Here is a 113361-nt window from a genome sequence, read left to right on the forward strand (position 1 = left end):
CAGCGACCCGCGGGTACCGAGAAGTGCCGCGACCAGCTCGGGCACTGTCATGACGCGTCCCGACCTGGACAGGAGCGCGATCACCTCCTCGCGCACTGCATCCAGAGCCCGGGACGAGCTTTCGCCCCATGCCTTGACCGCGGTCTCGACCGCGCTCGTCGCCAGGCTGCGGTCGATAGCGAGCGCTTCGGTGATGTCGCTGGTCGACGGCCACCACAGGGCCGGCCGGCCGGGCTCGGCGAGACCCAGGACATGATCGACGACGGTCCTTTCCCTGCTGGGTAGGTCCGTCAGAAGGTCCCGTACCAACACCTCCACGCCCTTGGCATCAGTACCCTCAGGCTGTTGGTCCGTGCTCAGCCGCTCACGCCACTGCCGGAGGCGCTGGTGCAGTTCCTTGCGGTACTGCTGCCCCAGCCCGTGGATGGTGTTGACAACGACCGCGTGGACACCCAGCAGGTCACCGACCGTGCGGATCGGCTTGTCTGCATCGGCGCTCAGCCGCTCGGCGCCCGAGATCGCCCGAGCCGACAGACCGGACCGTTCCAGCGGCGTGTCCAGCACCGCCTGTGCGGCGAGGTCGTCGTTCGCGGCGGCGCCCTCCTTGCCTACGTCCAAGGTGGCGAAGATCTCGTTCCACGCCTGAGCGAGTTCCTCCACGCTCCCGAACCGCTTGCCCGTCTCGGGATGCAGGGCGCGGCGGAACAGCGCGGTGAACTGAGTCGCGACCGACGCCTCGAAATAGCGGGGGTCCACAGCGGGCTTGTCGCCCTTGGTCACAGGTCGGTGCAAGCCATCCGTCCACGACACCTGTTCGCCGGTCGCCATCTCGTACAGAGTGGCGGACACGCTCCACAGCTCGGCTGCGCGGTCGTAGCGCCGTCGCTTGCCCTTGCCGAGGTAGGGGTCCGCGTAGCCGGGTGTGCCCGACTCGGCTTTCTCCAGCGGCTCGTTCGACAGGGAGAAATCGAACAACACGAGCGACCTGCGCTTGCTGTGCGGGTCCTTGGAGACGCCGATGTTCGCCGGCTTGACGTCCCGGTGAAACCGGCCCTGGGAGTCGAGATAGGCCGCCGCATCCAGCAGGTCACCGCCGAGGCTCTCCAGCATACCGAGGCTGCACCGACCCTCAGTGGAGATGAGGTGCGCGAGGGTGGTGCTCCCGGCGTCGGACAGGAGCAGCGCTGTCCTGCCGTCGACGTCGAGCGGGCCCTCGACCAGGCGCACGATCCGGCGGTGGTCGAGCGACCGAAGGATCTCCGCCTCCGCCTGCAGAGATCGGACAGCGGTGTCCGACCGAGCGACCTTCAGGACACGTTCTGGGGTCGCGTCGTCAGCGTCGTGGTCGCGTACGCCGAGCGCTATGCCGCTGGACCCTTCGCCGCGCCTGCCGACCACGACGAAACGGTCGGCGACGATGTCACCCTTCTGCGCGTCCACCGGATCCGCGACCGGGGTGGGCTCGGCGTCCTCGCCATCAGGCCGGCGGACCTCATCCCACGCGTCCCGGAGCATCTGGAGCGTGTCATCGATCGTGGGCGGACGCTCGGACTCGATGGTCCTCGTCGCCCACGCCACGACATCAGCCACCGCGTCCGGCATGCCAGGCGCGGCCGTGCGCGGGTCAAGGCACCCGGCCGCCTGGTGCTGGTTCTCCAACTCCGCGGGGGACGTCGCCGGCGCCTTGCCGGTCAGGATCAAGTACGCCAGGGCGCCGAGCCCATAGACGTCCAGCGGGATCGCCGCCACGTCCTTCGCATCCTGTCGGGCCTCGGGCGCGAGATACACCTGACCGTCAAGCCCTGCCGACCCCAGGTCCGCGGCACCGGCGTTGACCGAAGTCCATCGGGTCGTCGCGTCCGTCGACCGCTCCTTGTGTGCGAAGTACCAGTCGCGCACGACCAGGTCGGGCAGCCCACGGCGCACCGGCGTGGCCCACACCCGCGCCGGCGCCAGCGCCCGGTGGATAAGGTGCCTTCGGTGCGCGTAGGACAGCGTCTCCCCGAGCTGGGTGACCAGGGCCATCCGCTCGTCGAAGCTCAGGTCCGCACCCTCGTCCTGCAGGTAGGAATCCAAGGGCTGGGCGGCGTCGTCATGGCCGAACTCCAGCGCCGGACCGTCGTCCGTTATATACACGTTGCTCGGGGCGGCGATCCGCTCGTGCACCACGCCCAGAGTGAGCTGGTACTCACGCCGGGCAAGCTGCTCGATGCGCTTCCGCTCGCTCTCGGCCGCACGCGGCGGGACGTCGTAGAGCCGCAGGCGGCGCGGGACGTCCGGCACGGCCGGGTGATTGACCCGGACGTCCTGCCAGTCCGGCCCCTCGGCGATCGGGTCGGAGTCGCTCGCGATGAAGTCGCCGACCATCCGCTGCTTGGGGCGCGGGCGGAAGTCGGCTGCTTCGCAAATGGTGCGGATCTGCTTGTAGCTGGTCCGGTCGACGACCGGGCGGCGGCCGCTGGTGAAGATATCGCTCACCTGCGGCAGAGCCGGACGTGCCTCGACCTGGTAGCCGTCCAGGGAGTAGACGTGTGCGCGAGCCAGCCCCTGCAGGTCGACCTGACTCCCCTCCCCGTGGAGCACCACCACCGCTTCGTGGAACGGGATCGCCTCGGCCTGAGCCGGGTTCTTCGCGTAGCGACGCAGCACCGATCGCAGCTTCTTGGCCTTGCGGTCGGTCACCAGGTATGGGTTTTCCTGCTTACGCTTGTTCTGCCGCCAAGTCTGCGTTGTACCCCTGATCGTGCCGTGCCAACCCTTGAGCTCCACCACGTAGAAGCCGAAGCGAGTCAGCAGCAGGACATCGATCTCAGCCGTGCGGCCGCTCTCGTCGATAAACGTGAGGTTCGCCCAGCCGGTGTTGATCCCGTCGTGCGGAACGATCTCCCGAAACCGCTCTAGTGCCGCTGCCTCCGCCGGCGACACGGGCTCGCCCATAACAAACCAGTGCGAGTCAGGAAGCATCGACGCGGAACCTCACAGGGATCAGGGGTGGTGGTCGGAGTGCCGTCCAGTCTCCCACTGCCGTCCACAACTTGCGGAAGAGACTCTTGGCCAGGAAAAACACTACCGCCGGCCACAGGATCTCGCGGCGATCTCGTGGGTGAGGTCTCGTAGAGGTTCACCACCGAGGACCGACGGGCCCGTCGACAGCGCAAGGGGCTCGAACCGTTGACCGTGTGCGGTTCGACAACTTCCACCGAGCGGGCGACAGCACTCCGCCTTGGTCCGGTCGTCCCACGCACTACTCCAGTTTTGGGTCTCACACCGCGGGACGCGATCCATGCGGGTGGCAGTGCGACGGAAGCGCCGGTTCGACTACCGCGACCGCATCCTGAAACAGTTCACCCTCGGCCAAGCCGTTACCCGCCGCTAGCCTGCAAGTGCGAGCGAGGGGGCATCCTGTGGATCCGTTGCGAGGAGAGTTGGCCCGGACTGTCGTTCCGCCAGAGCCGAGGGCGGGATGGGAATCGATGGTTGTGCTGGCCACGGTCAAGGCCTATCCGGCGATGTCGAACAAGTACGGCGAGTCTGTGTGCGTCGCCGGCCTGCGGCTCGACAGCCCAGAACCGGAGTGGGTCCGGCTGTTCCCGGTGTCGTTCCGGTCGTTGCCGGCGGACAAGCAGTTCGACAAGTACCAAGTGCTTGCTCTGCGTGCTCAGCGCGGGTCGACCGATCGGCGGCCCGAGAGCTGGAGGCCGGATCTTGACTCGCTGCGGCTGGGAGCCGTGGTGGGTACGGGCAGCGGATGGCGACACCGCTGGCAGGTCATGGAGCCATTGGCCGACTCCACAACAACCTGCGAGCTGCTAAAGGAGGCGCGCGCCCACGGCCAGAACGCACCGTCGCTGGGATTGATTCGCCCAGCGGATGTCAGTGGGCTGGTCGTCGAGACGAACCCGGACTACAAGGCCGACAGTGGCGAACCTGTCGACGTGGACCTGTTTGGAACAGAGCGAGAGCTACTGGAAGCCACACCGTTCCTGGTGCATTACCGGTATCGGTGTGCCGCGCTCAGTTGTCCCGGTCACCGACAGTCCATCGTGGACTGGGAGTCTGGACAACTGGCCCGGCGCAACCTGCGCACCCACAGCGTTACCGAGGCGAAGGACCTACAGAGGAAGAGATTTCTCGACGAGATGTGCGCACCGGGCAGGGAGACCCTCTTCTACGTCGGCAACCAGCATCAGCACCCGATCTCGTTCCTCGTGCTCGGCCTGTTCTGGCCGCCGAAGGGCTCCCGACCCGCGCCGACGCTGTTCGACTAGACGCTGATGAGGGCCTTGGCCAGCGCCTCGATGATGAGCCGGCGATGACAGCACCGTCCGTCGGCCTCGAAGCAGACCAGGACTACCGGACCCATCTCGAGCAGGCTACCGATGCGGTCTATTGCCTCCGCTGCCTCCGGCGTTTGCATGACCTCTTGGTTGAACCTGTCGTATGCCGCGGCCGCTGCGTCGGACTGGGGGTCGGCGAACCCGGCGCGGTTGTCGACTGGGTTGCCCAGGGCGCGGAGGTGCAGGTAGCCGATGCCAGCGGATTCAACTTGCTCGGTCAGGGCCCGCTTGGAGAAGCCGCGCTTGCGCGAAACCGGGTTGAGCCGGACGTCCACGACCGTGTGGGCACTGGTCTCACGCACGTAGTCGAGAAGATCTTCGACCGTGCGGCCTTCGTAGCCCCAGCCATGCAGTCCTGACACCCGGTTATCGGCCATGCGCCCGATCCTCCCACGATGACGACGACACGGTAGACCTCCGGCTGCGGTCGCCTCAGGCAGATCGTGGCTGCGTTGTCCGCTGCCAGTTGACCACTCGGAGCAACCGCGAGTCCGGTCCTGATCTCACAAGGCCATCGGCGGCGAAGGTACAGACGTCGCCCGAGAAGGGGGGCGCAAACTGGGCGACTCTTCCGGCGTTGCTGATGGCATTGCGGGCGGCGGCGCGGTCGTGTCCATGGCGCCGGTTGTTTGGCACCGGACCGAGCGGATCGAAACCCTTGATGCCGTACCTGTCACGGTAGGCAGCCACCGTGACGAGCTCGGCTGATGGCGCCGTCGAGCCGCTCCCCGCAGTGAGGAGCCCGGTCCGCAGGACCCATGCGGCGCGGCTATGCACCGCTGCCCGGGCGAGCCCCGTAGCGCGCTCTTCGATGACGCGCCCGCTCGTCGAGGGCTCGACGAACGTCGTCAGGCACCCGTGACCTCTGAGGACGTCCAAGAACTGCTGGCCACGGTCAAGAAGAACGAGAACCGCCACCGCGCCTCAGACAACATCAGGAGCAAGGCTGACGGCCACGACAGCGACCGTTCTGGCGGCACGCGACGCAGCGTCCCGTCGGCCAGCCTGCGGCAGTGGGCCGCGATCTGGCCCGGCCTCAAGGGCTGGACCACCCAGTACGACGCCACGGTCATCGCCGAGGCCGCCTCTGATACGGACTGGGACACCTTTCGTGAGGTGCTCGCCGAGACCAACGCCTTCGCCCGCGCCGCCGAGGCCGCCCGAACCATGAAAAGACCGAACGCCCGGTGATCGTCAACCGGCCGCTTCCTGGAGACATCCGCTCACCTGGTCATTGAGTCCGAACCCCGAAGGTAGAGAGGCAGCATGATGACCAAGAACGAGGCCACCGCGATCGCGTACGACGAGCGATACAACTCGACCCGGACATTGCTTTGGAACCTGAGCGAGTCCGCACCGCCAGCGAGCCAGGATGCCTATTGGGACCTGTGCATGCAATTCGACTCTGCCCACACGCTGGACGCAGCCGACCTCGACGAGATCCAAATGATCGACACCCGAGACGGGCGGACCGTGTACGACGGCGTCGCAGAGGCGCTGGACTGGATGCTCACTGTCACGGCTGACTATGAGGCGCGTGCCGCCATTCTCGTCGTGGTCGGGATCGAGATCAACGTGTTCACACTGCAATGGGCCCGAGCGCGGCTCGACGAGCTCTGGCGGGCGAAGACGGGACTCGGCGAATGGCCCACCGACGTCCACGACGACTTCGAGGACGATGAGAGCGGGTGGTACACAGCATTGGATGGCTCGCGACAGGCAGAGTGACGGACGATCGATCGATCCGGGCGAGCACTCCCATCTCGGCGTTGGCAGCGTCAACGAAGAAGGTCGTCAACCGCTCAAGATGACCAGCAAGGTAATGCTGAGAGACCAGAATGTCCCAGAGACCTTGCGGATAGATGTCGGCTTCCACGACAGTCCGGTGGGACTTGAACCGACAGCCGCCTGTCGGTCCAGAAACTCAACGAAGGGTGTCAACGCCGGGTCTTGTAGTTCCGGAGGAGACGCCGGACGTACTCCCGAAGGCTGACCTCGCCGTTACGACGCGGTAGCACGCCGTCGTCGTACTCGACGCTTGACGTACCCGCCAAGAGCGCCATGGCCGATGCGCTGGCGATCGTGCACGCGAAAACGATCTGCTTGGGTGACAGGTCCTTGCTGAGACCAAGGAACTCTCTGGCGGTCGAGAGCGCAACCGGAATGGTGTAGTACTTCGCCTCGAGCGACAAAATGGCGGAACTGCTGGGGGGATCGACATCGAAGCGTCGGCATCGGTCCGCCTGCTCCCGCGGCAGAATCAGAAGATCAGCTTCATGGGCGACCTTCGACTTGCCTACAACCAAAATCCCGGTGTGGACCTCAAGATCCGGGCGGTTGGCGGAGGACAGAACCGCATGGGTAAACGGAGGGCCTCCAGGCCTCCCCGAGCTCGCAATACGGCCCGGGCTACGGCGTAGGTGCAGGACGGTCGCCGTCGTGCCGTCGCCGTTTACGAACTGGACGCTGTAGCCGACGCTCCGTGCTGCATCGATCACCAGCGCGAAGATGTACGCCTCGTAGAGATCGTCCGGGGCTGTCGGGTGAGGTCCGGTCGTGGTCAAGGTGGTGGGAAGCGCTTTGGGCAACGTCGTCCGCAACCGTGCGAGCAACTGGGCCGGCGTCGCCGCCGTAGGGACAGTCGTCATGCCCAGCCTCCCCAGTCGTTCTCTTGGTCCCTGATCGGCTCGAGCGTCGCTGATCGCTGGTGTCCCGTGGCAGATCGGATCGCCTCGATGGTCTGGAGCACGGCGCGCACGTCGGCCCGCCGTTCTTCGAGAGCGGCTCGCCCCCCGGTTTCCCACGGCTGAGCGTCCTCGACATTCGAAAACTCATGCCGGTCGGGGCTAAACGCGATCTGTTCTTGGACGTCGTTCCGAGCAGCAAAGCCTATGAGGGTGCCCTCGATGGCGAAGGTTCCACCAACAGCGGCTTCCAACAGGTCCAGCAGAACACCGATGCGGTCCTGAACGGTCAGTTCGACCACGCGGACGTCACCAGATCGTGCCTGCTTCGGTATAACCGCGTCAGTGGTGCGTCCTTCAGTCGCGGCCAGACGCTCGTGGTCGACGATCGAGTTGAGTCCAGCGCTGCGCAGCACTTCCTCGAGTTCGCGGAGGAATTCTCGCATCTCGGAGGGATCCATGGCGCGAGCGTAGAGCGTCACGGCTCATCGTGCTTCTGCCGCACCAGAACGACGTGTCGTCTCGCATCCTGCCTGTACAGCGGCAGCGCCGCACCGAAGGCGCGCGCGACGGTACAACCGCCGGCTTCGACGGAACCGAGTCAAATCCCAAGTCCAGTTTCCGACGGGCCCGGCGCGCAGGGATCGCCGCGAAATATCGGAGGTGCGCGGCGTTTTCGCCGGAGTTCGCTGCTCACCTGTGACATAGAGCCAGAGTTCCCGAAAGGAGCCCCAGCACCTCCCCACGCCGGAGCTGGCACTACGCAGCGAACAGCACGGCGATGCGCCAGGGCTGCGGCACCGCCTCGTAGAGCGCGTCGACCTGAGTCGGCGCGGCGACGTCGTCCTCGGGCGTATGCGCGCCGTCGTGCCGCACCGATTTCCGGCTCGGCGTCGGCACATCCGGCATCGCAGAAAGAAGCCCGTCGCGCACCGCCGCACGCAGGATCATCTTCAGCACGTCGACCGCGTCGCCAGCGATCCCATTGTGCTTGGCTTCCTTCTTGAGGACCGAGGGCATGGCGACGAGCGTCGCGGTCAGGGCGCGCACTCGTTCGGTGTCGATTTCGCGGACCTTCACGTCGCCGAGCGGCGTCATCAGGTAGTTGTGCACGCGCCCCCGGTAGGCGATCACGGTGCCAGGCCGACGGGGCTTGCCACCCTTGCCGGGCTCACTCGCGATCCGTCCCAGCCACCGCTCTGCGTACTCCCGGAACGTGATGTCCCGAGCGGCCTCCTCCTCAACCGCCGCTCGACGACGCGGGACGGCGTCAGCGGGCGGAACCCACTCCCCCCGACTGATGGTCCCGTGCATCCCGTTAAGCCACTCGCGAGCGTCACCCTTGGTGAGGAACGTCAGTGGCTTGTCGGCCTCGGTCCGCGCCGAATAGGTCTTGTCGTCCGGCCCCGGATAGCGGGCCTGCCACCGCTTCGAGGGGAGCTTGCGCAGCCTTCCCCCATGCCTCTCGCCTCTGCGGTCCTGGCGCCGTTGTCTTGCCCATGATCGATCCCTTCTGGTCGTGTCGGCGTGCCCCTGCGTGCCCCTCAGGGCGGCAATTCGGGGCTCCTCACGTCCATAGGTGTCCACGACACCCCGAGACGCGAAGAGGCCCGGATCCGCGGAATTCCGCGGATCCGGGCCTCTGACCAGGTTCGACGGCCGATGACGGCCGAGGGATCAACTAAAAGTTCGATTTCTAGTGCAGAGAGCCCCGCCTTCGCTTTCAGGCACGCTCGCGGCCCCGCCTCAGCAGACAGCCCTGACCAGCGCTTCCGACTGCCGGGATGCAATGCTGCGACACTCCACGTCTGCCAGATGTACCGAACGCCTCAGACCAGGCCTACATGAGCCAGCTACTTTCTGTCTGGGTCTTCGTACCGGCGAAGCGCATCTCGCAGTTGATTCAAGCTCGTGCGAGCCGCCTCGAGGTCGGACGCTGCTTCGTCAATCGCCTTCTTCAGCCGCGCGCCGGTACCGGGAGTCTGCCCGCCGCGCGTGATGGTGCTGCGCACGGTCGACAACTCGCGAACGTCCAAAGCGGCCAGCTCGAGAGCGGTCAGCGCCATCGTGCATCTGTCGTGGATGTCGGGCGAAACGATCTCGATCTCCCAGCAGATCACTCGCAGGCCATCGAGTAGGGACGGGATCTCTTCGTTCCCGGCAGCCGTCGCCGGAGAACTGCCTTGGAGGTTGTCGCGGTCGGCCTGGACGAGTCGCAGTAGAGAATTCGCCTGGTTCCAGAACCGCAGATGTACTTCCCGGCGTCGTTCCGCAAGGCCGTCCCGTCGGGCCCGCGCGCTCTGCCACCTGATAGACCCCGCCGAGACCACAGTAACCGCGACAAGACCACACACGGCGACCAAGTCTGATGGCGTGAACTGCATCAGCCACTCCAGGAAACCCGCCACGCGCACCAACGCTACTGGTCGAGTCCGTGCAAGACCTCCCACCGAAGATCACAGCATCGCATCGAGGGCTCCGGATGATCCACAGCGCCATCGCCGGTTTTCGGGTGATTTCGGCTGCTTGGCCTCCATACAGGTTGTTTAGCCACTAGCGTCCTAACGGGAGGGAGACCAAAGTGGCGTATCGCAAATTCGCACGTCCAGCCGCTGCTCAGCGCCCGCGCAGCGTGCAGACCTGGTTGGACTGGATGGAGGAGCAGGGCGACATTTTGGTCCCTGTCGCGCCACGCCAGCCGCTCAGTTGCACGCGCTGCTACGGCGCAGCTGGCTATCGAGATGCCGGCGAGACATGGTCAACGTGCTGGGCGTGCCGTGCCTACGGTGACACCGTAGACACCGTCGTGCCCGTCACATACAGCCTGGACGCTGGCCTGGAGTCCATGCTTCATCAGTACAAGGACGGCCCGGTGAGATGGCTGCGGAGGCCCTTGGCATCACTTCTGACGGTATTCGTTCGCGAGCATGCCGATTGCATCGAAGGAGACGCCAGCGGGATCGATGTGGCCATGCTCGTGCCGTCGGACAACCAGAGCCGAACCTTCGGCCATCTCGATGAGCTTCTGCACGGAGTCATTGCGAACGACCCTGTGACCCGCCGCTTCAACTGGAGCCCTGGTGCCATCGTGCGCGACAGGCTTACTAAGCGACCCGAGCGGGGTGAACTCAAGCCCCGGGCGTACAAAGTTGACCCGAGGGACGTCAGCGACGCTTCGGTACTCCTGCTCGATGACACGTGGACATCTGGCTCGTCGGCTGCCAGCGCCGCTGCGGCTCTCAAGGCGGCGGGTGCTCACAACGTCACGGTCCTTACGCTCGGGCGGCAGCTGAATCTCGGCAGTAACTTCGGGAGCACCGAGGCCATCTGCCACGACCGCCGTGGTGCATTGTGGAGCCGCGACAGATGCGTCCTCTGCGCCTGAAGACGTCGACTATGAGCAACGTCAGTGGTCGATGGGAGGCTGGCGGGTTGGACACACTAGGAGGTGGCGTGATGGAGGGCCAGTCGTCAGGTCTGACCTACGCTGGCCACATGACCATGGCCACGGAGGAGAATGTCGCACTGGTCGCGCTGCTCCGTACCCTCCGCAGGGGTGAGCGGTGGGCTTCGGTAACCGAACGCGTCCTGGAGCGAGGCAGCGCGGTCGCCGTCTGGGAAGACAGAATTGGCGAGGCGCTGCTACCTGACCCAGAGTTGCAGACCACCTACGACCAGGCCAGCACTGACGTGAAGAGATGGGCGGACACCGGCTATGCAATGGTCGGGATCCTCGACCCGAGCTATCCCACACGCCTGCGCGAGATCCACCAAGCGCCCCCCTTCCTCTTTGCTGCCGGTCAACTCCTCGCTAATGACCCTGCAATCGCCGTGGTCGGCTCTCGAAAAGCGTCCGAGCGTGGGATCGGCATCGCAACTGCCATTGCAGATGCGCTCGCCCGTCGGCACGTCACCGTTCTCTCTGGTCTCGCGGCTGGTATCGACGCGGCGGCACACACCGCCGCACTAGCAGCTGGCGGGCGTACGGTCGCGATCATCGGTACCGGGATTAACAAGCAGTACCCGGCGACGAACCGAGCCCTCCAGGAGCAGATCATGCAAAGAGGACTCGTCCTTTCCCAGTTCTGGCCTGATGCGCCCCCGCAACAGCACAACTTCCTCATGCGGAACGCCGTCATGTCCGGCTACGGTCGCGTCACGGTCGTGGTCGAGGCGAGTGAGAAGAGCGGTGCTCGTGCCCAGGCTCGTATGGCTGTCGAGCACGGCCGTCCCGTCATACTTACCGATCAAGTTGTAGCACTGAACGACTGGGCCAAGGTCCTCCTCGATCGTCCTGGAGTGCACGTGGCTCACGGAATCGGTGAGGCGCTGGAGCAGATCGATGCCGTTCTCAACAAGGAGAACGAGGTCAACCGCCTGCTGAATCACCTACTGGGCGCTGGTCTGTGATAGACCCGCGTATTGCTCAGGTCCAGCAGACACTGGCGGCAACGGCTGGCGGCTTCCTGCGCAACCCGCTGCTCGAGGAAACCTGTTCTCGCTGCTTCACCCCAACGGCGTCAAGACCGATCTGCAGTCGGTGTCGGATCCTCCTCTCTTATCCCGGAGGTCCCGACTTACTCGGGATGATGGCCTACGCCAGCTACCTTGCCCCGGTTACCCAGTCTGGTCATGTCATGCGCGGTTACAAGAATCTGCATATCTCGTCGCCCGTCCATCGCCAGACTGTCGCTCTGATGGCGGCGTTGGGCCTCCTGGGCCATGTTATTTGTGCCGGCACCCTGACCGGCACACCTGTCTCCGCCTGGGCAACGGTTCCGTCGCTGCCTCCGAAGCCAGACCTGACTACGCACGCCCTGAACGACATCGTTGGCAAGTTGGCGCGGCCTGCAGCGATCGAGGTCACGCTCACCGCCGCAGCGGACTCGACGAACCCACGCGATGCCAACCCTTCCCACTACGCCGCAAGCGCGAACGCAGCCGGACGCCACGTCCTTGTCATCGATGACACCTGGACTGGAGGCGGCCACGCCACCTCAGCAGCACTCGCCGTGCGAGCGGCCGGCGCCACACACGTCTCCGTCCTCGTGCTCGCACGCTGGCTCTCGGACGGTTGGGAGCAGACAACGCAGCAGTGGGCAAAGCAGCGACTTTCCGCACCCGACTTTAACCCCGACGTTTGCCCGTGGACGCAGGGTCTATGTCCCTGAACTGCGCTTACAGTCAAGATCTCCCGCGCGATCTTCGCCTCCGAAACGGGGCCCCTACGAGCACCGGCGGTGCGACCGCGAGCTGTCGTGCAGTCGAAGGCCTGTCCGCAGCAGCGGCAGATGCGATGCGTCAGCACCTCGTCCCAGCCGCAACCTGATCGACGTCCGACTCTGACACTCGGATCTAAGCTCGCGGTGTTCAAGCTGTACAAGCGGTGCATGCGTGCGGTGCATGCGCTCATACCGATAATCTCGCGGACGCCTGGCTTACCTCGGCCCCGGGACTCGGTGTGAAACGCGACGCCAAGAGCCTCGACCAGGAGCTGCTCGATGCAGGTGTTGTACCGCTCCGACGCCGCCACTTCAGCGCCAGCAACACCCGACCGTCCGGGGCACGCCAGATCCCGTCCACGCCAAGAACCTTGGTGAAGACCGCGACGTGAGTGTGCAGGTTCGGGTCCCCCGCCCGGGAGTCCAGATGGTCGAACGCCACGGCGGTCAGGCCGTGGGCATCGATCTGCAGCACCCCGCCCGCACCGCCACGAGTGAGCGACCCCTCGGCCTCGATCCACACCAGCGTGTCCCGCCACGCCTGGGTATGCGCCTTCGTGATCGCCTCCCGCGTGGCCGCGTCACCCAGACCCCACAACACGCTGATCGACTTCGACGGCGTGAACACCAGGTCATACCCCGCGACCGCCTTACGGGGCTGCTGCCCACGTTTGGCCAACCACGTGGCGACGTCCTGGTCCGAGAGCCCACCCGAGGCGCCCTTCTCGGTGCGCTCCTGCTGAGCGAGAGAGCGGGCGACGTTCCAGCGGATCAGGTCCCGCTCGATCCCCGCCTCCGGCGGACGATCGTTCTCGGCAGCGAACACAGCAAACGCGGCCTGCAACGCCTGCCTGTACCCGTCGTCGGCCCGCGCCTTGAACTCCGGGAACGCTCGTCCCAGGCGGCCGGTGCGCTCCGCGTCCTGCTTCGACAAGCCGCGGGCCAGGGCCTCGACCTCGAGCCGGTCCGCGTCCGGGTGCCGACCCTGCCCGAACAACGACTCCATCTGCTTCCCAAAGACCTGGCCCGAGACCCCCAAGCTGCTCCAGCCCCGACCTGACCCACTGCCCGGGTGGGTTGCCGTGCTGCATGTAGTAGTCCGTCAACGACACGCCCCGGCCGCGCGGTACGTCCCCCGAGGCGACTTGCTGAGTGAGGTACGTGTATCCGCTGCCGGCGCTGAGCACGTGGACCGTCATCATGTCCCCCACCCCCTTCCCCAGGCGCTTGTCGGGCTGTTCCGGGTCGCCTCGGCGACCTCCGCTACTGGCGTAGGCCCGTATTCGAGTTGGGCGAATGCCCTCGTTGAGGGCGCGCCCATGTCAGCGATGAGGTGTGCGGGAAGAGCCAGCCGGGTCAGCAGGCGAGGTTCCGGCCGAGCGCGTGCTGCGGCTTCGGATCGTGGTGCGGGTGGCTATATGTCGGCGACGACTCGCGAGAACACGGCCAGGTCGACGCGTCCGTCGTGGATGAACCCGGCGTCGCGCAGGACACCTTCGTGTGTGAAGCCGGCGCGCTGCGCGACGATCTGGGACGCGATGTTCTCGGTGGCTGCTCGCAGCTCGACTCTGCGCATGCCACCTGTGGTCAAGGACCAGTCGGTAAGAAGCCGCGTCGCCTCGGTGATCAGACCCCGGCCTCGGGCCCAGGGCGCTGCCCAGTAGCCGATCTCCGTTGTCGCTGCGCGCCAGTGGGTCTTCTTGAGTCCGACGGTGCCGGCAAGGGTGTTGTTGACCTCAACGACTCCCACGAGCCCAACCTGTCAACTTTAAGTGGAAAATGACCACTCAAAGTAGACCCGAGGTTGCCCGCCCGCACGCTGAAGCCGCTCACCACGCCCACGGGCCAGGTATTCGACCCACAGACCAGCCCGCGTGTGTCAACTTAAAGTTGATTCGCCACCCTTCACAGCGTTGTGCATTAGGTGCGCTGCCCTTACCAGGGCGGTCCGCGGGACCCGCTGTCCATCCGCTCGACTGCCCTAGCTGCACAGCCGCGACATCGTCTCGGTCTCGCGGTGTGCGTCGTCGCGTGCCTGTACGTGGCCGTCGCGGCTCGTCGGCTGTGTCGCCGCTGTCCTGCACTATCCGGGGGCGCGGGCACGGGCCCCACGCCACGGGCTGGCCCGAGTACCTCTCCCCAGGGCGTACGAGGAAGTCGCCATCCCGGTATCGAGCTGACGGCCTTGTGGCGCTGCTGCTACGCAGCGAGAATTACCAACCTCAGGCTGTACCGGTCTGCAGCTTCAGCGGTTGCCAACTCATTCGTTCTGGCTTGGCACCAAGCTGGCCACTGTTCTCAAGGCGCTCCGAGTTCGATCTACCTTAGCCTGCATCGCAATGCAAGAGTAATGGTTTCACAACCATGGCCTTGATAACCGTAATGACCAGCCCATACGGTCCATGCCATGGTGACGATGGTGCGGGATCTGGTGAGGTTGACGTGGCGCTACTGGGGGCTGGCAGCACTAGCCGTGGCTGCGGTGGGATGGTTGACCCGAGATCTCGGGTTCGGAGCGATCGCGGGCTTCTCGTTGCTCGGCCTTCTGTGGCTACTGCTCCAGGCACCAAACCCATGTGGTGCGCCAGTCCGCGCTGCGGGCAAGACCTGCCGGAATAATGCCCGAGGAGTCCTGCGCGGCTGCCACTTGCAGCAGCACAAGTGGCAACGCATGCGGACGTTCTTCGTACATCCTCGCCTGCGCGAGTGCTTCAAGCAACTATTCAGCAATCCGAAGACAGGTCTCGCAAGCCTCGTCGCGATCGTCACGCTGTTGTCCACGATCATCAGCACGATCCTGTCCTTGGTGCCCGCTAGCACATGACCGCTGTGCCAGACCGGCGACTGCCCGTGTTGTGCGACAAGAGCGACTGGGCCTTCGCCCCGAGAAGTGGACACGTCTTCGTGTGGTCAGGCGGCCAGCCGTAGCGTAGCCGGGTCGGTCTCGTGTTCGTAGTCGATAGGGCTCTGGTTCCCGAGGCGGGAATGCGGGCGGCGCAGGTTGTAACGCGTGATCCAGCGGAAGACCGCGAGGCGGCAGGCGCGGGCGCCGTCGAACGCGGGTGCGCCGGCCAGGGTCTCGCGTTTCAGCGTGGCGTTGAACGACTCTGCCAGGGCGTTGTCGGCGCTGGTGCCGACCGCGCCCATGGACTGAGTCACCTGCAGCCGGCCGCATAGCTGCGCGTAGTCCTTCGATCCGTACTGGGCTCCGTGGTCGCTGTGGAAGATCGCGCCGGCCAGAGAGCCGCGCTCGGCTACGGCGGCCTGGAGGGCGTCGGTGACCAGCTCGGTGCGCATGTGATCAGCCAGCGACCAGCCCACCAGACGGCGCGAGTACAGGTCGATCACCGTCGCCAGATACAAGAACTGCCCGCCACCGACCGGCAGGTAGGTGATGTCGCCGACATACCTGCGGTTGGGTGCCTGCGCGGTGAAGTCCCGCTTGATCAGGTCGCCCACCCTCTGCCCCGATGGGTCCGGGACTGTGGTGCGTACTCGTCGTCGTAGCCGGATCCCCGCGATGCCGTGCTCGCGCATCACACGAGCGACCCGTTTGTGGTTCACCGGCGGCCCGACCGGGTCGGCCTTACGCAGCTCGGTCGTCACCCGCGGCGAGCCAAGAGCCGGATCCTCCTTCAGCAGAGCCCGGATCCGCGCCGCCAGCCCGGCATCAGCAGCAGCCCGGGCGGCACGACCAGCGGCGCCGTCGCGCCACTTGTAGTAGCTCGACCGGTTGATCTCAAGGACCTGGCACAGCCGCTTCACCGAGTAGGTGGGATGGTGCTCGGCGACGAACTGGAAGCGGCTCACCAGGTCGTCTCTCCCGCGAAATACTTCGCGGCCTTACGCAGGATCTCCCGCTCGGTGGCGAGCTTGCGCTTGTCGGCCTCCAGGCGGGCGTTGGCCGCCTCGAGCTCGGCGACCCGTGCCTCCAGCTGCCCGACCCTGCCACCGGAACGCACCGCGGGCTCGCCGGGCGTCGTGCCCGCTGCCGGACCGGCCGTCACGGCGGCCTGCCCGCGCTGCTCGGCAGCGCGGCGCACCCATAACCGCAACGTCTCTCGCGAGACGCCCAAGTCCCGGGCGATGCCCTTGATCGTCGCCCCGGGCGTGGACTCGTACAAGGCCACAGCATCGGCCTTGAACTCCTCCGGATAGTTCTTCATAGCCATGCGGATCAAACTCGCTTCCTCTGGATCCACGATCCAGTATCAGCGTGTCCACCAAACGGGGTGAGGGCCCACTGTCCGACGACTCATGAGACCGACCCGGCCGGGGGCACAATCCGTGGTGCACGGTGCACCGTCTGACCACGGTTTGACGATCCGTCGCACCAGGCCCCGACGGCGACCCTCTTGGACCTGATCCGGAAGGCATTCGGTGACCAGCTTGGCGACTAAGACCTCGTTTCAGAATGACCGGCCTGGGAGTTTGCGCCAGCAGATGATCGCGCAGGCCAGGTGCATGAGTCCGGGGTGGAGGTCGGCGCGGACCTCGTAGCGGGTGCGTAGGCGTTTGAACTGGTGGAGCCAGGAGAAGCCGCGTTCGACGACCCATCGCTTCTTGCCGAGCCCGGAGCCGTGGGCGACGCCGCGGCGGGCGATGCGCGGGGTGATGCCCCGGTCGCGCAGCTCGCGGCGGTACTTGTCGTAGTCGTAGCCGCGGTCGGCGTACAGGATCCGGGGCTTGCGCCTGGGCCTGCCGACCGTGCCCCGGATCGCCGGCAGGGAGTCGACCAGGGGCAGCAGCTGGGTCACGTCGTGCCGGTTCCCGCCGGTCAGGGACACCTGCAGCGGGGTGCCGTTCGTGTCGACGATCAGGTGGTGCTTGGACCCGGGCCGGGCGCGGTCGACCGGTGACGGGCCGACATGGTCCCCCCTTTGAGCGCCCGCACGTGCGAGCCGTCGATGCTCATCTCGTCCAGCCCCAGCAGGCCTTCCCGGCGCATCTCTGCCAGCACCGCCTCGTGCAGCCGCGGCCAGAGCCCCGCCTCGGTCCACTCGCGCAGCCGCCGCCAGCAGGTCACGCCGGAGACGCCCAGCGCCTGCGAAGGGACCTGCCTCCAGCCGACCCCGTGCCGCAACACGAACACGATCCCGGCCAGCGCCGCCCGGTCATCGGCCCGCCGACGCCCATGATGACGATAGGGACGCGGCGCCGGCGCCGGCAGCAACGCAGCGACCTGCTCCCACAGCAGGTCAGGAACCAAATCCTCGATCACGAGCGAGCAGCCTGCCCCAAACGAGCAGGTCAGACACAGCGAACACGCCGCCCATTCTGAAACGAGGTCTTAGGATGCGCAGCACGACGAGTTTCGAACTACACGGCGCCGAGCAAGCACGGTAAGAGACAGCCTTCGCGGAGCGACGCCCCTCAGCCCAGACCGATCGCGGCAGCGATCGCGCTCGCTAACACACTCGCGCCGACTTCGGTTGCCGCGCCAATCGACCAACTGCCGAGCCCTGAAAGAGCCTTCTTCGTAGCGCCGGGGTCCCCCTGCTCCGCGGCCTCCAAGGCGACTCGGAGCTTTGACACCTCCACCGGCGACGCCTCGACGCTCCCCGCCTCACAGGCGTCCGCCACCAAACGCAGCTCGGCAACGATCTGGCTAGCGTCCGCGTCGCCGGGCCAGTTGATGTCCCGACCTGCTACGGGACCCGCGATATGGCCGTTGCCACCAACGGCTACCCCCCGATTCACTCGGAACGTGTCTCCCACATTCATCTCCCTAATGATCGTGATGACCGGGGCACGATCGCCGCCCGCGATCCGCCCCTCTAGCACACCATCCGCACTCGCCTTCGCCGTAGGACGCAAGACTGGAAGACTGACGCCGCTTAGCGGATACATGCTCTGAAGCGGCACATACGAGTCCATGAAGACAATGTCCTCCTGGAGACCCGTGAGGAGAGCTGGAAGTCGCGGAAAATAGAAGGCTGGATAGTTCCCGATCCAAGGAGGTCGCTCAGCCCAGACATGAAGCCACAAGAGCGGGTCCGATCGCTCATTTACGCTCAGCTCCCGGCCCAGTGCCTGAGCCATGGACTCCCAATAGACCTCCGCCGAGCCCTGGCAGAGGGCGATCAGCCCGCGAAGCCACCAGCTGGCCGAGTTCGCGACGAACCTCCCTGATTCAAATAAGAATGTAGCGCGCTCAACTTCCCCAGCCACCAAGGCGGAAAAAGCCCCCTGGCAAACGAGGGCAAAGTAATCCGTGTAGTCGAGCGCCTTCTCGGCAGCGCGTGCGAAACGCCTTTCTATCTGATCGGTCACCAGATCGCACAAGGCTATCGCGGAATCACTCATCTCGCCCTCAGTGGCTACTTGGCGGATCTTCACGATGCGCTCTCGGTCGCCTTGCTGGTGAGCCAGAAACAGCGCCTGCTCGACTAACCTCCAGCCGAGATGCGATGCCCTACCCACCTCCTGGATGGCATCAACTAGCACATCAATTGCCTTTTCGCGATCGCCACTCGCGCTAAGGACGAATGCTTCGAGGGAGAGTAGGTGCTGGCGAATCTCGGGATCCCGCACGTTTTCAAGGCCAAAGCGAACAACCTTCAGCGCTTCGGAAAGCTGCCGCCGACTGCCGTGTGCCTCGGTCGCCTTGCGGACCAGAATCCCGAAGTCCCTCTCGGGTAGTCTCCGCGCGCCCTGTTCGACCACTGCGGCGATCGCGAGTGGCGTGTCCAGTCGGCAGGCAAGTTCAACCCGAAGGAGCCAGGGGTCGAGATCACGCACCTCGAGCGTCGCGAGAGTCGCCTGACGATATGCCACCTCAAGATCGCGCGGGCGGCCGCGAGCAGCCAATAGGGCCGCCAGAACGCCCCTTAGCCTGCCGTAGCCCTCGGGTAGATCGAAGAGCGCGGCCCCGAGTGTCGCAATCAACTCGCGGACTGCAGCGGGGTCGCTGGGCGGACGAGAAAGATGTTGGTAACTGCCGAGGATAATTCGCCGATAATTTGCCGCCAGTTCCTGAAAATCGGCCTCCGCGCCGACAGCCAGCAGATGGTACCGAGCCTCGACAAACTCTGCGCCGACCCGGACGAGGTCACGCGGAGTCCCCCCACCGCCGATACCGCCAGCGGGACGCGGCTGCAGTCGTTTCCTGTAGTGCTGAGCGGCTTGCCTGTGCGCAACCAAACGGCGTCGCTCGTTTCGCCCCAATCTGGAGAGAGCCAACTGTCTCGCCACGGGTGATATTGAGTACCACCGTCGGTCCCTCCCCAGCAGAAACCTGCTGGCGAGCCCGTCCTTTAGCGCCTCAGCACTACTGCCGGCGGGGGTCATTTCGCGGATTGCATCGATGGTGAAGGAGCGCCGGAAGGCCGAAAGCGACTCCAGCAACATCCTCGAAGGTGCATCGAGCCTCTCGATCGTCTTGGTGAGAAATCGCTCCTCGAGACGTCGTACCACCATTGGAGATGCGGCGAGTTCGCGACTCTGCCATGCATCGGATCCGAGATCAATCAATCCGTCGAGCGGCTCGTCAACAAGGCAAGCGACGAAAGCTTCCATCGCACGCGGATTGTTGCCGAGCCATGCGACAACGTCGTCCAGCATGTCTGCGGGCACTTCGTCAAGAACCCCTCGATCGCTCATCAGGCGCGTTAGGATCGTGCGCGCGTCGTCTGCGGACGGCGGAAACATGGTCTTGGTCGCAGCGCCATGAAGCCAGGGGCCTTCCGCCGGAGACTCGCTCGTTACCAGGAGCACACGGCCCTGAAAATTGCTCTTGCACAAGTTCCTAACCAGATCGGCAAGACCTGCAGAGCGTGGCAGTCGGCTCTCTGGGTCTAGCGCCGCTTCGAAGTCGTCAATGACGACTAACGCTTGAGTCGCTAGGAGTTCGAGCAGGCCGGCTCGGAAGTCGCCGTCCGGATGGTCAGCAACTATGCTCACGCCGTCTGCCTCTAGCTTCGCGGCGATCAGAAGCAGCAGGGTCTCGATGTCGTCCGACTCAGAGGCCGAAACGAGGACGGCAGGACCATCCCAGGCGCGCCGGATCTTGTGCGCGACGATGGACTTTCCGATCCCGCTGAAGCCTTCCAGCACACAGACGCTCGGGCCAGTCTCGCGCCATTCACCGAGGAGCCAGTCCAACACTTCGGCTTCGCGCAGTAGGTTCGTCAATGCAGCCCCCAGCGTCCGGTTCAGCGCTTCCTGACACTACACCTGGCTTGCGCATGCTGGGAGTCCCCACGGGCCTGCACTCCGCGCGTGGCGCCGTCGGGCGCCCACCGCACTCTGAGGGCAACCCAGCACCCTCCAGCCAAGGACGAAGAAGAGGCAAGCATCGAAGCGAGGGTCCCGGATGAAACGGCGCCGCTGACTCGCCCTCGCACCGCGTGTCGCAAGGAGGGAGTTCTCCCAGCCGACGAGCCGCCTGACGCTGGGCGCGCGGCCATGTCGATGGCGAGTGGCACCCTCTCAGCTATGCGGGATCGGACACCATCGACATCGGGCTCGGCATCGCACCAAGTAAAATCGCACCAAGAAAACGGGTACGGGGGTTCATCGTCGCGCTCCCGGTCGAGATGGCTTTCACCGGCTGGTGCGAGCCGGTGCTTAGCCCTCGTTTCAGAATGACCGGCCCGGGAGTTTGCGCCAGCAAATGATGGCGCAGGCCAGGTGCATGAGTCCGAGGTGGAGGTCAGCACGGACCTCGTAGCGGGTGCGCAGGCGTTTGAACTGGTGGAGCCAGGAGAAGCCACGTTCTACGACCCAGCGTTTCGTGCCGAGCCCGGAGCCATGGGCGACCCCTCGGCGGGCGATCTTCGGCGCGATGCCCCGGTCGTGTAGCTCGCGGCGGTACTTGTCGTAGTCGTGGCCACGGTCGGCGTACAGGATCCGGGGTTTACGTCGTGGCCGGCCGACCGTGCCTCGGATCGCGGGCAGGGCGTCGAGCAGGGGCAGCAGCTGGGTCACGTCGTGCCGGTTCCCACCAGTCAGGGACACCTGCAGCGGGGTGCCGTTCGTGTCCACGATCAGGTGGTGCTTGGACCCGGGCCGTCCCCGGTCGACCGGTGAGGGGCCGACATGGGCCCCCCTTTGAGGGCCCTCAGGTGCGAGCCGTCGATGCTCATCTCGTCCAGCCCCAGCAGACCTTCGCGGCGCATCTGGGCCAACACTGCCTCGTGCAGCCGGGGCCACACACCGGCCTCGGTCCACTCGGCCAGTCTGCGCCAGCAGGTGACTCCCGAGACGCCCAACGAGTCCTGCGGGACCTGCCACCAGCCCACCCCGTGCCGCAGCACGAACACGATCCCGGCCAACGCCGCACGGTCATCGGCCCGCCGGCGGCCGTGATGCCAATACGGGCGCGGCGCCGGCGTGGGGAGGAACGGAGCGACCTGCTCCCACAGAAGGTCAGGAACCAAATCCTCGATCACGAGCCCGCAGCCTGCCCCGAACCCGCAGGTCAGACATAGCGGATACGCCGACCATTCTGAAACAAGGTCTAAGGCCCTCGGCGACCTGTTCGACCAGTTTCAACGCGAAGCCTTCCGGCTGGAGACTCTCGACGACTACAGCCGGTCCGGCAACGTCGACGCCTACCAGTTGTTCCTCGACGGCCAGGACAAGCCCGCGGACTACAACCTTGACTGGCTCGACGAGGTGCGCACCCACACCGACGTGGGACGGCGCATGTACCGCGTCCATGTTCTTCGACGGCCGCTGACGCCCTACCTGCGCTTCGAACTCGGCTGGGGCTACGCCACCAATGCCACGGCGGGCGAAGAGTTCTTCATCCTCGACGTCACTGACCAGCCCACGCCGCTCCCTGAACATGTCGGCGACTTCTGGCTCTTCGACTCGACCACACCGGCCCGGTTCAACTACAGCGACGGCAAGTTCATCGGGGCCGACGTCCTGCCGGACGACCACGGCCCGGAGTACGTCGCCTACCGAGAGACAGCCTTGGCGCACGCCGTGCCGTTCGCAGACTGGTGGGCAATGTACGGCGAGTGAACCGTTCCGAACCCGTCGAATCCAGCACGGTTACCCGGCCGCCCATCCATGTTCTTAAGGCACGTCCTCTCTGCTGACGTACCGCTCATCCGGCCGGTAGCCTCGTTGCACCACGTCGAGCAGGGGGACTCCCATGGGTCAGCACGTCGTTGTCGATCCCGGGTTCGGGGCGCTCCTGAATGAACTGCGCACGCAGCGCAACTGGTCATTGCGCGGCCTGGGCGAGCGCGTGCACTGCTCCCACGGGCACATCTGGGACCTGGAGCACGGACAGAAGCGCCCGAGCCCTGCGGTGGCGGCGCTTCTGGATGAGGCGCTTGACGCCGGCGGCCGCCTGAGCGCAATGGTCCGGGTAGCGGCTCAAGCGTCCATGTCACCGCACGACAGCGCGTCCGGTCCAACTGCGCCAGCCGAGCAAGGATTCGGCGACGCACTTGAGCTGTGGCGGTCCGATCTTGAGCGCCGTGACTTCCTGACCGCTGCGGCCTTCAACGCCGCGACCTTCCTCGTGCCCGCGCTGCGATGGCTCACCGCCCCCTCGACGCCCGGTCCCGGTAGCACCGGGGTCCGCTTTGTCGGCATGCCGGATGTCGAGATGATCCGGCAGATGCTGGGCGCGTTCCGCACGGTCGACAATCAATACGGCGGTGGGTACGTCCGCGAGAGAGTCGTCAGGTTCCTGCACCACGACGTGGCTGAGCTCCTCCAAGGCCAGTACGACACCCGCACCGGAGCCGCTCTGCTCTCTGCAGCAGCCGAAGCGACTCAGTTGGCTGGGTGGGCAACCTACGACGTCGGGCGACACGCCCTGGCGCAGCGGTACATGGTCCAGGCCCTCCACCTTGCTGGCGCTGCCGAGGACCGCCCGCTCGGAGCGGAGATCTTGGCTGCGATGAGCCATCAGGCCGCGTACCTCCGCTCCGGTGACGAAGCGATCGACCTGGCTCGGGCGGCAGGGCGTGCGGCAGCCGAGGCGGGCGTCGGGGCGATCGCAGCCGAGGCGGCGGTGCTGGAAGCTCAGGGCCATGCCGTGAACGGTTCAGCCTCTGCGACAGCGTCGTCGTTGGACCGTGCTGAGCGCTTGTTCGACCAGGCGGAGCGCGCCACCGACCCGCAGTGGCTGGGCTACTTCGACGAGGCGTATCTCGCGGCGAAGTTCGGGCAGACGTTCACCGCCCTGGGCCGTGGCGACCTTGCCGTGCGTTTCGCGGAGCGTTCCCTGGACATGGACGCGCGGTACGCCCGGGGACGGATGTTCAATCTCGCACTCGTTGCTCGGGCTCACGCCCAGGACGGGAACGTCGAGGAAGCCGCAGAAGCCGGCCACCAGGCTCTTGAAGCCGCTCAGGGAATCGACTCAGCACGATCGCGTGACTACCTAGCCGAGATTGCCCAACGCCTCGCACCACACGCAGGGATCGATGCCGTGGACACCTACCGGGCCAGAGCACGCGACCTCATCGCGAGCTAACTAGGAGCGGCTAGAGCCGACCTTCAGCGCGGTCCAGGAGCACCTTCATCAATCCGGCCACGGACGCCGCGCCGACGATCTGCCCGGACTCGATCAGCCCCAGGACCTCAGCGAGCGGGATCCACCGGATCTCCTCTGCCTCGTTGATGTCCGGAGCAGCGCCTGTGTCATGTCCGCCGCGTGCGAGGTAGATGATGTTGGGCTGGTCCACGGTGCCGACCATCGGCTGGAACCTCAGGTACTCGCGCACGTCGCGGGGTCGCCACCCGGTCTCCTCCTCAGCCTCACGGAAGGCAGCGGCCTGGGGTCCCTCGTTCGGGTCAAGGTAGCCGCCAGGCAGCTCCCAGACCCAGGAGTCGATGATGAACCGGTGCCGCCACATCATCAGGACCCGATCCTGGTCGTCCAGCATCAGGACCATGATCGCGGCCGGAACGCGCAGCACCCACTGCTCGAACTCGACGCCGTCGGGCAGACGCACGCTCGCGATGCTCACGTTGGCCCGGCGGGTGTCGTCCACCAAGCGCTCGTCCAGGATCTCCCATTGCGTCGACCTGCTCGGCGTCGCGGCGCTCTGTGGGGAAGTCTCAGGTGCCGGGGTGCTGGGCGTCGAGTTGCTCGGCTGAGTGCTCACGCTCGGCAGCGTACGGTCTGGTCGGGCGCGTTCGCCACGCACGCACGCGCTCATCGGCGCCCGCCGGCTGTACGCCGTCCGTGTACTCCGGAGCAGACAGTTGTCTGCTGACAGCGGCTGACGCGCCGCTCCTACCAGCGAACACCCGGTACCGGTCAGAGTTTCGGCAAGAGCACGACACCCCGACACCTGCCGAGGACGCACCGTGAGCACCGCACCCCTCAAGCCACAGACGTTTGCTCGCCCTTCAATGCTCGTCGCGTGCGATATCGATGGCACGCTCCTGGATCACGGCGGGAAGATCCCGTCCGAGACCGTGGCAGCGCTTGATCTGGTGCGGTCGGCCGGTCACGAGGTCGTGCTGGCAACTGGTCGGTCGCTGGTCGGGCTGCTCCCCGTCGCCACAAGGCTCGGCCTGACTGAGGGGTTCGCCGTCTGTTCCAACGGCGCGATGACTGTCCGTCTGGACCGGAGTCCGGCCTCGGGGTATGTAGTCCAGGACGCCCGGCACTTCGACACGCGCGCAGTGATCCACCAAGCTCTGGGGCTAGCGCCCGGTGCACATGTCGGGGTCGAGGAAGTCGGCTGGGGCTGGCGGGTAAACGCGTTGTTCGAAAGGGAGCTGCTCAACGGGGAGCAGAAGCGGGTACAAGTCGCTGACTTGTGCGCCGTGCCGGCGACCCGTGTCGCGCTGCATGCTCCTGGTATCGCTCTTCACGCGCAGGCATTAGCGGATTCTGGCGTGACAGTCACCCCGGCGGGGCGCAACTGGCTGGATGTCACCGCGCCGGCAACCCACAAGGCCTCAGCGCTGGAACGGCTTCGCGTCCACCTGGGTATCCGCCACGATGCCACGGTGGCTGTTGGGGACGGCCCCAACGACATCGACATGTTGGTCTGGGCCGACCGTGGTGTCGCGATGGGTCACGCTTCCGAGGTTGTCCGTGCCGCCGCGGGCGAGGTCACCGGCACGATCGTTCAGCACGGAGCGGTAACCGTTCTGCGCTCACTGCTGCCGCTCGACGTCAAGACCACTGCCCTCGCGCCGCTCGCGGGCCAGCTCGCCATGGCCGTACGTACTGCGCCGAGTCCGGTGGTCTTGCGGGTCTGGCACGAGGACCACTCAGAGATAGCGCGGTGCGACACCTGGGTCCTTCGTGACGGCGTATGGGTGAGACACGGGCCGATCCCGTCCGGTACGGGAGCGACCATGCGCGCGATCGAGGTTGCCGCGCGTGAGGCGGGTCTGGCTTACCCACGCGGGGAGATCGGCCGGCGCCGCGCGCATTGGCGCAGCACCCGCGACCGGAGCGGCCGGGCCGGGTTCGAACTGCCCTTGCACCACGGGCTCCCCGCCTCGACGTCTTCAGTCGTACCCGAGTTCTCGATGCGCTGACCGCCCTGAGTGCTCGACGCGACATCTGCCCAGCAAGGCCGCGTTGATCGACTGCGGCCCACCACAGGCGTCCGGGACCTACCCGGACTCGATAAGAGGAGAGATAGCGATGAAGAGCAACACGAACACGACAGAGGCAACAACGGCGGAGCCCACGACCGTGGAGCAGGAAATGATCGACCTCGGCGACGTCGTCACGCTGACGGAGGGCAGCAAGAAGAAGGCCGGTACCGAGGACAAGCGGTACGCCTATCGCTGACCCGAACGGTGGTGGCCCGGAGGTTCCGTTGGGCCACCACCGCCCGGCTCCTGACAGGTCTGGCACGACGAGCGCAGAGGGGAAGCAGATGCATTGGCTCGCAGGATCGTTCGGCGTGGGTAGTGCTCGGCGTCCGGCTGGCAGCGTGCCCGTCGGCGGCGCGTCGGACCTCTGGCTGGTCGGCGACCCACCTCAAGCATGGGTCCGCACCGCGAGCGCTCCGATGCGGCGTGTCGTTGTCGTGGGGACATGCGGCGCCGGCGATGACGAGCTGAACCGGCTTGCTTCATCCGGCGTTCCGGACGACGTCGTCCTACGGTGGCCGGGCGCGTACGCCGTCGTCGAGCAGACCGAGGTGGCCACCACCGTCTGGACGGACCTGGCGTCCTCAGTCCCGGTGTACAACACGGTGTTCGACGGGACCGCGTACTGGGCGACGACGGCGCGTGGCCTGGCCGGGTTGACCGGCGCTGCTGTGAACAGCGAGCGCCTCGCGGTGGAGCTGCTCGCGCCAAGCAGCCCTCTCCTGGCTGGCACCACCACGTACTTCGAAGCGGTCGACTTGGTGCCAGCCGGTCACCGTATGAAGATCGCCAGTAGCGGGACGACCGTGGCCCGGGTGTGGTGGCCTGGTAGGGAGCGGAGTCCTGGGATTTCGCTCCGTGCGGAGCTCGACGCTGCTGTCGGGATCCGGGTGGACGGCAGCGCGTCGCCGTCGTCGGACCTGTCCGGGGGCCTCGACTCGAGCTCGCTCGCGCTCCTGGCCGCACAACGACTCGGTCCCGACCGGTCAGTGGCTGCGTTCACGGTCCATGCACCGTTCGACCGCCCAGCGGGCGACCTCCGCTACGCCCTCGATGCGGCCGGTCGGCCCGGCGTCGCGCACCACCTCCTCCCGCTGGAAGCAGGACATCTCCCCTACGGCGGCTTGGACACCATCCCGGCTACCGACGAGCCGGCACCATCGACACGCGCTTACGCCCGCTTCGCCTATCAGATGACCGCCATGGCTGATCGGGTAGGCACCGACGCGCACCTGACGGGTGACGGCGGAGACTCGTTGCTGTGCACGCCGGATGTGTGGATCGCTGATCTCTTCGCCGCCGGGCGGTACCGCGAGGCATCCGGTGAGGTAGTCCGCCTGGCCCGTATCCACCGCTGCTCACCGGGTCGAGTCCTGAGCGACGTCCTGGACTCCCTACGCAGTGACCCGGCCAGTGTCCTCACTTCGTGGGCACGGCTGGCACGCGGGCAGGTTCCAACGTCTGCAGCGGCCCGGCGCGTGCGGCAAAGGCTGCCGCTACCTAACCAACAACCCTGGGCGACCCCCATGGCGCGGCACCACGCCGCAGTACGCGCAGACCAGGCGGCCGAATCGGCCTTGCCTGCACCCGCAGGGCAGCGGGCAGTCTGGGACGTAGTCGAGCAGATGGCCGAGGTCGGACGCACCGCCTACGCCGATGCTCAGCTCGCGGCCCAGTCCGGCGTCCACCTGCACAACCCGTTCGCGGACTCCCGCGTCATCGACTCCTACCTGTCCGGTGTCGCGGGACGGATGCCGAGCCCGGCCGCGTACAAGCCAGTGCTTCGGGCGGAGATGGGCGGCATCCTGCCGACCTCGCTGCTGGCACGAACCACGAAGGGCGTCTACACACCCGACTACCACCTTGGGCTGCGCACCCACCTGAGCGACCTCAGCGCCATCGCCGACGGCCACCTCGCCGCACTCGGGCTGATCGATCCAGCGGGCTTGGTCAACGGCTTGCGACAGGCTGCGGCCGGACTCACCGGCGGACTCTGGCTCTTGGACGCCGCAATCGTCTGCGAGGCCTGGCTACAGGCTCACTACTCCACCGTGCTGCCCGCCTGGGAAAGCACGAAGGACAACGTCAGATCGGAGGCGCTCACGCCATGATGCCCGCACCCGCCATCCCTGACGTGCGAGTTTGCGCGTTCGACAGCGTGACCATCCGGGTCGACTACACGACCGGTCGCATCACCGCTGCCACCGGCGCCACAGCCGAGGCGTGGGCACAGGCGCCCGGAGTCATACATAGAGCCCGCTGGGGGCTGTCGTTCGGCACCGACGAAGCCGACGTCGAACCTGGTCCTACCGCGCGGCCCACCGTCCGCGACAGTGTCGCTGCTGCGGCGGCGCTCGTCGTGACGCTCGCGGTCCGCTCGCTCGGCCAGAGCGCGCGAGCGATGTCACGACTGACAGTTCTCGCGGCGACGGCGGCCCGCCTCACTGCCACGCCGTCGCACGCCGACGAGGCGGAACGAGTCGTATCCGCCGTCCGCTGGGCGTCGCGCTGGTTACCGTTCCGGATCGCGTGCCTCGAGGAGTCCATTGCCGCGGTCCTGGTCCTCGCGGCACGCCGACGCAGCGTGACGTGGTGCCATGGCGTTGCGCCTGACCCGGTGCAGTTCCACGCTTGGATCCAAACTCATGGCTCCCCCGTCGCGGAGCCACCGACCACGAGCCGCTACACCGTTCTGCACACCATCCCCTGACCCACGTGGAGTTCGTCATCAACGACATCACCGCCCCCGACCTGTGGCTGACCCACGACGACGTTGGCCTCGGCCCTCTCCGCGCCGACCTGGCCGAAACCTACTGGCGCTGGGAAAACTCACTGCCGGTCATGGCCGGATACGCCCGACAGACCCCGGAGTCCCTCACCGAACGAGCTGCCGGGCTCGAAGCCCAACTCGAAGGCAGCGCCGACCAGACCCGCTTCACCATCTACCGCCACCACGACGACACCTGGACACCGGTCGGGATGACGTCCCTGCTCATCGACGACCGCTACCGCACCGGCGAGTTCTTCATCTACATCGGCGAACCCGACCAGCGCGGACACGGCACTGGCACCATCGCTACGACGATGGTGCTGGACTGGGCCTTCCACGTCACCGCACTGCGCAGCGTGTACCTCGAAGTCCTGGCCAACAACACCGCCGCCATCCACGCCTACGAGAAGGCCGGCTTCCGCACCGTCGGCACCCGACGCCGCACCGGCTCCTGGCTCGGCCAACCCGCCGACGAAGTCATCATGGACGCCATCCCCGAGGAGTACGCCGGGCCACGGCTCGTCGAAGCCGCCGTCCTCGGCATCGAGCGGTCATAGGCCGTCGGCACCCCCTCGTTCCTAGACTGGCGACCACCTCGCCCGCTCCGGGCCGGGGCCTCACACAACCCCGATTGGAAGGTTCACGCGTGTCTGACGTCGTGGCGATCAAGGACCAGGTGGAGGCAGCCGTGCAGGCCGCCCTGTCCCAGGTGCTCCCGGCCGAGCTGGCCGGCACCGACCCGGTGGTCCGACGATCCGACCGCGCCGACTTCCAGGCCAACGGCACGCTCGCCGTCGCCAAGAAGGCCGCACGCGCTCCACGGGACATCGGGGCCGACGTCGTCGGGCACCTGACCGGACTGACCGCCGAGGTCTCGGGCCCGGGATTCCTGAACATCACCGTGCCCGACGACCTGGTGTGGTCGACCGTCGCGGCGCGGCTCGCCGACGAACGGCTCGGCCTGACCACGCCCCGCTCGGGTGAGCGGGTAGTGGTCGACTACTCGGCGCCCAACGTGGCCAAGGAGATGCACGTCGGCCACCTGCGCTCGTCCGTGATCGGCGACGCGCTCGTGCGCGTGCTGGGCCACTTGGGCGCGGACGTGACCCGCCAGAACCACATCGGGGACTGGGGCACCCAGTTCGGCATGCTCATCCAGTACCTCGACGAGCACCCGCAGGTGTCGTGGAAGGGCCGAGGCGCCGAGACGATGTCCGCTCTGGATGGCCTGTACAAGGCTGCGCGGGCCGAGTTCGAGACCGATCCGGCATTCGCGGACCGCTCCAGGGCCCGCGTCGTGGCCCTGCAGTCGGGTGACGACGCGACCTTGGCCGTGTGGCGGGACCTGGTCGCCGAGTCGGAGAAGGCGTTCGAGGTCATCTACGCCCGGCTCGGGATCCTGCTGGACGGCGGAGACTTCGACGGCGAGTCCCGCTACAACGACTCCCTGGCCGGTGTGGTGGATGAGCTGCTCCGCACAGGGATCGCCACCGAGTCCGACGGCGCCGTGGTCACCTTCACCGACGGCGTCACCGGCCCCGAGGGCGAGCCCGTGCCGCTGATCGTGCGCAAGAAGGACGGCGGCTTCGGCTACGCGGCGACCGACCTGGCCACGCTCCGGCTGCGGGTGGACCACTACAAGGCCGACCGCATCCTCTACGTCGTCGACGCCCGGCAGGCTCTGCACTTCCGCATGGTCTTCGACACCGCCCGTCGCGCCGGCTGGCTGCCCGACACCGTCCAGGCAGAGCACGTCCCGTTCGGCACGGTGCTCGGCACCGACGGACGCCCGTTCAAGACCCGCTCCGGCAAGACCGTGCGGCTGGCCGACCTGCTGGACGACGCAGAGGCCGCCATCCGGACCGTCCTGGAGGCTAAGGAGCACGACTTCACCGACGCCGAGCTCGACGACATCGTGCACGCCGCCGGGATGGCCGCGATCAAGTACGCCGACCTGTCCAACACGCGCACCAAGGACTACGTGTTCGACGTCGACCAGATGGTCGCCACGAACGGCAACACCGGCGTCTACCTGCAGTACGCCCACGCCCGAGTCCGCTCCATCCTGCGCAAGGCATCCGCCGCCGCGCCAGCACAGCTTGAGCCGATGGCTGCCGGGTCGGCTGCGGCCAACGTCGTGCCCGTGGACATCACGCTGCCGGCGCACCCCACCGAGAAGGCTCTAGCGCTCACCCTCGACGCCTTCGATGCCACACTGCGCGACGTCGCACTAGCCCTCGAACCGCACCGGCTATGTGGGTACCTCTACGACGTGGCAACCGCGTTCACCAGGTTCTACGACGCGTGCCCCGTCCTGAAGGCCCCTGACGACGCCGTGCGGTCCAACCGCGTAGCTCTGTGCGACCTCACCGGCCAGACCCTCGCCACCGGTCTGGACCTTCTCGGCATCCGGGCACCCCAGAGGATGTGACGGTGGGCTCTCTCTCGATCGGGCAGGGCAGGGCCGCTCTGAGCGCCGTCATGCCGACGTTCGGGCTTCGGGTCCGTTGGGATGACCTGGAGCTTCGCCTACCCGACGATCCCGAACTGCTCGCACTCGCCGAACTCGCCGCCGATGGCGTGCACGATCCCGAGGTCACCCCGTTCTCCTGGCCGTGGACGCGCGGCGCCGACGAGGAGGTCAAGCGGAACGTGCTCGCTCACCAATGGAAGAACCGGGCCCGGACCGCAGCCGACGACTGGACGCTGTCGCTTGCTGTGTTCCGCGGCGGCGAGATCGTCGGAGAACAGCAGATCTCTGCGAAGAACTTCCAGGTCACCCGCTCGGGACTTACCGGGTCCTGGCTCGGGCTTCGACACCATGGCCAGGGCATCGGCACCCGGATGCGGCTCATGGCGCTGCACCTTGCCTTCGAAGGGCTCGACGCGGCAGAGATGGTCAGCGAGGCGCACGCCGACAATCCCGCCTCGAACGCTGTGTCCCGCCGTCTCGGGTACACGGCGAACGGGACGCGGGCCGCCGCCAGAGAAGGACGCTCGGTCATCGAGAACAGCTACCGCATGACCCGAGAACAATGGGACGCCCGCCCGGACGATCTGCGTACCGAGATCACGCTCGAAGGTGTCCCGCCGGTCCGTCGACTGTTCGGGATCGATGGGCCGAAGCAATCGACTCGCAGGGGGAACGCATGACACAGGCCGATACGACGACCGCCCGTCAGGCCGAAGCGGAGTCAAGCTCCGAAGCCTTACGCGAGCGGATGATTGCCGAACTCATCGAGTGCGGGGTTCTCACGGACCCAGGGATCGAGGCCGCGTTCCGTGCCGTGCCACGCGAGGTGTTCGCGCCAGCCGGCACTCCGGCCGAGCTGCCGTACGCGATCCACGACGCCCTGCGGACGCGGTTCGCTGACGATGGCAGGGCCCTGTCCTCGCTGTCCGCACCAGTGATGCACGCGGGTAACTTGGCTCAAGCCCAGGTCCGGTCAGGCCAGCGAGTGCTGGAGATCGGGTCCGGCGGCCCGAATGCGGCCATGCTTGCCCACCTCGTCGGCCCCACCGGAACGGTAGTCAGCGTCGACATCGACGAAGGAGTGACCGCCCGCACCCGCGCAGGTCTCGAACACATCGGCCTGGCCGACCGCGTCGAGGTGGTCACAGCCGATGCCGCCGAGCATCTTGGTCGTGGTGTGTTCGACCGGATCATGGTCACGGTCTCTCCCTGGTCCCTGCCCCCGGCCTGGGTCGAGCAGCTCGCACCCGGCGGGATTCTGGTTGTCCCGCTCCAAATCGCTCCAGGGCTGCAGCGCATCGTCGGGTTCCGCAAGCAGGACGAGCGACTGATCTCGGAGTCGACTGTGCCAGGCGGCTTTGTTCCACTGCAGGGCATGGGGTTGTTCGACCCGCCGTCGATCCTGCTGACGGGCCCATCTGGCAAGCCGGTCACGTTCAGGTTCACCGACGAGATCCCCAAGTCGTTCGGGGTATCGGACCGTGTCCTGGCCTCCGACCCGGTCGAGGCATGGTCCGGCGTGATCTACAAGAACCGCACCATCTGGCTCGACCTGCTCACCTACGTCCTGGTCCAGCCGGGCGCCTGTGCGATGGAAGCCGACGACCCTGCAGACCGCGGCTCGGACATGTCGTTCTATCCGGCCCTCGTCGATGGGGCATCGTTCACCGCCCTGCACCGCCGGCCCGCCACAGAGACCACGCTCGAGGTCGGCGCGATCGGGAAAGGTCCCGACGCGGCCCACCTCACACGGCGACTCGCGGACATGATCGCCCACTACGGAGCCCACCACCGCGGCGCCGAACCGCTCTTCCAGTGGTGGCCCGTCGGTACCGAGCCAGACCACGATGTCTCATCGTCGGTGGCGGTCCTGCCACGCGCACACGGCACGCTGACGATCAGCTGGCCCGTGGCAGGGCCCCGGTGACGCGCTGAGCCATCCCCAGGCGGATCCCCATCACGCGTGCCGTCGTCTTCGATCTTCAGAACTCTGGCAGCTGCCGCCGAACGACCTGGCGCACAATCCGCAAGAACGAACACTCGCGAGGTTCCGCCTGGCTCGGCAAAGACCCGGGTTGGGCACGACATCGCGCCGGTGGAGTTAGCCCCCGGAGACGACGGTGTCGGCCAGCCACCAGCGGGTGCCGCTGGCAGTGTCTTCGATGACGATTCCCTTGCTCGTCAGTGCGTCGGGTATCTGATCGGCACCAGCGAAGTCCTCGACGACTACCGTGGAGTCGCCTGGTGGCGGCCAGGATCATGTGGTCTCCTGGCCGCCACGGGGCTGGAAAGCGTCAGTTGAGCACGACGGAGACAGGCATCGTCTCCCAGACGTAGCTGAACGCCTGAGTTAGCACCTCGTCGCTGCAGATCCTGCCAGGGCTGGTGGTCCCCTGGCACGTGTTGAAGTCGCTGCCGCTGACCGCGGAGATGATGCCCGCCGCGTAGGCGACGACATTCTCGTTCCCGTCCAGGACGGCGATGAACGCGGGCCCGCCACTGTCACCTTGACCGACCGACCGACCGGTTGTGGGACGCGTGATGTGTCTCGAATCCGGGGCCGTAGTAGTGGTCCACCCCGCTGGGGCTCCACACCACGTAGTTCGACTCGACCACGTGGTCGCACGTCGCCCCTGGGCCGGGTGTGTCGGGATTGTCAAGGTCCCCTGACGAGAGCAGGCCGGAGTAGCAGATCGGTGTCCCCTCGGCAGGCATCCCGACGATGCCCGTCGTCGAGATCCCGGCGTTGCTGGTCAGGTCACCGATATAGATCGCGCCTTGTCCAGAGTCCGAGGTCCGCACGAACGACGCGTCTGCGCGGACGCCGTCAGGACTCAGTGGAGCCTCGATCGCCGCAGTCCCGAAGCTCCGGATCGAGTTGTGGTGGAATACGGTCCCTGAAGGTTGCGGCTCGGTGCAGTGGTGTGCCGTCAGTATCCCTGGCTGGGCGGGGACCCCTCCGACCGTCCCGAGCGCGGCGAACGCCGTCGTGCAGAGGGAGTTGCCAGCGTAGATGGACGTTCCGCCGGCCCACGGTCCTGCGTGCGCGGTCCGTGACGCCTGCGCTGGCGCTGACCTGAACTCGACGTGGACCGGGACGCCGTCGCTGACGTCTCGCTCGATGGCGTCGGCCACGCTGGCTGCGCCCATCCTGCGCAACGTCGAGTCCTGATCAATGACGACGTGCACCCCGTCCTTGGCGGTGTAGGCCTTGGTGATCTTGCCGTCGTACTGCGGTGCGGCGATCACTGCATCGACTCCGGCTTGTAGAGCCTTCGCCGTGTAGTCGGTGCGCTCGATCGACGCCCTGAGCCCGGCCGGCGCCGCCGCCGCCGTGGTGCGCACGTTCTCGGGAGCCTTGCCGACGAAGCCGAACGACACCGCGTGCGCCTCCCTGTCATACCGGACATGTCCGAACCCGGGAACCTTGGCCAGGCTCTCCTGGGCTGCGATGATGTAGTCCAGTTGCTCGGCCGTGAGCTTGGGCCGATGGCCGTCTACAGACTCGACCGAGGTGAGGGAGATGGGTCGTTCGTCAGCACGTGGGAGCTCTGAATCACCACCTGCACCGGCAGCGCTCGAGAGTCCAAGCGTTGCGAATGCGACCGTGAGTGCTGCTACGGCCGCGACTCGGCTCGTGATCGCGTCGCTGCTGACCGCTGTGGCCCTGACCGGCTGTGCTGCGGGCGAGGCCACCTCTGACTCAAGTTGCTCTCGCGGACCGCAAGTGGGTGCGGATGTGGTCAAGCTCGACGTAACCGAGGATCTGGTCCCGGTTCTCAACGGCACTGACGCGGACGTCTCCGCGGCCCATCAGGCGGATGACGGCACGATCCATATCGGGCTGCACCCCCCTGTCACGGAGGCCGATCTCTGCGTGGTCGCCGACCACGTCAGCGACCAGCTCGATCTACCTGTCGTCGTGGAAGTGAAGGCAGTCGAAGCGGTGACCGGCTGATACGTCCACGGACCGAGACGGTTGCCGTCTCAGCTCGTCGACCGCGCGGTCCTTCCCCGGCGCCTCGAAGTCACGCCGTCGTCTTCGATCTTTTCGGAACTCTGGTCGCAGCGCCGACCGCCCCCGACCGTTCCTCGGCGGCAGCCGTTCTCGCGGCTGCCGCCGAACGACGACAGACGAACATCCGCACGACACCCGGTGTCATCGGCTCAAGCGGCTCGACGCGCCTCGTCAGAGTGTTGTACAGAGCGATCGCCATGCGTTATCTCCAGATCCTGTGGTTCAGTACGGCGAGTGTTCGAGCCGGCGTCGACGTCACATGTCCAAGGCGCGCACGCCTCGCTGCTGGCAACCTTCCAGAACCGCGGCCGCTGGTCTTCATGGGACCGTGAACTCTGACTGCACCCGCCTCAATGCAGGAAAGCTGAACGTAGCGTTACCTGAGCCGGCGCTGTGGACCGTAGCTACGCTCGCCGCGTCGCGCCGTCGGGCCACACAGTCACAACTGCTCGATCCACGCTCTGTGCGTACGCAACCGCTTGTCCGGTTCCGCTGCCCCAACTACCGTCCCAGACCGCCAGCATGAAGTCGCTCCGGTCCACGACCTCTCGGCTCGCGGCGAGGTATGCGTCGCCATTCGCCGTCGCATAGGCCAGGGTATGGACGGCGGAAGCCCGCCTCAGGTAGGCGTCGCACCGCTCGCGGCTGGCCTTGTCGTCGATCCGGTCGAAGTAGTCGGCAGCAGGAACCACTACTTCGATGGCGCCTCCCAGGTCGAGCACGACATCGGCGAATACCTGATCGGAGCCTCGCGCCAAGCAGGTGATCCCGACCAAGCCAGCGCCGGAGAACTTGGCAAGTTCGGCGCGAATACCGTGGCGGATCAACGCTGTAGTGGTGTCCGTGAGGTTGGCGTGCCCTGTGATGCCGACAATCGTCATGACGCCTGCCCACGGCGGTCGACGGTATCGCTCTCTCGGTGCCTGGCCACGAGCAAGTGGGAGTAGGTCTGCACCCATCCAGTGTGGTGCAGACTGCGATCACCTCGGCAACTCCGAGGACTGCGGGTGCACGTGGTGCGGGTCAGTACCGCATCCGCATCAGCTGCCACCCCATCTATGTCAGAGGTGCCCACTACGGTTCGGGCCGTGACCCACGCTGACTTCCCAGCATTGCCCGACGCCCTTCCGCCCGGCCAGCTCCTCCGTGCAGCCGACAACGGCCAAAGCCACACCGCACTTCACGGCAGAGCCTTGCTGTGGATATCCGACGCGCCCGTCGACAAAGCCGGCGAGGCATGGACCCGCCTGCGGCAGGAACATGAGCAGTCGGGCCTGTACCCGATCCTGCTCGAGCACGACGACGACCGTGCCTGGAACGATCGGTGGTCCTTCCCCGAGACCATCGACGTGCTCGACGCCACGGACCCCGAGGAGGCCCTGCGCACGTTGTGGGACCAGCTCCAGGACGATCGCGAGCCTGAAGAAGATGACGACGACGAGATACCGGAAGACGAGTGGCCGTCCGGCCCATGGCCGGGACTGGCGCCACCCGGCACAGGCGACGGCACTCCCCTGGCCATGGCCGACCAGTACGCGGCGCATCTCCAGGACGACGAAGACTTCCATGGTCGACCACGTCGGTGGCGTATCGGCCTGTTCCCCGCTCGCGACGGTGCCAGTGCACTGACGCTCGCCGGCTGGGACGGCCCGTGCAACCACACCAACAATACGGAGCTGATCTCCGCCGCACTGACTTCCTGGGGCGAGCGCTTCGGGGCACGCGTGGTCGGACTTGGGACCGACACGCTCTGGCTGTCGGTCGCCCACCCGCCCCAGGACCTGGAGCACGCCCTGGCCGTGTCACGCGAGCACTTCGCCTTCTGTCCGGACAACCTGTGGCAAGGCGGTTACGACACCATCGCCCGGTACGCGACCGCCCTCATCGGGATCAACGCCTGGGTGTTCTGGTGGGACTGAACCCCTCGCGTGAACCGTCCACTGCGGAGCCAGGTGCCTGGTCCAGCCGTCGAATGACCTCGACCCCCACCACCGTGATCCGCTACGGTCGTCCCGCGACGGCGTGTAGTTCAGTGAAGAACGCCCGGCTGGGACCGGGAAGGCGCGGGCTCGTTACCCGCCACGCCGGCCATCGACGTGTAGCTCAGGGAAGAGCACCGGGCTCTTAACCCGGAGGGCGCAGGTTCGGAGCCTGCCATGTCGGCATGTCCTACGTGGAGCAGCAGCTGCTTGCCGCCGTCGACCACCCCGACCCCACCACGCGTGAGCGTGCTGAGAATCGCGCCCTGGCATGGGTGAGCCACCTGGCGGGCGTGCTCACCGGAGCAATCACCACCGGCACCCGCACGCCGGTACGCGACCTGCCCACCTGGGTCACCCTTGACGTCCTGCACGGCGGCTTCGCCTCGGGCGAGGCGGCGGCGGGTGGTCCGCTGTCCGACGACGAGCACGACCTCGCGCGCGACCTCGACCTACCTGCTTCCCGGGCCGCGCTCAATGCGTGGCACCTGAGCGACCAGGGCCGTGCGCGCCTGGGAACGATGCTGGACGAGGGCCGCTACGTCGTCGTGCACCCCGAGAACGCGGTGCTGCTGGTGGTCACCTGGTTGGTTCGTACGGGTGACACCGATGCAGCCGTGTCAGTGCTGGAACAGGTCGGGCCGTTCATGGACCAGCTTCGCTTCTATCCGGTCGCGACGAAGCACGCCGAGCCGCCGTCCGACCATGTCTTCCGACGCTCGGAGGCGGTCACGCGTGCGGCCCTCGCCTCGCGTGCGCCGAACCCTCGCGTCGAGGCTCAGCGAGAGGCTCTCACCGTCTGGGCACCGTTCGCGGACGAGCTCCTCGCGCTGTGGTGGCCAGTGACCGACGGCGACGCCCCAACCGTGCCCGACCACGTCGCACTCGTCGACGCCGCCGCCCGGTACCGTGCACTGGCCATCCGGCACACGCGGAGCACCGCGCACACCAGCCGCACGACCAACCTCGGCGTCCTCGTGGCGGCGACCGTCAGCGCTGCCGAGACGGGCGCACTGTCGCGCGGTGAGCGCAGCCAGGTCACGCACGCGGTACGGAGCATGGTCGCCAAGCGAGGCCTGCCTGGCTCTGCCGACCTCATCGAGGCACGCGAGCTGCAGCGAAAGTCGGTCGAAAAGCCGTCGCACGCGGCGGTAGCGCAGGTCGTCGCCGAACGGCTCGACACCAAGGCAACACACCGTGGCGTGCCGGACCCGAAAGCCCTGCTCGTTCCCATCACGACGCCTGAGGCGACGCCTGAGGTGCCGACGGGTGCAGTCGTTCCACCGTCCGTAGTGCGCACGTTGGCGCTGGCCGCGCAGGCCACGATCGAGGAACTGCACGAGCGGGGCGTCGTCCCATCAGCTGAGGTCCTGGCCGAGCTCGTCCCGCAGCTCGTCGGCGCACAGCATGCGGCGACCTATCCGGACCCGGCCCTCGGACTCCTCATGGCGCGCACCTACCGGGCGTTCCGCGACCGGCGGTCGCTGCTGCTGACCGACCTCAGCGCACAGGTGAGGCTCGGCGAGCTGCCGTGGGTCGCCGCAGCGGACCAGTACCGGGCCGTGGACGACGCCACCCGCGACGCCGCTGCGTCCGCTCTGCGCCGGATCGGTGCTCTGTACCTGCAGTGGTTCGGCGGCACGCCGCTGCCGAACCCACTCCTTGTCGAGCTTGAGGCCCTGGCCCGCCAGGCGGAACTCGACGTCCCCCTGGTGCCTGAGCTGGCCGCCGACATCTTCCAAGACACGTTCTCCCGCCGGTTCGGAGCCACCGCCGCGCTGGTGGCCGAGCACGCCGGACCCGCGTACGTCGCGTACTACGGGCTCGGCGACGACCTGCACGACCTCGCGCTCCACGGCTACGACCGCGAGACGTTCGCGCGCCTGTGCCGGCGCCGAGCGACCGAGGCCGGTAGTGGCCCCGCACGCTGGTCGGTCTCGCGCAACGGCATGGTCATCGAGCAGGCCCAGCTCCTGACCAGTCATAACCTCGCATCCCTTGCCGCCCTCGGTGTCCCCACGGACCCGGAGTCCACGGCAAGACTTGCGTTCGCCGAAGTACAGCGCCTGATCCGCTCCGCGCGGCGTCCGGGTGCCGCTCATCACCTTGCTATGAGCGACGCCCGTGCTGCAGGCCTGGCATGGCGGCATGTCGTGTGGTTCACGGCCCTGCTGCCCGAGGCCCGAGCCCTCGCGCTGATCGACGAGCTGACGACGTCAGCCAGCGACCTCTCACCGAGGCTCACCGCTGCGCTGGCGGACCTCGGGGCAGCCCACACCCGGACGACGCCGGATGCACCCCTGCTCGGCTGGTCGAACGGCCCGCACCCGCTCCTCACGCTCGCTGTCGACCCTGTGCGCCAGCCGACCGAATGACACGCGAGTCGCTACGACGGGTTCTCGGACCGGTCGACGAGCCCGGACCCTTGCGTCCGGTCGTCGAGGAAGAAGTCACGTGCGACGGCTACCTCCGACGCCGGGTGTCGTACGACGTCCCCGCCGGAAGAGCCTCTGCGTTCGTATGCATCCCCCACACACTGACGAGCGCCGCGCCGGTGGTGTTCTGCCATCACCAGCACGCCGGCCAGTTCGACCTTGGCAAGAGCGAGGTCTGCGGCCTGCGCGGAGATCCGGACCTTGCCTACGCGGCCGAGTTGGCCCAGCGCGGGTTCGTCACGATCGCACCCGACGCGATCGGCTTCGAGGACCGTAACTGGGGCGACGGGCGCAATGTCACCTGGTTCGAGCTGTCCAACCGCATCGTCGTGGGGCGCACGCTGCTGGCAACCTGCTTGCAGGAGATCAGCCTCGCGCTGGACTACGCGACGACCTTGCCCGAGGCGGACGCCGACCGCATCGGGTTCATCGGACACTCCTACGGCGGCCGGGCTGCGATCTGGGCACCTGCCTGGGACTCGCGCATCCGAGCCAGCGTCTCGAACTGCGGATGCGTCCCGTACCGGGAGTCGTTCGCCCGCGACGTCGGCTTCCAGGCCGAGTTCGTCGTCCCCGGCTTCGCCTCCGGGCACGATGTCGAGGACGTCATCGCCCTGGCAGACCAGTGCCAGTACCTCATTCTCGCCACCGACGACGACCGGTGGAGCCGCGGCGCCGTGAGCATCCGGGACCGGCTCAGCCAACGCGGAACTCGGCATGCCCGTGTCGAGATCCGGCCCGGCCGCCACGACTTCCCGCACACTGCCCGCACCACCGCCTACGAGTTCCTCACCAGCACACTGTGAAGGGCTGAATACGGGAGTCGATCCGTCGCCTGTGTCGCTCACACGAACCCCTCCTCCACCAGGTGACAACCGTTGCGGCTGATCACGTGCCGCTGACCAGAGCCGCCGACGACCCGGATCCAGCTCTCCGCCTCCACGCCTTCCGGAATCGCCTTGAACACGAACCCGCCGTACATCCCGGGGACCGGGTACCAGATCGTGCCCGCCTCATGAACGACGGCGGCCTGCGGGTACCGCAGCTTGATTCCGAGCGCCGGCCGCACGCGCGCCTCGATCAGACCCATGAGGTGCCCGTCCAGCACGGAGAACCGAAGGTCACTCGCGGGACCTGGTGACTGCAGTTCTGGTACGAGCTCCTCGTGCCCCCGATCACGCGCGATACCCGCTGCGTCCCGGCCGTCCGCGGCACGAAGCGTCCGCCACGCACCTCGCCGAACGAGCTCCCTGACGACCTCGACCGAAGCCCCGTGCCACGCGGCCTGGTGCAGCGGCGTGAATCCGGAGTCCCCACCGATCCGCCAGACGTTCGGATGGAACATGGCTCCGTCCGAGGGCTCCGTGTCCAACGCGGCGAACACGTCACGCCACCGCCCGGCGCGCGCAGCGTCGGCGATCGCGTCGACCCTCGCGAGAAATGGCTCGGCGTACGCCTCACGGTCCATCGACGCATGCCAGTGGAGAGAGTCCATCACACGAGTCTTTCACCGCTCACACGGCCGACGCCACGGCCGGCTGGCCGAGGCTGCCGTGCTTGGCTCCTAAATCACGTGGTGCGCCACCACCCCGCATGGCACGCTCGGCGACGCCACGAACGCCCGCACGAGGAGACGCCCATGCCCGCAGTCGACTTGCGCGAGCCTGTCCCAGCTGAACTGCGCACCGACGAGTTCGTCCTGCGCCCGATCACCGCCGACGACGCCGCGATGGACCACGCCGCTGTCATGGAGACGCGAGAGCACCTGCGTCTGTGGGAGCAGTCGTCGTGGCCGGAGGACGACTTCACCGTCGACGCGAACCGCTCAGACGTCGTCGACCTCGAGCAGCGCCACACGGCGGGTCGCGCCTACACGTACACGGTGCTGGACCCGCTCGGTACCGAGTGCCTGGGCTGCGTCTATGTCTTCGCCACGCACGCCACCTTCCTCACCAAGGCAAGCGTGACGCCGGTCGGCGACGTCGCGTGGGCAGACGTGCAGGCCGTCGTCTACTTCTGGGCACGACAGTCACGCATGGAGACCGGCATGGACGGACGCCTGCTCGCCGCGCTGCGCGCCTGGTTCACCGATGCCTGGAAGCTCGAGCGCACCGTCTTCGTCACCAACGAGCAGTTCACGCAGCAGGTCGACCTCATCGAGCGCACCGATCTGACGCGCAAGTTCGAGCTGGTCGAGCCCGACAAGGCCGGCACCTATCTCGTGTACGGGCCGTGTTCCTGAGAAAGCCGTGGCCTTCCGTCCGGGAACGCCGCTACCGTCTGGCCCGTGCTTGAAGTTCCGCAACGCCAGGTGCGTGCCAGTTTCGACGACGCCACGATCGTCGTCTACCAGGCGTACCCGCGCGCGATCGCTGATGCCGCTACGACGGCGGGGACCTTCGTCCCGCCGTTCAAGCGCGAGCGGATGACGTGGATCAAGCCGTCGTTCCTATGGATGATGTACCGCTCTGGCTGGGCGACGAAGCCCGGGCAGGAGCGCGTCCTGGCGGTCCGGATCACCCGAGCCGGGTTCGAGCGGGCACTGGTGGCCTCGTGCCTGTCGCACTTCGACCGCACCGTGTACGACGACGCCACGGCCTGGGCCGCGCGCATGCGCGAGAGCGAGGTGCGGGTGCAGTGGGACCCGGAGCGGACGCCGTCGGGCAGCCCGCTGCCGTATCGGTCGCTACAGGTCGGGCTCAGCGGCGGCGCTGTGGACGCCTACGTCGACGAGTGGATCGTCGGGATCGACGACATCACCGAGCGGGTCCACGAATTGCGCGGCCTGCTGCGCACCGACCCGGACACCTTGGCTACCGCGCTGCCGCCCGAGCGGCCGTACCCGCTGATCGACAACGTCGCGAGCGTCGTCGGGGCGACCCCCGCGACTCCCACGACCGGAGCGGTCCGATGAAGCTGGCCAGGACGACCTGGCGCACGCTCACGGCCGACGTTGCCGTGGACGGGCGCGAGTTCCGCGTGGTGCAACCGGCACGCCTGCCGAAGCACGCGCCCCTGTACGTGGGCTACCGATCCCATCAGATGCTGGTGGACAGGCCGTCGGCCGTCGATCTCGCGGCGGCCTGGTGGCTCGTTGCCCGGTCGCCGCGGACGATCGTGTGGCTGCCCCTGCGCCAGACGGCGGCGGCGTGCGGCGCCAACTGCTACGGGGAGCGGCTCGACCTGGTCCTGATGCACCACAGTCTCGGTCTGCCCGTCTCCGCGTGGAAGCAGGCCCGAGCGCGGATCCGCCAGGCCCGACCGCACACGGTCGTCCTGCCCGAGCATCCGTTCCCGGAGGTCACCCGAGCCGACCACGCGGAGGCGCACTGGCGCAAGAACCTCGACCACCTGCGGTTCGCGACCGCTACCGACACGCTCTTCCTGATAGGCAGCCGTGCGGCGTTCGAACTGCAGGCCAACCAGCTGCGCGGCCTGGTCGAGGACTGTCCCGCCCACATGGCAGCCAAGCCCGGGATCCATTGCTGCGCCGAGATCGGGCTCGGCGCCCCGCCCTTCGGGTCGTCGGAGAGAAACCGCCGCAACGCCTGGGGCGAGCTCCACGTCGAGTACTGCGCCGACCATCGATAGAACCTCGCGGTGCTGGCGCGTTGCTTCACCATACGGTCGGTACGGTGGCCAGGTGAGCGATCACCTCGACACCGTGCCGCCCTCTGAAGCGATGCCGCGTGACCTCCCGACCGTGCTCAGGATCCGAATCGATCTCGCTGACGCGCAACCACCGATCTGGCGTCGACTCGATCTGCGATCCGACCTCACGCTCGACGTCGTGCACCAGGTCATCCAGGACGCCTTCGGGTGGGAGGACGCCCACCTGCACCGGTTCGCGCTCGGCGGCAGCGTCTGGGACCGCGACGCCCAGCTCTTCCTGTGCCCGTACGACGTCGCAGAGGGCGAGGATCAAGGCACCCCGGAGGAACAGGTCCGCCTCGATCAGGTGCTGAACGAGCCCGGCGACGTGCTGGAGTACGTATACGACTACGGCGACGACTGGCAGCTCAGACTCCGCCTGGAGAAGATCCTGCCCTCCGAGCCGGGCACTCCCCCGGCGGTGTGCGTGGACGGAAGGCGGGCCGCTCCCCCGGAAGACTCACGATTCGAGTACATGAACGACGGCCTGGCCACGCTCGTCGAGGACCCGGACAGGTTCGAACCCGCCGAGGTGAACGAGCTGCTCGAACGGCCCTGGTACGTGCTCCGCGCACGTGGCATGCACCCACGCCTGCTAGAACTGGTGAACGTTCTCTCGATGACCAGCGACGGCGCCGAGCTCGGCGCCCGGCTCGCCGCCCTCCCTGACCCGCCGGCCAAGCCGTCCGACGACGAGCTCCGCACCGCGTTCAGCGCCCACCTGTGGTTCCTCGACCGGGCCGGCGACGGCGGCGTCCCGCTCACCGCGGCGGGCTACCTGCGCCCGGCGGTCGTGGAGGAAGCCGCCCGATTGGTCCCGACGATGGCGAACTGGATCGGCAAGGGAAACCGCGAAGACCTCACCGTCCCGGTGGCGAACTTCCGCGAGTCGCTGGTCAAGCAGCTCAAGCTGCTGCGCAAGTACAAGGGAGCACTGCACCTCACCCGGGCCGGCGCGGCGGCCCGCGACCGTCCGGCGGTGCTGTTCGACCATCTCGCCGCATCGATCACCCCGCCACAGGAGCGTGGGCGGTTCACCGTCGACGCCGATCTGCTCGTTCTCGCGTACGCGGCCGTCACCCCCGATGGCGAGCTACCCCTGGACCGGATCGCGGCCCACCTGACCGACCTCGGCTACCTGCACGACGACGGCCGGCCGGTCGCCGGACACGTCCTCCATCAGTACGAGGCCAACGTCCATGACATCCTCGTCAATGTCGACGCACCGCCCACCGGGCGTCGAGCGCGGAGTCAGATCAGCGCGATCGCGGCGGCGCTGGCCGGTGCCGCACTGCACCATTGACCGTTGTCGTTCTGTCCCCTGTCTATCGCTGCACCGGCCGCGTCCCGAACATCGTCGTGTTGTCCTCCACTGTGACCACGTCCGGCATGGTCAGGGCCTGCCACTTCGCCAAGTCCGGCTCCGTCCCGGTCAGGAAGGCAGCGAGCAGCGTCCATGCCGTGCCGTGCCCGACCAGGACGACGTCACGCCCAGCATGTTCCTCGAGAATCCTCCGTGCCGCAGCGACAACTCTCGACCGCGTCTGAGCGATCGGTTCCCATCCCGGGCGGATCTCGGAGTATGGGTTCGCGAATGCTTCGCCGACCGCCTCCACGAAGTCAGGCATCAGGCCCGCGGTCTCGCGTTCATGCTCTCTGAGGTCGTCGACGACGGGCACGTCCCGCCCCGCCAACAAGCGAGCGGTACGGGCCGCCTTGGGTTCCGGTGAAGTGAACCAGACGGCATCAGCCGGCCACGGCGCCCGCGCAGCCATCTCTGTCACGAGATGTTCGTGCCCTGGGTCCAGGAACCACCTCGACGCGGGGACGGACGGGTCGATGACCGGGCGACCGTGCCTGACCAGGTAGAGAACCACCGCGTCAGCGTAGTCCGGCCATCAGCGACCCCCTCGTGTCAGGACAGTGCTCCAGGCGACGCATGCCGCCCAGCCACGCGAATCTCGCCCCACGCGGTTGGCATCTCGACTCCCGTACAGCGCTGATCGATGGCGTTCTCTGGTGACTGGAAAAAGAAACCGATCCAGCCATTGCGTGGTCGTAGTAGATTCAACTACGTGTCGCGGCCGACAACAAGAACGACGTAAGCGAGAAGGAGGGGCTGTGATGAGTGAGACGACGCCGATCGAGGAGTTGCTGACCGAGGTGTCCGACGAGTCCGAGGCCCGTCGGCACGACCCGCTGCCCGAGACCGCCCTCGGCGTTCGACGGAGTGAGGGCACTGCCCCACGGGTGCTGTCCGTGCGCCTGACCGACGAGCAGTACCAGCGCCTGGTCGCCGCAGCAGCAGAGAAAGACCTACCCGTCTCGACAATGGCTCGCCTGGCCATCCTCGAACAACTGGACACCTCCACGCGCCCTGTATCGGGACCGATAGACCTGAACGCGGTCACCGAGGCACTGCGCAAGGTCATCCGCCCCGAGTTCCTCAAGGCCTCCTGAAGCGTGAGCGGCGGACCCTCGCTCCCTTGGACGAGTCTTGCCACTGTCTAGCCGGACCGGCCGAAAGCCAGCAGATCGGTACGCATCTGTTGAGTCTCACGTTGCTGCCCGTAGGTACGGTCTCGAATGTCCAGCGCTCGCAGCACCAGAGCACGGTCTGCCTCACCGATCTGGCCGGTCAGTCGCAGCAGCGTGAATCCCGCACCAATGACGATGTCGTTCAGGTCGACATTGTCCTCATTCAGGTCAGCAGGAACCAGCGGAGCGTCCTCGAACCATTCAGCCGCGATCTGCGCAAGCGTCGAACCGCTGTCCAGCTCGTCGGACCGCTTCGCCCACTCGGCCAAGAGGTCCCAGCCCTCGTCGTTGCCGAACGGCGCAAGGTCGTCGGCCTCATCGTCGTAGAGCGGGTCCCGGAAATGTGCGGCGAAGTCCGGGTGCTTCGGCCACGGGTCGAAGTCCTCATCCTCGGTCTTCGATCTCTTCAGAAAGCGGCTGAACAGGCTTGCCATGGTCCCCCTCGATTCTTCGTCTGAACTGGGCTCGCGATGGACCCCGACCCCAGCTCACGCTGAAGCTCACTGGCCGCTACCCATGACAACGGAACCTACGCGGGGACTCTGACAGTGACTCCAGGCCGCCGGCTGGAACAGCGCGTGCAGGCCTGCCGCACCCAACCGCTTCACGAAGGCTCGGCGGTGCGCTCTCGATCGGGACCCGGGCCTTCGTCAGCACCAGGGTTCTCGTCTTGAAGACGATCGTGCCCTGGCGCGGACAGCCGCGCCAGGGTGTCTGCCTCCGGGGCCCGGAGCGATCATCAGCGCCAGGGGCTCGTCAAGGTCGCGGCCGAGCAGCGCAGCCCGGCCCTCCGAATCCGTGAGGAGCAAGCGGCGCCGGTCTTGGTCCCGGTCTGGGCACGTCACCGCAAAAGACGTACGTGCCGCCGTCACCCGAGCGATCCAGGGCTGACCGTGCCGTCGGCGGTATCTTCGATTCCCTTGCCGGTAGGTACGCCAGGGATCTCGTCGCCGCCGGCGAAGTCGCCCACCCTTCGGAGTTCAGCGCGACGCGCGAGCGCAACCTCGGGGCATGTCAGCTACCTTGCCCCCAAGCCCGCACCCGCCGTACGGTTTGCCCGGATTATCTGGCGGGGGGCCAAGGATGACCACGACACCACTCGCGCGTGCGCCGATCACGAGCATCCGCCCCGCGCCCCGGGAATGGTGGCAGCACCTGGCCGTATGGCGTTCCCGCTGGCTCGGCTCACACCCGCGTGCCGCCCGAGCGTTGGCGGTGGCCCGGACAGTCGTGCTGGCCGGTTCGCTGCTCTGGTTGCTCGGGCTCTGGCTGTTCCTGCCCGAGCTGCGCCTGGGGATGCGCGCCTACCTCGGCTGCCTGTGGGTCGTGGTCGCGTGGTTCGCCCTCGCGCGGACCAAGACACTGACCTGGTCCGGGTTCTTGGGCTTCTTCGCGCTGTGCGTGCCGTGGTCGATCGGCATCGGCCTGGTCACCACGATCATGGCGGGCCAGGTCGCACAGATCGATCTGTTCGCCGTCACGGAGACGGGTGCCCAGGTCGCCATCGCCGGCATCGTCGAAGAGGCCGGCAAGCTCGTGCCCGTCGCGGTCCTGGTTCTCCTCGCACCACGGCGGGCCGCCCGGTTCGCGACCGTCGACTGGCTCCTGCTGGGCCTGGCGTCCGGGACGGCGTTCCTCGCCGTCGAGGAATCGGTCCGGCGCACCGCCGTGGCAACCGGCAACGTGGGCTTCGGTTCCCTGCTCGGCCTGACGCCCGACGGCGTCCTGCCTCTGGGTTACGTTCGGTTCGGTCTCGCGCCGCTCCCGACCCCGATGAGCGCGGATGGCGCCCTGCTCGCCCCGACCACGGTCGCCGAGTTCGGCGGACACGCGATCATGACCGCTCTGGTCACCGGAGTGGTCGGGCTCGCGGTCGCAGCCTGGCAGGCCCGACGTCGCCTGACCGGGCTTGCCCTGGCCGCACTGTCCCTGGTGGTGCTGTGGTCCACGATCGCCGACCACGCGATGTACAACGCCAGCCTGGACCTGTTCAGCGCACTGCCAGGCGACGGCGACACCCCCGCCTGGCTCGATCCGGACTCCACGACCATCCCATGGTGGCTGCGCGTCCCCTGGTCCCTCCTAGGCCACGGACACGGGCGCATCCCGGTCTTCCTGCTCCTGGTGCTGGTGTGTCTCCTGGCCGACGCCGTCCGGCTCGCGGCCCGCCCTGCCGCCAACCTCACGGGGCACCCCGCACCCACCTGGGTCACGCGCCCTGCCCTCGGCGCCCCTGCCGTGGTGAACACCGTCGCTGCTGCGATCACCAGCCTGGTCTGGGTCGTCGGACGCGACCTCGCGCAGGCTCTCGCCGGGCACGCACGACGCCCGCCGGACAGCGGCGAGCCCGCCGAGCCCCGACGGGTCGCCGCCGCACGTGGTGCGGCGCTGGTCTCCGGCCAGCGTGCCCTGCGCGAGCTGGCCTACGAGCACTCCTCAGCCCGTATCCACCCGTGGGTGCGGCGCCTCGCAGCCCTAGCCGTCCTGGCCGGGCTCGGCTGGCTGGTCTTCGCTGCCGCGCCGGCAACGGCGCGTGAGATCGGGACATCGACCAACGACCAGTACCAGCTGCCGGGGATGAACCCGGCCGACGTACCCACGGACCTGCCCACCGGATTCCCGTCCGGGTTGCCGACGACTCTGCCCGATCTGCCCACGCAGATGCCCACCGACCTCCCGACCGTTGCGCCGAGCGATCTACCGACAGCGCTGCCGAGCGACCCGCCCACGTTCGACCCGGACGACTTCCCGTCCCTGGACCCGGACTTCGAGTTCCCCAGCCTTCCGCCCGACGCCGGTCCGGACTCCGGGTCGAGCCCCGACCAGTGGCTGGCCGGAGTGCTCGACGCGCTCGCCGACTGGTGGCACGACCAGCCGCTGCTTGCCCAGCTCGCGATCGGCGCCGGCATCGCCGCGCTGATCGTGCTGTCGGGCGGGTCACTCGGACTGGCCCTGGGCATCTCCGGCGTCCTGACCTGGGGCCTGGACAAGTCAGCGGGCATCGCGACCTTCGTCCGCGACCCGCGGCAGGCCACCCGCGACTACTTCGCCACCGCGACCCCGGCCCAGCTCGCTGCCGACACTCTCGGCGTCGCCCTGACGTTCGCGCCCGGCAACTTCGCCGGCGCCGCGACCGGACGGATCCTGCGCAACACCGCGGACGACCTGGTCGCCGATCCCGCCGCATGGTGGGCGATACGCCGCGAGATGTTTACACGCGAGGGTCTCGCCGACGAGGCCGGGGTCATCGACCTTCAGCATCTCCTGGCCCGCAAACCCGTTCCACTTTCGGACGGCACGATGCAACCCGCGCTCTCAACCGCCGACGACGCTGCCGCCGCCGCACAATACAAGTCCAACCCCTGGACCCCCATCAAGGGTGCGCCCGGGCCCGCCAGGGACGGACAGATCGCCGTCTACGGCGACAATGAACGCGTTATCTCCATTCCGGACAAGGACATTGAGGTACACCCCGACGGGTTCACCTCGCAGTACGGAGCCGTCGGTGATTACAAGCACGTCACCGCGACCTCTACGTGGCACGATCCGCGCACATTGGACCCCCGTCTCTACGATATGGCCGTGACCAAGATCGATCGGACGCTCCAACGCCTGCAGCACGCCGCAGACCAGGTGATGGGAGGCAAGGGCGTCGTCGAGATCACCACGAACAACCGGTCTGCTGGCGAGTTCATCGAAGGACGGATGAAGTCCCTGGGTCTGCGCGGCTATGTTCGAATCACGGGCGAGGTGAAGTGACGATGGCTGACATCATGATCGCGGCGCTGGACGGCTCTACGCCGTTCGACGCGGAGAGCCTGGCACAAGCGGCCCGGACCACTTGGCCCGAGGCCTCATGGCCAGGCTCGTCAAACCGTGCCACCGGGGAGCTGGCCCGGTTGAAGATCGAATCGGGCGGTCGAACGCTCTTCGTCGACGTACTCCCGCCAGGCGGTGGGCTCGGAATTGAAGGTGATGACGAACTGGCCGCGGATTTCGTCGCCTGGATCACTAGGCAGGCGCCGATCGCCGACGGCCAGATCGTCATCACGGACTGGACCGATGACGTCGTTACGCTCAGGCCGAATATGACACGCGACGAGGTCTACGCGCTCCGCGCCTGATTCGAGACCGGACGGCTATCCAGGACTGGCGTTCCGCTTCGGGACAAGGAGCTGAACATGAGCGTAGATGGCTTGATCGAAGCCGCACGTCTGACGCCGACGCAACAGTCGCTCGACTGGGAGCAGGCCCAAGAGCAGCTCGATCTGCGGCTGCCGGCGGACTACCGCCAACTCGTTTCCGCGGGTGGAGCGGGTGTCTGGTTCAACGACCTACGGCTGTACTCACCCGGTGATTCCCTGCGGAGTCATGACCTACTGGACTCGAACGGCGTCTTCGAAGATCTCTTGTTCTTCTGGGAGGACGACCCCGAGCTCCGGCCAGCGGACCTACCCGAAGATGCCCGACTGATTGCCTGGGCCAGCACCAGCCACGGAGAAACGCTCTTCTGGCGCGTCGACGCCGGGAACTCGTCCGGTGTGTATCCGATATATGTCGAGGACGGCGACGGCGCACGGTGGGAGAGGTTCGACCTGTCCACCACTGATCTCCTGCTCGGCATCCTGCACGGAACAGTCAGCAGCCAACTGTTCTCGGACCTCTTCATGGATACAGAACAGGTCTTCCGCCCGTACACCCAGCAACCGTGACGGCCAAGCAGATCCTCGCGGTGCCTGCGTCGTTATTCGTTCGTTCGCGCTCATGGCGGCTGGCACCATGTGCGGCGTGCTAGCTACCGCCGAGATCGCCGACCGTCTCTCAGACGGCGCCGCTGCCGTGCTCTCACGTGCCCCGGGTCCGCTTGCGGAGATCGAGGACTGGCTGTTGCTCGCGTCGGCGCGTGAACTGCTCCGGATCGATCGAACGGCACGCTTCTGGCGGCACCGCGACGCACTCGGAATGGCCAGCTTCTGGGAGGGTGGAACACTCGGCACGTCCGGCCACCTTGGTGCTGCACTCGCGAGCATGCACGGCGACGGTCGAGTCCGGGAAGCCGCCGTCGGCATCCTCTCGCGGACCGATGCCCCGTTGGCCGACCGCATGCTCGCCGTCCGCCTCACCGATCACGTCTGGTCCGTCCGAGACGCAGCCACCAAGGCTGTGCTCCGCAGGACGTCACTGACCCAAGCGGACCAGATCGTGCCCGTCCTGCACCTCATCGAGGGACGCGCGCGAGGCGCCGAAGTCCTGCCCCTGTACCTGCACGCGCTCGCCGGGGCTCACGGAGAAGCCGCACTGTGGTCGCGCTTGCGCGGCTCGACGACACCCGCGGTCCGGCGCATGGCCTTCCGGCACAGCCTGACCAACGAGCTGCTGAGTGCCAGCGACGCCGTCGCCGCGATGCCGCGCGAGCACGACCGCATCGTCCAGAGCCTCCTGGCGCACGCCATCGCCGACCGAGCTGCCCCCGACGTCGTGGCCTCGGCCCTCCTGGGCGACAGGTCGGCCGAGAGTCGTGTGCTCGGCCTCGTCCGGCTGACCGCTGACCTGCTCGATCCCGCAGATGTCGAACGGCTGCTGGTCGATCCTGGCGTCCTGGTCCGGCTGTGGGCACGGCAGCGCTACGAAGAGCAGGGCCGCGACGCGCTCTCGGTGTATCAGGATGTCGCACGAGGCACGGGACCTGCGGCTATGCGTGCGCGGGCCTACCGTGGCCTGGTCGAGGCCGGCGGCGCCGTGGACCGTGAGGTAACGCTCGACCTGGTCCGCAGCACTGAGCCGCCGCTGAAGAAAGCCGGTCTGCGCCTGCTCGTCGGCCGCACGGTTCACGGTGACGTCCCGCTGCTGTTCGAGACGCTGCAGACCGGCACCAACCGTGTCGCACGGCTCGCGTCCGAGGTTCTCCTCGAGATGCCTGCCATGTGGTCGGACGCCGACCTGCTCCCGCTGACGTCGTCCCCGGACCCAGAACTTCGACGTCGGGCGTGGTGGCTCAAGCGCAACCGCAGCGGCTGGGACGAGACAATCGCGGACCTGGAGATCCTGCTCGACCACGACCCAACTCTCGCCGCGCTCGGCCGCAACATGACCATTCCGCAGTTCGCTCAGCCCACTGCCCTACAGCGAACTCAACTCATCGCCCTGCTTCCTCAGGTGTGGCCCGAGACGTGGCGTGAGAGTCACGTCGCGTTCGCCGCCGGGCTGCGGGGCGAGGCATGAAGCTCGCTGAACAGAAATGGCGCACCCTAGTCAGCACTGTCACGTTGGGCGGCCAGTCGTACCGCGTGCTTCGGCCGGCCTCTCCGAAGGCTCACGCCCCGCTGTACGACGGTGCCGGACGCGGAGCCGCACAGATCGTCGTAGACGAGGCAGCCGCGTTCGAGATCGCGTGCGCGTGGTGGCTCGCCGCTCGCTCCCCGAACAGCATGATCCACCTCCCATTGCGCCAAGCCACTGGCGAGTGCGGGTCCTGGGGCGAAGGGCAGCCCTCTGACCTTGTACTGATGCACCACAGCGTGCAGTTCCCAGTGAAGCAGTGGAAAGAACTTCGCGGCCGCGCAACCTCATGGACTCCGCACACGGTGCGGCTTCCTGTGCAGCCATTCCCGGAGGTCACCCAGTCAGATCATGACCGCCGATGGCACGACGGGTTCCGCGACCACCTGCTGTGGGAGACAGCCGCGGACACGCTGTTCGTGATCGGGAGCCGGCCCGCGTTCGCGCTGGCTTCCGAGCAGGTGCGGGAGCTTGCCGAGGACGGCCCCTCGCACATTGCCCGAACGCCCGACGCTCACTGCTGCGCTGAGATCGACATCGGACGAACACTGCGATACGACCGTCGCAATCCACCCGACAGGCTTCACATCACCTACTGCGAGACCCACCGATGAGTCCATCGTGGACGGCCTGGACTCCTGATGATGACGGGGCTGCTCGGATCGCTGACAGCCTTCGCCCGCTCACCGGTCGGCGGATCAGCAGAGTGCGATTCATCGATCTTGAGTACGAGTCGGACCGGCCGTACTGGCATGTCGGGGACCACGTCCTGCTCGACCACGGATTCGAGCTCGACCTCGACGACGGCTCGACATGGTCCTTGATCTGGGAACAGGCAGGAACGAGCGAGGGACTTGGTATCTACCCTGAGCCGCTACTGCCGAACCACCTCACGGCGGGCCGTACTTTCGAGGCGACCAGGTACTGGCGTCGACGTGGGCCTCGGGACATCACCTCGGTAGAACTGTGGTGGTCTGAGGGACGGCTGTACGAGGACGCGGGCGCCCAGGCTCCCGACCGCTGTCTTCGTGAGGTCGTGCTGGTCGGGCATGATCGCGAAGCTGTGATCGTCCTTGGCTTCGGTCTCGATGTCCTCGTATACTGGTCGCGCGCGGACGCGCGCCGCGCCGGTTACCTGACCGAACACGGACGACGCCGCTGCACCCCTATTCGTTGAGCCAGTCTGCTGGGTAACGATCCGGAATGCGTCGGCCGCTTCCTGGGTCCGTGCGCTGATCAGGAATGCCGTGTCGTCAGCGAGCACGATCACCTCGTCGGTCAGCGACCAACGCACCTCAATCTGAACGCTCAGGTGCCCCACCGGGAACGGAGCGATGGCGAGCGGCCTGCCGCTCCCGGTGACCACGGCGAGATCCGCAGATCGGTCGAATTTCGTGGCCAGATCACCGACGCCAGGACGCATGCACGATTCGTAGACCAACCATTGGACCACCGCAGCGGAGAACGTTTCGGTCCATGGCTCCCACTGCTCCTGGGACTTGTCCGCTAGGTCGGCCAGCACGACGACGGGCGGATCCTCTTGGTCCAAGTGCTCCAGCAGGATGCCCCACCGGCAGACGCCCTGGTTCTCATGGCGAACGATCAATGCGCCGTCGTCGATGTACATCTGCCTCTGCACGATGGACAGCAACACGTCCTGGTTGCTGAACAGATCGTGGCGCCGACCGACCAGCCCATAGAACTCACGCACCGCAGGTGGCAATTGAACGCCGAGATCGGCCTCACGCGTTTCGATCTGTTCGGCTGAGACCCCGGAGCTGGCAGTCAGCGGTTCGCCGAGCCAGTACTCGGCAAACCGTGTCACGAACCGCCAAGCTGACGAACGATCTACCGCAGCTTCGGCGACCTCGGCGGAGAGGTCGAAGCGATCAGAAGTCACCATTGCTCCCGCTGACGGTTTCCCGCGTCACCCCGTCCATCCTTCGTTCTCGCGCAACCTCCGTGCGGCCTCGGAACCCGTGCCCAGCATCACGAACGACGGGCAGTTCTCGTGGGGGTTCTGGCCTACAGATCCACGTGGGGTGCACGACTACGCGTGTGCCGTCGTCGAGGCGAACATTCGATCCGGTCGGCGGCATAGCGCGACCTGTCACGTCTCCAGACCTAGCAGCCATATCGCGATCTCGGCGACGCCATCGGCAGTCAGCCCCTCAGACGGTTCGACGTGGAACAGCAGCGCGGGCCCAGGATGCTCCACCTCGACGAACCAGCGGTCCATATCCGTGATGACGTCATCGACCCACACGAACGGTCGGCCCGCAGCAACCCGGACGAGGGCGCGCGTCTTCCAACCCAGAGTGTTCGGGTCGTGCTCGCCATAGGGCGGCAGGTCCGCGACCGGAAGCTCCGGAAGCCCGACCCGCGGCGCGATCACCTCGTTCGCGTCACCCATCCACGCCGTCGCCCACACCAGGTCGCAGCCCAGACCTAGCAGAAGCGGGCCGAGGGCCGGATCGATGAAGTCGAGCTCCGGGCGCGGTGTGTCCGGGTCCTCCGGCTTGCCATCCCGGGGTTGTGGCAGCATCCCGGGCCCACCGAACGGCAACAGGGTCCCGTCGACGTCGAGGAACAGCAGCGGGCGGGCAACAGTCACGCCCGCACGATAGCGGCCGGCGCACGCGGCCGGCACCCGGCGCGCGTCTGCAGTACCAGGTGAATCCCCGATCGCCGAACCCACCTCACGGTCACGACGTGTCCGCTCGTGCAAAGCTGTGCGCATGGACGCTCCTGGCCCCCGACGCGCCTGGTTGCTGATGACCACCGACGGCGGGTCGCTCTATGACGACCAGCTCGGCATCGAGTATCTGTACGACAGCAAGGTCCAGAACCACAAGCGTCTGCAGGTAGGCGACCCGATCGCGCTGTGGGACGGTGAAAGACTCCTCGGGATCTCTGTGATCGAGCAGATCAAGGAAGCTCCTGGCACCAAGACGATGCAGCGGTGCCCCAGGTGCGGAAAGACCCGCCCGAATCCGCTGTCGAAGGCCAAGCCACGGTTCCGGTGCTCGAACACCACATGCAGGTCGGAGTTCGACACGCCGCACCTTGAGAAGGTCGACGTGACGATGTACGCCGCTCGCTACGACGCCGCTTGGACGGCGCTGGACGGGCTCCTCGACGAGGGCGAGATCCGGCCTCTCATCCTCAAGAGCGGCAGCTTCAACTCCGTCCGGGAGATCGACTGGCCCGCCTTTCAGCAGGCTCTTGCGAACAAGAACGCCCACCGGGCCCTCGACCGAATAATCGCGCGCGTGCCAGACCTGTTCTGGCCGACGACGACCGAACCGCACATCGAACTCGTCCACGGCTTCGAGCACTCGATCGTTCGTGTCCGCCGGGGACAGCGGAAGTTCCGGGAACACATCCTCGCCAGCCAGGGCAGCAACTGCGCCTTTACCGGCGCCGCTCCCCCGCGCGTTCTTGAAGCAGGACACCTGTACAGCTACGCCCAGCTCGGGCAGCACTTCGAGCACGGTGGGCTGATGCTACGCAGGGACATCCATCGGCTCTTCGACGACGGCCTGCTCTCGGTAGACCCCACGAGGCTTCGGATCGACGTCGCTTCCGACCTGGCCGATATCCCCAGTACGCCGGACTTCACGACCAACCGCTGGCGACGCAGCTCCGAACCGAGCAGGTCGAGTGGCTCGACAGCCACTGGCGCGAACACCGCGAGCTGTCCCTGCTCGATCGCTCCTGACCTCATCAGCGCCGCTGCGAGAGACCTGGGCGCTCGTTGCCAGATCCTCTGTGCCCGGCGAGACCCTTTCGTCGGATACTTCGCGAGTGCCTACTGACGACAGCTGGACCCGCCTCCTGAAGGCACCGCGATCTCACGCCAGGCGACGGCCACGACATCCTCACGGAACTCTTTGGGGTGGGGTCTGGGCACGGTGAACATCCTTCCAGCGATGCCTGTCGGCACCACAAGTCAGTTGTCACCTATCCGTGGAACAGTCCCAAGTGCTGCCAGATCACAGCCACGCAACACATCGGACGAAACCGTTAGGCCGAGCTACACACTTCGTGAGTGACCGCGGCTAGGCAAGGCAGCCTGGTAGTTGGTGTAGGGAGCGCTCGACGTCACTCCGGCGACTCGCGGAGCACCCGGCGGGCCCTGATTGCGACCGCCAACGCAAACTCGGCGCCGTACACAAGGAGGTGAGCCACCAGCCCCGCCCCGGCCCCGAACTGGAGAGATAGTGCGATCGCTGCCAGAACCGCGACGACGACGGCGGCCACCATCAACGGCACGCTGCGTAACGCTCTGGGGATTCGCGCAAGCGAAGCGGCTGCTGGCTTCACTCGGTCAACGATCCACAGGAACCCGAGCGTGGCAGGGAGAGTCGATACCGTTACCAGCAGTGCCACAAGGTTAGGCAGATCCATCACTGCGGCCACAATTGTCATTACTACACATAATGCGAACATTCCGACCGTCTGGATAAAGCGATTCGCAGCGTTGGCTCGACTGATGAACAAGGCCTCACGCTCAGCATCCTTGCGGCGTTCCTTCGTCATCGGTCAGCACCATCCGAATTCACAGCAGAACCTCCGACCCATCCACCAACGCCGAGCAACAGATCGCTGATGTAAGGCGCCCTGTTTCGAGGAGGAAGATCCCGGAACCCCGCGATCACCACTGCCCATTTCTCGCGCCGCTCCGCGGCCCCCGCCGCGATCGAGCGGCCCACGTGGGACTCCACGTCGATTCGCACGACGGACGTCGTGCGAAACGCTCAGGATAACGGCGGAGGCGGGACGGCAACGAGCGGCCCGTTGCCCGAGCTCCGACTCATGTCGACAGCGTGGTGATCGCATCGAGGATTCTCCGACGCAGGGTGTCGTCCTCCCAGACGAGACTGTCCCAGCTGCCGGAGGTCACGATGCGGGCGTCCTGCTCCGCAAGCGCGCGCAGTCCGGGAACGGCGTCGGCGTCGCCCATCTCAGCGAGCAGGTCCACGCCGTCGAAGCTGCCCCACGGGCCCGCGATCTCCTCAAGGAGCAGCGGAACAAGACCTGCTGTAACAGCGCCGGCCCGCCAGAGCGCGCGGGCCGCCGGAACCCGCGCAGCGCCGTGGAACGGCTCAGTGCGTTCTACGAGATCGCGCAACACTGGGACAAACGCCCCGAGGAGTTCAGACGGAAGCTCCGCCAACAACTCAGCAGCCCGGGCCGCAGGCCTCTCCCCCGCTCGCAGCACCGCGTCCAGAGTCGGGGCCACGACGTCGATGCCCCCGACTGCGCGCCAGACCACGCGAGCAGCAGCGACCTGGAGCTCACGGTCCGGGTAGGTCTCGGCAGCACGTCCCGCCAGGTATGTGCGCAGGCGCGGGACCAGCGACGCCGCGTCGGGTCCGGCCTCGGCGACCAAGTTCAGATCCCAGTCGGTGAACCGATGGCCGCTGTCCAGGAGCCCTGCCGCCACCGCAACGAGCGGCGCCGGATCCTGACACAGCTGGCGCAAGGCGTCGGCAGCCCGCAGCGCGGGAAGCCCGTCGACATCGGCCGCCGCACGGAGCGGAGCCTCTGCGTCACGGGCAGCTGGGCCGATCGCAGCCAGCGCCATGGGAACGGCATACGGAGCCACGGGGAGCGCGTCGACGAGGACGTCGAGGGCGGGCGCCGCAGCCGGCCCCCAGCCCCCGAGGACCGCGATGAGCGAAGCAGGACCGTCCGGCCAGCCTGTGGGAGTTGCCCACTGGTCGCGCTCGCTCGCCGAGGCATCAAGTACGGTCGCCAGTCGGTCGCGGATAACGGTCAGAAAGTCGGGGTCGAAGGACGGGATGTTGTCGCCGAGCAGCCGCAGCGCGTCCGGCGACTGGCCGCGTTCCCATGCGGCGCTCAGCGCTGGAATGACGCGGTCGTCCCGGAGCCGAGTCAGGACAGCGATCGCCATATTCGCGGGGCCGCGGTGGTCAGCGACGTCGCCGAGTGCCAGGTGCGCCAGTTCCGGCGCCAGGCTCGACGCCGCGTGACCAGCGTCAGCAGCTGCAGCGACAGCAGACGCCACGACGCCGGCGTCGTCGTCGGCCAGAAGCTCGCGAAGAGTGCCAACAGACTCCCGCGCGGCCGACCGGCTGGCACGCGAGCGGAGGGCAAGGTTCTCCGCCTGACGGACACGACTCTGCGCGGAGCCAGTCCCCATCATCATGACAACAGTCCGCGCGGCAACGGCGTCGAGGCGTTCGATCACACCGTCGGACCATGTGAGGGACTCCGTCCAGGCGCCGTTCCACTCCGCTTCCCGCCCGATCGCGGCCGCGAGGTGTTCCAACCCCTCGCCAGGCACCGCGCGCCCGGCGTCGAGGAGCGCATGGGCCGCAGCAAGCGGAACCGGGAACGGATCGCGCAACGCAGCCTCAGCCACCGGGAAGCCGACAGCAGGAGCAACAACACACAGGCCTAGCACGATGCCCGCCTGGACCTGCGGGGCGTCCTCTACCTCCCGCCGCGCGACCAGAGCTGACGCAGCTTTGTCACCGCCACCCGAGTGGGCGACCGCGTAGGTGGCAGCCTCACGGACCGCCACTTCGGGGTCCTCCAGCAGCGGCAGGAGCGAGTCCGAGCAGGCGCGCAAGGCCGCCCGGACCGCGGGCAGGGCGCTGCCGTCGCTCATTTTTGGACCTCCGAACGCGCCCAATGCGAAGCACAGAGCATCCCGGTGGTGAACAGCACGACCCGCGGCCAGGTCCACGATGAACGGCACCGCGACCGCGGTCACGGGATAGACCGTCCCCTGGTGCCAGATCGAGGAGAAGAACTCATCGAGCGCCTCACCCGCAACCCCCTTGTCGGGCGAAGCAAGCCCTCGCAGAATCTCGGGCGCATCGCCCGCGGGCCCGTAGGCGCCGCCCAAGCCGTCCCAGTTGATCGCGTCCAGTTCCTCAAGCACCGCGCGAGCCTATCCGCCGACCCACCGGCCGAGGCCGATATCCGTGCAACGGCGAAACGTCGACCAACCAGCCAAGACGCCTGTGGGTCAGGCCACCGGGAGGGCCGCGCCTCAGCACCCGATGGAAAGCACACCCTGCTAGCGTCGCGCACGCGGAGCCGCAGGCCTGACTGCGATCTCGCGTGCTTCAGCACCCGATCAAGGAGAGGAACTCGTCGAGTCCCCCAGATGCCACGCATGGCGGCCATCGCGACCACCTCGTCACGAAACATTGTCACGCCCCATGTCCCAGAACGGCCGGCCCCAACTCGGAACGATGTGCTTGTTGCTCAGCCCCGACGCTGCGGCGGCCGCACGGCCATCGGCCAAGCCGCTCTGATAGTCGAAGAGCGTCGCCCGCTCAGTCCCTCGCTCTGCCTCCGCCGGAGCCAGCTGAGGCGCTGCCACTCGCGGCTCGAACCTCTGCACGAAGCGCTCCGCGAGACGCGGCAAGCGTGCGCGGGTCGCATCAGCGTCATGCAGAATCGACGGCTCGCTCGACGGCGGCCTCGCGAGTACGACCGAACGATGCTCGGACGTGCGGGTCGCCTCCCAGAACTCGTCCTCGTCCTTCGTACCCGTCACCCGCACCCATGCATCCGCAACGCTCGATGTGATCGACTCGAACGCGATCGGGACGCTACCCCCCAAGCCATCAGCTTTTCCTTTCACCGGAGCGGCCTGCAAGTGCTCGGCGAGTGAGTCCGGGTCAGCGATCGCAGCCTCGAACGGCTCACGGCCGAGCAAGATCAGACCGTCACGGAAATCCATGAAGCTGTCATCGCTGATGTACCCCTCGATCAGGAACATCGCGGCCTCCATGGCCGGGATGTCCGCGAGGTCTGCCAGGGCACCCGCCACGGCGTCGAATGCCAGGAGCTCGTCGGCCGTCAGCCGGTCCGCGATGACGTCCACCACGCAATTGGCCAGAGCTTCATCGTTGGCTACGTCTGTCGTCTCCGCACGATCGCGAATCTCGCCGACCAACCACCAGAACGTCTCCAGGTCCATGCACCGAACCGTAGCGTTGGACTACGACACATCAGGTCGCGGAATTCTCCCCCGCGTCGCCGAACTGTCCGGCCTACATCTCAAAGCGCTGGTTCGGATGATCCCACGAAGCGGGGCAGGCAAAGAGCTGGAGATGCGTCCACCGGCCGAAGACAAGCCCCGTCGGTTCGGAGCACTCCTCGCGAGGTTCATTCTCTGCGGGCCGGTGGTCTCGTGCATCTCCGTGCTCATGAGCGTGGAGGGGCGAAGTCGCCGGGTATGACGCGGAGTGGAGGGCGAATGACCAACACGCCCTCTGGGCCGACCGGCGGTGGCCGTACGGGCTAAGCACCTGCAGGAGTTGTCACGCGCCGAACCTAGTGGCGCCGTCCTACCCACCCTCGACAACATCCACCGCGGACGACCACGCATGAGAGACTCGGCGGTCAGCTTGCCGCGCCAGAAGGGTCGCTTGTCGTGTCGGACGCCCTACCACCGCCGATCCACCTCGACAAGGTGATGTCGGGACTCTCCGAGAATCCCGCGCTACCGCCCGCGCTCGTCCGCCGCTTCTTCGCCTACCGCAGAGGCTTTGGCAACGTTGCCAAGCGCCCGGACCTGACCGACGACATGGTCGCCGACATCATCGCCGTCGACGACCACTGGCTCATGCGCTCGCTCGCACTCAACCACAGCCTCCCCTATGCCTTCCGAATGACGCTCACCGGGCACCCGGATCCGGCGATACGCGCGGCCATCGTGGTCGGCGCGCACGACGCACCGCGAGAGTTGTTCGAACGGCTACTCGGCGACGCTGACCCGCGGGTGCGCCAATGCCTGGCTGAGAACGGTCATGTTCCGGCGGATCTGCGCGCCCAGCTGGCTGCCGACCCCGACCCGAAGGTCCGGGCGTCGCTTGCCCAATGGTGGATGCAGGCCCCGGAACCGATACGTCGGCTCCTGCTGACCGATCCCGATGACTCAGTGCGCGCAGGAGCCTGCGCGACCTACTATCGGCAGCTTCCCCAACCAGTCCCACCTACCGACCTGCTCCCGGCACTGCTGACCGACCCGGTCACCCGCGCCGGGGCGGTGCGCCACTGCACACTGGATGCCGACACGGCCCGTTGGCTTGCCGGCGACCCGGACGAGAATGTGCGCGAGGAACTCGCAAAGCACCCCGACCTGCCGCCCCCGCTGCGCGAAACTCTTGCCGAGGATCCCAGCCCGCTGGTCGCGCTCCACGTCTTCGCCCGTCAGGACACCCCCGAGTCAACCCGCGCAGCCATCCACTCCCGGATCTTGTCCGAGGTGCCCCCGAAGAACTGGCCTCTCGACCACAAGGTCCAGGACGACGACGCGCTTGAAGGGCAGTTCATGAACGAAATAGCGCGTCTGGAGCTTCGGACACTGCATCTGCCGTGGGTGACTGCTGACCCCTTGCCGTACGTCGACTCGCCCTACGTCTGCTTCCGCGCCTCCGCCGCGATGTCCGACTGCCTCCCGGCGCCGGCGGTGGCCCGACTACTCGACGATGAAGAGAGCAGCGTCCGCACGACGATGGCCCTGCACGTCCGTCACAGGATCGATCCCGTCACCGCCGAACGCATCGACCGCAGCTACCGCCCGGAAAAGAAGACCCGGTGGCGGCCAGCCGATGACCTCCCCCTCCCCGCGCACGTTCTTCAGCGTCTAGCCACCGATCCCGAACCAAGGATGCGTCAGCTCGCCCCACGCGACCCCGACCTGCCGGTCGAACTCGTCCGCCGCCTGGCCTCCGATCCCGATCACACAGTGCGCCGCGCGATAGCAACTCATCCCCAGCTTCCGACCCACGACCTAAAACAACTGTTAGCCGATCCGTCGGAAACAGTTGCGACAGCGGCAGCTAGTAACCCCAACCTGCCAACCGCACACATGCACTGGCTCCTTGCCCGGTCAGGCCTGTGAGACGCAGCCTGCCCCATGCCTCTCGCTTTTGCGGCCGTACCTAGGTCTTCGTGCCCGTCGTCGGTTCCCTCCTGGTCGTGTCGGCGTGCCTCCGGCGTGCCTCTCGGGGGGCAATTCGGGGCTCCTCACGTCCATAGGTGTCCACGACACCCCGGGACGCGAAGAGGCCCGGATCCGCGGAATTCCGCGGATCCGGGCCTCTGACCAGGTTCGACTCCCGAGAAACCGGGAGACCGGTCTCAGAAGTTGATCATGTGCCCAGCAATACCGTGCACGGTCTCCTGCACGGACTCCGACAGCGTCGGGTGCGTGTGCACGTTCCGCGCCACCTCGTCAGCGGTCAGGTCCCACTTCTGCGCGAGCGTCAGCTCCGGCAGCAGCTCGGAGACATCCGGGCCGATCATGTGCGCGCCGAGCAGCTCGTTGTACTTGGCGTCGGCGACGAGCTTGACGAAGCCCGTGGTGTCGCCGAGACCGTGCGCCTTGCCGTTGGCCATCGTCGGGAAGGACGACACCTTGACGTCGTAGCCCTCGTCGCGAGCCTGCTGCTCGGTGAGGCCGAAGGACGCGACCTGCGGGGAGCAGAACGTGGCGCGCGGCATCATGCGGTAGTCGCCAAGGGTCTGGGTCTCGGCCCCGGCGATGGTCTCCGACGCGACGACGCCCTGCGCCTCGGCGACGTGCGCCAGCATGAGCTTGGCGGTGACGTCACCGATGGCGTAGATGTGCGGCACGTTGGTGCGCATGTGGTCGTCGATGGCGATGGCGCCGCGCTCGGTGAGCTGCACACCCGTGTTCTCGAGGCCGAACCCGCTGACGTTGGGCGCGAAGCCGACCGCCATGAGGACCTTGTCGACGACGAGCTCACCGGGCTTGTCGTCCTTGACGCCCTTGTAGGAGACGGTGACCGACGAGCCGTCGTCCTTGACGGTCTGGACGGCGGTCGAGGTCAGCAGGTTGACGCCCAGCTTCTTGTACTGCTTGGCGATCTCCTTGGAGACGTCGGCGTCCTCGTTCGGCAGCGCACGGTCGAGGAACTCGATGATCGTGACGTCCACGCCGTAGTTCTTCAGGACATAGCCGAACTCCATGCCGATGGCGCCGGCGCCGACGATCGCGATCGACTTGGGCAGCTCGCGCGTGAGGATCTGCTCCTCGTAGGTCACGACGTTCGAGGACAGCTCGACGCCGGGCAGCAGGCGAACCTCGGAGCCGGTGGCGATGATCGCGTTGTCGAAGGTCACGGTCTCGGTGCCGCCCTTGTTGAGGGCCACCTCGATGGTGTTCGCGTCGCGGAACGTGCCGCGGCCGTCGAGCTCCGCGATCTTGTTCTTCTTCATCAGGAAGTGGACGCCCTTGACGCGGCCGCCGGCCACGTCCCGCGAGCGGTCGAAGGCCTTGCCGAAGTCGAAGGTGACGTCCCCGGTCATGCCGAAGAGGTCCTTCTGGTGGTTGAAGATGTGGGCCAGCTCGGCGTTGCGGAGCAGAGCCTTGGAAGGGATGCAGCCCACGTTGAGGCAGACACCACCCCAATACTTCTCCTCGATGATCGCAACGGACTTACCGAGCTGGGCAGCGCGGATCGCGGCGACGTAGCCGCCGGGGCCCGCACCGAGGAGTACGACGTCGTAGTGGGAAGCCATGGGACAAGGGTATTAGGGTGCGCGAATCGTGGTGACGTGACATCGGTCTCGTTACCGCTACGGCTTCCAGCAGGCCATCAGCGCAGGCCGTCAGCGCACGCTGTCGACGCCCTTGTTCGCCAGCGCGTCCGCCGCCTCGTTGCCCGGGTCGCCGGCGTGGCCCTTGACCCAGACCCAGCGCACCGTGTGCTTGGCGACCTCGGCATCGAGCTCCTGCCACAGGTCCACGTTCTTCACCGGCTGCTTGCTCGCGGTCTTCCACCCGTTGCGCTTCCAGCCCACGATCCAGGTCTTCATACCGTTCATCACGTACGACGAGTCGACGTGGATGGTGACCTCGCTCGGCTGCTTGAGCGCTCGCAGCGCCTCGACCACTGCCTTGAGCTCCATGCGGTTGTTCGTGGTGAGCTTCTCCCCGCCGAACAGCTCCTTGGAGTGCTCCCCCGCCTTCAGGAGCGCACCCCAGCCGCCCAGCCCCGGGTTGCCCTTGCAGGCGCCGTCGGTCCACATCTCCACCACGGGTTGCGTCTGTGTCACGGCGCAACCCTAACTTCGCCGGTGGTCAGCGGGGGTACGTAGCTCCGTTGAAGGACCGTCTGCCCGATCATTGTCAGAGGCTCGGCGTAGCGTGCTGGGTGACGTCGGACAAGCACCTGGGCCACGCGGAGGAACGGTATGAAGTTCGGATTCATCAGCAGCTTCGGCACGATCGACCAGCACGTCGCTCTGGCTCGCGAGAGCGAGGAGCATGGTTGGGACGGCTTCTTCACCTGGGACGCGATCAGCCTGGACGGTGAGTGGGCGATGCCGGTCTACGACCCGTTCGCCGTGCTCGCCGCCGCTGCCACGGTGACGGAGCGCATCATGCTCGGCGCGATGGTGTTCGCCGTACCGCGGCACCGCCCGTGGGAGCTCGCGCAGCGCGCACTCACCGTGGACCGTCTGTCCGGCGGTCGTCTGGTCCTGCCCGTGGGTGTCGGGGTGGCCGACGACCGTGGCTTCACCTCTGCTCCAGGTCAGGCGAAGGGCCTGAAGGAGCGGGCGGCGCTGCTGGACGAGACGCTGGCCTGGCTCGAGCAGTCCTGGTCCGGAGAGGGTTTCGAGTTTCACGGGGAACACATCGACACCGGCCCGTTCCGCTTCCCCGAGCAGCCGGTGAACGGCCGGATCCCGGTGTGGCCGGTGGGTGTCTGGGACGCCGAGCGACCGCCCGCCAAGAACCTGAGGCGCACGCTGCGCTGGGACGGGATCGTCCCGCAGCTGCGCGGCACGGCGGACGATCTGACGACGGAGGACATCACCGGACTGACCGACTGGCTCACGGCGCACCGGTCGGACGAGACCGAGGGGAACGGCGCGGAGGGCGCCCGGAACGACCGGCCGTTCGAGATCGTCCTGCAGGGCAAGCTCTCCCCCGACCCTGCCGAGGCCGCCGAGCAGGCCCGCGTCATGGCCGACGCGGGCGTCACCTGGTGGATCGACTCGTGGTGGGACCCGGCGACCGACACGCCGGAGCTGCTCCTGGAGAAGGTGCGCCAGGGCCCGCCGGCACTGTAGAAGCAGCCGGCGAGCCCTCGGACGGTCAGACCGGGCGGGCCGCCTCGATCTCGACCGACGGCAGGTGCCGCGCGGGCAGGGTCTTCGGACGCCACGACGCCCGGGTCGCCTCGAACGCGGTGATCTTGTCCTCCTGCTGCAGGGTGAGCCCGATGTCGTCGAGCCCCTCCATGAGCCGCCACCGCGTGTAGTCGTCGATCTGGAACGGCACGGTGACGTCGTCGGCCGTCGCGGTCTTGGCCTCGAGGTCCACGGTCACCTCGGTGCCCGGCTTGGTCTCGAGGATCTTCCAGAGGATCTCGATGTCCTCGGGCGAGACGACGCCGGCGACGAGGCCCTGCTTGCCCGAGTTGCCACGGAAGATGTCGGCGAACCGGGACGACAGCACTACTCGGAAGCCGTAGTCCTTGAGCGCCCAGACGGCGTGCTCACGCGAGGAGCCGGTGCCGAAGTCGGGCCCGGCCACGAGCACGGAGCCCGCCGAGTACGCCTCCTGGTTCAGCACGAACGAGGGGTCGCCCCGCCATGCGGCGAACAGCGCGTCCTCGAACCCTGTACGCGTGACCCGCTTGAGGTACACGGCGGGGATGATCTGGTCGGTGTCGACGTTGCTGCGCCGCAGCGGGACGCCGACGCCGGTGTGGGTGTGGATCTTCTCCATGGTCTGTGCTCCTCTCAGCGCAGCGCGGGCTGGCCGGCAGCGGACCCGCTCGGAGCGGATCCGATCGCCACGGGAATGGGCAGGTCGACGACGGACTCGCCCAGCGGGGACGCGCCCACGCCGTCGAGCGGCGTGCCGTCGAAAGTGGTGATGTCGATGTCGTACGGCAGGTCGAGGTCACCGACGCTCGACAGGGTGCCCCGGATCGCCGTCGCCGCGGCGACCAGCGGCGAGACCAGGTGGGTACGCCCGCCCTTGCCCTGCCGCCCCTCGAAGTTGCGGTTCGACGTGGACGCCGACCGCTCCCCCGGTGCCAGCTGGTCCGGGTTCATGCCCAGACACATCGAGCAGCCTGCGTTGCGCCACTCGGCGCCGAACTCCTTGAAGATCACGTCGAGGCCCTCGGCCTCGGCCTGCAGCCGCACGCGCGCCGAGGCCGGGACCACCAGGACACGCAGGGACTCGGCCTTGGCGCGGCCCTTGATGACCTTCGCGACGGACCGCAGGTCCTCGATACGTCCGTTGGTGCAGGAACCGATGAACACCGTGTCGACAGGGATGTCGCGCAGCGGCGTACCGCCGGTCAGGCCCATGTACTCCAGAGCCTTGGCGGCGGTCTCGCGCTCGCCCTCGTCGGCGATCTCCGCCGGGACGGGTACGGTCGCCGAGAGCGGCAGGCCCTGCCCCGGGTTGGTGCCCCAGGTGACGAACGGCTCGAGGTCGGCCGCTTCGAGCACGACCTCGACGTCGAACTCCGCGTCGTCGTCGGACCGCAGGGTCTTCCAGTACTCCACGGCGGCGTCCCAGTCCTCGCCCTCCGGCGCGTGGGGACGGCCCTTGAGGTACTCGAAGGTGGTCTCGTCCGGCGCGATCATGCCGGCGCGGGCGCCCGCCTCGATCGACATGTTGCAGACGGTCATGCGCGCTTCCATGGACAGCGCCCGGATGGCCTCGCCGCGGTACTCGAGCACGTAGCCCTGCCCGCCGCCGGTGCCGATCTTGGCGATGATCGCCAGGATGATGTCCTTGGACGTCGTGCCGGCGGGCAGCGTCCCGTCCACCGTGATCGCCATCGTCTTGAACGGCGCCAGCGGGAGCGTCTGGGTGGCGAGCACGTGCTCCACCTCGGACGTGCCGATGCCGAACGCGAGCGCGCCGAACGCACCGTGCGTCGAGGTGTGCGAGTCACCGCACACGACGGTGAGGCCCGGCATCGTCAGCCCGAGCTGCGGTCCGACCTGGTGCACGATGCCCTGGTCGGCGTCGCCGAGGCTGTGCAGCCGGACGCCGAACTCCTTGGCGTTGGCGCGCAGCGTGTCGATCTGCGTGCGGCTCGTCAGGTCGGCGATGGGCCGATCGATGTCGAGTGTCGGGGTGTTGTGGTCCTCGGTAGCGATGGTGAGGTCAGGGCGCCGCACCTGCCGTCCGGCGAGCCGCAGCCCCTCGAACGCCTGCGGGCTCGTGACCTCGTGCACCAGGTGCAGGTCGATGTAGAGAAGATCGGGTGAGCCGTCCTCGCCTCGACGCACCAGGTGCGCTTCCCAGACCTTCTCTGCCAGCGTGCCGGCCATTGCGGTTCGCCTCCCTGTAACTACCTCTGTCAGAAACAACTTTGGGCCTCGACTTGCAATCTCACGTTCCGAGACGGCAATATCGCGGTATGGACGATACTAGCGGAGTCGGCGTCTTGGACAAGGCGGCGTCCGTCCTCGGGGCACTCGAGGCCGGACCGGCCACCCTGGCGCAGCTCGTCTCCTCGACCGGCCTGGCCCGCCCGACGGCGCACCGCCTGGCCGTTGCACTCGAGCACCACCGCCTCGTGGCCCGCGACATGCAGGGCCGTTTCGTGCTGGGTCCGCGCCTCAACGAGCTGGCCACGGCCGCCGGCGAGGACCGCCTTCTGGCGGCTGCGAACCCCGTGCTCATCGCGCTGCGGGACCACACGGGCGAAAGCGCCCAACTCTACCGTAGGCAGGGCGACCACCGCGTGTGCGTCGCCGCCGCCGAACGCCCGGTCGGCCTGCGCGACTCCATTCCCGTGGGTGCGACGCTGAGCATGAGCGCCGGCTCCGCGGCGCACGTCCTGCTCGCGTGGGAGGAGCCGGACCGCCTCCACCGCGGCCTGCGTGACGCGACCTTCACGGCCACCATCCTCTCCGGCGTCCGACGCCGCGGGTGGGCACAGTCCGTCTCAGAACGTGAGCTGGGCGTGGCCTCGGTGTCGGCGCCGGTGCGTGGCCCCTCGGGCCGCGTGGTGGCCGCGGTCAGCGTCTCCGGACCCGTGGAGCGCCTCTCCCGGCAGCCCGGCCGGCTGCACTCCGCCGCGGTCGTCGCCGCGGCGAACAAGCTCACCGAGGTACTGCACCGGTCCGGCGAGTAGCCCCTCGTTCGCAGAGTCGTCCCCCGCGGAGCCCGGCACTCGCAGGGCTCCGCGGTGCACACTGCGTGTGCGGCAGGTGAGCGGTCGGTGAGTGTTGCGCCGCCACGCCGAGCCAGGTGATTCCCCAGGTCCCGGTCGTGTCAGTACCCTCTTGAGGGACGTGTGCACACCAGGGCACACACCCCTACTTCGTGAGGAATCTGATGCCACCTAAGGTGAGGCTCATCATCATCTGGGTCGTAGTGATCTTCTTGCTGTACTCGGTCGTGAACGATCCCGAGCGCTCCGCCGACGTCGTGCTTGCCCTCTGGGACGTCATCTGGGGTGCCATCGCGAACATCGGCAGGTTCTTCGAGGAGCTCTTCACCGGGTCGATCGGCCGCTGACCACGTAGGGTCAGCGGCGGGACCCGACCACCGGACCGGGCCGCCGGATCGAGCCAGTCGGATCGATCCACCGGCCGTCCTGGTCCGGCTCCCGCACCGCATCCGACCGCACCCCCGGGGAGACCCGCATGAGCGCAACAGCGGACTTCGTCGTCCCCAACCGCGCCCTGCAGCGGTACATCCTGGCGGACGAGAAGATCATCATCGCCACGCACCGGCACTGGTCGATGCTCTGGGAGCCGCTCCTCACGACTGCCGGTGCGTTCGTGCTGGCGCTGACCCTGCTCGTCGCCGTGGACCCGAACGTCCGGAACGACATGGGCTGGGTGTGGCTGCCGTTCGTCGTCCTCGGCGGGCGCCTGCTGTACAAGTGGCTGGAGTGGCGGGCCCGCTGGTTCGTCCTGACCGACCGCCGGCTGCTCGTTCTCGACGGGTTCCTCATCCACCGGGTGGCGATGATGCCGACCGAGAAGGTGACCGACCTCGGGTACGAGCGCACCCCGATGGGTCAGCTGCTCGGCTACGGCACCTTCGTCTTCGAGACCGCCGGGCAGGACCAGTCCCTCGACCGGGTCACCTGGATACCTCAGCCCGACTCCCGGTACCGGCTCATCATCGCGACACTCTTCCACCCGGACGCCGCCGACGCCGAGGCGGCCGCGCAGGCCAACCCGGACATCCGACCCCAGGCCACGCCGTCGGCCGAATCGCCGTCCGGCCCGCCGCCGCCCGCACTGATGCCCCGGATCGGACGGCGCATCAACCCGCCGACGCAGCGCATCGAGCTCCCGATCGCCCGGAGCGCCGCTGCCCAGGACGGCACCATCCCGGCAAGCGCCACGAACGAGAGCGCCATCCAGGACGCCACGGTCCCCGCGAGCGAGGAGCCGGCCCGCCCCAGCTGGTCGTCGACGGGCGGCGGGACGGCACCCGCGCCGTCGGGCAGCGGCGCCCACCATGGCGGCCACGTGCCCGGCGGGGCCACCGCCGACCCGGACTCCGAGGTGCGGCCGGAGCCGTTCATCGAGGGCGGCAAGGACCCGAAGATCCGCTGACGACCTTCTCCCCGTAGTCCGCAACGGCGACACTCCCCGCAGACGGCGAGAGGCCCGGTCCGCATGGACCGGGCCTCTCTGCTGTACCCCCAGTGGGATTTGAACCCGCGCTACCGCCGTGAGAGGGCGGCGTCCTAGGCCGCTAGACGATGGGGGCCAGAACGGATCCACCAGCCGAAGCCGACGGACCTGCGTACCCCCAGCGGGATTTGAACCCGCGTTACCGCCGTGAGAGGGCGGCGTCCTAGGCCGCTAGACGATGGGGGCCTGAACTACCGGTTACGGACCGGTTGCCGTGAGAACCGTAGCGCACCATGAGGCCGATTCGCATCGGCTACGTGTGCGCTGTGCTCTGCGCTGGGGTACCAGGACTCGAACCTAGACTAAGTGAACCAGAATCACTCGTGCTGCCAATTACACCATACCCCATGGGGGTAACGACCTTCTGGATACACCTGTTTCCGACAGGCTTTCCGTGTGGGCCCTACCGCTGGAGAACACTACCTGACCTCGGACGGTGGTCAAAACGGAAAGGGCGTGCTGTCCGTCACGCGTACCGCGCCGGGCCTGTGAGAGGCTCCGGAACATGCCGGATCCGCACTCGCACAACGATCGCGCAGCGTCCTTCGAGCAGGGCGCCGACACCTACGCCGCCACCCGTCCGCCCTATCCCGACGAGGCAGTCGACTGGCTGCTGCCGGACTCCGCCGGCACCGTGCTCGACCTGGCGGCGGGCACCGGAAAGCTCACCGGCGCCCTCGTGGCCCGCGGGCTGACCGTCCACGCCGTCGAACCGTCACAGGCGATGCTCGGCCACCTCCAGGCCGCCCTGCCGGGTGTCCACGCCCACGTGGGCACCGCCGAGCAGATCCCGCTCCCGGACGACGCGGTCGACGGCATAGTCGTGGGGCAGGCGTGGCACTGGTTCCAGCGTGGAGCCGTCGCGGAGATCGCCCGCGTCCTGCGGCCCGGTGGCCGGCTCGGCGTCGTCTGGAACACCCGTGACCACACCGTCGACTGGGTGCGCCGGTTCGGCGAGATCCTGCACCGGGGCGACGAGCTGAACCCCACGGAGAGCAACGCCGCACCGGTGCTCCAGGCAGCGCCGGCCGACGACCACGCGGGTGAGACGCCGTTCGGCGCGATCGAGTCGGCCACCTTCCGCTGGAGGCACCGCCTGCCGACGTCGGCCCTGCGTCCGCTCGCCGCATCGCGCAGCTACCTCATCGCGCTCCCGGCCGACCGGAGGGACGAGCTCCTGGCCGAGGTCGACGCGCTGGTCGCCACGCATCCCGACCTTGCCGGCCGCGACGAGACGGAGCTGCCGTACGTGGCCGAGTGCTACCGCGCGGACCTCGCCGGGTAGGCCGGCCCCCGGTCCGACCTATCGCGTGCCGTAGCCGAGCGCGGCCGGGAGCCCGGCGAGCGTCTCGATCACCAGCACTCCCGCCGCGCGCAGGGCGTCCGGGTCCTGCACGTCGCGGAACCCGCCGTCGGGCGCAGGAGAGCCGCCATAGCCCGGTCCCCGCCGGTGTCCCGCGCGGTCCAGCCAGACGCCCGTCAGGCCCGCCTGGTGGGCCGCCAGCGCGTCCACCGTGGGCTCGTCGCCCACGTACGCCGTCCGGGCCGGGTCGGTGCCCAGCAGCCGCGCTCCCTCGAGGAAGACGCGGGGGTCGGGCTTGCCGAAGCCAAGGGTGTCGACCCCGACCAGCACGGGCAGGTCGGCCAGCCCGGCCATCCGCAGCTTGTGCTCCTGCAGCTTGGTGGCCGCGTTCGTCACCACGCCCACCCGGATCCCCGCGGCGACCACCGCGTCGACGGCGGCCCGGGCGTCGTCGTGCGCCGTCCACGACTTCTCGAAGGTGCCCCAGAACAGCGAGTCCCAGGCGGCGAAGGACGTCTCCGTGACGGGCGCACCGCCGTACGTCTCGTGCAGCAGCGCCGCCCGGAGCCGACGCTGCGTCACGTGGTCCGTCTCGCCGCGCGTGTAGCTGCTGTAGTAGCCGCCGGGGTCGGTACGCCAGTGCGCCAGGATCTCCGGCTCCCGCTCGGGCGGGACGTGCGGCAGGTACTCGGCCCGCACGGCCGCGAGCGCCGTCGCGAAGGCTCCCTTGGTGTCGACGAGGGTGTCGTCGACGTCGAACAGGATGCCGTCCACGGTCATGCGGTCGCTCCGTTCGCCGGGCCGGCCCGCAGCGGCTCGGGCCGCATCGGCTCAGGCGGCACGGGGTCGGTCACCACCAGGTCCGGGCTGTGCCGCCGGGCCCACCACAGCACCACCATTCCGGTGAGGATCGTGATGGCGATGCTCACCGCTCCGTCGAGGGGTGGTATCTCGGTGATCAGGAGCGACTCCGCCAGCTGGTCGTAGGCGATGGCGAGGCCGAACGCCAGCAGGTTGTTCGCCGCGTGCATCGCGACGGCGATCTCCAGCCCGCCGGTACGCCAGACGAGCAGGCTGGCGAGCAGGCCGAACACCAGTCGGTCGGCGAACAGCCACGGGCTCTGCGCGCCGTGCGCCAGCGCGAACAGGAGTCCCGTCACGACGGCGGGGACGACCACGGCGAGCCACCGCCATCGCAGCCAGCTGCCGATCCACTGCGACAGCCAGCCGCGGAAGAAGTACTCCTCACCCGCGGACTGCAGCGGCGTGGTCAGCAGGATCACGATCGAGAGCGCGATCCAGCCGGCTGCCGGGGTGAGCGGCCACGGACCGGTCTCGTCGGCGCTCGGACCGGCGCCGGCGTCCTCGCCGCCGGCGGGAAAGCCGAGCTGTGTCAGGAGGATGTCAGCGCCCACGGTGAGCGGCACCAGGAGCAGCAGTGCGAGGCCCAGCCCGCCGAGCAGGAGGCGCCAGCGCACGCGCCCCAGTACCGACGACACGAGGCCCGCGCGGCCGGCCTGCGCCCAGGTCGCCACGAGCGCGAGCGGGATGCCGAGAGCGAGGCCGAGGTTGGTGACGAGCATGCCCGCCGGCGAGACGAGGAAGGCGTCCGACGCCGGGTCCGGGAGCTCCGCGCCCAACGACTCGGCGATGACGAAGGCGAGCACGCACAGCAGCAGCGCCCCGGTCACCACGGCGAGGCCGGCGACCATCACCCCCAGCCCGAGCAAGGGCCGCCACCACCGGTGCCTCGGCCCGCGCAGGGCCTGCGGGTACTCGCGTGGGGCTTCCGTTGTCGCGGCTGGGGGCGGCACGGCGTCAAGCATCATGGCGTCGGTCACGCCCGCCACCGTACAGAATTCGCTCGGCCCTCACTCACTCGCTCACTCGACGGCGGTGGTCACCTCTGCCGGCGCCTGTGCCGCGAGCTCGGTGAGACGGGCCTGCGCCGCGTCGATCCGGGCGAGCGTGCGCTCCCGGCCGAGCACCTCGAGCGACTCGAACAACGGCAGGCCGATCCGACGTCCCGTCACCGCCACGCGGACCGGGGCCTGCGCCTTGCCCAGCTTCATGCCGTGTGCCTCCCCGGCCGTCGTGACGGTGTCCTTGAGCGCCTCGGCCTCCCAGGCCACGTCCGCGAACGCGGCGCGGACGTCGGCGAGCAGCTCGGCGGCGCCCGCCTTCATCGCCTTGTTCCAGGAGTCCTCCTCGATGACGGGCTCGTCGAGGAACAGGAAGTCGACGTTGTTCGTGATCTAGGACAGCAGGGCTACTCAACTGAGCTGCGGGCTTGCACTCCCCGGGTCCGATCTCACTCCACCGAGAACGGCGGCGCGAGGTTCCCAAAATCGGTGCCGAAGACTTCGTCGCAGTACGCGAATATCGCTGGCGCGAGGTTCCCGATCTGGTCGGTCGCGGGGAGGCCGGTCACTGTGAGCTTTGCTGTGAGGAGCCACCCGCGCGCCGAGTGGGTAAGCCGCAGCGAAACGTCGGAGCTCCGTTCCGTGCTGCTGCGTAGCTTTCGCCCCTCCCACCGACCGTGGGCGCTCGTCGGTGCGTCTGGATGGGCGCGGTGTGCTGCCCCATAAAGGGTGTGGACGTTTCCCCTGTCGAAGACGGTCCGGGCAAGCAGTGCTGTCCGGTCATGGTCGAGCTCGCCGTCGTGCCTCGCGAGTAGATTCGCGGCATGCAGTCGGACACGCAGATCGCTCGGTGTCGACTCCATAGCCGAAGTCAGCCGCGTATTGAGATCAGTCGGCACGAAGCCTCTGGTAGTGAGGATGCCATCCACGGAGAAGGCGCCCCGATAGTCGAGCCGCTCACGCAACCCAGTGCCGATCATGCCCGTCAGCTCATGCAGCGTCGGGTCGAGCACGGAGGAAGTGACAGACCCAGTACACAGGAAAGTACCCCTATCGAGCCGCGGTAGCGTAACAATCTCCATGGGCGGGAAGCCGACGAACTGCTCGCGGGTCACCAATCCGTGCAGACGCACCGGAGCGCCAGGCAGCAATGGCATCACGCGAACGCGGCAGTCATGCACATTGAGACGAGGGGGCACATCGTCTCGCCACCACCAGATGCCGTCACCCCCTGCGGAAGGGCTGGCGCCGATGGGCTGAACTGAACACACCACACCGTGTCCCTGGTCGACACGCTTGCCGATATCGACGAGGTCGTGGACGCCGTCGATGACGACCGAGGAGGCGCGTGCAATGCCAATCGCGTCCCAGAGCGAATCGACTACTGTCTTGTCCTCGAATGCACTGACAGATCGCGGGCGCACCCCCAGCCTGCGTCGCCGGCCAGCCCGAACCGGATCGAGCGGATCGGGCAGCAGCAGGGGCGCAACCCCAGACGGGTCAAAGCTGGCTACCTGTTCGGCCAGCCATCCCGTCTCATCGATGGTGGCTAGGACGCTGTGCTGCCAGGCGAGCTGGTCCGAGGCGCCGAGGAGAGGCCGCACCACCTCTGCGGGTGCGGCATCCAGGGGAACGGCGAGGCAGCGGTCCTCACCGATGAGGTCGCTCCATGCAGCAGCATCGTCTTCTCGCCCCGTCACAACAATGATCTTTCGTTCGCGCGGGAAGCGGAAGGATTCTTGATCAAGGCTCGACATTGCGCCTCCGCCACATGCGATCCGCTCTCGCGAAGATAAGATTTGCAGGAGTCTCGAAGATTGGCGTGTAGGTGTCAGCTCCAAGAACATCCTGCAGCGTCTGGCGGTGACGATCTGGATGCCGGTCGTCGAACTCGATGATCACAACTGCAGGCCGATAAAGGTTCGCGTCGAATGACTGCCAGACGTCGACCTCTGTCCCTTCGACATCGATACTCAGGAGATCGATCTCGCCGATATCGGACTGCTGCAGCAAATTTCCGAGGAGCCGACAATTGACTGTGATCGGCGTGTAGTCCACGCCGGATCTCTCCAGGCCGGACCAGGATGACTTGTGCTTGTACATTCCAAACGTCGCTGGGCCTGGTCTAGCAGAAACCGCACAGGTCTCGACCTGACATTTGCGCTGCTTGAGCGGTGCCCAGTTTCTCGGGTCAGCATCGACGCAGAGCCCATTCCATCCCAATCTCTCGAAGTACAGACTGTTACTTCCACGAACACCATCACCCGCTCCAACGTCGACAAAAACCCCGGTCTCCGGAATCTCGAACGTTGCTGCGAGCCAGGCGTCCTCGCCCCACTGGGAGTGAAATGGGGCTGGCTGGGTATACGGCCTGAGCAGCGCGGGTGGCACCTCAGTGCCCCTGCTGAGGGGCATACCCGAGGACAAGAAGGCGACGCGGTTTGACCGAGACGTTGGGGTCACTTGCATGCACCAGGGCCGAGTCCCATGCGAGTACCGACCCGGACCGCGCGGTGAGGGTGACCGCCAGGTGGTCCGGTGCGACATCGTCGGGCACGATCGGGCCTTGGCGTTCTGTCTGCTGGAAGGCGATTTCACGGTCATGGGTGACCGGCCAGACCTTGAGCGCCCCGCTCGCCTGGGTGCAGTCGTCTAGACAGATGGCGACTGTCAAGACCTTCTGGAAGCCGCGGGCCCGAAAGTAGGCTGCGTCTGTGTGTTTGCGCACTTCTTCGCCCAGGACCGGCAACTGCGCCCATGCGGCGTCGGTGTCGAGTTCCTTCTTGTACATGAACTTGTCCTCCATGAGTTCGGCTTCGGCGCCAAGAAGGGCGGAAGCCAGCTCGCGCATCTTCGGCCCACTTGCCAATGCCCTCGCCGCGGGTGCCCGCTCGATTACTGGCTTGACCTTGAGTACGTAAGGTCGACCTGATGCGAGTCGCCACCACGTGATCCTCTTGTCGTTCGTCCGAGTCTCCGCCATAGATCGGATCGTGGATTCAAGGACCGTATCCGCATCTCGTGCGAGATCGGAGATGTCTGAGGCCGAGACGAAGTCTTCGAGAACGAAATATCCGTCCGCACCAAAGCGCTGCAACTGTTCGGCAGTGATCAACCTTTTTTCACTGTCGAATGTCATGGCTGCTCCTTGCATGCAATCGGGATGACGAAGTGTCGAGTTGGTTTAGTCCAGTGCTTCGGGGTATCCTTGGCCGACATCTCGTAGAAGGTAAACTCACAGGACGAGAAGTTCCTCTCCAGTACGGCGCGCCGATTACTATTCAGCTCATGGCCGCTGACGAAGAAACTGAATCGACCACCAGGCCGGAGCGCCGGTAGCGCAACACTTTCTACAAACTGCGCGAAATCTGCATCAGCGAACCCGTCCGGTGGCCACGTGTCATACATGATGGCGTCAAATGATTCGGGGGGATATGTTGCGAGCTGCCACGGATCAGTGATGATCCTGGTGCGCCCCGCGTGTTCGCGCAAGAGGTCGTGCTGGGCTATTGCCGCGACGCCAACATGTGGTTCTACCGCGGTGTACGAGCGGAATCCGTGGACGATGACTTGCTCAGCGAACACGCCGAGCCCCAAGCCGACCTCAAGCACGTCCAGACCAGTCCGTCCACGCAGAAGTCCTTGCACGTGCAGGCGCATGAGATCGGCTTCTGCGAAGAACATCACGTACTGGTCGCCGATCAGGAGACCTTCGTCATCGACCGTCACCGGCTGGCTTCGCAGATGTTCGATATGGGCCGCGTGGACCTCCGAGAGGCCGTGTCCGCTCATCTGGCGTCCAGTTCGCGGAAGCGTTCGACCGGGTCGGCGGCAAGGAACGTGTCCTGGAAATGCGTTGCGTCGCCCACCGCCTCGCCGACGATGCTCTTAACCCGGTCGATATCGGCTTGGCCAAGCTTCCGTTCCGTTGAGACAAGGACGTGGGCAGGATCATCGAGGCGTCCACCGTTACGCGCGGCGATCGTGACCTCGGCGTAGACCCCGGTGTCGACGAAGATCCGTTTGGCGATCTCGAAAGTGACGGCTGTGTAGATCTTTCCTACGTGGTGGACGGGGTTCTTGCCCGCTGCGGCTTCACAGCTGGACGGTCGCAGGGGTTCAATTGCTCCGTTGTAGCGATTCCCCCTGCCAACAGCTCCGCAGTCGCCTTTACCCAGGGACGTGCCGAACGGCGCGAGGTAGCCCCTGCCCGGCACATCCTTCGTGTTGAGACTGAGTGACATGTTGTCGATGCGGCGCAGTCGCTCGTCCTGCCCCTGGAGCATCCGCAAATGATCGGAGATGGCAGCTCGTACCTCGCCGAGCCGCTCACTGTATGCGGGCCAGGTATCCACCAGCTCCGGATGGAACGGAACCGCTGCAGTAATGTCCAGGCTGGCACCGATGCGCACAATCATCACTTTCACGTCCGTCCCGACGGCAGGGAATGCGCGCCGAAACTCCGAGCCGGTGATGTGACCTTCCAGGCGCGTTGCGAGGTCGGCACTAATTCCGCGGTGGCTCGTGCCGACGCAGATCACGGTATCGTTCGCGACGGACTCGGCAGCCAGGACTCCGGCAAGCTCATTGACTGCTTCGGGCACGTAGAACTGTGGATCATGGTCGATCCCGATGCCCCGAGTGTTGTTAACGTGCGTCCGGACATGATCAAGGATCGCGGAGTCGCCGAGTGCGGCGGGGAGCACACTGCCGACAACGTCGCTGAAGATTCGACCGATTGGAATCTCGGTGGCCCCGACTCGGTCGGTGATCTTTCCGAAAAGGTAGGCGTCCGCTGGCTTGAGAATTTCGTACTTGCCGAACTCGACCCGGGCCGCTGCACCAACCAGATTTACCTTGTCGACCCAGTGGTTTGGAACGAGTCCGAACTCATTGAGGCACCAGATCGAGTATTCGCGCGAGAAGGTGTCGGCAACCATGTCGGCCAAACTATCGGGGTGCCCGATGCCTTTCCGTTCCGCGACGTCGAATGGTAGTCGATCTGGATCGGTACAAGTATTAAATACCGTAATGTCCATTGATTCCGCTCCGAATCCTAGTCGTCATCGTCGTCGGCATCCGCCGGGACCTCCGGCGGCTCGACCAGGTATGACAGGCACTGCGACAACACCAGGACCCGCCTGGCTGGGCACAGATCATTGGCCGTTGACGGGACGAAGGTTCCGTCGTAGAAGTTCCCGTATGACGTTGCTACCGAAGCGCACCGACGCACCTCGCCCGTGACCATGATCTTGAAGGATTGGACACCAGCAGTACACGCCTGGCCCTTGAACGAAAGCATGCCGTCCATGTAGGGGCGATTGAATGTGTACTCACCGGAATTCGCCACGATGACTGCTTTTTGCTCGTCGGTGTATCCCTCGGGGTATCGGACGCCCTCGTAGACACCCTTGAATACCTTGGCACGCACGTGGTCGACGCCTAGCTCTTTCAACGTTGCGAGGTCATCCCCCAGCCGTCCGAGCAGCGGCGGGTAGAGAACATAGAGCGAAACGACGTCGAAACCGGCGTTGCGGAGAAAGGAGTAGTTACGAGCGTAGGTGTCGAGCTCAAGTCCTCGAAGTTCGCGCTCCGGCATGTGGACGGCCGCGACAATCTTTGCCACTCGATCCGGCGGAACCCTCCTTGAGAATTCTTCGACGTCGTCTGAGGTTAGGTTCGTGTTGATGCTTATATAGTGCTTTCTCGTCAGACCGACGCAAAGGTCCACGAACCCTGGGTACATGAATGGCTCGCCTCCCGACATGAGGACGAGGCACGTCTTTCCGATGTCGTCGAATCGCTGCACCACCAGTTCAGGGGCTGGCTCGGTAAGGTGCTTCTTGTTCAATACATGCCGGATTTGCGGGTGGCAGTACTCGCAGAGAAAGTTGCAGCGGTTGGTCAAGTGCCAGTCAAACTCGAGTTCCCAGGACGCGGGAGCTTGGGTGATGGCTGAGTTGAGCATCGGTGCTCCTATGAGTCGTCATGTCATGGCGCCTGTCGATCCTGCAGCGACCCCGCCAACGCGGCGTAGTGCGATTACTTGAATGGCTAGATCCGGACGTCGGAGGCGGAGCGTGCGGAGCCGGGAGCTTCCGAGTCCCGTCGTGGCGGTCCGCGGGCGCAGGGCGAACGCGATGCGGACGAACGCCCCCAGCCGCGGGGCGCAGTGCAATCAGGCTAAAGCGAGCGACGACGTGGCGAGGCCGGTCGAAGCAGGCTCGCCAAAGCTCAAGGATAAGTCATGCACCCCCCTAATTGCGGTCAAGTGACCACGACGCTGATGCTATCTTCGCTTCGGGTTCGTGGGTACCCTCTCGAGTGATGTGAGGCGCCTGCTCAGCGACTGCCGACCACATATCGATGCGGTGCCGTGATCCAGAGCTCACAGTCAATCAGTGCAGATCACAGCGGTGTACGAACTTGTCGGGACGTAACACCGAACTTGCACCGAACTTCGTCGAGGCTGCCTGCTGTCGCCGCCCGTGTCGGGCGCAGAATGAGGTCATGACGGCAGAACTCGACGGGCACCCAGTCACCCCTGAACAACTCGAAACGCTAGCGCTGACTGGCTACGGTCACTTCACATCAATGCGCGCAGACGACGGTCGAGTGCGCGGGTTGGATCTACACCTGCAGCGCCTGAACAGGGACGCCAAGACGCTGTTCGGCGCCGACCTGGACACTGACCGGGTGCGCTGGCTGGCTCGGCGGGTGGCACCGTCGGGCAGCTCGATCGTGATCCGCGTGACGGTCTTCGACCCGTCGCTCAGCCTCGGCGAGCCAGACAAGGCGACGGCACCCCGGATCTTGGTGACGACGCGACCCGCCGGCCCGCCGGAGCTGCCGCCGCTGCGGGTACAGACCCGCGTCTACGAGCGCGACCTGCCGGCAACGAAGTCAACTGGACTGTTCGCGACCGTCGCCCACCGCCGTGCGGCACGCCTCGACGGGTACGACGACGCCCTGTTCACGACCTCGGACGGGACGATCACCGAGGGTGCCACTTGGAACGTCGGCTTCATCGACGGGACCGACGTCGTCTGGCCGCAGGGCGACATCCTCAGCGGCGTGACGATGCAGCTCCTGGCACTCGACGGTCGTCACGGCACCCGCCGGATCAGCGTCGACGACCTCGCCGAGTTTCCGGGCACCTTCGCAACCAACGCCGCAGTCGGTGTCCGAGCGATCGCGGCCATCGACTCGCAGGACTACGGGGCTACTCATCAGATGATCGCCGAACTCCGGAAGCACTACCTGGCGATCGTGGCCGACCTCCTGTGAGTCGTGCTGCGGCGCAGGTAGACCCTCGATAGTCTCCTCGTTCGACGAAGCGAGGGGGATGCGTGGCGACGGTCGAGCGATGGACGGGCGTCGAGGTCAAGGCGCTGCGCCAGGCACAACGGATGAGCCTCGAGGACTTCGCCCAGCACCTTGGCGTGAGTGACCGGATGGTCTCCAAGTGGGAAGCCCGCGCCGAGACGATGCAGATCCGCTCCGCCAACCAGGCCGCCCTCGACACTTCACTGGCCAGCTCAGCTGTCGACATCCACGCCCGGTTCGCCAAACTCTTGGTCGAGGCGGGGTCGCTCCGTCTTGAGGAGGAACCCAGCCAAAGCATGCTCGCCGCGCCGCAGATCATCCGTCATCGCGGCGACGGCCGCGAAATGGCACTCGTGCCCGAGGGCATCTACCTCTCCAGCGAACGACAGGACCCCGTCTGGCTGCCGGCGTTCCACATCGATGTCTACCCCGTAACGAACGCCGACTACGAAAGGTTCGTCGCCGCGACCGGACACGAGCCACCCCAGCACTGGGAAAACGGACGCGCCCCCGAACACCTCCCGGACCACCCGGTCGTGTTCATCACGTGGACCGACGCTGACCACTACGCCCGCTGGGCAGGAAAGCGGCTCCCAACCGTCCAGGAATGGGAGAAGGCGGCGCGCGGCCCGTACGGCGACATCTACCCATGGGGCAGCAACCCCACACCGGCCAAATGCAACTCCCGCGAATCCGGAATCCGCAGCACTACCCCGGTCAGCCGCTACCACTCTGGAGTCAGCGCCTACGGTGTCTACGATCTGTGCGGCAACACCTGGGAGTGGACGTCAACCGAGACCACGCCGGGCCGGTACGAGCTCAAAGCCGGCGCCTGGACCAGCCCCTTCGCCCGGGCCACGCCCTCCACGTTTAACGATGCCGCCATCACGATGCTCGACGACGACACCGGGTTCCGCTGCGCGAGTGGCCCGAAGTGACCGGCGCTCCGAGGGCGGTACTGGGCAGCCCAAGCGCGCCCTAGGTGTTGCTGGTCATGACGTTGGTGACGCCGGTCGGTGTCCTCCGACGGTGTTCAGCACGCGTGAGGTGATCACACGGTGTGGCGCGGGCAGGCCCGTCACAGGGAGTCGCGGAAGCGAGCGAGCCTTGTCATTGTGGCTTCACGGCCGAGGATCTCCATCGACTCGAACAGCGGCGGCGAGATGCGGCGGCCGGTGAGTCCCACGCGCAGCGGCGTGAAGGCGTTCCTGGGCTTGAGGCCCATGCCGTCGACCAGGACCGTGTTCAATGCAGCCTGGATCTGATCTGCGGTAAAGCTCTCGACGTCCTCCAACGCCGTCATCGCTGCCTTGACGATGGCTTCGGCGTCCTCGCTCAACTTGCTGCGCGCGTCGTCGGCGACCACCACGGCGTCGTCGGCCGTGAAGAGGAAGCCAAGCATGTCGGGTGCCTCCCCCAGCAGAGACATGCGCTCCTGGACCAGTGGCGCCGCAGCGTCGAGGACCTCGCGGGTGGTGGCCTCCAGCTGCGTATAGCTGGTGGCAGGCAGGATGCCAGCGGTGTGAAGGTACGGGACGAGCCGCTCGCGGAAGTCCTCGGGAGAGAGCATGCGCAAGTGGGTGGCGTTGATTGCCGTTGCCTTCTTGAGGTCGAAGCGGGCCGGGTTGGGGTTCACATCCGCGATGTCGAACGCCTCGACCAGCTCCTCGACGGAGAAGATGTCGTTGTCCGGAGATATGGACCAGCCGAGCAGCGCGAGGTAGTTGAGCAGCCCCTCGCGGATCATGCCGTTCGCGCGGTGCAGAAACAGGTTCGACTGCGGATCGCGCTTTGACAGCTTCCTGTTGCCCTCACCCATGACATAGGGCATGTGGCCAAACTCCGGGACCCGCGCCGCGATGTCCAGCTCGATCAGAGCCCGGTACAGCGCAATCTGGCGCGGCGTCGACGACAGGAGATCCTCCCCGCGCAGGACGTGGGTGATGCCCATGAGCGCGTCGTCGACCGGGTTGACGAGCGTATACAGCGGCGCACCGCCAGCCCGCGCGATCACGTAGTCAGGCACCGACCCGGCGGGAAACGTGATGGTTCCCCGCACCAGATCGGTGAACGTGATGTCCTCGTCGGGCATCCGCAGCCGCAGCACGGGCTCACGCCCCTCGGCGCGGAAGGCAGTCTTCTGGGCGTCGGTCAGAGTGCGGTCGAAACCGTCGTACCCCATAGCCTCTGCGCGCCCCGCGGTCTTGTTCCTCGCGGCGGTCTCCTCCGTTGTGGAGAACGACTCGTAGGCGTACCCACCTTCGACGAGCTTGGCAATCACGTCGCGATAGATGTCCATGCGCTGTGACTGCCGGTATGGCCCATGCGGACCGCCGACCTCGACGCCTTCGTCCCAGTCCAGGCCCAGCCAGCGCATCGCGTCCAGCAACTGCTCGTAGCTCTCCTGCGAGTCCCGCGCCGCATCCGTGTCCTCAATACGGAACACGAACACTCCGCCCGTATGACGTGCGTACGCCCAGTTGAACAACGCAGTGCGGATAAGACCCACATGCGGAGTACCTGTAGGTGACGGGCAGAAGCGAACACGGACCGGTGAGGAACCGGGAGCAGAAGTCACGCGCACCAGGATATCGGCAAAGCCAGGGAACGAGGTCTACCAACCCATGGGCTGGGACGACAACGGCCTGCCCACCGAGCGCCGCGTCCAGAACTATTACGGCGTGCGCGTCGACCTCTCGCTGCCCTACGACCCGGACTTCACGCCCCCGTTCGAGGGCACCGGCAAGAGCGTCAAGGCCGCGGACCAGTTCCCGATCAGCCGCCGCAACTTCGTGGAGTTCATCCAACCTCTTCGAGGCGCGGAGTGGTGGCGGGCCGCGCTGGACGCTGAAAGAGAGCTCCAGAGGGGTAGTCGTCGCGGTCTGTCGTGCGCAGGTGCTCGAACCCTTGGCTTCTGTAGTAGTCGTGGAGCGCGCGGTTGGTTGTTCAGGCGTCCAGGCGTAGCCAGCGTGCGCCTTCTTCGTACGCGCGGTTGCCGCACCAATCCAGGAGCTCGCCGCCGAGTCCTTGTCCGGCGACCGCGCGCCGGACTGTCAGCCGGTGCACGTAGCGTGCCGGCTCTGCGGCCTCATTGGGGGTCCAGATCACGGGCTGGGCGGCAGAGTCCAGGGTCACGGTCGCTACGGTGACGTAGTCGTCGTCGATCAGCCAGGCGTGGCCGTTCCTTGCGTCCGCGGCGAAGCCGGCCAGCATCGTCTCTTCGTCGGGCAAGTCGGATGACCACTGGTCGGTGTTCCGCGTTGCTGTCCGGCGCGGGGACGGGAGGTCCGGAGGCTCCGGCACCTTTCGGTTGTGGCCGAAATTCATCCTCGGACGGCGGTGCTCATGCCGAGAATCATCCCGGCACCGGCCCACCGGCCGACTGCCGAGACGACCAGAAGGAGACAACTATGTCTGGATCGACGGCTTCACCGCGGGCATCCCGGCTCCGGCCGGTGGTGGCCGCGGCCGCTGCGCTGCTGATGACCCTCACCGGCGCGACTGCGGCCACGACGTCCGCCGCTGCCGCGTCGGAGGGAGCGACGGAGGCCGCCACGAAGACGGTGACCCACACGGCGCCCGCGGCGCCGGCTTCGGCGGCCGGCACCACGGGTGGCGGGGAGTTCGGCGTCACCGCGGTGCCCACGGTCTCGCCGTCCACGCGGGTCACGTACGTCCCGGCCGGAAGCGACTACCCGTGCAACACCGGCGAGCTCTGCGCCCTGGCCTGGGACTCCAGCCGCAGCATGTTCGCGGTGTTCCACATGTACAACTGTGCCCGGTACAGCCTGTCCGGCTGGACCGGGCAGGGCTACTACGCCAACCAGCAGACGAACGGCACCGTCGCCACGTTCTACAACCAGTCCGGCGGCACGCTCTGGACGTCCCGCGCTCCCTCGGGGCACCAGGGCGCCAACTGGGACCCGGTGTGGTCCATCCGTAACTGCTGACGTACCGCTGAGCTGACGTACTGCTGACCGGGACGTGCGGTGGCCGAGGATCCGGCCACCGCACGTCGCGGGTCAGCGGCTGGCACGGGGAACCTCCCGGGTCAGTACAGCTAGGTGGCGGGAACGGCGGCGCTCCCCCGCACTGTCCGGCTGCGCAGGTCGCCGACCAGGAGCCCGACGGCGAACGTCAGCCAGGTGGGGAGCTGCACGCCGGCGGCCGTCAGGAGCAGGCTCGTGTCGAACCCCGGGTTACCGGGCTGCATGGACGCGGCGATTCCCGCGTAGCTGATCCCCACGACGACGACGGCCAGGCCGAACGCCAGGCCGAGGGCGGCCCAGGTGCTACGAATCCCCGCGAGGCGGAGCAGGCCGGTCGCGACGAGGATCACGGCGAGCACCGTCGCGGTCGCCAGGAGCGCGATCAGGAGGCCGAGGCCGAGCTCCAGCAGGCCAAGCTGACCGCTGCCCGCGAAGACGTGGAGGGCCAGGAACACCACGGCGCCGACGACGACCGCCGCCGGGGCCAGCACCAGGAACCGCCGCATGATCGCCATGGCTCATGGTGACGGAAGCAGGCCCGAAGAGCCACGGTTTCCGCCACCTCGTTCCGAGGCTTCACCCCACCGCGCCCGCGACAGGACGACCAGCTCGGCCAGCTCAGGGTCGGGCAGCGCGTCGACGTCCCACCAGCGCACGTCCAGCGACTCGTCCGAGACGACGGGTTCCGCGCCCGGCTCCGCCACGGCGAGGAACCGCACGTCCAGGTGGTGGACCGGACGTGCGGCGTCCCCGGTGCCGGGCCGGCAGAACGGCACGACGTGCTCGTCCAGGTGCACCGGCACCGGGTCGACCGCCAGCGCCGCCAGCCCCGACTCCTCGCGCGCCTCCCGCTCGGCCGCACCGGCCAGCGTGCGGTCCGCGGCCTCCAGGTGCCCGCCGAACTGGAACCACCGCTTCGCCTTGCCGTGCAGGGTCAGCAGCACGCGTGCGCCGTCGTGCGAGAGCACGAGCGTCGACGCCGTGAGGTGGTCGGGCACGCAGCCACGGAACACGCCGGACTCCGCACCCGTCGAAGGATCGTGCGCCTCGAGGTGCCGCACGTACCGCGCCCTGAGCCGCTCCTGCTCCGCCGTCGGCCCGGTCCAGGCGCTCAGCACCCGGGCCGCGTCGTCGTGCAGCAGCGCAGCGCCCAGCATCCTCAGCGGCGCCGCATCACCGGGTTGGCCAGGACGCCCAGGCCCTCGACCTCGCACTCGACGCGGTCCCCGTGGTCGATCCGGCCGACGCCCGCGGGCGTCCCCGTGAGGATCACGTCGCCCGGCAGCAGAGTCATCGCCTCGGAGATGTACGACACGAGGAACGGCACGTCGAACACCATGTCCCGGGTGCGGCCGTCCTGGCGCGGCTCGCCGTTGACGCGCGAGCGCACGCCGACGTCCTCCGGGTTCAGGTCGGTGTCGATCCAGGGGCCCAGCGGGCACGAGGTGTCGAACCCCTTGGCGCGCGCCCACTGCCCGTCGGTGCGCTGGGCGTCCCGCGCGGTGACGTCGTTCGCGACCGTGTAGCCGAGGATGTACGACGACGCCCGCTCCGGCGTGACGTCCTTGCACACCTTGGAGATGACGACGGCCAGCTCGGCCTCGTACGAGACCTCCTGCGTGAAGTCCGGCAGGACGATCGGGTCGTCGGGGCCGACCACCGACGTGTTCGGCTTGAAGAACAGCAGCGGGCTGGGCGGGACCTCGCCGCCCATCTCCTTGGCGTGGTCGACGTAGTTCTTGCCCACGGCCACCACCTTGGAGCGCGGGATCACCGGGGCGAGCAGGCGGACGCCGTCGCCCAGCTCGACACGCTCGCCGGTCGGCATCGCCGGCATGTACAGGGGGTCGCCACCCAGGACGGCGAGGAAGGTCTTGTCGCCCTCCTGCTGCACGAGGGCGAAGCGGGGGTCGTCTCCGTTGGTGAATCTAGCTATACGCACGGGGCCAGCGTAAGCCTGCCTCGCGGGCCCGGGCGCTCGGGGTCCGTTCGGGGGTCGTTCCGGGTAGATCAGGGCTCCGACCCAGGTCATCCCCGATGCCGCCGGCCCCGGCCGGTCCATAGCGTGTCGGACGGACGGTCCGGCAGGTCGAGACACCGGGCCCTGACGAGGAGCGAGCATGAGGAACTACCTGGCCGGGGTGCGGCAGCGCACAGCTCTGCGGGCGGCCTTCGCGGTGGTGGCGATGACGGCGCTCGTGGCGACGGCGGCAGCCGCACCCGCCGCGAAGGCCGCCACGGCCGCCGACGTCGCGAACGAGGCCGCCGACGTCGCGGCCGAGGTCGACGGCTACCTGGCCGAGTACGTACGGGTCCACCGCGCGCCGGGCGTGGTCCTGGTGACGCTCGCCGACGGCGACGTGCGCGTACGGGTGCACGGCGTGACCGGTGACGGCGACCCGGTCGGCGAGGACACCCCGATGCGGATCGGGTCGATGAGCAAGGCGTTCACCGCGCTGGCCGTGCTGCAGCAGGTCGACGCCGGGCGGTTCGGCCTCGACGACCCGGTCGCCGAGGTGCTCCCGGAGCTGCGGATGGCCGACGACCGCTACCGGCAGATCACCGTGGAGGACCTCCTCGGCCACCGCTCCGGCCTGGCCGTGACGGCCCTGGAGTACTCGTCCGACCCCGCCTCCGCGCCCGCGACGACCGTCGCCCGCCTGGCGGACGAGGTGCTGGCCGCCGACCCGGGCACCACCACCCTGTACAGCAACGCGGGCTACACGGTGCTGGCCCGGCTCGTCGAGCACGCCTCGGGCGTCGGCTTCGGCGAATACCTGGAGCAGGAGGTCTTCGCGCCGCTCGGCATGGACGCCAGCACGGCGACCGAGCTGTGCGACGCCGCCTCGCCCGGCCTCGCCCGCGGGTTCTCGGGGATAGGCCCGTTTCTGGTAGCGGTTCCGGAGCTACCCCAGGCCTGCGCCGGGAACGGCGGCATCGTCTCGACGGCGCGGGACATGGCGTCCTGGCTGCGGTTCCAGGTAGGGGACGGCACGACGCCGTCGGGCGAACGGCTGCTGGACGCCGACACCTTCCGCGCGTTCCACGACGTGCCGGCCGACGCCGCGGAGTACGGCTACGGCTGGCACCGGACCACGACGCAGGACGAGACCGCGGAGCACGAGACCGAGCCACTGATCGGGCACGGCGGCACGCTCGCGACCTTCGCCTCCGGGATCGAGTTCTCCCCGGCCACGGGGACGGGCGCCGTCGTGCTCAGCAATGCCGCCGGCGAACCCATGGCGCTCACGCACAACGCCGTAGTGGCGGTGGACGGCGGAACGCCGCGGTCGACGTCCAACCCGTTCGACCCGTTCAACGCCGTCGTCCTCGGGATCGCGGCGCTGGTGCTGGTGGCCGGGGTGGTCGTCGTCGTGCGGTCGAGGACGTGGGCGGCGCGCCGCGCCGCCGGTGCACCGCACCGGCGCGTGCTGCGGCTGGTCCCGCTCGCGGTGTTCACCGTGCTCGGCGCCGCGCTGCCCTGGCTCGGCGCCCAGCTCATGGGCCTCTCCGAGCCCGTAGCGGCCTACCGGGTGGTGCTCTGGCTGTACCCGGCGGTGGTGCTGCTCGGCCTGGCGATGTTCCTGGCCGCCGGCGGTGGGCTCACCGCGCGGCTGGTCCGGCTCCGGGACACGACGGTCAGGCGCGCGCCAGCACCTCACCGTTGAGCACCGCGAACCAGCCGTCCGGGGCCGCGGCCCACTCCCGCCAGCCCTGGGCGAGCTGCTCCAGTGCGACGTCGTCCGCGAGCGCCGAGTCCTTGGCCTGCACCGCGAAGTTCGACTGGGTGCAGCGCTCGGCCCACAGGCCGCCCCACCAGGTGCGGTCGTCGGGGGTGGCGTAGCACCAGACGCTGGCGCCGGGTTCGATCGTGGCGGGGTCGAATCCGGCGTCGCGCACCCAGGAGGCGAGGCGGCGTCCGGCGTCGGGCTCGAAGCCGTAGGTGTGCGTGACCTCGTGGTAGAGCATGTTCCACTCGGTGAGCTCGGGGGACTCCGGGAACCAGGTCATGGCCTCGTAGTCGGCGTCGCGCACCGCGACGAACCCGCCGGGCTTCGCGACGCGCTTCATCTCGCGCAGCGCGGCCACCGGGTCGGACAGGTGCTGCAGGAGCTGGTGCGCGAAGACGACGTCGAACGAGCCGTCGTCGAACGGCAGCTCGTACGCGTTGGCGTGCTCGAAGCTGATGTTCTTGGTGCCGTGCGCGTCGGCGAGGCCGCGGGCGGACTCGAGCACGTCGTCGGAGGCGTCCACGCCGACGACGCTGCCCTGCGTCAGCCGCTCGGCCAGGTCGACCGTGACGGTGCCGGGGCCGCAGCCGACGTCGAGCAGGGTCATGTCGGAGAGCAGGTGCGGGAGCAGGAACGCGGCGGAGTTGGCCGCCGTCCGCCGCCGGTGGGAGCGCAGCACGGACTCGTGGTGCCCGTGCGTGTACGACTCGGACTCCTTGGTCAGGTCCGTGCCGGCGACGGGGCTGTCCTGGCCACCGGCCAGCCGCGACAGGCTGCTGGGGGCGTCGACCGCGTCGATGGGGTCGGTTCCCGCGGGCTGGGTCCGGTGTCGGGACGCGTCGCTGCGGGAGGTGTCGCTGCGAGCGATGTCGTGCTCGTTGGCGCTGCCGGTCATGGCCGCACTGTATGTGCGCCGGGTGGTGCGGCACATCTGCGTTCTCATCCCTCGGACGGCCCGTCCCGCGGACCGCACGGCTTTCCGGCGGTGTTCGGCCCGACGGCGTGGCCCGCGCGCGTCAGCGTCGGCGTCACGCGAGGATGCCCGCATGCCGACGCCTGACCAGCCCTCCGCCGCGCGGTCCGCGGTGTCCCGTGGACCGTTCCGGGGCGCCCTCGACCGGATGAGCCGCAACCTGCTCGGCGGTCCCGGCCGGGTGCCCGGGGCCGACATCGCCCGCGGGATCGCCGTGCTCGGGATGTTCACGGCGCACGTGGGTGTGACCTCCGACGACATCAGCACGCTGGAGGGCTGGCTGAGCCTGGCGCACGGCCGCTCGTCGATCCTGTTCGCCATCGTGGCCGGGGTGTCCCTCGCGCTGTTCACGGGCGGCGCCAAGCCGTTCACGGGCGAGCTGATGCGCACGGCGCGGGCCCGGATCCTGGTGCGGGCCGTGCTGCTGCTGGCGCTGGTCGCGGTGCTCGACCTGCTCGACGGGCGCGTGCTGCTCATCCTCGGGTTCTACGCCGCGTACTTCGTGCTGGCGCTGCCGTTCCTGCGGATGTCGCCGGCGCGGCTCGCCGCGCTGGCGGTGATCGTCGCGGTGGTCGGACCGTTCCTCGCGTACTACGGGCCGGAGGCCCTGGCACGGGCGGGCCTGCGCGCGCCGCGCGACGGTTCGGGCGCCGCCACCGACTTCCTCCTCACCGGCCACTACCCGGCGGTGGTCTGGATGGCGTACGTGTTCGCCGGGCTCGCGGTGGGGCGCTGCGACCTGCGGTCCCCGACGCTGCGCCTGGGCCTGGTGGCCGGCGGGTTCGGGCTCGCCGCCGTCAGCTCGCTCGTCTCGGCCACGCTGGTGGCCGGCGCAGGAGGTATCGAGGCCATCGACCGAGAGCTCGGCATGACCTCGTACGAGTACCTCAACTCGGCACCACCCACCTTGACCGACCCCTGGCCGCCCCTGGCGGGCCTGTACCTGGAAGGGCCGCACGACGACACGATGTTCGAGGCCCTGGGTTCCGGAGGCTTCGCCCTCGGCGTGCTCGGCCTGTGCCTGCTCGTCGGAGCGCGGGGCGGCACGGACGCCGACGGCGGTCGGGTGCAGCAGGTCGGGCGACGGGTGGCGCTCGTCGTGACCGCGCCGCTGGCCGCCGTCGGCGCGATGGCGCTGACGGTCTACTCCGCGCAGCTCGTCGTCATCTGGTGGTGGAGCCGCACCGGCGTGGACCTGCTCTCCTACCCGGACAACGGGCCGCTCGGCGTGATGGTGCTGATCGCCCTGGCCGCGGCGACGCTGTGGCGGGCGCTGTTCGGGCGCGGCCCGCTGGAGCGGGTGTTCACGGGGATCGCCGGGAAGTCGTTCCCGACGCCGGGACCGACGTCACCCCCTGCTCCGTCCGAGCCGACGCCGGCCCCTGCGTCCGCCCCTGCTCAGAACGCCACCTGACCGACGATCGTCGTGACGGTGTCGCCGCCGACCCACACCTCGCCGTCCGGCAGCTTCTCGACGTGGACCCGGCCCGCGCGGCCCAGGGCCGTCCCCTGCGACGCGACGTAGGACGACGGCAGCACGTCACCCGCGAGCCACTGCCCCAGGCCGGCGTTGAGGCTGCCGGTCACCGGGTCCTCCCCCACGCCGATCGACGGCACGAAGGCGCGCACCTCGATCGCGGGCTCGCCTGCGGGGTACTCGCCGACGACGCCCACGCCGTACTCACCGACCACGCCGAGCTTCAGGTCTCCCATCACCACGAGGTCGGGCTCGAGCGCCAGCACGGTGGCCGCGTCGCGGAGCTGGACCGCGACCCAGCCGGGTCCGTTGTCGACCCAGGCCGAGCGGACGACGTCGGACGCGTCGATCCGCAGCGACCGGGCGATCTGCGCGAGGTCGGCGTCGTCGACCGCGCCCGAGCGGATCAGGGGCGGCGCCGCGAACGCCAGGCGGTGCCCGTCGCCGACGGCGGTGCGGCGCAGGCGCACGAGGCCCACGCCGCACTCCTGGACCACGCCCTGACCGGCGGGCTCGCCGCCGGCCTCCAGCCACGCGTGCGCGGTGCCGAGGGTCGGGTGCCCGGCGAACGGCAGCTCGCCGCCCGGGGTCCAGATCCGCACGCGGTAGTCGGCGCCGCCGTCGCGCCCGGCGTCGGTCGGGGTGAGCAGGAACGTGGTCTCCGACAGGTTCGTCCAGCGGGCGAAGGCGGCCATCTGGTCGTCGGTGAGGCCGTCGGCGTCATGCACGGCCGCAACAGGATTGCCGCCGGTCAGCGTCAGCGAGAACACATCAACCTGCCGAAACGAAAGCCTCATCCCCCCACGCTACCCACCCGTTCGACGTGTCAGACGTACAGGTCACTCGGGTGACCTGTACGTCTGACACGTGGGGCGGGGTCTGACAGGTGTCAGGCCGGGAAGATGGCGTCCAGCTCCGTGAGGTCCTCTGGCGTCGGCTGCCAGGACCAGGCCTCGGCGTTGCGGCGGACCTGCTCCGGGCGTGTGGCGCCCGCGATCACCGACGTCACCTCGGGCCGGGACAGCAGCCACGAGAACGCGACGTCGATCTCGGCCACGCCCCGCTCGCGGCAGAACGCGCCGAACCGGTCCAGCGCCTCCCACGGAGCGGTCTCCAGCAGGTCCGGCTTCACGTCCACGAGACGCGAGCCGTCCGGCCGGGCCCCGCCCGAGTACTTGCCCGTGAGCAGACCGTTCGCCAGCGGGAAGTACGGCAGGACGCCGACGCCGTACGCCCGCGCGGCGGGCAGCACCTCGCGCTCCGCCTCGCGGGCGAGCAGCGAGTAGTGGTTCTGCGCGGACACGAACCGGGTGCCGCCGAGCGACCGCGCCACGTGCTCGGCGTCGGCCACCTGCCAGCCCTTGAAGTTCGAGTGGCCCACATAGCGCACCTTGCCCGAGCTGACCAGGTCGTCGAGCGCGGCCAGCGTCTCGTCGATCGGGGTCGCCGGGTCGGGCGTGTGCAGCTGGTACAGGTCGATCCAGTCGGTGCCGAGCCGGCGCAGCGACGCCTCGGCGGCGCGCACGATGTACCGGCGCGAGCCGCGAGCGCCGAAGTCGGTCCCGTTGACGCCCTGCATGTCGAGGCCGAACTTCGTGGCGACGAGGACGTCGTCGCGGCGGCCCTTCAGCGCGGCGCCGAGCAGCTCCTCGGACAGGCCGCGGCGGGCGCCGTACGCGTCGGCGGTGTCGAAGAAGGTCACGCCCACGTCGATCGCGGCGTCGATCAGGGCCGTCGCACCCTCCGCGGTCTCGGTGACGGTGCCGGTGCGGCCGAGGTTGTTGCACCCCAGGCCGACGACGGGAACGGACAGGCCGGAGCGCCCGAGGCGGCGCAGAGGAAGGTCGGACATGCTGGCACCTTACGACGGCGAGCGGTGCGAACGCGCCGGACCCCTACGTGGTCGTCGAGGCCGCCCGTCGCGCTTGCCACACGCGCGCTTCGGGATCCCACGTGCGGCTCTCAGAACCGCCATCAAGTGCTGGGCCTGTGAAGGTGACGATCTCGTCCAGCAACTCCTGGAATTGTTCTGGTGTGCTGACTTCAAGGCGTTGCTTGCGCCGCCACCTGGCCCATCGTGTCTGGGCGATGTCGGCCATGCCGTCAAGCACGACGTTCAAAGGCCGCAGTACGACACCGCGGTAGACGGCCACCTGATCGATCGCAGGAGCCAGGTCGGACTGGCGAATGTGCCGCGTCCGCGAGAGTGCTGCGATGTCGACGAAGTCTCGCCAGCGAGTGTTCGCAGTGCCCCGTTCGACGGCGGTGACGATCTTCTCGGCGAGAACCATGTGGTCCGGGTACCCCATCAATTCCACGACGCCTCCGAGCAGACGCGGCACTTCGGTACGGGCAGGTGCCGGCCAGATCGGGTCCCCGAAATTCACGTCCACGTGCAACGCGATGCGGGCTGTGGCGAGCAGTGCTGTGACTTTGACGCGCACACCCGTGTAGTCGGCCTCGTCGCGGATCTCCTCGCCGAAGACCGACCCCAGATCGAATTCCAACCCGTCGTCGAGATCGACAGCGACGATCTGGCGGACGCGCTCGGCGACGTCGTCGATGTCGTTCGGGAAGCCTGACGCTGCGAGATCGACGTCGCGCGTGGGACGGCGGGCGGCGAAGGCCGCCATCAGCACACCGCCCTTGAGAACGAAGTCTTCGATGTGCTTCGATGCGGCCAGGCGGGCCAGGAAGCCTTCGAGGGCGTAGAGCGTCAGGTATTCCGCTACGTCACGGCCGTCGCGGCGGGCCAGGTTCCGCAGGTCGTTGTAGGCGCGACCTGCTGATGTGCCGCGGGTCGGTTGAGTCACAGCAGAATCTCCAGGGCTTGTCGAATGCGAGGCAAGGACTGTGGGAAAGCGGCAGCCGTCGCGAGAAGGGCGGCAGGTGAGTTGCCTCGCTGACGTACCCAGCGGCGCAGCGCTGTATGGGCAGCATCAAGGCCCTCGTGATGGGCCAGGCGAAAGCTGTCGACGATGGTGCGCTCGGCGGAGTAGACCCACAGCTCCAGGTCGTCCGTGTCATCCAGCCTGATGCGGCCGACCTCGAACGTCGCGGGATCGAAGCTGTGCCAGGTCACATGACCAAATCCTGCTGGGCGACGAGTTCCCCTCGGCAAGGCGATGTCCGGACCGAACGGGATCGCATCGCTCAGCCCATGGTGGACCAGTGCACTGGTCAGACACATCGTCGCTCGAGATCGGAGCGCCGTAGCGGCCGCGAGAGGAACCAGTGTCGGATCGATCCGGTCAGGACGGACGAAGACGCCTCTGGCAACCCGTTCCAGCTGACCGCTCTCAACCATGCGATACACCTGGTCCTTGCGCAGCCCGGCCGCGCGGGCGTCGTCAAGCGTCAGCACAGCCGACGAGGACATCATGACTAGGACTCCTAACTGCTTACACCTTAAGAATACCTGTATACAGTTAGGAACGCAGCACGCGTAGCGGAGCACCGGCGCCACACGCACATCTGGCCTCGGCGGGTGTTTACCCTGGACCGGTGAGCACAGTCCTCCGCGAGTCGATCGCGCCCGGCGCGCCCGACGCCGTCGGGCACGAGCCTGGCGTGCGCGACGGCGGGGCGAGTCCGGCCCGGGTGCTGCGCCCCGAGGAGTGGCTGCCGCTCGCGGACGCGCATGCCGCGCGGGCGGACGCCCTCACCGCCGTCTGGCGCGCGGCCCGCGACGCCGGGCGCAAGCATGCGATCGAGGACTTCCTCTTCACGTACTACCCGACCCGCATCACGCACCTGCGTCGCTGGCACCCGGGCGCGGGGGTCGCGCTCCTGCTGCCCGACGGCGGGGCGGGTGCCCCCGAACCGGACGCCGGCGACGCCGCACCCGACCCCGAGGACCGCACGACGTGGCGGTGGCACGCGACCAGCCCGCGCGACGCCGCGGCGTCCGGCTCCCGCACGCCCCAGACCGTCACGCTCGACCGCGCCGCCTTCCTCGCCGACCGCGGCGACACCGTGCGGTACGTGCGCGAGCTGCTGTCCGCGACGGCGTCGCGCCCCGGAACGTTCGGGTGCTTCGGGCTGCACGAGTGGGCGATGGTCTACCGCGACCGGGAGGCGGGCCGCGACCAGCGGCACCCGCTGCCCCTGCGCCTCGGGCATGCGGGGACGGACGCCGTCGTCGAGGCGAGTCCCGTGCGCTGTTCGCACTTCGACGCGTTCCGGTTCTTCACGCCGGAGGCGACGGGACGCAACCAGCTGCAGCCGACCCGTGCGACGCAGGTCGGCCTGGAGCAGCCGGGCTGCCTGCACGCCAACATGGACCTGTACAAGTGGTGCCTCAAGCTGGGCCCGGCCGTGCCCGGCGACCTCCTGCTCGACGCGTTCGAGCTGGCCCGCGACATCCGCTGGACCGACATGGCCGCGTCCCCGTACGACGTGTCGGAGTACGGCGTGGCCGCCGTCGAGATCGAGACGCCGCACGGCAAGGCGGAGTACGTGCGGCGGCAGCGCGAGTACGCCGACCGGTCGAACGCCCTCCGCGTCCGGCTGATCGAGGTCTGCGACTCGTTCTGAGCTCGGCCCAGAACGGGGTTGTGTTCGGTCTGGCACCGGATCTGGCCATAACCCCGTTCTCGCCTGACGTCACACCTACGTAGTAGCCCTACTTGTTCCGGGGCCGTCCGCTTTCTAGCGTCGTGGTGTCGCACCCCAGCACACAGGAGTACTTCAGGAGATTCCCAACTTCACACCACGAGGTGAGCCCGATGAGAGTCACCGCACTGAGAACGCCCGCCGCCAGAGTCCTGCTCGGCGTCTTCGCCGTCCTGGCCCTGACCCTGGCGGCGCTGGTCGCCGCACCGAGCTCCATGACACCCCGGGCCGAGGCCCACGGCTGGGTCGTGTCGCCGCCCAGCCGCCAGGACCACTGCGCCAAGCGGACCGTGAGCTGGTCCTGCAACGGCGTCGAGTGGGAGCCGCAGAGCGTCGAGGCCCCGAAGGGTTCGATGCTCTGCTCGGGAGGCAGCCGCTTCACCACCCTCGACAACGCCTCGCTCGCCTGGCCGCGCACGGGCATCAGCAGCACCCACACGTTCCAGTGGACGCTGACGGCCTTCCACCGCACGGCCAGCTGGGAGTACTTCGTGGACGGCCGGCTCTTCAAGACGGTGAACGACGGCGGTGCCACCCCGCAGCCCACCGTCAGGCACACGCTGTCCGGCCTGCCGAGCGGTAACCACACGATCCTCGCCCGGTGGAACGTCTACGACACCGCCATGGCGTTCTACGCCTGCATGGACGTGAACGTCCGCAGCGGGAGCGCGCCGGCGGGCAGCAGCGAGCTCGTGAGCGGGAACGGACGCCTGGTGGCGACGCACCTGTAACACGCGCCCGTCATGGGCCGAACGGCTGGTGTCCAGCGTCGGACACCAGCCGTTCGCACGCTCCCGGCCAAGAAATACGGGGATCCGCGTAGGGATTCGCCCTCATGGTCCCGGAGCTCCTCCAGGACGGGGTCCCGACCCGGGCCGTGTTGCCCAGTGCCCGCGGCCGCTCCGAATCAGGAGCACTTTTTCACCCGCTTCATGGGACCATCGTGGTGTGTCGAACGCGCTCGTCGGCATCGGTCCGACGCCCGTCGAAGTGCCGTCCGTCGTACATGACCTGGCCGATCAGCTGCGGTCCGGGGCGACGGTCGTACCGGTGTGGCGCAACGAGTACGGCGGACTCACGGTCCGGCTCGAGACGGAGTGCGGCAGCCGGCGGTCGTACCTCAAGTGGGTGCCGGACGGCGCCCCGTGCCCCGACCCGCTCGCCGAGGCCGACCGCCTCCTCTGGGCGGCCTCGTTCACCCCGGTCCCCCGCGTGCTGGACGCCGGACGGGACGCCCAGGGCTCGTGGTTGCTGACGGCGGCCGTCGAGGTCCGCGGCGAGATCGCGGCGTCGGCCATCGAGCCCCGGTGGCACGACCGGGCCGAGCGCTCCGCGATAGCGATAGGCGTCGGCCTTCGTCGCTTCCACGACGCGCTCCCCACCGACACCTGCCCGTTCGTCCGCACCGCCGAGACCCGTGTCGCCGCGCTGACGGCCGCGCTGGGTACGGCGGAGCGCGCGCGGACCGCTGTCGCGCTCGGGACCCCGCCGCCGGTCGACCGGCCGGTCGTCTGCCACGGGGACGCCACGGTGCCGAACACGCTCCTCGACCAGGTCGGCCGGTTCGTGGCCCACGTGGACGTCGGCGACCTGGGCGTCGCGGACCGCTGGTCCGACATCGCGGTGACCACACGCAGCGTCACGCGCCGGTACGGACCCGGGCTCGAACCCCTGGTGCTCACCGCCTACGGCGTGGCACCCGACCGCGAGCGCACCGCCTACTACCGGGCTCTGTGGGACGCCGAGGAGAGCGTGCGCGTCCGGCAGGGGGTGTCCGAGGTAGGAGGGGCCCGGTCGGCGGCGCGGTCAGCGGGGCTCCGTCAGCGGCGCCGCGCATCGTAGACGCGGTGCATCAGGAGCTCGATGGGTCCGCGCGGCCACCGCCGCAGCCAGAGCGGCGCCAGGATCATCAGCGCGAGCGAGATACCCGCCCAGAGCGCCACGGCCTGCCACGGTCCGCCCCCGGCGAGCCCGAGTCCCCAGTCGTAGCAGAGCGCCGAGGCCAGCACGTTCTGCAGCACGTAGCAGGACAGCGCCGTCCGTCCGACGCCCTCGACACCGCGGCGGAGCAGGCCGGGACGGCTCTTCGCCCGGGCGACGAGCGTGGTGCCCAGCGCCAGGATGCCCACGGCCACCAGCGGCGGAACCAGGTACCGGTCGACGAGGAACCAGTCCGGCCCGGCCCAGGCAGTCAGCGCGTTGAGCGGGATGCCCGCGCCCAGACCCACCCATGCGAGCCGACGGCGCAGCCGTGCCCCGTCCTCGGTCGTGGTGAACAGGCCGGCGCGCACGAGCCGCGAGCCGACCAGGAACAGCACGGTCGCGGACGGCACGATCAGGATCAGCTCGATCCGGAACACCGCCATGTGCTCGAGACGCAGCAGGACCTGGTCGAACCAGCTCGCCGTCGACATGGTCGTCGCGTCTGCCGCCCGCGTCCCGCCGGCCGACGTCGCGCCCGACCCGCCCGTCGCGACCATCAGCGCCGTGGCACCCGCGATCGCCGCCACGAAGAGCCCGGCCAGCACGCCGCCCCAGGCCCGCACCACCCGGTCGCTCCGCCCGATGAGGTACGCGGCCACGAGGGACGCGATCGCGTAGCCCATCAGGACGTCGAACTCGAAGACGAGGACGTAGTGCACCAGGCCCTCGACGAACAGGATCCCGGCGCGCAGCGCGTACCGCCCCGGCCACGGCATGCCGCGGCGGACCATCGACCGGTACTGCAGCTCGAGACCCACCCCGAACAGCAGGGTGAGCAGCCCGAGGAACTTGCCGTTGGACAGTGCCTGCAGCGCCCGCTGCACCGGTTCGGCATCGGTCATGCCGCCGGAGATCCACTCGGCGGGACCGCCGGGCGCGGTGAAGATCCAGATGTTGCTGGCGAGCGTGCCGATGATCGCCAGCCCGCGCAGCACGTCGAGCGCGGCGATCCGGCCGCCGGTGCTCGGCGGGGCGCTCGCCGGCGCGGTTGCGGACGCCGGCGTCCGTTCCGGCGTCCGCGAGGGTGATGGGCTCGGTGGCGTGTTGGCAGGCATGCCCCGACCCTGTCGCGGTCGGACCGCCGCGTCGTCGGCCGGACGGACGATCTCCGTCCGCCCTCGTACATCGTTCGGAGGACGCCCGGCCGACCCGGCGCGACGTCCGGAAAACACGTCGTGGCGGCGCGGCGAGGTCTGGCACGCTGACCACATGACGATCCCCACCGGCGAGATCTCCGTGCCCGACGTCGTGCGGGAGCTGGCCGGCGAAGGGATCGTCACGCCGGCCTGGAGCAACGAGCTCGGCGGTCTCACGTTCCGCGTCGACCCGGTGCCGACGTCGGTGCAGCGGCCCGCCTACTTCGTGAAGTGGGCGCCCCGCTCGGAGCGGGCCACCATCGAGGGCGTCGACCTCACCGGCGAGGCGGCCCGGATGCGGTGGGCGGCTGACTACACGCCGGTGCCGCAGGTGCTCGAGGTCGGCGCCGACGAGCACGCCGAGTGGCTCGCGACGGTGGCGATCGACGCGCGCTCCGCCGTCGACCCCCGGTGGCTCGCCGAGCCCGAGACCGCCGCCCGGGCGATCGGCGCCGGGCTGCGTGCGCTCCACGACGCTCTTCCCATCGACGAGTGCCCGTGGACCTGGAGCATCGGCGACCGGATCGCCGTCGCCGAGGCACGGGCCGCCGGAGGCCATGCGTCCGAGGGGTGGTCGGCAGAGGCGCGCGCCCGCGTCCTCGACGCACCGGACCACGACCGGCTGGTCGTCTGCCACGGTGACGCCTGCGCCCCCAACACCCTGCTCGACGACGACGGCGGCTGGGCGGGCCACGTGGACCTCGGCGCGCTCGGGGTCGCCGACCGCTGGGCCGACCTGTCCGTCGCGACCTACAGCCTGGGCTGGAACTACGGGCCCGGCTACGAGCACCTCGTCTACGACGCGTACGGGATCGACGAGGACCCCGACCGGGTCGCCTACTACCGGCTCCTGTGGGACCTGGGCTGAGCACGCCCGGCAGCGTCCGGACCCGCTACGCGGTCACCGGCCGATCCGCCCGGCGCGCCCGGTGGGCCGCCTGGGCGTTGCGGTTGCTGCATGTCGTGGAGCAGTAGCGGCGTGAGCGGTTGCGGGAGAGGTCGAGGACGATCCCCGCGCAGTCGCTGTCCGCGCAGACCGCGAGACGGGACAGCTCGTCGTCCCGGATCACGTCGATCATCGCCATCGCCGTCTCGACGAGGATGCGAGTGGCGAGCGGGGCGTCGGCGGGCACCGCATGGATGTGCCAGTCGAGGGGCGGGTGGCGGACGAGCTGGGGCATCGCGCCAGCGTCCGCCAGCATCCTGTTGACCAGGTGCGCCGCCGAGTCCCGGTCTGCCGTGAGCAGCTCGCGCAGGGGGGCCTGGAGCGCCAGCACCTCGTCGAGCTCGGCCCGGGTGCTGTCGTGCCGCCCCGTGTAGCCGTGCCCGACGAAGAACGCGTCCAGCTCCGCGACGGTCCTGAGCGTGACCGGCGGCTCGGCAGCGTTCACCAGCGCGACGGTGGCCTGGAGCGCTTCCTCGGTGTCATGAGTGAAAACCACGTTGACACCTTATCCCGACGCCCCTACTGTCAGGACCCATGAGCGCTGTGACACCTGACATCGGCGGGGCGGGCCGTGTCCCCACCGGAGCCGACGCCGTGCGAACGCCGCCGACCCGCCGCCTGACCACCGGCCTTGTGTTCGCCGGCGTCTCGGCGGCGGCCTTCAGCCTGTCCGGGGTGTTCGCGAGCGGGCTGCTCGACACCGGCTGGAGCCCGGGCGCCATGGTCCTCGCCCGGGTCATGCTGGCGGCGGTCGTCGTGCTCCCGCTCGGCATCGTGTCGCTGCGCGGGGACTGGCGTCCCGTGCGCCGCAACCTGGGGCTCATCGCCGTCTACGGAGCGGTCTCGGTCGCGGGCTGTCAGTTCGCCTACTTCTCCGCGGTGCAGTACATGGCCGTCGGCCCGGCGCTCCTCATCGAGTACACGGCCCCTGCCGCCGTGGTGCTCTGGTTCTGGCTGCGCCACGGCCAGCGACCGACCAGGGCCACGATCATGGGCACGCTGCTCGCCGCCGTCGGGCTCGTGCTCGTCCTGGACCTGGTCTCCGGCGCTCCCGGCGCCACGGCCGTCGATCCCGCGGGCGTCGCCTGGGCCCTCGTCGCGATGCTCGGCGTCTCGACCTACTTCGTCATCAACGCGAACGTCGACACCGGCCTGCCGCCGCTCGCCCTGGCCGGCGGCGGCCTGACGGCCGCTTCCCTGGCGCTTGGCCTGCTCGGCGCGACGGGAATCATGCCCCTGACGTACAGCACCGCGTCGCCGGTCTACGCGGGAACCGAGGTGCCGTGGTGGCTGCCGGTGCTCGGCCTCGGCATCGTGACGGCAGGGCTCGCCTACGTGACGGGAATCGCCGCCGGCCGCCTCCTCGGCCCGCGGCTGTCCTCCTTCGTCGGGCTGTTCGAGGTCGTCGCGGCCATCGGGTTCGCCTGGCTGCTGCTCGGCGAGCTCCCGCGGCCGGTCCAGCTCGTGGGCGGCGTCCTGATCCTCGCCGGCGTCGTCGCGGTCCAGGCCGGCGAGAAGCGCGTCGGCGACGGCTAGGTCAGTACAGCTAGGCCGTGTTCGGAACTCGTCGGCGTTCGCGAGAAGGCCGGTTGTGGCTGGAAGATAACCGGATATCGAACTGAAGTCCGATCTGATTCAATTATCAAGCGCCTGTCGCAGGCCTTTGTCAGTGGCTGGTGGCAGGATGGCGGGCATGCGCAGGCACACGTCGTTCCGGTTTCGTCTCGACCCGTCGGTCGAGCAGGAACGTGTGCTGTCCCGGCATGTGGGTGCGGCGAGGTTTGCGTTCAACCAGGCCCTGCGCCTGCACAAGGACGCCCGATCCGCGGCCCGCCGTGGACAGGGCAAGAAGCCCGTTCCGGGAACTGCGCCGGACGGCGACCGCCACGGAGACGGCCACGTTCCGGTTGGGGTTCGGGTACCTCGGTCGGGGTTCGATCTGATCAACGCGTTCAACGCGTGGAAGAGGTCGGAGGCCGCCGGGCGCCGGTTCCTCGTCGACACGACCGGGCAGGCTCGGGTGGAGGTGACGGGTCTTACCTGGCGTGACCAGGTACTGGCGCAGGTGTTCGAGGAAGCCGCGGTCGACCTCGGGCGTGGTCTGAAAGCGTATATCGACTCCCGCACAGGTGCCCGGAAGGGACCGGAGGTCGGGTTCCCGCAGTTCAAGAAGAAGAGCCCGACCGGCGGGTCCTTCCGGATCCGACACAAGACCAGCAAGGGGCGTGGTGTCCGAGTCGGGGACGGGGAGCGCCCCCGGTCGGTGACGTTGCCGAAGATTGGCGTCCTGCGAGTGCGGGAGGACACCCGGCGGTTGCGCCGAATGATCGTCACCGGCCGGGCACGGATCCTGTTCGTGACCGTGTCCCGGGGCGCGAACCGGTGGTGGATCTCGATCACCCTCGAAGCCGCCGACCTGCACCCCGGGCACCAGCACCCCACAGCAGGGCACGCATCCCAACCGGTCGAGGCCGCGGTCGATAAGGATGACGCTCAGCCCACCGGGCACGGTGGGAACGGCTGGGTGGGCGTGGACCGGGGTCTGCATGCCTTAGCCGTCGCTGGCTCATCCAACGGCGTCGAGGTGCTCCGTCTGAACAACTCACGAGTCCTGCGGCGTGGGCTGCCGCGGCTACGTCGCCTGTCCAAGGCGGTGTCCCGGAAGAAGAAGGGATCGAAGAACCGAAAAAGGGCTGTCGTGCGTCTGGGACGGCAGCACGCCCGGATCCGTGACCGTCGTCGCCATGTGCTGCATCAGGTGTCCAACCAGCTGGTCAAGAACCACGCCCTACTGGTCCTGGAAGACCTGAACATCACCGGCATGCGATCCAACCGCAAGCTCTCCCGCGCCATCAACGATGCCGCGTGGGGTGAGCTCGCCCGACAGATCACCTACAAGCAGGCCTGGCGCGACGGCCAGGTCGTGGTCGCGGACCGGTGGTTCCCGTCGTCCAAGACCTGCTCCGCCTGCGGTGAGCTGCGCAAAGACCTGACGCTCAAGGACCGCACGTTCGAGTGCCGCGGGTGTGGGCTTGTGATGGATCGGGATCTGAATGCCGCAGTGAATCTCGCCGCCTGGGCCGAGAACCACACCTCACCCGTCGATGACGGTGCGGGGCGTGGTGTTGCCCGGGTCGGGGACCGTCAAGCAGCCGGCCCCGTCACCAACGCCCACCGACAGGACGCCCCCACCCGCGACGGCTCTCGTGGCCGTGGCGGGGAGGGACTGCATGACGTGGGAACCAACCCTCAGACCGCACCGGCGGCCTGAAATTTGGACGCCCGAGAAGGGCGGTGCTCTACAAGCCTCACGACTTGCACGCCGTAGGCCGCACGCTTTGCAAGAATGGGCAGCACCATGACGGCGCCCTCCTCGACAACCTCGACCTCCGCGACCTCCTTCTCCGCCACCAGCGATCCCAGACCGGCGTCGGCCACCCCGAAGCCCGCCGGGACCCTCATCCCGTACCTGCCCGCGCCCACGGGCAAGGATCCCGATCCGGACGTCCTGTTCGAGAGCTTCAGCGAGTGGGCCGCCGGGGGCGGACGCGCGCTCTACCCGCACCAGGAGGAAGCCCTCCTGGAGGTCATGACGGGTTCCCACGTCGTGCTCGCGACGCCAACAGGCTCGGGCAAGTCGATGGTGGCCATGGGCGCGCAGTTCGCCGCCCTGGCGGCCCACCGGTCAGGGCGCGGCGGGCGCACGTACTACACGGCCCCGCTGAAGGCGCTGGTCAGCGAGAAGTTCTTCGACCTGGTGGCGGCGTTCGGCTCGAAGAACGTCGGCATGATGACCGGCGACTCCGCCGTGAACCCGGACGCCCCGATCATCTGCTGCACGGCCGAGATCCTCGCGAACGTCGCGCTCCGCCGCGGTGACAGCGGTAGCGGCAGCGGCGTGGACGCCGACGAGGACGCCATCTCGCAGGTGGTCATGGACGAGTTCCACTACTACGGCGACCCCCAGCGCGGCTGGGCCTGGCAGGTCCCGCTGCTGGAGCTCACGGACACCCAGTTCATCCTCATGAGCGCCACCCTCGGCGACACGTCGCGCCTGCGCGAGGACATCGAGGAGCGCACCGGCCGGCCCGTCGCCGAGGTCGCGGGCGCCGAGCGCCCGGTGCCGCTCACGTTCTCCTACGTCGTCGAGCCGCTCACCGACGTCATCCAGGAGCTCGTCACCACCCACCGCGCCCCGGTGTACGTGGTCCACTTCACGCAGAAGGACGCCGTCGACCGGGCGCAGTCCATGCTGTCCATGAACGTCTCCACCAAGTCCGAGAAGGAGGCGATCATCGCGGAGATGGGCGCCTTCCGGTTCGGCACCGGGTTCGGCAAGACGCTCAGCAAGTTCCTGCGGCACGGCGTCGGTGTGCACCACGCGGGCATGCTGCCGAAGTACCGCCGCCTCGTCGAGCGCCTCACGCAGAAGGGCCTGCTCAAGGTCGTCTGCGGCACGGACACCCTGGGCGTCGGCATCAACGTGCCGATCCGCACGGTGCTGCTGACCAGCCTCGTGAAGTACGACGGCGAGCGCATGCGCCACCTGAGCGCCCGTGAGTTCCACCAGATCGCGGGCCGTGCGGGCCGCGCCGGGTTCGACACGGTGGGCGAGGTGCTCGTCATGGCGCCGGACCACGTCATCGAGAACCGCAAGGTCCTGGCCAAGGCCGGCGACGACCCGAAGAAGCTCAAGAAGATCGTGCGCAAGAAGGCGCCGTCGGGCAGCGTGAACTGGACCGACGCGACCTTCGAGCGCCTGCGCGACGCCGATCCGGAGCCGCTCGTCTCCCAGTTCCGCGTGAACCACGCGATGGTGCTGAACGTCCTGGCCCGCGCCTCGGCCCGGTCGGCCGGCCACGGGGCGGCGGGCACCGCCGGCGATCCCGTGGATGCCATGCGCCACCTCCTGACGGCCAACCACGACACGGAGACGCAGCAGGCCGAGCACGTGCGGCAGGCGTTCCGGATCTACCGCTCGCTGCGGATCGCGGGCGTCGTCGAGAAGGTGCGGGTGCCCGACGCCGAGGGCCGGCTCCGGCCGTCCGCCCGCCTCATGGTGGATCTCCCCCGCGACTTCGCGCTGAACCAGCCGCTCTCGCCGTTCGCCCTGGCGGCCATGGACCTGCTCGACGTCGAGAGCCCGACGCACGCGCTCGACGTCGTCTCCATCATCGAGGCCACCCTCGACGACCCGCGCCAGGTGCTCATGGGCCAGCAGAACCGGGCGCGCGGCGAGGCGGTCGCGGCGATGAAGGCCGAGGGGCTGGAGTACGAGGAGCGCATGGAGCTCCTGGAGGAGGTCACGTGGCCCAAGCCGCTCGCCGAGCTCCTCGAGCCCGCGTTCCACACCTATCGCCGCACCAACCCGTGGGTGGCGGACGCACAGCTGTCCCCCAAGTCGGTGGTGCGCGACATGGTCGAGAAGGCCATGACGTTCGCCGAGATCGTGAGCGTGTACGGCCTGGAGCGCACCGAGGGCGTGGTCCTGCGCTACCTCGCCGACGCCTTCCGTGCGGTACGCCAGGTGGTCCCCGACGAGCACCGCACCGAAGAGGTGCAGGAGATCATCGAGTGGCTCGGTGAGCTCGTGCGCGGCGTTGACTCCTCGTTGCTTGACGAGTGGGAACGCTTGGCCAACCCTGTGGACGACGATGCCGACCTCGTGACGGACGGCGAGCTGGCCAGCGCCGGGGCCGAGGCTCCCGTGCGACCCGTCACCGGCAACCCGCGCGCGTTCCGCCGACTGGTCCGCAACGCGATGTTCCGCCGCGTCGAGCTCATCGCACGCGAGTCCTACGGGGCGCTGGCCGCGCTGGGCGGCGGCTGGGACGCCGACGCCTGGGCGGACGCGCTGGACCCGCTGTTCGAGGAACAGGGCGACGACGCCGTCGGCTTCGGCCCGGAGGCACGGTCGGGCGCGCTGCTGACGATCCTCGAGCCCGGCGCCGAGCTGCCGGGAGGGGCGGGCGGCGACACCGTCCGCGTCGAGACCGGGACCTGGTGGGTCCGGCAGGTGCTCGACGACGCCGACAGCAACCGCGACTGGGCCTTCACCGCCCTGGTCGACCTGGCCGCGAGCGACGAGGCGGGCGAGGTAGTGCTGACAGTGCTGGGCGTCGGACAGATCTGACCAAAATGCGCACTTAGGTGAACATTTACCATTCAAGGTAAGTTTCGTACACTTCTGTTAATTGAGTCAGGGTCAGCAACGCCGCTGGCCCGGCCCGGACGACAGGAGTGTTTCCATGCGCTTCCGCCCCGCCGTACTCACCGCACTGTTCTCGCTCATCGTTCCAGCCGCACTCGCCGCCGCGACGTCACCCGCAGCCGCGGCACCCCTGGCCGCCGACGGCCCCGGCGTCGGCACACCGTGGGTCGTCACCCTCGGTGACTCCTACATCTCCGGGGAGGCCGGCCGCTGGGCCGGCGCCTCCAACACCGACTACCGGCGCGCCGACGCGCTGGGCCCGAACGCCTACCACGACAACGCCGGCGGCACCGGCGAGACCATCGCCCGCTGCCATCGGGCGTCGTCCGCCGAGGCCCACATCGGCGGCGGCGTCAACGGACTCAACCTCGCCTGCAGCGGGGCCCGGACCACCACCGCGACCGGCACGAACTTCAAGCCCGGCATCGACTTCTTCAACAGCTCGGCGGGCAAGGGCCAGGCGCTCATGCTCCAGGAGGCCGCCACCACCAGGAACGTGCGCATGGTCGTGGTCTCGATCGGCGGGAACGACTTCGAGTTCGCGAGCGCCGTCCAGACCTGCGTGGTCAACTTCCTCACGTCGCCGTCCTGGTGGAAGAACTACTGCCACGACGACGGCTCCGTCGCGGAGAACTTCACCGCCGCGAACGTGGCCGACATCCGGTCCCGCGTGGCGGGAGCCCTCGACAACGTCGCGACCGCGATGAGCAACGCCGGGTACAGCACCTCACAGTGGACCCTGGTGGTCCAGACCTACCCGTCGCCCATGCCGGACGGCTCCGGCTTCCGGTACTCCGAGTCGGGCTACACGCGTCAGTCCGTCGGCGGGTGCGGCGTCTGGAACCGGGACGCCGACTGGGCGAACGCCACGGCGCTGCCCACCATCAACGGTGCGCTGCTGGGTGCGGCGTCCGACGTCGGGCTGCCGAACGTCCGCACCCTCGACATGACGCACGCGTTCGACGGCAAGCGGCTGTGCGAGAGGGGCGTCGGGCTGTACGAGGAGATCGGCCTGCCGAACTGGCAGTCCCCCGGCGCCGCCGACCGGACCGAGTGGGTCAACCAGGTCCGCACGGTCACCACGATCGGCGACTCGCCGTACTACGTCCAGGAGTCGCTGCACCCCAGCTACTGGGGACAGCTCGCGATGCGCAACTGCCTGCGGCAGGTGTGGAACGACGGGACCCCGCGCAGCGGCAGCTGCACGGTCGGCAACCTCGGGACGGCCAGGCTCACCCCCTCAGGCGAACCATCGATGACCCTGGGCCCGCTGGACAAGGACTGACCACCCGCCGAGTGCAGACTTGGTCGCGGTCAGAGGGCCTCCATCCGCAACCAAGTCTGCACTCACCGAATCAAGGGGCGACCAGGTCCGCACTCTCGCTAGCCGGTCACTGGCGTTCGAGCGCCCACACCGTGTTGCCGGTGGTCGATCCGGTGTTCCATCTCGGCTGACTGCCCGACGCATACAGGTAGTCCCTGCCACTGGCCTGGTTGTTCAGCCGGAAGCCGCCGGAGGCTTCCTCGACGCTCCATCGCGAGTCGTCGTAGACGTCACCGGAGTTCCAGATGACCCGGTTGTTCGGCTCGGTGTCGAGGTTGCCGCGGCCGGACCTGACGTTGTCGAACACCCAGGCCCCGGTGGAGTCCTTCCTGGCGACCCACTTCTGGTCGTCGTAGGTGCTGGAGCCGGTCAGCACGAGTGCGCCGGCCGCGTCCGAGTCCAGGTACTGGCCGGTGCCCGTGTTCTTGATCTTGTAGGTGGCCCCGCTCACGAGCGGGTCGCTGCTGCTGCCGCCGTCGCTGGAGTAGGCGCGGAAGTAGTCGACGACGAACTCCTTCGGCCGCGGGTCGTCGGGATCGACGTCGCCGGTCCACTCGGCTCGCTCGTAGGCGCCGAGGAAGAACACGGCGGGATAGTCCAGAGACTGGTTGATGGTGTGCACGTGGACGTTGTCGATGAACAGCTTGAGCTGGGTCGGGGTCCACTCGACGGCGTAGACGTGCATCTCGGTCGTCATGTCGAACCCGACTCGGACGCGGTCCTGCACCAGGCGCAGGTTCGGGTCGGACCAGGGGTACAGGTTGTAGTTGAAGCTGCTGCGCCCGTGGATGCCGGCGTGCTCCATGATGTCGACCTCACCCCGCTGCGCCCAGGTGTCCTGGCGACCGATCATCCAGAACGCGGTGTGGAAGCCGCTGCGCGCGTTGCTCTTCGCACGGATCTCGAAGTACCCGTACTTGGGGGTGTACTTCATGTCCGTCGGGATCGAGTGGTCGAACTGGTCGTCCTTGTGCAGGTTGGTCTTTTGTCCCGTCTGGATGCTGGAGACCTTCATCGGGTTGCCGTTGCCGTAGTACTCCGGCTGATCGTCGTCGATCCGCAGGACGAGCGCGCCGTCGCGGAAGTTGTAGCGGGCCCTGGACCGCCATTCCGCGGTTCGCGATTCGAGGTAGTTCGTGACCCAGAGGCTTGGGTCGAGGCTGCCGTTGAACTCGTCGTTCCGGTCGAGTCGCCACCCCGGCTTCTCGATCGGGTTCGGTGGGAAGTCCGCCGCGGTCGATAGCTCACCCGCGACGGTGGATGCCTCGGCCTCGGTGGCCTGACCGGCGCCGGTGGCGGCGAGGGTCGAGGCAAGAAGCACGGCGAGTGCTCCCAACCCGGCCATACGTCTTGTACTCGGTCTCGTTCTCCTCATTGACAACGTCCCCTTCGACCGTGCGGATTGTAACGATACATTCCCGCATTCGCAGTGCTACGTCAAGACCTCCGGCCGTTCTGCTCTCGGTCAGACGAGCCCGAGGAGACCGCGGGTCAGGGTCGCCAGGCCGCCGACGTAGGCGAGCGTCACGAGCACCTTGCGCGTGGCGCTCGCCGAGATCCGTCCGACGAGCAGCTCGCCCAGCCCGACGGAGGCCAGGAGGGCGACCAGGACCACCGCCCACTCCCAGATGGCCAGGTCCGGGAACGTGGCATCCGCGACCAGGAGCTTGGCCGCCATCGCCGCGAGTGCGTTGGTCAGGAAGATCGGCTGGACCGTGGCCGCGAACACGCGCGGGTCCCAGCGGTCGAGCACGGAGTAGACGGCGATGGGCGGGCCGCTGATCCCTGCGGCGACGCTGCCGAACCCGGCCGCCGCACCCGTGATCAGCAGCGGCAGGCGGGCCTCCGGTGCGAACGCGCGCTCCGCCCCGCGCAGGCGCGAGGTGACCTGGGCGAGCGCCATCGCGCCCACCACGATGGCACCCATGCCGATCTCCAGCGCGGACGTGCTCGCGTCCCGGATGAGCAGGGCGGCCGGCACCGTGACGAGGACCGACGCCGTCACCAGCCAGCGGTAGCGGCGCCAGTCGACGCCGCGGATCGTGCGCCCGAGCACGAGCAGCGCCATCATCGCGCCGGCGAGGTTGACGAAGAGCACGCCCTCGACGGGACCGATGAGGAGCACGATGAACGGGCCGGCGACGAGCCCGAAGCCCATCCCCGCGACGCGTTGCAGGGAGCCCCCGACGAGGATGGCGACGACCAGGAGGGCCAAGAGCCCGCCCGTAGACTCCAGATCTAGTCCGTCGAGGTTGATGTCAGTGTCTCCATCTAACGTTCGGATATGCCTCGGCACACGACCTTCCGGTTCTGCCTCGACCCCACGGTCGAGCAGACGGTGGCGCTCGCCCGCCACGCGGGCGCGGCGAGGTTTGCGTACAACCAATGCCTGCGGCTGCACCTAGACGCCCGCGAACGCTACCGTGCCCGTGCTGGTCACGATGACGACGCCAATGAGGACGACGACGCCGACCGGGCTCTGGTCAAGGTGCCATGGTCGAGGTTTAGTCTGATCAACGCGTTCAACCAGTGGAAGGTGTCTCAGGACGCCGGACGCCGGTTCCTGGTCGCGGGTAGCGGTGTCGCGGAGATGGAGGTGACCGGGCTGGCCTGGCGGAGTGAGGTGTCCGCACAAGTTTCCGAGGAAGCAGCCGTCGACCTCAGCCGTGGCCTGGCCGCATGGACCAATTCCCGGTCCGGAAAGCGCAAGGGCCGCCCGGTCGGACATCCGAGATTCAAGAAGAAGAACCACACGACCGGATCGTTCCGGATGCGGAACAAGACTCAGGGCAACCGGTCCTCGATCCATATCGGGACCGGCAACCGGCCACGGTCGGTGACGCTGCCCAGGATCGGCAGCATCCGCGTGCAGGAAGACACCCGCCGCCTGCGCCGCATGATCGCTCATGGTCGTGCCCGGATCCTGCAAGCCACCATCACCCGCGGCGCCCGCCGATGGTGGATATCCGTGACTGTCGAGGCCGCCGACCTGCACCCCATAGCCCAGCACCCGCCCCGCTTGAACGACAACGAGAAGGGCTGGGTGGGTGTCGATCGTGGCCTGCACGCCCTGGTGGTTGCCGGCACCCGGGACGGAACCGAGACCCTGCGCGTCCAAGCACCCAAGATCCTGACCACCCGACTGCGACAGCAGCGGCGTATCACCCGTGCCGTCTCGCGCAAGAAGCGCGGGTCCGCCAACCAGCGCAAGGCGCGAACGCGCCTGGCGAGACATCATCTCCGGGTGCGGGACACCCGGCAGCACTTCCTTCACCAGGTCTCCAACCAGCTGGTCAAGACCCACGACAAGCTGGTCCTGGAAGACCTGAACATCACCGGCATCATGTCCAACCGGCGTCTCGCCCGAGCCGTCAGTGACGGCGCGTGGGGTGAGCTGGCCCGCCAGCTCACCTACAAACAACACTGGCGTAACGGGCAGGTCGTCGTCGCGGACCGATGGTTCCCGTCGTCCAAGACCTGCTCGTCCTGCGAGCACGTCAAGAAGGTCCTGACCCTCAGGGACCGTACCTATACCTGCGATCGCTGCGGGCTGGTTCGAGACCGGGACCTGAATGCCGCCGCCAACCTCGCCGCCTGGGCCGAGGACCACACTTCTACCGTCACAGACGGGACGGGACGTGGTGAAGTCCGGGACGGGGACCGTCAAGCAGCTGGCCCCGACATCAAGGTCTGCCGACGGGACGGCACTGGCCCACACAATCGTGTGGGTGAAACCAGCCCGGACGACGCAGGAACCCCGGCACTGGCCGCACCCGCGGCCTGAACCAGTGGACGCCCGAGAAGGGCGGTGCCCGTGAACACCACAGTTCACGGACACGCTGCAACACGTTACCCACGCTAACTAACTGATGCCGTCCGACCGAATCGCCCGGGAATGCCGGACGAGGCAGAATCGCGTCGTGGCCAAGAAGACAGCACGCGCGACCCACGGGACCCCCGCCGTCGTATCGCTCGAGAAGGCGGGTGTACCGCACACCCTGCATCCCTACGAGCACGACCCGTCGAGCGACCTGAGCTACGGCATGGAGGCCGCGGAGGCGATCGGCGTCGACGCCCCGCAGGTGTTCAAGACCCTGCTGGCCGACGTCGACGGGAGACTCGTCGTAGGCATCGTGCCGGTGGACCGCAAGCTGGACCTCAAGGCCCTCGCCCGGGCGGCCGGCGGCAAGAAGGCCGCGATGGCCGAGCCCGCGGCGGCGGAGCGGGCGACCGGGTACGTGGTCGGCGGCATCTCGCCGCTGGGCCAGAAGACGCGGCACGTCACGGTGCTCGACGAGTCCGCGGAGGCGTACGACGTCGTCTACGTCTCCGGCGGCAGACGCGGGCTCGACGTCGGCCTCGCACCTGCCGACCTGCTGACCCTGACGTCCGGCACGACGGCCCCCATCGCCCGCGACTGACTCATCCGGCGCCCGACGAGAACGGGGTTGTGTTCCTGGCGAAGCGCGACAGGAACACAACCCCGTTCTCGACTACCCGGTCGACCGGTCGACCGCTGATCAGGCGGCTACCTGCTTGCGGTAGGTCGGGAGGAGGGCGTCGCTGGAGACGATCTGCTTGCCGAGCGGCATGAGCGAGACCGGGATGAGCTTGAGGTTCGCCCAGGCCATCGGGATGCCGATGATCGAGATGGCGAGCGGGATCGCGGTGACGATGTGCCCCAGCGCGAGCCACCAGCCGGCCACGATCACCCAGATGACGTTCCCGATCAGGGCGAACGCTCCGGAACGCGGGCTCTCGACGACCTCACGGCCGAACGGCCACAGGGCGTACCCCGCGATGCGGAAGGACGCGATGCCGAACGGGATGGTGACGATGAGCAGGCAGCAGATGATCCCCGCGAGCATGTAGCCGAGCCACAGCCCGAACCCCGCGAAGATGACCCAGATGATGTTCAGCAGCGTCTTCATGGGTCCCATCCTTCCGTAGTGGAACAGGTCCTCGGAACCGGGAAACCCCCTGATCCCACCCTGAACCGCCCGCGGACGGGCGTGCAACCGTACAGCCCGGCCGAAATAGACTCGCCGCGTGCCCGACCAGTCCCAGCCCTCTGTCGCCGAGCGCCTGACGCTCGTCCGCGACCGCATCACCGCGGCCGCCGTCGCCGCCGGACGAGACCCTGCCGAGGTGCGCCTCCTCGTCGCGACCAAGACGCAGACGCCGGAGGCCGTGCTCGAGGCGCTGGCGGCGGGCGTCGACCTGATCGGCGAGAACCGGGTGCAGGAGCTGGTCGCGAAGGCGCCCGCCGTCGCGGACCGGGTAGCGGCCGGTGCGCTGCAGGTCCACATGATCGGCCACCTGCAGCGCAACAAGATCAACCAGGTGCTGGCCACTGCGACGGGCCTGGAGACGCTCGACTCGCTGGAGCTCGCCCAGGCCGTCTCGGACCGCTGCGTGCGCGACGGCCGCACCGGTGACCGCGCCCTGGACGTGATGGTCCAGGTCAACGTCACGGGCGAGGAGAGCAAGTACGGCGTCCGGCCCGACGACGCCGTCCCGCTCGCGATCGCGGTCGCCGCGCTGCCGGGTCTGCGGCTGACCGGTTTCATGACCATCGGCGCGCGTCTCCCCGAGCCGGCGGGCAGCAGCCCGGCGGACGACGGCTCCGCGGAGGACACGGTCCGTGCGGGGTTCGCGCGGCTGCGTGCCGTCCGGGACGAGGTCCGCGCGTCGGACGCCGCTGGGACGAGCGCGGCCATCAACCTCTCGATGGGCATGACCGGCGACCTGGAGCTGGCGATCGCCGAGGGCGCGACCATCGTGCGCGTTGGCACCGCGGTCTTCGGGCCACGAGTGACCGCCACCACTCTTTGACGCAGGTCACAGACCTGCGCGGGCGAAACGGCTAACGTCAGGGGCTCCCCCTCGACCTCCTTGGAGTGATCGCGCCATGCCCATGGCCACCCTGCTGCGCCCCGCCACTGACGCCGATGTCTCTCGCCTGGTCACGCTCAACAACGCGTCGATCCCCGCCGTCCCGGACACGCCTGCCGACGACATGGTCGAGCTGCTCGACGCCTCGTCGCTCGCCCTGGTCGCCATCGACCCCGAGACGCCCACTGACCCGCTCGGCTTCGTCGTCGCGCTCGAGGGCGGCGAGGACTGGGCCGGCGAGAACTACGCCTGGTTCGAGGAGCGCGGCCTGGACCACCTGTACGTGGACCGCATAGTGGTGGGCGAGGGCGCCCGGGGCCGAGGCATCGGCAAGCTCTTCTACGACGCCGTGTTCGACGCCGCCCGCACCGCCGGGCACGACGTCGTCACCTGCGAGGTCAACCTGGACCCGCCGAACCCCGGTTCGCTGCGCTTCCACGGTCGCCTCGGGTTCGAGGAGCGCGGGCAGCAGCTCACCAAGGGCGGCGACATCCTGGTCGCGAAGCTGGCCGCCGACGTCCGCAACGCCGCCGCCCGCCCAACCCCCACCCCCGCGATGGCAGGAGCCTGACCGCCCGCGAGGGGGTCCGCGAAGTAGCGCACACGCTCTACTTCACGGACCCCCTCGCGTTACGCCGGGTCTATGCCCAGCGTCGCCAGGGCCTCGCGGACCGACGGGCCACCGATCCGGCCCGGGGTGATCGCCAGAGCGCGCGTCGCCGCCGACCGGTCGACGCCCGCCACGAGCATCACGAGTGCGGCCCGCAGGTCGCCGTCGGTCGCGGCCAGCGCGTTCTCGCACACGCCATCCTCCAGGTCCGTCGCCTGGGTGAGCAGCCGCACCAGACGCAGGCGCAGCTTGGCGTTGGTCGCGAGCACCTCGACCATGAGGTTCGAGTAGGTCTTGCCGAGCCGCACCATGACCGCCGTCGAGAAGGTGTTCAGCACCAGCTTCTGGGCGGTGCCGGCCTTCATGCGGGTGGACCCCGTGATGGCCTCGGGGCCGGTGTT

The 113361-nt window shown here is 68.0% G+C and carries 106 protein-coding genes, 5 tRNA genes and 3 pseudogenes (2 of these 114 running past the window's edge); 59 read left to right on the top strand and 55 right to left on the bottom strand.

What is annotated here, in order from left to right; translation table 11 throughout:
• On the bottom strand, positions 1-2964 hold the 5' portion of the coding sequence (gene pglW, locus ACQEVI_RS05800) for a BREX system serine/threonine kinase PglW (protein ID WP_432895616.1). The gene continues 1203 nt to the left of window position 1, outside the view; 2964 of the gene's 4167 nt are visible here — the first part of the coding sequence; its start codon is at positions 2962-2964; the stop codon falls past the left edge of the window.
• A gap of 509 nt (positions 2965-3473) precedes the next feature.
• Between pglW and ACQEVI_RS05805 the strand changes: the two genes are divergently transcribed.
• A complete protein-coding gene (locus ACQEVI_RS05805; protein WP_432895618.1) occupies positions 3474-4268 on the top strand; it encodes a hypothetical protein in 795 nt (264 codons plus the stop codon).
• On the opposite strand, the gene ACQEVI_RS05810 is transcribed toward ACQEVI_RS05805, so the two are convergent.
• Complete coding sequence (locus tag ACQEVI_RS05810; protein WP_432895620.1) at positions 4265-4714, bottom strand: DUF488 domain-containing protein; 450 nt, start codon at positions 4712-4714, stop codon at positions 4265-4267. The genes ACQEVI_RS05805 and ACQEVI_RS05810 overlap by 4 nt on opposite strands.
• Positions 4715-5195: 481 nt before the next feature.
• Between ACQEVI_RS05810 and ACQEVI_RS05815 the strand changes: the two genes are divergently transcribed.
• Positions 5196-5528, top strand: a complete 333-nt coding sequence (locus tag ACQEVI_RS05815) for a hypothetical protein (protein ID WP_432895622.1) — start codon at positions 5196-5198, stop codon at positions 5526-5528.
• A gap of 75 nt (positions 5529-5603) precedes the next feature.
• A complete protein-coding gene (locus tag ACQEVI_RS05820; RefSeq protein WP_432895624.1) occupies positions 5604-6065 on the top strand; it encodes a hypothetical protein in 462 nt (153 codons plus the stop codon).
• A 209-nt stretch (positions 6066-6274) separates the two neighbouring features.
• Here the strand turns inward: ACQEVI_RS05820 and ACQEVI_RS05825 are convergent, their stop codons facing one another.
• From ACQEVI_RS05825 to ACQEVI_RS05840, 4 genes are all read right to left on the bottom strand, one after another.
• Positions 6275-6985, bottom strand: coding sequence for a hypothetical protein (locus ACQEVI_RS05825; RefSeq protein ID WP_432895626.1), 711 nt, complete (start codon positions 6983-6985; stop codon positions 6275-6277).
• The gene (locus ACQEVI_RS05830; RefSeq protein WP_432895628.1) at positions 6982-7482 is read right to left on the bottom strand and encodes a hypothetical protein; all 501 of its coding nucleotides are present in this window, start codon (positions 7480-7482) and stop codon (positions 6982-6984) included. The genes ACQEVI_RS05825 and ACQEVI_RS05830 overlap by 4 nt, the downstream gene beginning before the upstream one ends.
• 298 nt (positions 7483-7780) lie before the next feature.
• Complete coding sequence (locus tag ACQEVI_RS05835) at positions 7781-8134, bottom strand: hypothetical protein (protein WP_432895629.1); 354 nt, start codon at positions 8132-8134, stop codon at positions 7781-7783.
• 740 nt (positions 8135-8874) lie between these two features.
• Positions 8875-9429, bottom strand: a complete 555-nt coding sequence (locus tag ACQEVI_RS05840) for a hypothetical protein (RefSeq protein WP_432895631.1) — start codon at positions 9427-9429, stop codon at positions 8875-8877.
• 485 nt (positions 9430-9914) lie between these two features.
• On the opposite strand from ACQEVI_RS05840, the gene ACQEVI_RS05845 reads away from it, so the two are divergent.
• The 3 genes from ACQEVI_RS05845 (at position 9915) to ACQEVI_RS05855 (ending at position 12192) form a co-directional block, all read left to right on the top strand.
• Positions 9915-10406: a hypothetical protein gene (locus ACQEVI_RS05845; RefSeq protein WP_432895633.1), complete on the top strand. Its 492-nt coding sequence runs from the start codon at positions 9915-9917 to the stop codon at positions 10404-10406.
• Between the two features lie 110 nt (positions 10407-10516).
• Positions 10517-11431 (top strand): DNA-processing protein DprA, encoded by a 915-nt coding sequence (locus ACQEVI_RS05850; protein WP_432895635.1) that lies wholly within the window; start codon positions 10517-10519, stop codon positions 11429-11431.
• 179 nt (positions 11432-11610) lie between these two features.
• Complete coding sequence (locus ACQEVI_RS05855; protein ID WP_432895637.1) at positions 11611-12192, top strand: hypothetical protein; 582 nt, start codon at positions 11611-11613, stop codon at positions 12190-12192.
• 238 nt (positions 12193-12430) lie between these two features.
• Here the strand turns inward: ACQEVI_RS05855 and mobF are convergent.
• Together mobF and ACQEVI_RS05865 are read right to left on the bottom strand one after the other, a co-directional pair.
• Positions 12431-13445 (bottom strand): annotated as a pseudogene (gene mobF, locus ACQEVI_RS05860) (MobF family relaxase).
• 212 nt (positions 13446-13657) lie between these two features.
• Positions 13658-13993, bottom strand: a complete 336-nt coding sequence (locus ACQEVI_RS05865) for a GNAT family N-acetyltransferase (RefSeq protein WP_432895639.1) — start codon at positions 13991-13993, stop codon at positions 13658-13660.
• Positions 13994-14650: 657 nt separating this feature from the next.
• Here ACQEVI_RS05865 and ACQEVI_RS05870 point away from each other — a divergent pair.
• On the top strand, positions 14651-15067 hold the full coding sequence (locus ACQEVI_RS05870) for a hypothetical protein (protein WP_432895641.1): 417 nt from the start codon (positions 14651-14653) through the stop codon (positions 15065-15067).
• An 86-nt stretch (positions 15068-15153) separates the two neighbouring features.
• Here the strand turns inward: ACQEVI_RS05870 and ACQEVI_RS05875 are convergent.
• The 4 genes from ACQEVI_RS05875 to ACQEVI_RS05890 form a co-directional block, all read right to left on the bottom strand.
• A protein-coding gene (locus ACQEVI_RS05875) for an IS3 family transposase (protein ID WP_432894622.1) occupies positions 15154-16415 on the bottom strand; the annotation gives its coding sequence in 2 pieces (ribosomal slippage) (positions 15154-16070 and positions 16070-16415; 1263 coding nt in all).
• Between the two features lie 237 nt (positions 16416-16652).
• Positions 16653-17464, bottom strand: a protein-coding gene (locus tag ACQEVI_RS05880; RefSeq protein ID WP_432895643.1) for an IS5 family transposase whose coding sequence is annotated in 2 segments (ribosomal slippage) — positions 16653-17125 and positions 17125-17464 — 813 coding nt in all. Because the reading frame shifts where the segments join, the coding sequence is not laid out codon by codon here.
• A gap of 152 nt (positions 17465-17616) precedes the next feature.
• On the bottom strand, positions 17617-20376 hold the full coding sequence (locus ACQEVI_RS05885) for a hypothetical protein (RefSeq protein ID WP_432895645.1): 2760 nt from the start codon (positions 20374-20376) through the stop codon (positions 17617-17619).
• Between the two features lie 447 nt (positions 20377-20823).
• Positions 20824-21635 (bottom strand): IS5 family transposase gene (locus ACQEVI_RS05890; protein ID WP_432895647.1). Its coding sequence is split into 2 segments (ribosomal slippage): positions 20824-21296 and positions 21296-21635, totalling 813 coding nucleotides; the frame shifts between segments, so codons are not numbered across the junction.
• Here ACQEVI_RS05890 and ACQEVI_RS05895 point away from each other — a divergent pair.
• On the top strand, positions 21577-22215 hold the full coding sequence (locus tag ACQEVI_RS05895) for a DUF6879 family protein (protein WP_432895649.1): 639 nt from the start codon (positions 21577-21579) through the stop codon (positions 22213-22215). The genes ACQEVI_RS05890 and ACQEVI_RS05895 overlap by 59 nt on opposite strands.
• A 133-nt stretch (positions 22216-22348) precedes the next feature.
• Positions 22349-23686 carry a helix-turn-helix domain-containing protein gene (locus ACQEVI_RS05900; protein WP_432895651.1) on the top strand — a complete coding sequence of 446 codons (1338 nt, stop codon included), beginning with the start codon at positions 22349-22351 and terminating at the stop codon, positions 23684-23686.
• A gap of 10 nt (positions 23687-23696) precedes the next feature.
• On the opposite strand, the gene ACQEVI_RS05905 is transcribed toward ACQEVI_RS05900, so the two are convergent.
• Complete coding sequence (locus ACQEVI_RS05905; protein ID WP_432895653.1) at positions 23697-24320, bottom strand: NUDIX hydrolase; 624 nt, start codon at positions 24318-24320, stop codon at positions 23697-23699.
• A 205-nt stretch (positions 24321-24525) separates the two neighbouring features.
• Between ACQEVI_RS05905 and ACQEVI_RS05910 the strand changes: the two genes are divergently transcribed.
• The 8 genes from ACQEVI_RS05910 to fxlM all read left to right on the top strand — a co-directional run bounded on the left by ACQEVI_RS05910 (position 24526) and on the right by fxlM (position 32949).
• Positions 24526-25716, top strand: a complete 1191-nt coding sequence (locus ACQEVI_RS05910) for an HAD family hydrolase (RefSeq protein ID WP_432895655.1) — start codon at positions 24526-24528, stop codon at positions 25714-25716.
• A 109-nt stretch (positions 25717-25825) separates the two neighbouring features.
• Complete coding sequence (locus ACQEVI_RS05915) at positions 25826-25975, top strand: albusnodin family lasso peptide (protein ID WP_432895657.1); 150 nt, start codon at positions 25826-25828, stop codon at positions 25973-25975.
• 88 nt (positions 25976-26063) lie between these two features.
• A complete protein-coding gene (locus ACQEVI_RS05920) occupies positions 26064-27890 on the top strand; it encodes an albusnodin/ikarugamycin family macrolactam cyclase (RefSeq protein ID WP_432895659.1) in 1827 nt (608 codons plus the stop codon).
• Positions 27887-28489, top strand: coding sequence for a lasso peptide biosynthesis B2 protein (locus ACQEVI_RS05925; protein WP_432895661.1), 603 nt, complete (start codon positions 27887-27889; stop codon positions 28487-28489). The genes ACQEVI_RS05920 and ACQEVI_RS05925 overlap by 4 nt, the downstream gene beginning before the upstream one ends.
• Before the next feature lie 5 nt (positions 28490-28494).
• On the top strand, positions 28495-29106 hold the full coding sequence (locus ACQEVI_RS05930; RefSeq protein WP_432895663.1) for a GNAT family N-acetyltransferase: 612 nt from the start codon (positions 28495-28497) through the stop codon (positions 29104-29106).
• Positions 29107-29195: 89 nt separating this feature from the next.
• Positions 29196-30980 carry an arginine--tRNA ligase gene (gene argS / locus ACQEVI_RS05935; protein WP_432895665.1) on the top strand — a complete coding sequence of 595 codons (1785 nt, stop codon included), beginning with the start codon at positions 29196-29198 and terminating at the stop codon, positions 30978-30980.
• A 2-nt stretch (positions 30981-30982) separates the two neighbouring features.
• The gene (locus ACQEVI_RS05940) at positions 30983-31702 is read left to right on the top strand and encodes a GNAT family N-acetyltransferase (RefSeq protein ID WP_432895667.1); all 720 of its coding nucleotides are present in this window, start codon (positions 30983-30985) and stop codon (positions 31700-31702) included.
• The gene (gene fxlM, locus ACQEVI_RS05945; RefSeq protein ID WP_432895669.1) at positions 31585-32949 is read left to right on the top strand and encodes a methyltransferase, FxLD system; all 1365 of its coding nucleotides are present in this window, start codon (positions 31585-31587) and stop codon (positions 32947-32949) included. The genes ACQEVI_RS05940 and fxlM overlap by 118 nt, the downstream gene beginning before the upstream one ends.
• 575 nt (positions 32950-33524) lie before the next feature.
• Here fxlM and ACQEVI_RS05950 read toward each other — a convergent pair.
• Positions 33525-34718, bottom strand: a complete 1194-nt coding sequence (locus ACQEVI_RS05950; RefSeq protein WP_432895671.1) for a hypothetical protein — start codon at positions 34716-34718, stop codon at positions 33525-33527.
• A gap of 43 nt (positions 34719-34761) precedes the next feature.
• Between ACQEVI_RS05950 and ACQEVI_RS05955 the strand changes: the two genes are divergently transcribed.
• Positions 34762-34980: a hypothetical protein gene (locus tag ACQEVI_RS05955; RefSeq protein ID WP_432895673.1), complete on the top strand. Its 219-nt coding sequence runs from the start codon at positions 34762-34764 to the stop codon at positions 34978-34980.
• 464 nt (positions 34981-35444) lie between these two features.
• Here ACQEVI_RS05955 and ACQEVI_RS05960 read toward each other — a convergent pair whose 3' ends face one another.
• A complete protein-coding gene (locus ACQEVI_RS05960; protein WP_432895675.1) occupies positions 35445-35921 on the bottom strand; it encodes a hypothetical protein in 477 nt (158 codons plus the stop codon).
• Positions 35922-36233: 312 nt separating this feature from the next.
• Here ACQEVI_RS05960 and ACQEVI_RS05965 point away from each other — a divergent pair, with 312 nt between their 5' ends.
• The 5 genes from ACQEVI_RS05965 to ACQEVI_RS05985 all read left to right on the top strand — a co-directional run bounded on the left by ACQEVI_RS05965 (position 36234) and on the right by ACQEVI_RS05985 (position 40260).
• On the top strand, positions 36234-36959 hold the full coding sequence (locus tag ACQEVI_RS05965; protein ID WP_432895676.1) for a DUF4253 domain-containing protein: 726 nt from the start codon (positions 36234-36236) through the stop codon (positions 36957-36959).
• 99 nt (positions 36960-37058) lie between these two features.
• Positions 37059-37131: transfer RNA gene (locus ACQEVI_RS05970), tRNA-OTHER, on the top strand.
• Position 37132: 1 nt separating this feature from the next.
• Positions 37133-37203, top strand: a tRNA-Lys gene (locus ACQEVI_RS05975).
• A gap of 1 nt (position 37204) precedes the next feature.
• Positions 37205-39394, top strand: a complete 2190-nt coding sequence (locus ACQEVI_RS05980) for a hypothetical protein (protein ID WP_432895678.1) — start codon at positions 37205-37207, stop codon at positions 39392-39394.
• Complete coding sequence (locus ACQEVI_RS05985) at positions 39391-40260, top strand: dienelactone hydrolase family protein (RefSeq protein ID WP_432895680.1); 870 nt, start codon at positions 39391-39393, stop codon at positions 40258-40260. Before ACQEVI_RS05980 ends, ACQEVI_RS05985 begins: the two co-directional genes overlap by 4 nt.
• 38 nt (positions 40261-40298) lie before the next feature.
• On the opposite strand, the gene ACQEVI_RS05990 is transcribed toward ACQEVI_RS05985, so the two are convergent.
• A complete protein-coding gene (locus ACQEVI_RS05990) occupies positions 40299-40949 on the bottom strand; it encodes a hypothetical protein (RefSeq protein WP_432895682.1) in 651 nt (216 codons plus the stop codon).
• 144 nt (positions 40950-41093) lie between these two features.
• Here ACQEVI_RS05990 and ACQEVI_RS05995 point away from each other — a divergent pair, with 144 nt between their 5' ends.
• Genes ACQEVI_RS05995 through ACQEVI_RS06010 form a run of 4 tightly spaced genes read left to right on the top strand, consistent with a single transcriptional unit; the run spans position 41094 to position 44408 of the window.
• Positions 41094-41696, top strand: a complete 603-nt coding sequence (locus tag ACQEVI_RS05995) for a GNAT family N-acetyltransferase (protein ID WP_432895684.1) — start codon at positions 41094-41096, stop codon at positions 41694-41696.
• Between the two features lie 45 nt (positions 41697-41741).
• Positions 41742-42368, top strand: a complete 627-nt coding sequence (locus ACQEVI_RS06000) for a DUF4291 domain-containing protein (RefSeq protein WP_432895686.1) — start codon at positions 41742-41744, stop codon at positions 42366-42368.
• A complete protein-coding gene (locus ACQEVI_RS06005) occupies positions 42365-43045 on the top strand; it encodes a hypothetical protein (RefSeq protein ID WP_432895688.1) in 681 nt (226 codons plus the stop codon). Before ACQEVI_RS06000 ends, ACQEVI_RS06005 begins: the two co-directional genes overlap by 4 nt.
• 52 nt (positions 43046-43097) lie before the next feature.
• The gene (locus ACQEVI_RS06010) at positions 43098-44408 is read left to right on the top strand and encodes a plasmid pRiA4b ORF-3 family protein (RefSeq protein ID WP_432895692.1); all 1311 of its coding nucleotides are present in this window, start codon (positions 43098-43100) and stop codon (positions 44406-44408) included.
• A gap of 22 nt (positions 44409-44430) precedes the next feature.
• Here ACQEVI_RS06010 and ACQEVI_RS06015 read toward each other — a convergent pair whose 3' ends face one another.
• The gene (locus tag ACQEVI_RS06015; protein WP_432905806.1) at positions 44431-44880 is read right to left on the bottom strand and encodes a histidine phosphatase family protein; all 450 of its coding nucleotides are present in this window, start codon (positions 44878-44880) and stop codon (positions 44431-44433) included.
• A 349-nt stretch (positions 44881-45229) separates the two neighbouring features.
• On the opposite strand from ACQEVI_RS06015, the gene ACQEVI_RS06020 reads away from it, so the two are divergent.
• Positions 45230-45565, top strand: a complete 336-nt coding sequence (locus tag ACQEVI_RS06020) for a hypothetical protein (protein ID WP_432895694.1) — start codon at positions 45230-45232, stop codon at positions 45563-45565.
• A gap of 47 nt (positions 45566-45612) precedes the next feature.
• On the opposite strand, the gene ACQEVI_RS06025 is transcribed toward ACQEVI_RS06020, so the two are convergent.
• Entirely contained in the window at positions 45613-46077 is a 465-nt protein-coding gene (locus tag ACQEVI_RS06025; RefSeq protein ID WP_432895696.1) for a hypothetical protein, read from the bottom strand.
• A gap of 649 nt (positions 46078-46726) precedes the next feature.
• Here ACQEVI_RS06025 and ACQEVI_RS06030 point away from each other — a divergent pair.
• From ACQEVI_RS06030 to ACQEVI_RS06050, 5 genes are all read left to right on the top strand, one after another.
• On the top strand, positions 46727-49402 hold the full coding sequence (locus ACQEVI_RS06030) for a hypothetical protein (protein ID WP_432895698.1): 2676 nt from the start codon (positions 46727-46729) through the stop codon (positions 49400-49402).
• 2 nt (positions 49403-49404) lie between these two features.
• Positions 49405-49767, top strand: a complete 363-nt coding sequence (locus tag ACQEVI_RS06035) for a hypothetical protein (RefSeq protein WP_432895700.1) — start codon at positions 49405-49407, stop codon at positions 49765-49767.
• Between the two features lie 57 nt (positions 49768-49824).
• A complete protein-coding gene (locus tag ACQEVI_RS06040; protein ID WP_432895702.1) occupies positions 49825-50355 on the top strand; it encodes a hypothetical protein in 531 nt (176 codons plus the stop codon).
• Between the two features lie 76 nt (positions 50356-50431).
• On the top strand, positions 50432-51865 hold the full coding sequence (locus ACQEVI_RS06045; protein WP_432895704.1) for a hypothetical protein: 1434 nt from the start codon (positions 50432-50434) through the stop codon (positions 51863-51865).
• On the top strand, positions 51862-52536 hold the full coding sequence (locus ACQEVI_RS06050) for a hypothetical protein (protein ID WP_432895706.1): 675 nt from the start codon (positions 51862-51864) through the stop codon (positions 52534-52536). Before ACQEVI_RS06045 ends, ACQEVI_RS06050 begins: the two co-directional genes overlap by 4 nt.
• A 260-nt stretch (positions 52537-52796) precedes the next feature.
• On the opposite strand, the gene ACQEVI_RS06055 is transcribed toward ACQEVI_RS06050, so the two are convergent.
• Together ACQEVI_RS06055 and ACQEVI_RS06060 are read right to left on the bottom strand one after the other, a co-directional pair.
• Positions 52797-53822, bottom strand: a complete 1026-nt coding sequence (locus ACQEVI_RS06055) for a hypothetical protein (protein WP_432895708.1) — start codon at positions 53820-53822, stop codon at positions 52797-52799.
• Between the two features lie 210 nt (positions 53823-54032).
• Complete coding sequence (locus ACQEVI_RS06060) at positions 54033-54536, bottom strand: HAD domain-containing protein (protein WP_432895709.1); 504 nt, start codon at positions 54534-54536, stop codon at positions 54033-54035.
• A gap of 160 nt (positions 54537-54696) precedes the next feature.
• Here ACQEVI_RS06060 and ACQEVI_RS06065 point away from each other — a divergent pair, with 160 nt between their 5' ends.
• Positions 54697-55740, top strand: coding sequence for an HNH endonuclease (locus ACQEVI_RS06065; RefSeq protein WP_432895711.1), 1044 nt, complete (start codon positions 54697-54699; stop codon positions 55738-55740).
• A gap of 286 nt (positions 55741-56026) precedes the next feature.
• Here the strand turns inward: ACQEVI_RS06065 and ACQEVI_RS06070 are convergent, their stop codons facing one another.
• From ACQEVI_RS06070 to ACQEVI_RS06080, 3 genes are all read right to left on the bottom strand, one after another.
• Positions 56027-56464, bottom strand: a complete 438-nt coding sequence (locus ACQEVI_RS06070; protein ID WP_432895713.1) for a hypothetical protein — start codon at positions 56462-56464, stop codon at positions 56027-56029.
• A 274-nt stretch (positions 56465-56738) separates the two neighbouring features.
• The gene (locus tag ACQEVI_RS06075) at positions 56739-58838 is read right to left on the bottom strand and encodes a hypothetical protein (RefSeq protein WP_432895715.1); all 2100 of its coding nucleotides are present in this window, start codon (positions 58836-58838) and stop codon (positions 56739-56741) included.
• Between the two features lie 261 nt (positions 58839-59099).
• Positions 59100-59888: a DUF4240 domain-containing protein gene (locus ACQEVI_RS06080; RefSeq protein WP_432895717.1), complete on the bottom strand. Its 789-nt coding sequence runs from the start codon at positions 59886-59888 to the stop codon at positions 59100-59102.
• Positions 59889-60344: 456 nt separating this feature from the next.
• Between ACQEVI_RS06080 and ACQEVI_RS06085 the strand changes: the two genes are divergently transcribed.
• Positions 60345-61817 carry a hypothetical protein gene (locus ACQEVI_RS06085; RefSeq protein ID WP_432895719.1) on the top strand — a complete coding sequence of 491 codons (1473 nt, stop codon included), beginning with the start codon at positions 60345-60347 and terminating at the stop codon, positions 61815-61817.
• Between the two features lie 239 nt (positions 61818-62056).
• On the opposite strand, the gene lpdA is transcribed toward ACQEVI_RS06085, so the two are convergent.
• Together lpdA and rnhA are read right to left on the bottom strand one after the other, a co-directional pair.
• Complete coding sequence (lpdA, locus tag ACQEVI_RS06090) at positions 62057-63460, bottom strand: dihydrolipoyl dehydrogenase (RefSeq protein ID WP_432895721.1); 1404 nt, start codon at positions 63458-63460, stop codon at positions 62057-62059.
• A 90-nt stretch (positions 63461-63550) separates the two neighbouring features.
• Positions 63551-63997 carry a ribonuclease HI gene (gene rnhA, locus ACQEVI_RS06095; RefSeq protein ID WP_432895723.1) on the bottom strand — a complete coding sequence of 149 codons (447 nt, stop codon included), beginning with the start codon at positions 63995-63997 and terminating at the stop codon, positions 63551-63553.
• A 138-nt stretch (positions 63998-64135) separates the two neighbouring features.
• On the opposite strand from rnhA, the gene ACQEVI_RS06100 reads away from it, so the two are divergent.
• Positions 64136-65017: an LLM class flavin-dependent oxidoreductase gene (locus tag ACQEVI_RS06100; protein WP_432895725.1), complete on the top strand. Its 882-nt coding sequence runs from the start codon at positions 64136-64138 to the stop codon at positions 65015-65017.
• Between the two features lie 25 nt (positions 65018-65042).
• Here ACQEVI_RS06100 and leuD read toward each other — a convergent pair whose 3' ends face one another.
• Positions 65043-65678 (bottom strand): 3-isopropylmalate dehydratase small subunit, encoded by a 636-nt coding sequence (leuD, locus tag ACQEVI_RS06105; protein ID WP_357510914.1) that lies wholly within the window; start codon positions 65676-65678, stop codon positions 65043-65045.
• 14 nt (positions 65679-65692) lie between these two features.
• Positions 65693-67249, bottom strand: coding sequence for a 3-isopropylmalate dehydratase large subunit (gene leuC, locus ACQEVI_RS06110; RefSeq protein WP_432895728.1), 1557 nt, complete (start codon positions 67247-67249; stop codon positions 65693-65695).
• Between the two features lie 89 nt (positions 67250-67338).
• Between leuC and ACQEVI_RS06115 the strand changes: the two genes are divergently transcribed.
• The 3 genes from ACQEVI_RS06115 to ACQEVI_RS06125 all read left to right on the top strand — a co-directional run bounded on the left by ACQEVI_RS06115 (position 67339) and on the right by ACQEVI_RS06125 (position 69499).
• A complete protein-coding gene (locus ACQEVI_RS06115) occupies positions 67339-68058 on the top strand; it encodes an IclR family transcriptional regulator (protein ID WP_026365378.1) in 720 nt (239 codons plus the stop codon).
• Positions 68059-68261: 203 nt separating this feature from the next.
• Entirely contained in the window at positions 68262-68444 is a 183-nt protein-coding gene (locus ACQEVI_RS06120) for a hypothetical protein (RefSeq protein WP_377142558.1), read from the top strand.
• A 128-nt stretch (positions 68445-68572) separates the two neighbouring features.
• On the top strand, positions 68573-69499 hold the full coding sequence (locus tag ACQEVI_RS06125; protein ID WP_432895731.1) for a PH domain-containing protein: 927 nt from the start codon (positions 68573-68575) through the stop codon (positions 69497-69499).
• An 84-nt stretch (positions 69500-69583) separates the two neighbouring features.
• On the opposite strand, the gene ACQEVI_RS06130 is transcribed toward ACQEVI_RS06125, so the two are convergent.
• The 3 genes from ACQEVI_RS06130 to ACQEVI_RS06140 all read right to left on the bottom strand — a co-directional run bounded on the left by ACQEVI_RS06130 (position 69584) and on the right by ACQEVI_RS06140 (position 69928).
• Positions 69584-69656: transfer RNA gene (locus tag ACQEVI_RS06130), tRNA-Glu, on the bottom strand.
• A 37-nt stretch (positions 69657-69693) separates the two neighbouring features.
• Positions 69694-69766, bottom strand: a tRNA-Glu gene (locus tag ACQEVI_RS06135).
• 90 nt (positions 69767-69856) lie between these two features.
• Positions 69857-69928 (bottom strand) — tRNA-Gln (locus ACQEVI_RS06140).
• Positions 69929-70085: 157 nt separating this feature from the next.
• Between ACQEVI_RS06140 and ACQEVI_RS06145 the strand changes: the two genes are divergently transcribed.
• Entirely contained in the window at positions 70086-70865 is a 780-nt protein-coding gene (locus tag ACQEVI_RS06145; protein ID WP_432895733.1) for a class I SAM-dependent methyltransferase, read from the top strand.
• 18 nt (positions 70866-70883) lie between these two features.
• On the opposite strand, the gene ACQEVI_RS06150 is transcribed toward ACQEVI_RS06145, so the two are convergent.
• The 9 genes from ACQEVI_RS06150 to ACQEVI_RS06190 are packed head-to-tail and all read right to left on the bottom strand — an operon-like array spanning position 70884 to position 78713.
• Positions 70884-71663 (bottom strand): HAD family hydrolase, encoded by a 780-nt coding sequence (locus ACQEVI_RS06150; RefSeq protein ID WP_432895735.1) that lies wholly within the window; start codon positions 71661-71663, stop codon positions 70884-70886.
• Positions 71660-72724 carry a lysostaphin resistance A-like protein gene (locus ACQEVI_RS06155; RefSeq protein WP_432895737.1) on the bottom strand — a complete coding sequence of 355 codons (1065 nt, stop codon included), beginning with the start codon at positions 72722-72724 and terminating at the stop codon, positions 71660-71662. The genes ACQEVI_RS06150 and ACQEVI_RS06155 overlap by 4 nt, the downstream gene beginning before the upstream one ends.
• 42 nt (positions 72725-72766) lie before the next feature.
• On the bottom strand, positions 72767-73138 hold the full coding sequence (locus tag ACQEVI_RS06160; RefSeq protein WP_432905813.1) for a hypothetical protein: 372 nt from the start codon (positions 73136-73138) through the stop codon (positions 72767-72769).
• Between the two features lie 56 nt (positions 73139-73194).
• The gene (locus ACQEVI_RS06165; protein WP_432895739.1) at positions 73195-74502 is read right to left on the bottom strand and encodes a hypothetical protein; all 1308 of its coding nucleotides are present in this window, start codon (positions 74500-74502) and stop codon (positions 73195-73197) included.
• A complete protein-coding gene (locus ACQEVI_RS06170) occupies positions 74489-75136 on the bottom strand; it encodes an FkbM family methyltransferase (protein ID WP_432895741.1) in 648 nt (215 codons plus the stop codon). The genes ACQEVI_RS06165 and ACQEVI_RS06170 overlap by 14 nt, the downstream gene beginning before the upstream one ends.
• Before the next feature lies 1 nt (position 75137).
• Positions 75138-75884, bottom strand: a complete 747-nt coding sequence (locus tag ACQEVI_RS06175) for a phytanoyl-CoA dioxygenase family protein (RefSeq protein ID WP_432895743.1) — start codon at positions 75882-75884, stop codon at positions 75138-75140.
• On the bottom strand, positions 75881-76537 hold the full coding sequence (locus ACQEVI_RS06180) for a class I SAM-dependent methyltransferase (protein WP_432895745.1): 657 nt from the start codon (positions 76535-76537) through the stop codon (positions 75881-75883). The genes ACQEVI_RS06175 and ACQEVI_RS06180 overlap by 4 nt, the downstream gene beginning before the upstream one ends.
• Positions 76534-77784, bottom strand: coding sequence for a methionine adenosyltransferase (locus ACQEVI_RS06185; protein WP_432895747.1), 1251 nt, complete (start codon positions 77782-77784; stop codon positions 76534-76536). Before ACQEVI_RS06185 ends, ACQEVI_RS06180 begins: the two co-directional genes overlap by 4 nt.
• 17 nt (positions 77785-77801) lie before the next feature.
• Complete coding sequence (locus tag ACQEVI_RS06190) at positions 77802-78713, bottom strand: radical SAM protein (RefSeq protein WP_432895749.1); 912 nt, start codon at positions 78711-78713, stop codon at positions 77802-77804.
• A 542-nt stretch (positions 78714-79255) separates the two neighbouring features.
• On the opposite strand from ACQEVI_RS06190, the gene ACQEVI_RS06195 reads away from it, so the two are divergent.
• The gene (locus ACQEVI_RS06195; RefSeq protein ID WP_432905816.1) at positions 79256-80032 is read left to right on the top strand and encodes an aminotransferase class IV; all 777 of its coding nucleotides are present in this window, start codon (positions 79256-79258) and stop codon (positions 80030-80032) included.
• 62 nt (positions 80033-80094) lie between these two features.
• Complete coding sequence (locus tag ACQEVI_RS06200) at positions 80095-81009, top strand: SUMF1/EgtB/PvdO family nonheme iron enzyme (protein WP_432895751.1); 915 nt, start codon at positions 80095-80097, stop codon at positions 81007-81009.
• A gap of 140 nt (positions 81010-81149) precedes the next feature.
• On the opposite strand, the gene gltX is transcribed toward ACQEVI_RS06200, so the two are convergent.
• The gene (gene gltX, locus ACQEVI_RS06205) at positions 81150-82649 is read right to left on the bottom strand and encodes a glutamate--tRNA ligase (RefSeq protein ID WP_432895753.1); all 1500 of its coding nucleotides are present in this window, start codon (positions 82647-82649) and stop codon (positions 81150-81152) included.
• A 34-nt stretch (positions 82650-82683) separates the two neighbouring features.
• Here gltX and ACQEVI_RS06210 point away from each other — a divergent pair.
• Positions 82684-82884: pseudogene (locus ACQEVI_RS06210) on the top strand (hypothetical protein); the annotation flags it as partial.
• Positions 82885-83017: 133 nt separating this feature from the next.
• Here the strand turns inward: ACQEVI_RS06210 and ACQEVI_RS06215 are convergent.
• A complete protein-coding gene (locus ACQEVI_RS06215; protein ID WP_432895754.1) occupies positions 83018-83302 on the bottom strand; it encodes a GNAT family N-acetyltransferase in 285 nt (94 codons plus the stop codon).
• A 179-nt stretch (positions 83303-83481) separates the two neighbouring features.
• On the opposite strand from ACQEVI_RS06215, the gene ACQEVI_RS06220 reads away from it, so the two are divergent.
• On the top strand, positions 83482-84021 hold the full coding sequence (locus tag ACQEVI_RS06220; RefSeq protein WP_432895756.1) for a hypothetical protein: 540 nt from the start codon (positions 83482-83484) through the stop codon (positions 84019-84021).
• 110 nt (positions 84022-84131) lie between these two features.
• Here the strand turns inward: ACQEVI_RS06220 and ACQEVI_RS06225 are convergent, their stop codons facing one another.
• From ACQEVI_RS06225 to ACQEVI_RS06235, 3 genes are read right to left on the bottom strand one after another with little or no spacing between them, the layout of a single operon-like run.
• Complete coding sequence (locus ACQEVI_RS06225; protein WP_432895758.1) at positions 84132-84575, bottom strand: hypothetical protein; 444 nt, start codon at positions 84573-84575, stop codon at positions 84132-84134.
• A gap of 3 nt (positions 84576-84578) precedes the next feature.
• The gene (locus ACQEVI_RS06230; protein WP_432895760.1) at positions 84579-85217 is read right to left on the bottom strand and encodes an NUDIX hydrolase; all 639 of its coding nucleotides are present in this window, start codon (positions 85215-85217) and stop codon (positions 84579-84581) included.
• 2 nt (positions 85218-85219) lie between these two features.
• Positions 85220-86002: a fumarylacetoacetate hydrolase family protein gene (locus ACQEVI_RS06235; protein WP_432895762.1), complete on the bottom strand. Its 783-nt coding sequence runs from the start codon at positions 86000-86002 to the stop codon at positions 85220-85222.
• 178 nt (positions 86003-86180) lie between these two features.
• On the opposite strand from ACQEVI_RS06235, the gene ACQEVI_RS06240 reads away from it, so the two are divergent.
• Positions 86181-87728 carry a serine hydrolase domain-containing protein gene (locus tag ACQEVI_RS06240; protein WP_432895764.1) on the top strand — a complete coding sequence of 516 codons (1548 nt, stop codon included), beginning with the start codon at positions 86181-86183 and terminating at the stop codon, positions 87726-87728.
• Here the strand turns inward: ACQEVI_RS06240 and ACQEVI_RS06245 are convergent.
• Entirely contained in the window at positions 87700-88686 is a 987-nt protein-coding gene (locus tag ACQEVI_RS06245; protein WP_432895766.1) for a class I SAM-dependent methyltransferase, read from the bottom strand. The two genes, ACQEVI_RS06240 and ACQEVI_RS06245, sit on opposite strands and share 29 nt — an antisense overlap.
• A gap of 151 nt (positions 88687-88837) precedes the next feature.
• Between ACQEVI_RS06245 and ACQEVI_RS06250 the strand changes: the two genes are divergently transcribed.
• Positions 88838-90178 carry a heparan-alpha-glucosaminide N-acetyltransferase domain-containing protein gene (locus ACQEVI_RS06250; protein WP_432895767.1) on the top strand — a complete coding sequence of 447 codons (1341 nt, stop codon included), beginning with the start codon at positions 88838-88840 and terminating at the stop codon, positions 90176-90178.
• Here ACQEVI_RS06250 and ACQEVI_RS06255 read toward each other — a convergent pair.
• The 4 genes from ACQEVI_RS06255 to ACQEVI_RS06270 form a co-directional block, all read right to left on the bottom strand.
• Positions 90163-91038 (bottom strand): PhzF family phenazine biosynthesis protein, encoded by an 876-nt coding sequence (locus ACQEVI_RS06255; protein ID WP_432895769.1) that lies wholly within the window; start codon positions 91036-91038, stop codon positions 90163-90165. The genes ACQEVI_RS06250 and ACQEVI_RS06255 overlap by 16 nt on opposite strands.
• Before the next feature lie 92 nt (positions 91039-91130).
• Positions 91131-92093 carry an aldo/keto reductase gene (locus ACQEVI_RS06260; RefSeq protein ID WP_432895771.1) on the bottom strand — a complete coding sequence of 321 codons (963 nt, stop codon included), beginning with the start codon at positions 92091-92093 and terminating at the stop codon, positions 91131-91133.
• Between the two features lie 43 nt (positions 92094-92136).
• The gene (locus ACQEVI_RS06265; protein WP_432895773.1) at positions 92137-93054 is read right to left on the bottom strand and encodes a nucleotidyl transferase AbiEii/AbiGii toxin family protein; all 918 of its coding nucleotides are present in this window, start codon (positions 93052-93054) and stop codon (positions 92137-92139) included.
• On the bottom strand, positions 93051-93623 hold the full coding sequence (locus ACQEVI_RS06270; protein WP_432895775.1) for a type IV toxin-antitoxin system AbiEi family antitoxin domain-containing protein: 573 nt from the start codon (positions 93621-93623) through the stop codon (positions 93051-93053). The genes ACQEVI_RS06265 and ACQEVI_RS06270 overlap by 4 nt, the downstream gene beginning before the upstream one ends.
• A gap of 188 nt (positions 93624-93811) precedes the next feature.
• On the opposite strand from ACQEVI_RS06270, the gene ACQEVI_RS06275 reads away from it, so the two are divergent.
• From ACQEVI_RS06275 to ACQEVI_RS06285, 3 genes are all read left to right on the top strand, one after another.
• Positions 93812-94777, top strand: a complete 966-nt coding sequence (locus ACQEVI_RS06275) for a 3-methyladenine DNA glycosylase (protein ID WP_432905819.1) — start codon at positions 93812-93814, stop codon at positions 94775-94777.
• 191 nt (positions 94778-94968) lie between these two features.
• Positions 94969-95586 (top strand): lytic polysaccharide monooxygenase auxiliary activity family 9 protein, encoded by a 618-nt coding sequence (locus ACQEVI_RS06280; protein ID WP_432895777.1) that lies wholly within the window; start codon positions 94969-94971, stop codon positions 95584-95586.
• 217 nt (positions 95587-95803) lie between these two features.
• Entirely contained in the window at positions 95804-96697 is an 894-nt protein-coding gene (locus ACQEVI_RS06285; RefSeq protein ID WP_432895779.1) for a phosphotransferase, read from the top strand.
• Here the strand turns inward: ACQEVI_RS06285 and ACQEVI_RS06290 are convergent.
• Positions 96676-97893: a DUF418 domain-containing protein gene (locus ACQEVI_RS06290; protein WP_432895781.1), complete on the bottom strand. Its 1218-nt coding sequence runs from the start codon at positions 97891-97893 to the stop codon at positions 96676-96678. The two genes, ACQEVI_RS06285 and ACQEVI_RS06290, sit on opposite strands and share 22 nt — an antisense overlap.
• A gap of 154 nt (positions 97894-98047) precedes the next feature.
• Here ACQEVI_RS06290 and ACQEVI_RS06295 point away from each other — a divergent pair, with 154 nt between their 5' ends.
• Complete coding sequence (locus ACQEVI_RS06295) at positions 98048-98842, top strand: phosphotransferase (protein WP_432895783.1); 795 nt, start codon at positions 98048-98050, stop codon at positions 98840-98842.
• Positions 98843-98867: 25 nt separating this feature from the next.
• On the opposite strand, the gene ACQEVI_RS06300 is transcribed toward ACQEVI_RS06295, so the two are convergent.
• Positions 98868-99416 carry a CGNR zinc finger domain-containing protein gene (locus tag ACQEVI_RS06300; protein WP_432895785.1) on the bottom strand — a complete coding sequence of 183 codons (549 nt, stop codon included), beginning with the start codon at positions 99414-99416 and terminating at the stop codon, positions 98868-98870.
• A gap of 38 nt (positions 99417-99454) precedes the next feature.
• Between ACQEVI_RS06300 and ACQEVI_RS06305 the strand changes: the two genes are divergently transcribed.
• From ACQEVI_RS06305 to ACQEVI_RS06325, 5 genes and pseudogenes are all read left to right on the top strand, one after another.
• Complete coding sequence (locus tag ACQEVI_RS06305) at positions 99455-100456, top strand: EamA family transporter (RefSeq protein ID WP_432895787.1); 1002 nt, start codon at positions 99455-99457, stop codon at positions 100454-100456.
• A 157-nt stretch (positions 100457-100613) separates the two neighbouring features.
• Positions 100614-100733: pseudogene (locus ACQEVI_RS06310) on the top strand (helix-turn-helix domain-containing protein); the annotation flags it as partial.
• 207 nt (positions 100734-100940) lie between these two features.
• Entirely contained in the window at positions 100941-102191 is a 1251-nt protein-coding gene (locus tag ACQEVI_RS06315) for an RNA-guided endonuclease InsQ/TnpB family protein (RefSeq protein WP_432905821.1), read from the top strand.
• 75 nt (positions 102192-102266) lie between these two features.
• Complete coding sequence (locus ACQEVI_RS06320; protein ID WP_432895789.1) at positions 102267-105053, top strand: DEAD/DEAH box helicase; 2787 nt, start codon at positions 102267-102269, stop codon at positions 105051-105053.
• Positions 105054-105168: 115 nt separating this feature from the next.
• Positions 105169-106416 carry a hypothetical protein gene (locus tag ACQEVI_RS06325; RefSeq protein WP_432895791.1) on the top strand — a complete coding sequence of 416 codons (1248 nt, stop codon included), beginning with the start codon at positions 105169-105171 and terminating at the stop codon, positions 106414-106416.
• Between the two features lie 106 nt (positions 106417-106522).
• On the opposite strand, the gene ACQEVI_RS06330 is transcribed toward ACQEVI_RS06325, so the two are convergent.
• Both ACQEVI_RS06330 and ACQEVI_RS06335 read right to left on the bottom strand, forming a co-directional pair.
• The gene (locus tag ACQEVI_RS06330) at positions 106523-107776 is read right to left on the bottom strand and encodes a family 16 glycosylhydrolase (protein WP_432895793.1); all 1254 of its coding nucleotides are present in this window, start codon (positions 107774-107776) and stop codon (positions 106523-106525) included.
• 144 nt (positions 107777-107920) lie between these two features.
• On the bottom strand, positions 107921-108670 hold the full coding sequence (locus tag ACQEVI_RS06335) for a TSUP family transporter (RefSeq protein ID WP_432895795.1): 750 nt from the start codon (positions 108668-108670) through the stop codon (positions 107921-107923).
• 69 nt (positions 108671-108739) lie between these two features.
• On the opposite strand from ACQEVI_RS06335, the gene ACQEVI_RS06340 reads away from it, so the two are divergent.
• Both ACQEVI_RS06340 and ybaK read left to right on the top strand, forming a co-directional pair.
• Positions 108740-110239: an RNA-guided endonuclease TnpB family protein gene (locus ACQEVI_RS06340; protein WP_432895797.1), complete on the top strand. Its 1500-nt coding sequence runs from the start codon at positions 108740-108742 to the stop codon at positions 110237-110239.
• A 136-nt stretch (positions 110240-110375) separates the two neighbouring features.
• The gene (gene ybaK, locus ACQEVI_RS06345) at positions 110376-110876 is read left to right on the top strand and encodes a Cys-tRNA(Pro) deacylase (RefSeq protein WP_432895799.1); all 501 of its coding nucleotides are present in this window, start codon (positions 110376-110378) and stop codon (positions 110874-110876) included.
• A 99-nt stretch (positions 110877-110975) separates the two neighbouring features.
• Here ybaK and ACQEVI_RS06350 read toward each other — a convergent pair whose 3' ends face one another.
• Positions 110976-111386 carry a YccF domain-containing protein gene (locus ACQEVI_RS06350; protein ID WP_432895801.1) on the bottom strand — a complete coding sequence of 137 codons (411 nt, stop codon included), beginning with the start codon at positions 111384-111386 and terminating at the stop codon, positions 110976-110978.
• Between the two features lie 118 nt (positions 111387-111504).
• Between ACQEVI_RS06350 and ACQEVI_RS06355 the strand changes: the two genes are divergently transcribed.
• Positions 111505-112290, top strand: coding sequence for a YggS family pyridoxal phosphate-dependent enzyme (locus tag ACQEVI_RS06355; protein ID WP_432895803.1), 786 nt, complete (start codon positions 111505-111507; stop codon positions 112288-112290).
• A 76-nt stretch (positions 112291-112366) separates the two neighbouring features.
• On the top strand, positions 112367-112921 hold the full coding sequence (locus tag ACQEVI_RS06360; protein WP_432895805.1) for a GNAT family N-acetyltransferase: 555 nt from the start codon (positions 112367-112369) through the stop codon (positions 112919-112921).
• Positions 112922-112980: 59 nt separating this feature from the next.
• Here ACQEVI_RS06360 and murQ read toward each other — a convergent pair whose 3' ends face one another.
• Positions 112981-113361 carry the end of an N-acetylmuramic acid 6-phosphate etherase gene (murQ, locus tag ACQEVI_RS06365; RefSeq protein ID WP_432895807.1) on the bottom strand. 579 nt of this gene lie beyond the right edge of the window, so 381 of the gene's 960 nt are visible here — the last part of the coding sequence; the start codon falls outside the window, past its right edge; it ends in the stop codon at positions 112981-112983.

The sequence above is a fragment of the Promicromonospora sp. CA-289599 genome (assembly GCF_050936155.1).
Taxonomy (GTDB): Bacteria; Actinomycetota; Actinomycetes; order Actinomycetales; family Cellulomonadaceae; genus Promicromonospora.

What these genes read in the sequence shown, in the direction of transcription:
- ACQEVI_RS05805 (WP_432895618.1), top strand. Translation starts at nt 3,474, where the DNA reads ATGGTTGTGCTGGCCACGGTCAAGGCCTATCCGGCGATGTCGAACAAG.
- ACQEVI_RS05810 (WP_432895620.1), bottom strand. Translation starts at nt 4,714, where the DNA reads ATGGCCGATAACCGGGTGTCAGGACTGCATGGCTGGGGCTACGAAGGC.
- ACQEVI_RS05820 (WP_432895624.1), top strand. Translation starts at nt 5,604, where the DNA reads ATGATGACCAAGAACGAGGCCACCGCGATCGCGTACGACGAGCGATAC.
- ACQEVI_RS05825 (WP_432895626.1), bottom strand. Translation starts at nt 6,985, where the DNA reads ATGACGACTGTCCCTACGGCGGCGACGCCGGCCCAGTTGCTCGCACGG.
- ACQEVI_RS05830 (WP_432895628.1), bottom strand. Translation starts at nt 7,482, where the DNA reads ATGGATCCCTCCGAGATGCGAGAATTCCTCCGCGAACTCGAGGAAGTG.
- ACQEVI_RS05850 (WP_432895635.1), top strand. Translation starts at nt 10,517, where the DNA reads ATGACCATGGCCACGGAGGAGAATGTCGCACTGGTCGCGCTGCTCCGT.
- ACQEVI_RS05855 (WP_432895637.1), top strand. Translation starts at nt 11,611, where the DNA reads ATGGCCTACGCCAGCTACCTTGCCCCGGTTACCCAGTCTGGTCATGTC.
- ACQEVI_RS05870 (WP_432895641.1), top strand. Translation starts at nt 14,651, where the DNA reads ATGGTGACGATGGTGCGGGATCTGGTGAGGTTGACGTGGCGCTACTGG.
- ACQEVI_RS05900 (WP_432895651.1), top strand. Translation starts at nt 22,349, where the DNA reads ATGGGTCAGCACGTCGTTGTCGATCCCGGGTTCGGGGCGCTCCTGAAT.
- ACQEVI_RS05915 (WP_432895657.1), top strand. Translation starts at nt 25,826, where the DNA reads ATGAAGAGCAACACGAACACGACAGAGGCAACAACGGCGGAGCCCACG.
- ACQEVI_RS05920 (WP_432895659.1), top strand. Translation starts at nt 26,064, where the DNA reads ATGCATTGGCTCGCAGGATCGTTCGGCGTGGGTAGTGCTCGGCGTCCG.
- ACQEVI_RS05925 (WP_432895661.1), top strand. Translation starts at nt 27,887, where the DNA reads ATGATGCCCGCACCCGCCATCCCTGACGTGCGAGTTTGCGCGTTCGAC.
- fxlM (WP_432895669.1), top strand. Translation starts at nt 31,585, where the DNA reads ATGGGACGCCCGCCCGGACGATCTGCGTACCGAGATCACGCTCGAAGG.
- ACQEVI_RS05960 (WP_432895675.1), bottom strand. Translation starts at nt 35,921, where the DNA reads ATGACGATTGTCGGCATCACAGGGCACGCCAACCTCACGGACACCACT.
- ACQEVI_RS05980 (WP_432895678.1), top strand. Translation starts at nt 37,205, where the DNA reads ATGTCCTACGTGGAGCAGCAGCTGCTTGCCGCCGTCGACCACCCCGAC.
- ACQEVI_RS05985 (WP_432895680.1), top strand. Translation starts at nt 39,391, where the DNA reads ATGACACGCGAGTCGCTACGACGGGTTCTCGGACCGGTCGACGAGCCC.
- ACQEVI_RS05990 (WP_432895682.1), bottom strand. Translation starts at nt 40,949, where the DNA reads ATGGACTCTCTCCACTGGCATGCGTCGATGGACCGTGAGGCGTACGCC.
- ACQEVI_RS05995 (WP_432895684.1), top strand. Translation starts at nt 41,094, where the DNA reads ATGCCCGCAGTCGACTTGCGCGAGCCTGTCCCAGCTGAACTGCGCACC.
- ACQEVI_RS06005 (WP_432895688.1), top strand. Translation starts at nt 42,365, where the DNA reads ATGAAGCTGGCCAGGACGACCTGGCGCACGCTCACGGCCGACGTTGCC.
- ACQEVI_RS06015 (WP_432905806.1), bottom strand. Translation starts at nt 44,880, where the DNA reads ATGGCTGCGCGGGCGCCGTGGCCGGCTGATGCCGTCTGGTTCACTTCA.
- ACQEVI_RS06020 (WP_432895694.1), top strand. Translation starts at nt 45,230, where the DNA reads ATGAGTGAGACGACGCCGATCGAGGAGTTGCTGACCGAGGTGTCCGAC.
- ACQEVI_RS06025 (WP_432895696.1), bottom strand. Translation starts at nt 46,077, where the DNA reads ATGGCAAGCCTGTTCAGCCGCTTTCTGAAGAGATCGAAGACCGAGGAT.
- ACQEVI_RS06030 (WP_432895698.1), top strand. Translation starts at nt 46,727, where the DNA reads ATGACCACGACACCACTCGCGCGTGCGCCGATCACGAGCATCCGCCCC.
- ACQEVI_RS06035 (WP_432895700.1), top strand. Translation starts at nt 49,405, where the DNA reads ATGGCTGACATCATGATCGCGGCGCTGGACGGCTCTACGCCGTTCGAC.
- ACQEVI_RS06040 (WP_432895702.1), top strand. Translation starts at nt 49,825, where the DNA reads ATGAGCGTAGATGGCTTGATCGAAGCCGCACGTCTGACGCCGACGCAA.
- ACQEVI_RS06050 (WP_432895706.1), top strand. Translation starts at nt 51,862, where the DNA reads ATGAAGCTCGCTGAACAGAAATGGCGCACCCTAGTCAGCACTGTCACG.
- ACQEVI_RS06065 (WP_432895711.1), top strand. Translation starts at nt 54,697, where the DNA reads ATGACCACCGACGGCGGGTCGCTCTATGACGACCAGCTCGGCATCGAG.
- ACQEVI_RS06070 (WP_432895713.1), bottom strand. Translation starts at nt 56,464, where the DNA reads ATGACGAAGGAACGCCGCAAGGATGCTGAGCGTGAGGCCTTGTTCATC.
- ACQEVI_RS06080 (WP_432895717.1), bottom strand. Translation starts at nt 59,888, where the DNA reads ATGGACCTGGAGACGTTCTGGTGGTTGGTCGGCGAGATTCGCGATCGT.
- lpdA (WP_432895721.1), bottom strand. Translation starts at nt 63,460, where the DNA reads ATGGCTTCCCACTACGACGTCGTACTCCTCGGTGCGGGCCCCGGCGGC.
- ACQEVI_RS06100 (WP_432895725.1), top strand. Translation starts at nt 64,136, where the DNA reads ATGAAGTTCGGATTCATCAGCAGCTTCGGCACGATCGACCAGCACGTC.
- leuD (WP_357510914.1), bottom strand. Translation starts at nt 65,678, where the DNA reads ATGGAGAAGATCCACACCCACACCGGCGTCGGCGTCCCGCTGCGGCGC.
- leuC (WP_432895728.1), bottom strand. Translation starts at nt 67,249, where the DNA reads ATGGCCGGCACGCTGGCAGAGAAGGTCTGGGAAGCGCACCTGGTGCGT.
- ACQEVI_RS06115 (WP_026365378.1), top strand. Translation starts at nt 67,339, where the DNA reads ATGGACGATACTAGCGGAGTCGGCGTCTTGGACAAGGCGGCGTCCGTC.
- ACQEVI_RS06120 (WP_377142558.1), top strand. Translation starts at nt 68,262, where the DNA reads ATGCCACCTAAGGTGAGGCTCATCATCATCTGGGTCGTAGTGATCTTC.
- ACQEVI_RS06125 (WP_432895731.1), top strand. Translation starts at nt 68,573, where the DNA reads ATGAGCGCAACAGCGGACTTCGTCGTCCCCAACCGCGCCCTGCAGCGG.
- ACQEVI_RS06145 (WP_432895733.1), top strand. Translation starts at nt 70,086, where the DNA reads ATGCCGGATCCGCACTCGCACAACGATCGCGCAGCGTCCTTCGAGCAG.
- ACQEVI_RS06150 (WP_432895735.1), bottom strand. Translation starts at nt 71,663, where the DNA reads ATGACCGTGGACGGCATCCTGTTCGACGTCGACGACACCCTCGTCGAC.
- ACQEVI_RS06165 (WP_432895739.1), bottom strand. Translation starts at nt 74,502, where the DNA reads ATGTCGAGCCTTGATCAAGAATCCTTCCGCTTCCCGCGCGAACGAAAG.
- ACQEVI_RS06175 (WP_432895743.1), bottom strand. Translation starts at nt 75,884, where the DNA reads ATGACATTCGACAGTGAAAAAAGGTTGATCACTGCCGAACAGTTGCAG.
- ACQEVI_RS06180 (WP_432895745.1), bottom strand. Translation starts at nt 76,537, where the DNA reads ATGAGCGGACACGGCCTCTCGGAGGTCCACGCGGCCCATATCGAACAT.
- ACQEVI_RS06185 (WP_432895747.1), bottom strand. Translation starts at nt 77,784, where the DNA reads ATGGACATTACGGTATTTAATACTTGTACCGATCCAGATCGACTACCA.
- ACQEVI_RS06190 (WP_432895749.1), bottom strand. Translation starts at nt 78,713, where the DNA reads ATGCTCAACTCAGCCATCACCCAAGCTCCCGCGTCCTGGGAACTCGAG.
- ACQEVI_RS06195 (WP_432905816.1), top strand. Translation starts at nt 79,256, where the DNA reads ATGACGGCAGAACTCGACGGGCACCCAGTCACCCCTGAACAACTCGAA.
- ACQEVI_RS06220 (WP_432895756.1), top strand. Translation starts at nt 83,482, where the DNA reads ATGTCTGGATCGACGGCTTCACCGCGGGCATCCCGGCTCCGGCCGGTG.
- ACQEVI_RS06225 (WP_432895758.1), bottom strand. Translation starts at nt 84,575, where the DNA reads ATGGCGATCATGCGGCGGTTCCTGGTGCTGGCCCCGGCGGCGGTCGTC.
- ACQEVI_RS06230 (WP_432895760.1), bottom strand. Translation starts at nt 85,217, where the DNA reads ATGCTGGGCGCTGCGCTGCTGCACGACGACGCGGCCCGGGTGCTGAGC.
- ACQEVI_RS06240 (WP_432895764.1), top strand. Translation starts at nt 86,181, where the DNA reads ATGAGGAACTACCTGGCCGGGGTGCGGCAGCGCACAGCTCTGCGGGCG.
- ACQEVI_RS06245 (WP_432895766.1), bottom strand. Translation starts at nt 88,686, where the DNA reads ATGACCGGCAGCGCCAACGAGCACGACATCGCTCGCAGCGACACCTCC.
- ACQEVI_RS06250 (WP_432895767.1), top strand. Translation starts at nt 88,838, where the DNA reads ATGCCGACGCCTGACCAGCCCTCCGCCGCGCGGTCCGCGGTGTCCCGT.
- ACQEVI_RS06255 (WP_432895769.1), bottom strand. Translation starts at nt 91,038, where the DNA reads ATGAGGCTTTCGTTTCGGCAGGTTGATGTGTTCTCGCTGACGCTGACC.
- ACQEVI_RS06260 (WP_432895771.1), bottom strand. Translation starts at nt 92,093, where the DNA reads ATGTCCGACCTTCCTCTGCGCCGCCTCGGGCGCTCCGGCCTGTCCGTT.
- ACQEVI_RS06270 (WP_432895775.1), bottom strand. Translation starts at nt 93,623, where the DNA reads ATGATGTCCTCGTCGGCTGTGCTGACGCTTGACGACGCCCGCGCGGCC.
- ACQEVI_RS06280 (WP_432895777.1), top strand. Translation starts at nt 94,969, where the DNA reads ATGAGAGTCACCGCACTGAGAACGCCCGCCGCCAGAGTCCTGCTCGGC.
- ACQEVI_RS06290 (WP_432895781.1), bottom strand. Translation starts at nt 97,893, where the DNA reads ATGCCTGCCAACACGCCACCGAGCCCATCACCCTCGCGGACGCCGGAA.
- ACQEVI_RS06295 (WP_432895783.1), top strand. Translation starts at nt 98,048, where the DNA reads ATGACGATCCCCACCGGCGAGATCTCCGTGCCCGACGTCGTGCGGGAG.
- ACQEVI_RS06305 (WP_432895787.1), top strand. Translation starts at nt 99,455, where the DNA reads ATGAGCGCTGTGACACCTGACATCGGCGGGGCGGGCCGTGTCCCCACC.
- ACQEVI_RS06320 (WP_432895789.1), top strand. Translation starts at nt 102,267, where the DNA reads ATGGGCAGCACCATGACGGCGCCCTCCTCGACAACCTCGACCTCCGCG.
- ACQEVI_RS06325 (WP_432895791.1), top strand. Translation starts at nt 105,169, where the DNA reads ATGCGCTTCCGCCCCGCCGTACTCACCGCACTGTTCTCGCTCATCGTT.
- ACQEVI_RS06340 (WP_432895797.1), top strand. Translation starts at nt 108,740, where the DNA reads ATGCCTCGGCACACGACCTTCCGGTTCTGCCTCGACCCCACGGTCGAG.
- ACQEVI_RS06350 (WP_432895801.1), bottom strand. Translation starts at nt 111,386, where the DNA reads ATGAAGACGCTGCTGAACATCATCTGGGTCATCTTCGCGGGGTTCGGG.
- ACQEVI_RS06360 (WP_432895805.1), top strand. Translation starts at nt 112,367, where the DNA reads ATGCCCATGGCCACCCTGCTGCGCCCCGCCACTGACGCCGATGTCTCT.